95 protein-coding genes (1 of these 95 cut by a window edge) are annotated in these 115,343 nt (G+C 56.5%); 45 read left to right on the top strand and 50 right to left on the bottom strand.

All coding sequences use genetic code 11. The features are described from left to right. Positions 1 to 675: 675 nt before the first annotated feature. The 4 genes from H6815_05175 to H6815_05160 all read left to right on the top strand — a co-directional run bounded on the left by H6815_05175 (position 676) and on the right by H6815_05160 (position 4,151). Complete coding sequence (locus tag H6815_05175) at positions 676 to 1,161, top strand: prepilin-type N-terminal cleavage/methylation domain-containing protein (GenBank protein MCB9859828.1); 486 nt, start codon at positions 676 to 678, stop codon at positions 1,159 to 1,161. 870 nt (positions 1,162 to 2,031) lie between these two features. Next, positions 2,032 to 2,976 (top strand): hypothetical protein, encoded by a 945-nt coding sequence (locus H6815_05170; GenBank protein MCB9859827.1) that lies wholly within the window; start codon positions 2,032 to 2,034, stop codon positions 2,974 to 2,976. A gap of 189 nt (positions 2,977 to 3,165) precedes the next feature. Next, positions 3,166 to 3,708: a type II secretion system protein gene (locus H6815_05165; GenBank protein ID MCB9859826.1), complete on the top strand. Its 543-nt coding sequence runs from the start codon at positions 3,166 to 3,168 to the stop codon at positions 3,706 to 3,708. A 47-nt stretch (positions 3,709 to 3,755) separates the two neighbouring features. Further along, the gene (locus H6815_05160) at positions 3,756 to 4,151 is read left to right on the top strand and encodes a hypothetical protein (protein ID MCB9859825.1); all 396 of its coding nucleotides are present in this window, start codon (positions 3,756 to 3,758) and stop codon (positions 4,149 to 4,151) included. 51 nt (positions 4,152 to 4,202) lie between these two features. On the opposite strand, the gene H6815_05155 is transcribed toward H6815_05160, so the two are convergent. Further along, positions 4,203 to 6,755 carry a hypothetical protein gene (locus tag H6815_05155; GenBank protein MCB9859824.1) on the bottom strand — a complete coding sequence of 851 codons (2,553 nt, stop codon included), beginning with the start codon at positions 6,753 to 6,755 and terminating at the stop codon, positions 4,203 to 4,205. A gap of 437 nt (positions 6,756 to 7,192) precedes the next feature. On the opposite strand from H6815_05155, the gene nuoF reads away from it, so the two are divergent. From nuoF to lysS, 4 genes are all read left to right on the top strand, one after another. After that, a complete protein-coding gene (gene nuoF, locus H6815_05150; GenBank protein ID MCB9859823.1) occupies positions 7,193 to 8,590 on the top strand; it encodes an NADH-quinone oxidoreductase subunit NuoF in 1,398 nt (465 codons plus the stop codon). Positions 8,591 to 8,813: 223 nt separating this feature from the next. After that, entirely contained in the window at positions 8,814 to 9,389 is a 576-nt protein-coding gene (locus H6815_05145; GenBank protein ID MCB9859822.1) for a hypothetical protein, read from the top strand. Between the two features lie 35 nt (positions 9,390 to 9,424). After that, positions 9,425 to 10,435, top strand: coding sequence for a hypothetical protein (locus H6815_05140; protein MCB9859821.1), 1,011 nt, complete (start codon positions 9,425 to 9,427; stop codon positions 10,433 to 10,435). Beyond that, positions 10,374 to 12,137, top strand: a complete 1,764-nt coding sequence (lysS, locus tag H6815_05135; GenBank protein MCB9859820.1) for a lysine--tRNA ligase — start codon at positions 10,374 to 10,376, stop codon at positions 12,135 to 12,137. The genes H6815_05140 and lysS overlap by 62 nt, the downstream gene beginning before the upstream one ends. A gap of 2 nt (positions 12,138 to 12,139) precedes the next feature. Here the strand turns inward: lysS and H6815_05130 are convergent, their stop codons facing one another. Together H6815_05130 and H6815_05125 are read right to left on the bottom strand one after the other, a co-directional pair. Continuing rightward, positions 12,140 to 13,543: a hypothetical protein gene (locus H6815_05130; protein ID MCB9859819.1), complete on the bottom strand. Its 1,404-nt coding sequence runs from the start codon at positions 13,541 to 13,543 to the stop codon at positions 12,140 to 12,142. Continuing rightward, positions 13,540 to 14,814: a hypothetical protein gene (locus tag H6815_05125; GenBank protein ID MCB9859818.1), complete on the bottom strand. Its 1,275-nt coding sequence runs from the start codon at positions 14,812 to 14,814 to the stop codon at positions 13,540 to 13,542. The genes H6815_05130 and H6815_05125 overlap by 4 nt, the downstream gene beginning before the upstream one ends. Positions 14,815 to 14,912: 98 nt before the next feature. On the opposite strand from H6815_05125, the gene H6815_05120 reads away from it, so the two are divergent. After that, a complete protein-coding gene (locus H6815_05120; GenBank protein ID MCB9859817.1) occupies positions 14,913 to 15,266 on the top strand; it encodes a transcription initiation protein in 354 nt (117 codons plus the stop codon). 22 nt (positions 15,267 to 15,288) lie between these two features. Continuing rightward, a complete protein-coding gene (locus H6815_05115) occupies positions 15,289 to 16,545 on the top strand; it encodes a sigma-70 family RNA polymerase sigma factor (protein ID MCB9859816.1) in 1,257 nt (418 codons plus the stop codon). Between the two features lie 55 nt (positions 16,546 to 16,600). Here H6815_05115 and H6815_05110 read toward each other — a convergent pair whose 3' ends face one another. Then, on the bottom strand, positions 16,601 to 17,626 hold the full coding sequence (locus tag H6815_05110; GenBank protein ID MCB9859815.1) for a substrate-binding domain-containing protein: 1,026 nt from the start codon (positions 17,624 to 17,626) through the stop codon (positions 16,601 to 16,603). Between the two features lie 65 nt (positions 17,627 to 17,691). Here H6815_05110 and H6815_05105 point away from each other — a divergent pair, with 65 nt between their 5' ends. Then, on the top strand, positions 17,692 to 18,456 hold the full coding sequence (locus tag H6815_05105) for a 2-C-methyl-D-erythritol 4-phosphate cytidylyltransferase (protein ID MCB9859814.1): 765 nt from the start codon (positions 17,692 to 17,694) through the stop codon (positions 18,454 to 18,456). 24 nt (positions 18,457 to 18,480) lie between these two features. Here H6815_05105 and murA read toward each other — a convergent pair whose 3' ends face one another. After that, positions 18,481 to 19,791 carry a UDP-N-acetylglucosamine 1-carboxyvinyltransferase gene (gene murA, locus H6815_05100; GenBank protein ID MCB9859813.1) on the bottom strand — a complete coding sequence of 437 codons (1,311 nt, stop codon included), beginning with the start codon at positions 19,789 to 19,791 and terminating at the stop codon, positions 18,481 to 18,483. 429 nt (positions 19,792 to 20,220) lie between these two features. Here murA and H6815_05095 point away from each other — a divergent pair, with 429 nt between their 5' ends. From H6815_05095 to H6815_05085, 3 genes are all read left to right on the top strand, one after another. Continuing rightward, the gene (locus H6815_05095; GenBank protein MCB9859812.1) at positions 20,221 to 21,156 is read left to right on the top strand and encodes a fibro-slime domain-containing protein; all 936 of its coding nucleotides are present in this window, start codon (positions 20,221 to 20,223) and stop codon (positions 21,154 to 21,156) included. 248 nt (positions 21,157 to 21,404) lie between these two features. After that, the gene (locus tag H6815_05090; protein ID MCB9859811.1) at positions 21,405 to 21,986 is read left to right on the top strand and encodes a hypothetical protein; all 582 of its coding nucleotides are present in this window, start codon (positions 21,405 to 21,407) and stop codon (positions 21,984 to 21,986) included. 209 nt (positions 21,987 to 22,195) lie between these two features. Next, positions 22,196 to 23,110, top strand: coding sequence for a fibro-slime domain-containing protein (locus H6815_05085; GenBank protein MCB9859810.1), 915 nt, complete (start codon positions 22,196 to 22,198; stop codon positions 23,108 to 23,110). A gap of 85 nt (positions 23,111 to 23,195) precedes the next feature. Here H6815_05085 and H6815_05080 read toward each other — a convergent pair whose 3' ends face one another. The 8 genes from H6815_05080 to H6815_05045 all read right to left on the bottom strand — a co-directional run bounded on the left by H6815_05080 (position 23,196) and on the right by H6815_05045 (position 31,908). Next, positions 23,196 to 23,852, bottom strand: coding sequence for a hypothetical protein (locus H6815_05080; GenBank protein MCB9859809.1), 657 nt, complete (start codon positions 23,850 to 23,852; stop codon positions 23,196 to 23,198). 321 nt (positions 23,853 to 24,173) lie between these two features. Then, the gene (locus H6815_05075; protein MCB9859808.1) at positions 24,174 to 24,848 is read right to left on the bottom strand and encodes a hypothetical protein; all 675 of its coding nucleotides are present in this window, start codon (positions 24,846 to 24,848) and stop codon (positions 24,174 to 24,176) included. After that, on the bottom strand, positions 24,845 to 25,501 hold the full coding sequence (locus tag H6815_05070) for a hypothetical protein (protein ID MCB9859807.1): 657 nt from the start codon (positions 25,499 to 25,501) through the stop codon (positions 24,845 to 24,847). Before H6815_05070 ends, H6815_05075 begins: the two co-directional genes overlap by 4 nt. Next, positions 25,498 to 26,124, bottom strand: coding sequence for a hypothetical protein (locus H6815_05065; protein ID MCB9859806.1), 627 nt, complete (start codon positions 26,122 to 26,124; stop codon positions 25,498 to 25,500). The genes H6815_05070 and H6815_05065 overlap by 4 nt, the downstream gene beginning before the upstream one ends. Beyond that, positions 26,121 to 26,753: a hypothetical protein gene (locus H6815_05060; GenBank protein ID MCB9859805.1), complete on the bottom strand. Its 633-nt coding sequence runs from the start codon at positions 26,751 to 26,753 to the stop codon at positions 26,121 to 26,123. Before H6815_05060 ends, H6815_05065 begins: the two co-directional genes overlap by 4 nt. A gap of 208 nt (positions 26,754 to 26,961) precedes the next feature. Next, on the bottom strand, positions 26,962 to 27,615 hold the full coding sequence (locus tag H6815_05055) for a hypothetical protein (GenBank protein ID MCB9859804.1): 654 nt from the start codon (positions 27,613 to 27,615) through the stop codon (positions 26,962 to 26,964). 359 nt (positions 27,616 to 27,974) lie between these two features. Further along, positions 27,975 to 29,957, bottom strand: a complete 1,983-nt coding sequence (locus H6815_05050; protein MCB9859803.1) for a nitrate- and nitrite sensing domain-containing protein — start codon at positions 29,955 to 29,957, stop codon at positions 27,975 to 27,977. A gap of 397 nt (positions 29,958 to 30,354) precedes the next feature. Beyond that, the gene (locus tag H6815_05045) at positions 30,355 to 31,908 is read right to left on the bottom strand and encodes an FAD-dependent oxidoreductase (protein MCB9859802.1); all 1,554 of its coding nucleotides are present in this window, start codon (positions 31,906 to 31,908) and stop codon (positions 30,355 to 30,357) included. 591 nt (positions 31,909 to 32,499) lie between these two features. Here H6815_05045 and H6815_05040 point away from each other — a divergent pair. Further along, positions 32,500 to 33,378 carry a hypothetical protein gene (locus H6815_05040; protein MCB9859801.1) on the top strand — a complete coding sequence of 293 codons (879 nt, stop codon included), beginning with the start codon at positions 32,500 to 32,502 and terminating at the stop codon, positions 33,376 to 33,378. Positions 33,379 to 33,456: 78 nt separating this feature from the next. On the opposite strand, the gene H6815_05035 is transcribed toward H6815_05040, so the two are convergent. Together H6815_05035 and H6815_05030 are read right to left on the bottom strand one after the other, a co-directional pair. Further along, the gene (locus H6815_05035) at positions 33,457 to 34,272 is read right to left on the bottom strand and encodes a hypothetical protein (protein ID MCB9859800.1); all 816 of its coding nucleotides are present in this window, start codon (positions 34,270 to 34,272) and stop codon (positions 33,457 to 33,459) included. 3 nt (positions 34,273 to 34,275) lie between these two features. After that, positions 34,276 to 34,611 (bottom strand): YbaB/EbfC family nucleoid-associated protein, encoded by a 336-nt coding sequence (locus tag H6815_05030; GenBank protein MCB9859799.1) that lies wholly within the window; start codon positions 34,609 to 34,611, stop codon positions 34,276 to 34,278. A gap of 168 nt (positions 34,612 to 34,779) precedes the next feature. Here H6815_05030 and H6815_05025 point away from each other — a divergent pair, with 168 nt between their 5' ends. Together H6815_05025 and H6815_05020 are read left to right on the top strand one after the other, a co-directional pair. Further along, positions 34,780 to 35,700, top strand: coding sequence for an inositol monophosphatase (locus H6815_05025; protein MCB9859798.1), 921 nt, complete (start codon positions 34,780 to 34,782; stop codon positions 35,698 to 35,700). A 6-nt stretch (positions 35,701 to 35,706) separates the two neighbouring features. After that, positions 35,707 to 37,608, top strand: coding sequence for an Hsp70 family protein (locus H6815_05020; protein ID MCB9859797.1), 1,902 nt, complete (start codon positions 35,707 to 35,709; stop codon positions 37,606 to 37,608). Here the strand turns inward: H6815_05020 and H6815_05015 are convergent. After that, complete coding sequence (locus tag H6815_05015) at positions 37,605 to 38,696, bottom strand: hypothetical protein (protein MCB9859796.1); 1,092 nt, start codon at positions 38,694 to 38,696, stop codon at positions 37,605 to 37,607. The genes H6815_05020 and H6815_05015 overlap by 4 nt on opposite strands. 55 nt (positions 38,697 to 38,751) lie before the next feature. Here H6815_05015 and H6815_05010 point away from each other — a divergent pair, with 55 nt between their 5' ends. Both H6815_05010 and ppk1 read left to right on the top strand, forming a co-directional pair. Beyond that, on the top strand, positions 38,752 to 39,153 hold the full coding sequence (locus tag H6815_05010; protein ID MCB9859795.1) for a 6-carboxytetrahydropterin synthase: 402 nt from the start codon (positions 38,752 to 38,754) through the stop codon (positions 39,151 to 39,153). A gap of 102 nt (positions 39,154 to 39,255) precedes the next feature. Next, complete coding sequence (gene ppk1 / locus H6815_05005; protein ID MCB9859794.1) at positions 39,256 to 41,406, top strand: polyphosphate kinase 1; 2,151 nt, start codon at positions 39,256 to 39,258, stop codon at positions 41,404 to 41,406. A gap of 13 nt (positions 41,407 to 41,419) precedes the next feature. Here the strand turns inward: ppk1 and H6815_05000 are convergent, their stop codons facing one another. The 3 genes from H6815_05000 to H6815_04990 are packed head-to-tail and all read right to left on the bottom strand — an operon-like array spanning position 41,420 to position 44,699. Then, positions 41,420 to 42,211, bottom strand: a complete 792-nt coding sequence (locus H6815_05000) for a hypothetical protein (GenBank protein MCB9859793.1) — start codon at positions 42,209 to 42,211, stop codon at positions 41,420 to 41,422. A 44-nt stretch (positions 42,212 to 42,255) separates the two neighbouring features. Next, positions 42,256 to 43,053 (bottom strand): hypothetical protein, encoded by a 798-nt coding sequence (locus H6815_04995; GenBank protein ID MCB9859792.1) that lies wholly within the window; start codon positions 43,051 to 43,053, stop codon positions 42,256 to 42,258. A gap of 20 nt (positions 43,054 to 43,073) precedes the next feature. Next, a complete protein-coding gene (locus tag H6815_04990; GenBank protein ID MCB9859791.1) occupies positions 43,074 to 44,699 on the bottom strand; it encodes a dicarboxylate/amino acid:cation symporter in 1,626 nt (541 codons plus the stop codon). Positions 44,700 to 44,814: 115 nt separating this feature from the next. Here H6815_04990 and H6815_04985 point away from each other — a divergent pair, with 115 nt between their 5' ends. From H6815_04985 to H6815_04970, 4 genes are all read left to right on the top strand, one after another. After that, positions 44,815 to 46,890, top strand: coding sequence for an ABC transporter ATP-binding protein (locus H6815_04985; protein ID MCB9859790.1), 2,076 nt, complete (start codon positions 44,815 to 44,817; stop codon positions 46,888 to 46,890). Positions 46,891 to 46,976: 86 nt separating this feature from the next. Continuing rightward, positions 46,977 to 48,011: a hypothetical protein gene (locus H6815_04980; GenBank protein ID MCB9859789.1), complete on the top strand. Its 1,035-nt coding sequence runs from the start codon at positions 46,977 to 46,979 to the stop codon at positions 48,009 to 48,011. Between the two features lie 16 nt (positions 48,012 to 48,027). Further along, positions 48,028 to 48,855, top strand: a complete 828-nt coding sequence (locus tag H6815_04975) for a hypothetical protein (GenBank protein ID MCB9859788.1) — start codon at positions 48,028 to 48,030, stop codon at positions 48,853 to 48,855. A 270-nt stretch (positions 48,856 to 49,125) separates the two neighbouring features. After that, complete coding sequence (locus H6815_04970; GenBank protein MCB9859787.1) at positions 49,126 to 50,679, top strand: hypothetical protein; 1,554 nt, start codon at positions 49,126 to 49,128, stop codon at positions 50,677 to 50,679. 62 nt (positions 50,680 to 50,741) lie between these two features. Here H6815_04970 and H6815_04965 read toward each other — a convergent pair whose 3' ends face one another. From H6815_04965 to H6815_04955, 3 genes are all read right to left on the bottom strand, one after another. After that, positions 50,742 to 51,215, bottom strand: coding sequence for a hypothetical protein (locus tag H6815_04965; protein ID MCB9859786.1), 474 nt, complete (start codon positions 51,213 to 51,215; stop codon positions 50,742 to 50,744). A 109-nt stretch (positions 51,216 to 51,324) separates the two neighbouring features. Further along, entirely contained in the window at positions 51,325 to 53,064 is a 1,740-nt protein-coding gene (locus H6815_04960) for a type II/IV secretion system protein (GenBank protein ID MCB9859785.1), read from the bottom strand. Between the two features lie 53 nt (positions 53,065 to 53,117). Beyond that, positions 53,118 to 55,694: a hypothetical protein gene (locus H6815_04955; GenBank protein ID MCB9859784.1), complete on the bottom strand. Its 2,577-nt coding sequence runs from the start codon at positions 55,692 to 55,694 to the stop codon at positions 53,118 to 53,120. A 462-nt stretch (positions 55,695 to 56,156) separates the two neighbouring features. Between H6815_04955 and H6815_04950 the strand changes: the two genes are divergently transcribed. Further along, complete coding sequence (locus H6815_04950) at positions 56,157 to 58,274, top strand: TIGR03790 family protein (GenBank protein ID MCB9859783.1); 2,118 nt, start codon at positions 56,157 to 56,159, stop codon at positions 58,272 to 58,274. 152 nt (positions 58,275 to 58,426) lie between these two features. Continuing rightward, on the top strand, positions 58,427 to 58,939 hold the full coding sequence (locus H6815_04945; GenBank protein MCB9859782.1) for a hypothetical protein: 513 nt from the start codon (positions 58,427 to 58,429) through the stop codon (positions 58,937 to 58,939). Between the two features lie 19 nt (positions 58,940 to 58,958). Here the strand turns inward: H6815_04945 and H6815_04940 are convergent, their stop codons facing one another. Continuing rightward, positions 58,959 to 59,609, bottom strand: coding sequence for a nuclear transport factor 2 family protein (locus tag H6815_04940; protein ID MCB9859781.1), 651 nt, complete (start codon positions 59,607 to 59,609; stop codon positions 58,959 to 58,961). Between the two features lie 157 nt (positions 59,610 to 59,766). On the opposite strand from H6815_04940, the gene H6815_04935 reads away from it, so the two are divergent. The 6 genes from H6815_04935 to H6815_04910 all read left to right on the top strand — a co-directional run bounded on the left by H6815_04935 (position 59,767) and on the right by H6815_04910 (position 68,888). Next, positions 59,767 to 63,471, top strand: coding sequence for a motility associated factor glycosyltransferase family protein (locus tag H6815_04935; protein MCB9859780.1), 3,705 nt, complete (start codon positions 59,767 to 59,769; stop codon positions 63,469 to 63,471). After that, positions 63,468 to 64,238, top strand: coding sequence for an acylneuraminate cytidylyltransferase family protein (locus tag H6815_04930; protein MCB9859779.1), 771 nt, complete (start codon positions 63,468 to 63,470; stop codon positions 64,236 to 64,238). Before H6815_04935 ends, H6815_04930 begins: the two co-directional genes overlap by 4 nt. A gap of 102 nt (positions 64,239 to 64,340) precedes the next feature. Continuing rightward, the gene (locus H6815_04925) at positions 64,341 to 64,586 is read left to right on the top strand and encodes a hypothetical protein (GenBank protein MCB9859778.1); all 246 of its coding nucleotides are present in this window, start codon (positions 64,341 to 64,343) and stop codon (positions 64,584 to 64,586) included. Beyond that, positions 64,579 to 66,084, top strand: coding sequence for a glycosyltransferase family 4 protein (locus H6815_04920; protein ID MCB9859777.1), 1,506 nt, complete (start codon positions 64,579 to 64,581; stop codon positions 66,082 to 66,084). Before H6815_04925 ends, H6815_04920 begins: the two co-directional genes overlap by 8 nt. A gap of 18 nt (positions 66,085 to 66,102) precedes the next feature. Next, positions 66,103 to 68,352 (top strand): HAD family hydrolase, encoded by a 2,250-nt coding sequence (locus H6815_04915; GenBank protein ID MCB9859776.1) that lies wholly within the window; start codon positions 66,103 to 66,105, stop codon positions 68,350 to 68,352. 50 nt (positions 68,353 to 68,402) lie between these two features. After that, positions 68,403 to 68,888, top strand: coding sequence for an LEA type 2 family protein (locus H6815_04910; GenBank protein MCB9859775.1), 486 nt, complete (start codon positions 68,403 to 68,405; stop codon positions 68,886 to 68,888). Between the two features lie 30 nt (positions 68,889 to 68,918). Here the strand turns inward: H6815_04910 and H6815_04905 are convergent, their stop codons facing one another. The 6 genes from H6815_04905 to H6815_04880 all read right to left on the bottom strand — a co-directional run bounded on the left by H6815_04905 (position 68,919) and on the right by H6815_04880 (position 76,451). Then, positions 68,919 to 70,085 (bottom strand): hypothetical protein, encoded by a 1,167-nt coding sequence (locus H6815_04905; protein MCB9859774.1) that lies wholly within the window; start codon positions 70,083 to 70,085, stop codon positions 68,919 to 68,921. A gap of 235 nt (positions 70,086 to 70,320) precedes the next feature. Beyond that, the gene (locus H6815_04900) at positions 70,321 to 72,354 is read right to left on the bottom strand and encodes a hypothetical protein (protein ID MCB9859773.1); all 2,034 of its coding nucleotides are present in this window, start codon (positions 72,352 to 72,354) and stop codon (positions 70,321 to 70,323) included. Between the two features lie 516 nt (positions 72,355 to 72,870). Continuing rightward, the gene (locus tag H6815_04895; GenBank protein MCB9859772.1) at positions 72,871 to 74,460 is read right to left on the bottom strand and encodes a CPBP family intramembrane metalloprotease; all 1,590 of its coding nucleotides are present in this window, start codon (positions 74,458 to 74,460) and stop codon (positions 72,871 to 72,873) included. A 202-nt stretch (positions 74,461 to 74,662) separates the two neighbouring features. After that, a complete protein-coding gene (locus H6815_04890) occupies positions 74,663 to 75,349 on the bottom strand; it encodes a hypothetical protein (GenBank protein MCB9859771.1) in 687 nt (228 codons plus the stop codon). 47 nt (positions 75,350 to 75,396) lie between these two features. Next, complete coding sequence (locus H6815_04885) at positions 75,397 to 75,981, bottom strand: phosphoribosylglycinamide formyltransferase (GenBank protein ID MCB9859770.1); 585 nt, start codon at positions 75,979 to 75,981, stop codon at positions 75,397 to 75,399. After that, positions 75,981 to 76,451 (bottom strand): acyl-CoA thioesterase, encoded by a 471-nt coding sequence (locus H6815_04880; GenBank protein ID MCB9859769.1) that lies wholly within the window; start codon positions 76,449 to 76,451, stop codon positions 75,981 to 75,983. Before H6815_04880 ends, H6815_04885 begins: the two co-directional genes overlap by 1 nt. A 157-nt stretch (positions 76,452 to 76,608) precedes the next feature. On the opposite strand from H6815_04880, the gene H6815_04875 reads away from it, so the two are divergent. Beyond that, on the top strand, positions 76,609 to 77,328 hold the full coding sequence (locus H6815_04875) for a DinB family protein (GenBank protein ID MCB9859768.1): 720 nt from the start codon (positions 76,609 to 76,611) through the stop codon (positions 77,326 to 77,328). Then, a complete protein-coding gene (locus H6815_04870; GenBank protein ID MCB9859767.1) occupies positions 77,295 to 77,906 on the top strand; it encodes a hypothetical protein in 612 nt (203 codons plus the stop codon). Before H6815_04875 ends, H6815_04870 begins: the two co-directional genes overlap by 34 nt. A gap of 11 nt (positions 77,907 to 77,917) precedes the next feature. Here the strand turns inward: H6815_04870 and H6815_04865 are convergent, their stop codons facing one another. The 5 genes from H6815_04865 to H6815_04845 all read right to left on the bottom strand — a co-directional run bounded on the left by H6815_04865 (position 77,918) and on the right by H6815_04845 (position 84,580). Then, complete coding sequence (locus H6815_04865) at positions 77,918 to 79,195, bottom strand: hypothetical protein (GenBank protein MCB9859766.1); 1,278 nt, start codon at positions 79,193 to 79,195, stop codon at positions 77,918 to 77,920. A 96-nt stretch (positions 79,196 to 79,291) separates the two neighbouring features. Continuing rightward, positions 79,292 to 80,725 (bottom strand): SBBP repeat-containing protein, encoded by a 1,434-nt coding sequence (locus H6815_04860; GenBank protein MCB9859765.1) that lies wholly within the window; start codon positions 80,723 to 80,725, stop codon positions 79,292 to 79,294. A gap of 108 nt (positions 80,726 to 80,833) precedes the next feature. Beyond that, positions 80,834 to 81,910, bottom strand: a complete 1,077-nt coding sequence (locus H6815_04855) for a hypothetical protein (GenBank protein MCB9859764.1) — start codon at positions 81,908 to 81,910, stop codon at positions 80,834 to 80,836. A gap of 363 nt (positions 81,911 to 82,273) precedes the next feature. Then, complete coding sequence (locus H6815_04850; GenBank protein ID MCB9859763.1) at positions 82,274 to 83,314, bottom strand: hypothetical protein; 1,041 nt, start codon at positions 83,312 to 83,314, stop codon at positions 82,274 to 82,276. Between the two features lie 168 nt (positions 83,315 to 83,482). Then, a complete protein-coding gene (locus H6815_04845; protein ID MCB9859762.1) occupies positions 83,483 to 84,580 on the bottom strand; it encodes an NAD(P)-dependent glycerol-3-phosphate dehydrogenase in 1,098 nt (365 codons plus the stop codon). Positions 84,581 to 84,690: 110 nt separating this feature from the next. On the opposite strand from H6815_04845, the gene H6815_04840 reads away from it, so the two are divergent. Next, complete coding sequence (locus H6815_04840) at positions 84,691 to 85,377, top strand: leucyl/phenylalanyl-tRNA--protein transferase (protein MCB9859761.1); 687 nt, start codon at positions 84,691 to 84,693, stop codon at positions 85,375 to 85,377. Between the two features lie 164 nt (positions 85,378 to 85,541). Here H6815_04840 and H6815_04835 read toward each other — a convergent pair whose 3' ends face one another. Beyond that, positions 85,542 to 87,566: a cation-translocating P-type ATPase gene (locus H6815_04835; GenBank protein MCB9859760.1), complete on the bottom strand. Its 2,025-nt coding sequence runs from the start codon at positions 87,564 to 87,566 to the stop codon at positions 85,542 to 85,544. Positions 87,567 to 87,772: 206 nt separating this feature from the next. Continuing rightward, on the bottom strand, positions 87,773 to 89,188 hold the full coding sequence (locus H6815_04830; GenBank protein ID MCB9859759.1) for a hypothetical protein: 1,416 nt from the start codon (positions 89,186 to 89,188) through the stop codon (positions 87,773 to 87,775). 83 nt (positions 89,189 to 89,271) lie between these two features. Here H6815_04830 and H6815_04825 point away from each other — a divergent pair, with 83 nt between their 5' ends. Next, a complete protein-coding gene (locus tag H6815_04825) occupies positions 89,272 to 89,871 on the top strand; it encodes a metallophosphoesterase family protein (GenBank protein ID MCB9859758.1) in 600 nt (199 codons plus the stop codon). An 18-nt stretch (positions 89,872 to 89,889) separates the two neighbouring features. On the opposite strand, the gene H6815_04820 is transcribed toward H6815_04825, so the two are convergent. From H6815_04820 to dnaA, 4 genes are all read right to left on the bottom strand, one after another. After that, the gene (locus H6815_04820) at positions 89,890 to 90,879 is read right to left on the bottom strand and encodes a hypothetical protein (GenBank protein ID MCB9859757.1); all 990 of its coding nucleotides are present in this window, start codon (positions 90,877 to 90,879) and stop codon (positions 89,890 to 89,892) included. A gap of 199 nt (positions 90,880 to 91,078) precedes the next feature. After that, positions 91,079 to 92,290: a hypothetical protein gene (locus H6815_04815; protein MCB9859756.1), complete on the bottom strand. Its 1,212-nt coding sequence runs from the start codon at positions 92,288 to 92,290 to the stop codon at positions 91,079 to 91,081. Beyond that, the gene (locus H6815_04810) at positions 92,287 to 93,513 is read right to left on the bottom strand and encodes a hypothetical protein (protein ID MCB9859755.1); all 1,227 of its coding nucleotides are present in this window, start codon (positions 93,511 to 93,513) and stop codon (positions 92,287 to 92,289) included. Before H6815_04810 ends, H6815_04815 begins: the two co-directional genes overlap by 4 nt. Before the next feature lie 75 nt (positions 93,514 to 93,588). Continuing rightward, positions 93,589 to 95,130, bottom strand: a complete 1,542-nt coding sequence (gene dnaA, locus H6815_04805; GenBank protein MCB9859754.1) for a chromosomal replication initiator protein DnaA — start codon at positions 95,128 to 95,130, stop codon at positions 93,589 to 93,591. An 831-nt stretch (positions 95,131 to 95,961) separates the two neighbouring features. Here dnaA and H6815_04800 point away from each other — a divergent pair. From H6815_04800 to coaD, 3 genes are all read left to right on the top strand, one after another. Then, a complete protein-coding gene (locus H6815_04800) occupies positions 95,962 to 96,810 on the top strand; it encodes a hypothetical protein (GenBank protein MCB9859753.1) in 849 nt (282 codons plus the stop codon). Between the two features lie 217 nt (positions 96,811 to 97,027). Next, positions 97,028 to 97,567, top strand: coding sequence for a hypothetical protein (locus H6815_04795; GenBank protein ID MCB9859752.1), 540 nt, complete (start codon positions 97,028 to 97,030; stop codon positions 97,565 to 97,567). Positions 97,568 to 97,583: 16 nt separating this feature from the next. Continuing rightward, positions 97,584 to 98,156 (top strand): pantetheine-phosphate adenylyltransferase, encoded by a 573-nt coding sequence (gene coaD / locus H6815_04790; GenBank protein MCB9859751.1) that lies wholly within the window; start codon positions 97,584 to 97,586, stop codon positions 98,154 to 98,156. Here the strand turns inward: coaD and H6815_04785 are convergent. Genes H6815_04785 through H6815_04775 form a run of 3 tightly spaced genes read right to left on the bottom strand, consistent with a single transcriptional unit; the run spans position 98,153 to position 100,146 of the window. Then, positions 98,153 to 98,623 carry an MmcQ/YjbR family DNA-binding protein gene (locus tag H6815_04785; GenBank protein ID MCB9859750.1) on the bottom strand — a complete coding sequence of 157 codons (471 nt, stop codon included), beginning with the start codon at positions 98,621 to 98,623 and terminating at the stop codon, positions 98,153 to 98,155. The two genes, coaD and H6815_04785, sit on opposite strands and share 4 nt — an antisense overlap. A 59-nt stretch (positions 98,624 to 98,682) precedes the next feature. Continuing rightward, positions 98,683 to 99,123, bottom strand: coding sequence for an NUDIX domain-containing protein (locus H6815_04780; protein ID MCB9859749.1), 441 nt, complete (start codon positions 99,121 to 99,123; stop codon positions 98,683 to 98,685). A 48-nt stretch (positions 99,124 to 99,171) separates the two neighbouring features. Then, complete coding sequence (locus tag H6815_04775) at positions 99,172 to 100,146, bottom strand: hypothetical protein (protein ID MCB9859748.1); 975 nt, start codon at positions 100,144 to 100,146, stop codon at positions 99,172 to 99,174. Between the two features lie 1,021 nt (positions 100,147 to 101,167). Here H6815_04775 and H6815_04770 point away from each other — a divergent pair. Then, the gene (locus tag H6815_04770; protein ID MCB9859747.1) at positions 101,168 to 101,728 is read left to right on the top strand and encodes a hypothetical protein; all 561 of its coding nucleotides are present in this window, start codon (positions 101,168 to 101,170) and stop codon (positions 101,726 to 101,728) included. Here H6815_04770 and H6815_04765 read toward each other — a convergent pair. Both H6815_04765 and H6815_04760 read right to left on the bottom strand, forming a co-directional pair. Beyond that, positions 101,700 to 102,428, bottom strand: a complete 729-nt coding sequence (locus H6815_04765; protein MCB9859746.1) for a hypothetical protein — start codon at positions 102,426 to 102,428, stop codon at positions 101,700 to 101,702. The two genes, H6815_04770 and H6815_04765, sit on opposite strands and share 29 nt — an antisense overlap. An 11-nt stretch (positions 102,429 to 102,439) precedes the next feature. Continuing rightward, positions 102,440 to 103,225, bottom strand: a complete 786-nt coding sequence (locus H6815_04760; GenBank protein ID MCB9859745.1) for a hypothetical protein — start codon at positions 103,223 to 103,225, stop codon at positions 102,440 to 102,442. 283 nt (positions 103,226 to 103,508) lie between these two features. Between H6815_04760 and H6815_04755 the strand changes: the two genes are divergently transcribed. Further along, the gene (locus H6815_04755; protein ID MCB9859744.1) at positions 103,509 to 105,308 is read left to right on the top strand and encodes a collagen-like protein; all 1,800 of its coding nucleotides are present in this window, start codon (positions 103,509 to 103,511) and stop codon (positions 105,306 to 105,308) included. 3 nt (positions 105,309 to 105,311) lie between these two features. Here the strand turns inward: H6815_04755 and H6815_04750 are convergent, their stop codons facing one another. Continuing rightward, complete coding sequence (locus H6815_04750) at positions 105,312 to 106,685, bottom strand: SBBP repeat-containing protein (GenBank protein MCB9859743.1); 1,374 nt, start codon at positions 106,683 to 106,685, stop codon at positions 105,312 to 105,314. Between the two features lie 474 nt (positions 106,686 to 107,159). Between H6815_04750 and rplM the strand changes: the two genes are divergently transcribed. The 3 genes from rplM (at position 107,160) to H6815_04735 (ending at position 109,080) form a co-directional block, all read left to right on the top strand. Beyond that, entirely contained in the window at positions 107,160 to 107,591 is a 432-nt protein-coding gene (gene rplM, locus H6815_04745) for a 50S ribosomal protein L13 (protein ID MCB9859742.1), read from the top strand. A gap of 92 nt (positions 107,592 to 107,683) precedes the next feature. Beyond that, entirely contained in the window at positions 107,684 to 108,199 is a 516-nt protein-coding gene (gene rpsI, locus H6815_04740) for a 30S ribosomal protein S9 (GenBank protein MCB9859741.1), read from the top strand. 113 nt (positions 108,200 to 108,312) lie between these two features. Next, positions 108,313 to 109,080: a hypothetical protein gene (locus tag H6815_04735; protein MCB9859740.1), complete on the top strand. Its 768-nt coding sequence runs from the start codon at positions 108,313 to 108,315 to the stop codon at positions 109,078 to 109,080. A 274-nt stretch (positions 109,081 to 109,354) separates the two neighbouring features. Here the strand turns inward: H6815_04735 and H6815_04730 are convergent, their stop codons facing one another. Next, positions 109,355 to 109,777, bottom strand: coding sequence for a hypothetical protein (locus H6815_04730; protein MCB9859739.1), 423 nt, complete (start codon positions 109,775 to 109,777; stop codon positions 109,355 to 109,357). A 155-nt stretch (positions 109,778 to 109,932) separates the two neighbouring features. Here H6815_04730 and lexA point away from each other — a divergent pair, with 155 nt between their 5' ends. Together lexA and H6815_04720 are read left to right on the top strand one after the other, a co-directional pair. Next, a complete protein-coding gene (gene lexA / locus H6815_04725; protein ID MCB9859738.1) occupies positions 109,933 to 110,547 on the top strand; it encodes a repressor LexA in 615 nt (204 codons plus the stop codon). A 175-nt stretch (positions 110,548 to 110,722) separates the two neighbouring features. Continuing rightward, positions 110,723 to 111,124: a GNAT family N-acetyltransferase gene (locus H6815_04720; GenBank protein ID MCB9859737.1), complete on the top strand. Its 402-nt coding sequence runs from the start codon at positions 110,723 to 110,725 to the stop codon at positions 111,122 to 111,124. A gap of 67 nt (positions 111,125 to 111,191) precedes the next feature. On the opposite strand, the gene H6815_04715 is transcribed toward H6815_04720, so the two are convergent. From H6815_04715 to H6815_04705, 3 genes are all read right to left on the bottom strand, one after another. Next, positions 111,192 to 112,580 carry a hypothetical protein gene (locus H6815_04715; protein MCB9859736.1) on the bottom strand — a complete coding sequence of 463 codons (1,389 nt, stop codon included), beginning with the start codon at positions 112,578 to 112,580 and terminating at the stop codon, positions 111,192 to 111,194. A 313-nt stretch (positions 112,581 to 112,893) separates the two neighbouring features. Beyond that, positions 112,894 to 113,820 (bottom strand): hypothetical protein, encoded by a 927-nt coding sequence (locus tag H6815_04710; protein MCB9859735.1) that lies wholly within the window; start codon positions 113,818 to 113,820, stop codon positions 112,894 to 112,896. Between the two features lie 126 nt (positions 113,821 to 113,946). Then, positions 113,947 to 115,343, bottom strand: the 3' portion of a protein-coding gene (locus tag H6815_04705; protein MCB9859734.1) for a hypothetical protein. The gene runs 247 nt beyond the window's last position; 1,397 of the gene's 1,644 nt are visible here — the last part of the coding sequence; its start codon lies beyond the right edge, outside the window; its stop codon occupies positions 113,947 to 113,949.

Raw genomic sequence — 115,343 nt, 5'->3', positions numbered from 1 at the left:
TGCCAATCTGACCGCAAGAGCGCTCCCTCAGAGATTTCTCCTCATATTCGTCGGTCTGACGCTCGCTATATTCACCTGCTGCTGCGGATATGGCTGTTGGATTGCTCCATCGCATGTCAGCACAGATGGCCGGTTTTTGTTCGGCATATCTGTTGGAATGCAGGGGAGCGCACTTTTTCTTGTTGTGCTGGCTTGCAACGCCAGCTTCAACTGGATGCATCCAGATGACTCTGTCCCCACATTCAGTCTTTTGGCAGCAATCAGCATACTGGAAGCGAATGTACCAGCTTCGTTATTAATGACTTCGCGGTCTGTGACACATGCGGGTATCTTCCCGGCAAACTGGCCTTCATGCGTTGTTGCCCCGAATGCGGCGGAATCAGGTTCAGGCAGCATCACACGCTCTGCAGCACCAAGTGGTCACAGAAGCAGACCAAGGTATTCCTGCGAGACCTTGCCGACATGCGCTCTATTCGTGCGACGTTTGCAACTCTTGCATGGCTCAGCATGATCACCCACGTCTGCATCATGTTCTCAGGCACATGATGTTTCACGATATGTGAAAAGCAGTGGGGCGTTACATATGCGCCGCACAGACGTCACAGACCCACCAAATCGCAGCAAACCGATGGGTTTCTCCGCAGTTTCGCGCACTATGTGCCGATTCAGATATGCATGAAGCAGTGGAGCTCGAATCGCGCGTTCTCGCTCATTGAACTGGTGGTTGTTATTGTGGTTATTGGCGTGATCGTCTCAATCGCGATCCCGCGGATGGCAAGCGCCACAAGCAACTCACGCACCAATGCTGCACAGTTCTCTGTTCGAGAGTTTAACTGCTACATCGAGACGTATTACACCGATTACAGCGCGTGGCCCTCGCTCAGCATCAATGATTTCGCGGGGCGAATCCAGCATCCAAACCCGTTTGCGCCGGAGGGTGCTGCTGTACTTGAACAGCCGACAGGCCTGAGCGCAACAGACTTCCATCCCACTGCAAAGACGACGAGCACTGCGGACAATCGCGCTGGCTGGTGGTACAACAATGCATCGGGATCGTTCCGAGGGCGGGTATCAGCCCAGGGAAACGACGCAAGAACCATCAACCTATACAACACGATCAACGGCTGCTCTATCAGCGCTATCGCTCAGACTGCGAAGTAGCACTGGGCCTGCCAGCACATCCGACCATGTCGTGTCATATCATTGGTTGGGACAGATTGGACAGCGGATGCCGGAACCCCCCAGGCCCAAACTTCTTGCGATCAATGTTGCCATTCCTCCTCGTCGGTTCATCTGCTTTCTTCTCTCGTGCGCTGTCTTCGTGTGCTGGTCTTTTTCGTATATCGGAATGCTCTGGCCCGGCAGCCTTCTGACGAGCTTTGAAAACTTTTCCACTCGGGAAATGATCCATCTCAACACAGCTGGCTCGATAGCCTGGCTAGCTCTTCAAACGCTCTGGTGTGAGCTCGTCTGTAGACAAATGTTTCGCTGCAAGCCGATGCTGGTGATCGTCCTGTTGCCACTGATCGTCCTTTTTGTCACTGTTGCGCAGCATCCCGTTGTTCAGAACTATGTCAGCGGGGCAAGCTTATATGACCCACACGCTGACAACGGTATAGGAATCATTCCGATTACAGGTGCATTCGCTTGGTTGATACTCTCTTGTGTGTATCAGCTTCCTGCCAGACCACATTCAACCACAGCAGCCTCCTTTCTGGATCTGACCCGGCAAAGGGATGAGCAAGAAGCGGAAGAGAACCTCCTGCACCAGCGAGCATGCGTCTCGTGCGGTTACAAACCCGGTCCCTCACCTCGGATTACAACGTGTCCGGAGTGCGGCAGTGACTCGTTCGAGTTGGAACAGGATGCGCTCGCTGGATCAACGGTGCTCAGGCGGACACTCTCCTTGCTGCCGATGCTTCTTTCGTTCAAGGCACGCATGATCATGTACTGCATCTGGTGGGTTGTTTCATTGATACAGATGCAGTTTGCAAACTACATGATTGGATGTGCTGACGTATAACTACCCGAATGGATGCATCACAATCCAACTCTTCATCCCCTATTGCGCTGCACCAGATCAGCCAGCGTCGTTTTCTGTGCATCGCAATCATTCTTGTTCTATCTGTGCTGCTGCAGATTGTCGGCTGGTTCATGGTGCCGATGTTCTCGACACATCCTGCAGTGTACTTCATAACCTACACATGTCTGGCGATTGCCTGGATGGTCTGGCTTGAAACTGCATGGCGACGCATACGCGTCACTGCGTTTCAGAAGATGTTCGTCATTGTTCCTTTGTGCGTGCTTTCTATAAGCTTCATCCTGCACGTATACGCGGATGCGCCAACCTCCTCCACTCCACAGAGGAGTAAACTGCTCGCCGATGTCTCGCTCGTTCCCTTCTGGTGGGGAGTGCTCGTCCTGCCCGTTGGTATCGCATACGCGATACCAGTCCGCCCATCCTTTCATTTTCTTGGCACACGAGAAGAAGCACTTCGTATCTCGCATGAATCCGAGGTCGATTCTTGCCCGACCGCGTGCGCCCAATGTGGCTATCAACCCGGCGATTCAACCAGAATCACTCTGTGTCCGGAGTGCGGCTGCGCAGAGTTTATTGTGCGTGACACGAACGAGGCAATGCCGGATATTGCCGATATCTCACGCGAAAAACTTGTGTTTGAACCTGACGAAGTCGGGATGTCGCATGAAGAGTTTCTCGCGCGGAGCCGGTGCGAGCAATGCGGCTACAAACCTGGGAGCGCCGAAACAATCACGATCTGCCCCGAATGTGGTTGCGAGTCCTTCGTTGTTCCACTCGAACACGAGGAGTACGAATCGCGCACCGATCCCTATCACGACAATCCGGTACTCCATGCGTTCGCAATGCGCCATCGAATCTATACAGGGATAGCCATCAACCTCGTGCTGCAACTGCTTGCGGTTATTGCAATCGATTGGCGGCTTGTAGCAGCTTAAAAACTCTCGCTTCCTTTGTTCTCATAATGCTTCAAAGCACGCCAGAATCGGCGATATACTGGCCTCTGAGGCGATTCGAAGAGTGGAACAATCTGTGCAAACCACACACGCCGGATAGATGGCCGCAACCCCGTACTTCTCCTTGTACATAGGTAATTCTACTCTGTCGATACACATGCATGGAGGACCATGTCTTTGTCACAAGCCCGTCGTGCATTCTCGATGATCGAACTCGTCACCGTGATGGTGGTGATCGGTGTTATCGTCGCGATTGCGGTTCCTCGCGTTGGATACGCCTCAACCAGAGCGTCGATTGTCTCGGCAAAGATGTCGGCACGAAATCTCCAAAGTGCGATCGAAGCGGCATACTACGAGTACGGCACATGGCCCAAGTCGAATCTGGAAGACATTCTTGGCGACGTGTTCTCAGCAAACCCGCTTGCAGCATCCGGAGCTCCAGTGCTTGAGATAGAGACCGGACTCAACTACAACGACGTCCATCCTGTGGACAAGACATCATCACCTGCCGATCCAGATGCGGGCTGGTGGTATAACCCCGAGTCCGGATCTATTCGCGCGCGGGTCTATGAGGCAAAGACAGGTGTGCTCACGATCGAGCTCTACAACGAAGTGAACGGAACAAACATCATCGGACTTGGAGAGACAAAGGGCGTCTCATCCAAAGGCAAATCCGATGCAGCAGCAGCAGCAGCAGCAGCAGCAGATAAATAACGCTCGTTTCGCCGCGAAACCACGACAATGAGTTGTATACTCCACCCATGCTGATCCGCGTGATCATTACGTTGTGTGCGTTGCTCGTTTGCTCGTGGTGGGCAATCGATGGCACACATGCAGTTGTCAAAGGTGATCTCGTCACGCCGAAATCAGGAAGCTACGCGGGCCAGTACGGCCCATGGTCAAAGATCGTTTCGCTCGTCGGAATCGATCCCCACGCGAGGAGCATGCATATCGCGTTCCTTGTCATGGGGGTGATCGGGTGTGCCGTTTCGCTGGCGTGGATGTTTCTTGGCAGGGGTGAGCACGCACAGATATGGTGGTGGGGGATGATGGCGCTCGGCGCGTTCCAGTTGTGGTATCTTCCCTTCGGTACACTCTTTGGTCTGGTCCAGCTCACACTGCTGACCATATTCAGACACAAGCTCAGCAGCGCATGAAAATACCCGGGAGGTCCCCCGGGCAAGATATCTTCTTCATTATGCGTTACATTACGGGCAACCAGCGGCGTACTTATTGCCAAAGCAGATGTAATCGAAGATGTTGAGTGAGCCACTCAGATTACAGTCCGCATATGGATCGTTGCTTGCGTACGCATTGCCGAAGCAGATGTAATCAAAGATGCTGAGCGAACCGTTCCCGTCACAATCGGCAAAGCACATGACAACCATCACATTGTTTGTGTTGTACACGACGTGCTCGGGCCCTGTGGGGCTGAGGCGCTGGGCAAAGTTCACGGTCGCAAACTCATTGTTCACCGTCGGGTTGTCAATCACTTTGATCCTCTCATTGCCTGCAGGAACATAGCTGTTCACATATGACACGTTGAGTGTGCCGTTCAGGTCTAGCACGCCGTTCCCGACAAGACGATCAAACTCGCCTGTCGCAGCACCGCCAAGCTCGATATCGAGGTTCATTTCTGAGGAGAATGTCTGGGCTGCTGTCATCTGGAACTCGCCGATCCCGCCCGTTCCGTCACCGGGCGAAATGAGCCCGTGGTGAACAATACTGCCCTGCAGATACCCGTTCCCAGAAAGCAATGAGTTCTTTCCAAGTGAATGACCAGTGCCAGCGTTTGCTGCCAGTCGTGCTCGATCAAGCGGCACACCACTGGCGGGGTTTGCATTGAGTCTGACATGCGCATCAAACATTGCGTTGTCGAGATTCAGGTAGAGATATGTCGTTGCGGACTGCTGGTCGTTGTTCACGACGATCGTGCCGTCACCATCGACAAGCCCCGAGACAAGCATGGATCCGCCCGCTTGCACGCCGAGCTCGCCCGGCCCCATGATGGCAAGGTCCGTCAGCTGCCCGCCACTGGAAGTCGATGTGCCACCTGCGTCGGCTTCCACAACCCCTCCAACAATGGAGCTGCTGGCGCCAAACGCGAGCGTGCCGCCATTCTCGGCACGAATCACGCCCGTTGTGGGCTGTGTGATGTTCGCCGAAACAAACTCGATCGCATTACCGGATGTCGCAGTAATCAAACCGTTGTTGATGATCACGCCCTGCAACCGACCCGAGCCAAACACCTTTGCATTTTCGCTGAGTGTTTGCCCGGACCCGGAGTTTGAGGCGAGCCGTGCGCGATCGAGCGGGACACCCGCGCCGGGGTTGGCGTTGAGACGAACGCTTGCGTCGAATGTCGCGTTGTTTCCTTGAAGGTAGAGATACGTCGTTGCAGGCTGCTGGTCGTTGTTCACGACAATCGTGCCATCCCCATCAACAAGCCCCGAGACAAGCATGGATCCGCCCGCTTGCACGCCGAGTTCGCCCGGCCCCATGATGGCAAGGTCCATCAACTGTCCGCCACTGGAAGTCGATGTGCCACCTGCGTCGGCTTCAACAATCCCTCCCACAATGGAACTGCTCGCACCAAATGTAAGCGTGCCACCATTCTCGGCACGAATCACGCCGGTCGTGGGCTGTGTGATGTTCGCCGAAACAAACTCGATCGCATTGCCCGATGTTGCGGTAACCAATCCGTTGTTGATGATCGCGCCCTGCAACCGACCCGAGCCGAACACCTCCGCGTTCTCGCCGAGCGTTTGCCCGGACCCGGAGTTTGACGCGAGCCGTGCGCGATCGAGCGGCACACCCGCGCCGGGGTTGGCGTTGAGACGAACGCTTGCGTCGAATGTCGCGTTGTTCCCTTGCAGATACAGGTAGGTCGTTGCAGGCTGCTGGTCGTTGTTCACGACGATTGTGCCATCCCCATCAACAAACCCTGAGACAAACATCGTCCCGCCTGCCTGCACGCCGAGCTCGCCCGGCCCCATGATCGCAAGGTCCATCAGCTGTCCGCCACTGGCAGTCGATGTACCACCCGCGTGTGCTTCAACAATACCGCCCACAATGGAACTGCTGGCGCCAAACGCGAGCGTGCCACCATTCTCAGCACGAATCACACCCGTAGTGGGCTGTGTGATGTTCGCCGAAACAAAGTCGAAAGCATTGCCCGATGTCGCGGTGATCAATCCATTGTTGATGATCGCGCCCTGGATACGCCCGCTCCCAGAAACAACTGCGCTTGTTCCAAGTGTCTGCCCGCTCCCCGTGCTAGTCGCGAGACGCGCACGATCAAGCGGAATCCCCATACCCGGATCGGCATTGAGCACGACCGGGCTGTCAATCGTGGCGTTGTTCCCATACAGATACAGATACGTTGTAGGAGCCATGAGATCGTGGTTCACAACAATCACGCCAGGCCCCGTCGACATATGCACGAACAGCGAACTGCCCGCAGGCACACCAAGTGTCGCCATCGCGTTCTGCATCTCGAGCATTCCAATGGATGGTCCGCCCGCAGCCGAGACCGTGTATGTCGCGGTGTCTCCCAGAATCGCTGTGTCAGCAGCGCCCGGAATGCCCGTTGGCGACCAGTTTGCTGCGGTGTTCCACAATCCCCCGGAGAGGTTTGTCCATGTGTAGGTTGTCTGTGCAGAAACGCCTGTTGCCAGAGCCGAGACGGCAAAGCCAGCAGCCAAAAGCACAGCACGTGGCGAAACAGTGCGAGTGATAGTGTGAAAAGCGGTTGAACGCATCCGAAACTCCTCTCTCTTCTGCTGCTGTGCAGCATCTCCCCGTCAGATCTGTACGTGTCACCACTATACCGCAAACAGGGCGGGGCTCGTCGGAAGATTGAGTCAAGGCTTCAGAAAAACTGCGGGAGATCGGCAATCCCACAGACAGGATGGTTCTTGGACGTTTTTGAAGGAAGATGTTCAAGGAGAGCCGTGGCGTTCAGGGATCATTTTCTACCAGATCCACAGATGAAACCGGAGATATGAATCGTGTCTCCTTCGCCCGAATCAATCAGACTGCATGTGACAACCACCCCTTCATTGTGTTGTGCACAGGCGCTCTTTTCTGTCTGCTTCGCCCCATATGATCCAGCCCGAACCCCCTGACCACCCCTCCCCCAGCGGAGCCAGACCAGCCCATGACCAATCAAGCCAGCACACGTAACTTCACCGAGAACATGAACGGCAATGGCATCCTCACCCGCCGCATCCCCACGCCTCCGTTCGGCGACGTCAAAGACCGGCACACCGTCTGGTACGACGAGTTCGTGAAGACCGGCGGGTACGTCGGGCTGAAAAAGGCGCTCGACATGAAGCCCGACGAGGTCACGGGCATGGTCAAGGACTCTGTCCTGCGAGGCCGGGGCGGTGCGGGGTTCCCGTGCGGACTCAAGTGGACATTCCTGCCCAAGGTGGATGAGGCGCACGAGGGCGACGAGCAGGCGATCGGGCAGCGATATCTCGCCATCAACGCCGACGAGTCAGAGCCCGCGACGTTCAAGGATCGTCTGCTGATGGACTTCGATCCGCATCAGATGCTCGAGGGCATCGCGATCTGCTGCTACGCGTGCAGGATCGGGCGCGCGTTCATCTATATCCGCGGCGAGTACGGGCATCAGGCAGAAGTGCTCGAGCGCGCGATCAAGGAGGCGTACGACAACGGGATCTTCGGCGGCAAGGGACTGGTGAATGGCGCGACTACCGGGATGGGCAAGCCCTGGAAGGTGGACTGCCATGTGCATCGCGGTGCCGGCGCGTACATCTGCGGCGAGGAGACAGCGCTGCTGGAATCTCTCGAAGGCAAGCGCGGGTATCCGCGCATCAAGCCGCCCTTCCCCGCGATCAAAGGGCTCTTCGGCAAGCCCACCATCATCAACAACGTGGAAACACTCTCGCACCTGCCGACCATCGTCGAGAACGGCGTCGACTGGTTCAAATCACAGGGTGTCGAGTCGACCATTGGCGGGCCGCCGTCGCACGGCACAAAGCTGATGGGCGTGTCGGGCCACGTCGCAAAGCCGGATGTCTACGAGCTTGAGCTCGGTATTCCTCTGCGCATGCTCGTTGAGAAATACTGCGGCGGGATGCGCAACGGCAAGAAGTTCAAGGGGGCGATTGCTGGCGGCGTGTCCATGGGCGTGCTGGGCACCGACCAGTACGACGCTGAGATGGACTTTGACATCGGCCGCAAGTACAACGTGCTCGGTCTTGGCACGGCGGGGCCGACGATCTTCGACGAGGACACCGACATGGTGAAGGTCGCGCGCAACATCGCGCGGTTCTTCAAGCACGAGTCGTGCGGCCAGTGCACGCCATGCCGCGAGGGCTCGGGCTGGCTGTACCAGCTCATGTGCCGGATCGACCAAGGCGACGCCTACACGAAGGATCTCGATCTCGCGCTCGAGATCGGAACGTCCATGGGCTCGATGCCCGGAACAACGATCTGCGGACTCGCAGACGGGAACAACTGGGCCCTGCGGACGATCATCAACAAGTTCCGTCCCGAATTTGAGCGTCGCGTGAAGCCGACGTTCGTGCCGGTGACGATGAGCGTTGGTGCCGCGGCGAGAGCGTGAATGTAATGGTTCAGCGAAGCCCTCTGGTCGAAACACGACTCGTTTGAAACCAGCGGAAAGTTACTCCGAATAAGGTGCTATGGAGCGCATCTAGATCACATCAGCGTTTCTTTACTCGCCTCCGACGTGGTTCGACCACGCCACAGTCGGGCATTCATTTGGGACGTGTCGGGTTGCGTGCGATGCGACCAGCGATGGGCTTGTGCTTCAGTGCCCAGAGTCGATGGTTCCTGGCGCTCGCGCCGATTCGTTTACAGGCAGAACAACCGTTGACGTCTTTGTTCCATGGATTCGGTGCGTCCCGGAATCAAACAGCTTCAAGGCGTTCCGTGTGCTATCGCCGATGGGCAATCCAGTATGTTCTGCGCAGCACAATGGCAGAACAGTTGTGTGTGTGCTCCATCGCAAAGACCGCTCGCGCGCAAAGGAGTTGTACAGCCGGGCGCTGGACAGGTCACTCCCGATCGTACCTGTTCAGCGGTGGCGCATCCGCGAGGGGACAACATATCTGCCCTCGATCCCTCGCACGCCGCGAAAGCCGAAGAGACTGCAGTGTGTGGTATGGTTCATTGCACTGCATGCGCTCTTCTACATGCTCATGCTAACAGCATACCACCTCACCGAATACACCCGCGAACCAATGCCAACCGTACTCGAGTACACTGTGCTCTGCGCAAAGGTATGGGGCTTTGTTGCAGGATTGGTTCTGGCAGCTGCCATCGTGCTGAGCGTTGCAACACATGTCGCAACAATAACCGAACGGACAAATAAGCACATCAAGCAAGGGAGGCCTGTCTGACGACGGCAGTCGTACAAACTTGGACGGAGTATGTCGTGTCCGCGCCACTCGGATGTGTAACTACGGACGCCGTTCGGTGTGAGTGCGAGCCGACGTTCGTCGGATTGCGTGTCGTGTCGTGCTCGACAGATGCGCCGCTGTGTGTGATGAATGGCACCGCATCGGATATAGTCGGGCTGACCGTGCCGTGGCTGGAGTTGGTACCTGTTCCCGGCGGGAACTCCAATCAGTTTCAGTGTCTCACATCGGATGGTAGATTCGCAGCACACGCGGGGAATCCAATCATCTTGCGTGTGCCGATGAACCACTCGCGCGTTGCCATGATCCTGCACTGGCGATCGCATCAGCGTGCGCTGGACAACGGCACACTCGATCTGCAGGACGTGATTGCGACCAGAACACAGAGTGCGCGCCGCGTTGAGTTAACGATGGTCCTGGTGTGCCATGTGTTTTTCTTTGGGATGGCGGTAGTATCTGCCATGACCCTGTCGTGGCTCGCAGGAGCGATCGTTCTGCTGGTGTTTCTTCCGATTTTTTTTCTGGCATTCACGATCGAACGGCGTGCGCTCGGTGACTCGGACGCGATGCCCGTGCGGTATACGTCGCGCGGGTTTGTGCTCGCAAACGGAGAGCTTGTGCCATGGACTGCGATCAATAGATACTCCAGGCTGAGTCGTATCCCACGCGCCTCGGATGGATCGCACGCACGAATCTACCAAACCCATCGCGAGTTTCTTGTGCGCATGGGTGTGCGCTGGGCTCGGCCGGAGATTGATGAGCAGTATCGCAGATCACTGCGACGACTGCCATGGGTCGCGCTCATCTCAATGACGATCGGCGTGCTGGTCATGGAGGTGTGCCTGTATCTCTTCTTCGTCTATCTTCCCGATCAGCCGCTGCTTTCAAGTGTGTACTTTGACAAGAGCGTTGTTCTCGTGCCAGCAATGGCGCTGGCTTTGATCGCATTTATCATAGTTGCCGCGCATGCTGCGACGCTGGAACGCTGGGTTGATCGCAGGATACGGGCGTGGCGCAAACGGAAATAATGCTCCGATACAACAGATGGGTATTGGTGCGTGCACTGGCCCTGCTCTACACTTGATCCAGACATTCATCGTTGACGTGATATTTGACCCGCAATCAGCCAAACACATGCCAGACACATCAACCCCAACTCAATCTCCCGACCAGTCGCCCGCTGAAGACCTGCACAAGCTCGAGCTCCAGCGGCGCGAGAATCGCGATGCTGTTGCGAAGCTCGGCGCGCTCCCGTACGGGCGGCGTGTCGACGGGATCATGCCTCTCGCCGATGCGATTGGCCGGTTCGATGAGCACGCAGACGAGCACCACAAGGCGCACGCCAAGGACGAGGACTTCGTCGATCAGCGTCCCGTCGTGCGCGTCGCGGGACGCATCGTGCTCCATCGTGACAATGGCAAGCTCATCTGGCTGAATCTTCGTGACGACACGGGCGATCTGCAGGTCGCGGTCTCCCAGCGCGACTGCATACTCGAAGGCCCTGTTGGTGTCGGCGGGTTCGATGCTGCGAAGCAGATGGACCTCGGTGATGTCGTTGTCTGCGAGGGCCCGCTCGTGCGCACGCGCACCGGCGAGATCACAGTCTGGGCATCGACGCTCGCGCCAGCGTCAAAGTGTCTTGTGCCGCCGCCGGAAAAGCACGCCGGTCTGCAGGACATGGACACGCGGTATCGCCAGCGGTATCTCGACATGTGGGCAACGCCCGAGACGATGCGCGTGTTCCGCATGCGCTCGAAGATCGTCTCGGCTGTGCGTTCGTTCATGGATAGTCGTGAATACGCCGAGGTCGAAACGCCGATGCTCCAGGCGATGGCTGGCGGCGCAGCTGCGCGCCCGTTCACCACGCACATCAACGCGCTCGACATGCCGCTCTATATGCGCATCGCGCCCGAGCTCTATCTCAAGCGTCTGCTCGTCGGCGGCATGAAGCGCGTCTACGAGATCAACCGCAACTTCCGAAACGAAGGCGTCGACAAACAGCACAACCCCGAGTTCACCATGATGGAGTGCTACGAAGCGTTCGGCGATTACACCACCATGATGGACCTGTCAGAATCGCTCATGCGCGAGCTTGCGCGCATGATCCTCGGCGCTGGCGCAGACGAAACAGATCTGAAGCTCCCGTTCGGCGATCACGAGGTCGACTACGGATCACCGTTCGATCGTGTGACATACGCCGAGCTGTTCGAGCGCGCACTCGGGTTCTCCATGAACGACGAGGCAAAGGTGCGCGCAGAAGCAACGAAGCGAAACATCGCGCAGAAGAACGAGAAGGGCGAGCCTATCGACATCGTGCTGATCATCAACGAGCTCTTCGAGGATGTCGCAGAGCCGACACTCAACCCGGCTAAGCCGACATTCATCACGGAGTACCCGGCAGCAATCTCGCCATTAACGCGTCCGAACCCGGACAGGCCGGACGTTGCCGACCGTGCGGATCTCTTCATCGGGCACATGGAGATCGGCCCGATGTACACGGAGCTCAACGACCCAGACGTGCAGGCGGAGAAGTTCCGCGCGCAGCTCTCAGGCATCGACGACGAGGAGCAGACCTTCCGCAACTTCGATCACGACTTCATCCGCGCGCTGAAGATCGGCATGCCCCCCGCGGGTGGGCTTGGGCTCGGCATCGACCGTATCGCGATGCTGTTGACAAACCAGCGCTCGATCCGCGATGTGATCCTGTTCCCGCTTTTGCGACCGGAATGAGATTATCTGTTTTTTTCGGGAAGCAGCGATTTGAGTTGGTTGAGATATGTAAAGTCTTCAAAGGTTTTATTGCAGAGTGAAATTACTACTTCGAAATGAGACATTTCACCCTCCTGATAGGCTCCTCTACCAAAGTAGAAGTCTTGTTTCTCTGCCCACTTGATCGCAAGCTCAGCGATTCTGTCTCTCATATCAGGATCCATCTTCGCTATATCATCAGGAATTGTGTCGAGCAGGGCAACATACTCGCTAACGGGCTCAACAAACTCGCACGTAGGACTTATAACATAGAGATACTCCCGGGCTACTTCTGTTGTCCTTTGTGGTATACCAGTTGCGCCATCTATTCGAACTGAAAGTTCGTTAACAAGCAACCGATCCTTTGTGTAGTTTTTCATCTTTGTTGCATAGTAGAGCATTGTAAGATAAGAAGCATCGGTGTTCTGTTCTAAACATGTATCTATGACCACGCGCATTTGATCTTTCGATAGCTTAGGAGAGTGACGCAAGAAAACGATGCTTTGCTCATCCTTTTCAAAGTGGGGCAGTGAAGCGAGATGGCAATGCTCTTGAAGATGTAGCCAAACAGTGTTTGTGACTTGGGCAAACGCAGCATAGCTCTCTGCTTCGGTACGGTTTGCATGTTGTGTGTAACTTCCTCTAGGCATAGAAAAAAGAGCTTGTATAGCTTCTTCTCGTATAGCCGGATCACCGATATCAGAAAGTATCACATATACTGGATCCTCTGTTTGCAGATACTCGGGAATCTCGTCCCAGGTAATTGATCTGCGGATGTTGCACGCGAGTACAATGTCGTGCGCAACTGCGTCATCCCATGCACGCTTGATCGCGTGGTTCGCAACCATTTCGCGTCCACCAGCGTACGACTTTGCAACATGGTTGAGCAGGATATAGGCTCGCTGCTGGAGAGCAGGATCGGTTGACTCCACTCGCTGCCGAAGTGCGTAACGCATCATCGCGTTCGCTGCACTGTTTGCTTTGATTGTTGGGACGACATCATCAGCGTACCCCTTGGGAAGATGCTTCAGCAGTCGTTCCTGCAACTCTTCATTCAATGGCCGATTCGTCACCAGCGCAACGCGCGTCGAGAGCACCGGCCCGATGGTCCATTCCGCGATCAGCCATGCGCAGACGCTCGCTATGAGCAGAAATGCAATCGCAATACTCGCAAGTGTGCGCACAACGCGGCTGCGAATAGTCGGCATGGATCCGCATTCGGGGCAGACTGCATTTGCATCAGGAAGTCCCTCGCGACGGAACCCGCATCTAGCGCAGCGCGATCTGCGCATCGCGAGGCACATACGGATCATCGCCCGAAGAAATACAACAAGTCCGATACCACCGAGTGTTGCTGCAATAGAGATGGCGAGTGTGTTGATAGTCATGGTGCAACTGAACTGTCATCAATCGCTGGAAAGTACGAGCGAATGCATCGTGCATATGTTGTATCGTCGTGATACCATGGGATACTGCCTGCCATTCGCTTCCGTTCATTGGATGAGAACGTGTTGATGTGTTCGCGAAGCCGCTGCGATAGGTCATCAAACGGCGTTGACTCCGGTAGACTAAATCCTCGTTGCCCAAAGTAGCTAGGACCTGGGAAGCAACTGCTGCTGCGAAATGGCTTTAGTGTCGGGTTGTCGAGTCGCCATTGCGTGTCGTGCGCGGCGAGAAAACATACAGCCTCGACAGCGAAGGCGCAGTTGTGGTGATCCATGCAGATCTCAACTGCTTGTTCGATGATGCCAATGTTTTCTTCCCAAAAGCAGACACGATCGCCCTGGTAAGTTTTCAGATCCAGTGTTCCGTATTGATTCCAGAGAGCATCGTTATACTGCAATCGCGCTGCCCATGTTGAGTGCCCGTTGTCTGGTGGAGGAGCCCCGTCATACATCCCCAGTTTATGAAAATGAACAGAGTAAAGGTAGAATGCGAAGGCTTCATCTCGAACCTGTTGGTCGGCAATATCAGCGACGATCTCCAGTGCTTTGTTCGGTTGACGAACAGCGATGCTGACATCATGAAAACTGGAATACTCAGGGCAAAGCGCAAGCTTTATCAGTTCCGCTCGTGTTGGTTGAGATACGTGTTCTCGTGTTAGCGCCTTTGTGATAACTTCATTCGCATCAACATAGTGCCAGGCAACGCCAAACAGCAGATGTCTGGCGTACAACTGTTCATCAGGAATACTCGAACTTGTATGGATATCAACCGCATACATTGCACATAGGCGGGCGGTATAGGGTGCGCTTGTGCGTTGTACGCTCACTGGTACGTCAGTGCTCCCCATTATTCTTCCCAACCGGTCACGGAGTTGTATGGTCAAGGGCGGCCTTGTCACTAGCGCTACACGCATCGAGAGCACCGGCCCGATGGTCCACTCGGCGATCAGCCAGACGCAGACGCTCGTCATCATCAGAAATGCAAGGGCAACACTCGCATGCGTGCGCACAATGCGGTTGCGAATAATCGGCGCGGACCCGCATTCGGGGCAGACTGCGTCAGCGTCGGGCAATCCCTCGCGACGGAACCCGCATCTGGCGCAGCGTGATCGGCGCATCGCGAGGCACGTGCGAACGATCGCGCGAAGAAACACCGCTGCACACAGGCTCCCGAGTGCTGCAGCGATGGAGATAGCGAGCGTGTTGAGTGTCATCTTCCGGCGCTATTCTAACGATATGTGTCGATTTCAGGTTCACCAGATCGTCACATCACAGGAAGAATGCACGAATCATCCCCGCACAGGAGCCTCACATGGATCACTTTGTCATGCTGCTTTATGGTGATCGCACACGTCGCGGCGAGCATTCACCGGAGGAGATGCAGAAGATCATTGCCGAGTATCGTGAGTGGTACACGAAGCTCAAGGAGACCGGGCAGGTCATCGGCGGGCACAAGCTGATGCCCGACGATGGCAAGATTATCCAGCACGACACGGACGATGTCATCATTACGGATGGACCTTTCACTGAGGCAAAGGAAGTGCTCGGCGGTCTCTTTGTGATTCAGGCGGCATCACTTGATGAAGCGGTCGCGCTTGCGAGGACGTGCCCGCACGTCAAGTACGGATTCATGACACACGTGCGCCAGATCCATCACACCGCGTAATACATGGTGATCAGCCCATCGCATGGCCGATTCCGTCCACACACTTGTCGACCACCTGTTCCGGCGCGAGTCGGCACGGCTGTCTGCATCGCTTGTGCGCGCGCTCGGCGTGCGGTACTTTGATCTTGCTGAAGAGTGTGTGCACGAGGCGCTGCTTGCTGCGCTTGAGACGTGGTCGTTCAATGGAATACCCGACGAACCTGCGGCGTGGCTTGCGCGCGTCGCAAAGAACCGCGCGCTCGATGCGATCAGGCACAAGCGGGTGCAGGTCGATCACGCAACGCGGGTGCAGTACGAGTTGCAGCAACGACTTGATGCGCAGGCTCCTGTTTCAGAGCACGAGTTTGACGATCAGCTTCTGATGATCTTTGCGTGCTGCCACCCAAGGCTGACTGAAGACACTCGCATCGCGCTGACGTTAAAAACGTGCTGCGGTTTCTCTGTCAACGAGATCGCTGGAGCGCTTCTCTCAAAGCCTGCCACGATCGCCCAGCGGATTGTGCGTGCGAAGCGGACGCTGCTGGACGAGCAGATCGAGCTGGCGATCCCCTCGGAGTCAGAGCGCGCGGTGCGTCTGGATTCCGTGCTGAGGACACTGTATCTTATGTTTAACGAGGGCTACGCGTCACACGAGGGCGATGCGCATATCCGCCGCGATCTGCTGGAGGACGCGATGCGCTTGCTCGCGATGGTGACGAGCAGCCGTTCCCATTCGTCTCCGAGCGCGCATGCGCTGCTCGCGTTGATGTTCTTCCAGCTTGCTCGGGTGTCTGCGCGACTCGACGATGCTGGTTCAATTCTTCTGCTGGAGGAGCAGGACCGATCGAAGTGGGATCGCGACATGATCAATGCGGGATTCACCGAGCTTCAACTCGCACGCGAGGGAGCAACCATACCGACTGCGTACCACTTTGAGGCGGCGATCGCAGCGACACACGTCAGCGCACCAACATTTGCGGATACGGACTGGCGGGCGATCTGTGATCTGTATGATGCGCTGATGGAGCTAAGAGATACGCCGATCGTGCGCCTGAACCGCGCTGTCGCTATTGCGCACGCCTTTGGCCCGGAGGAGGGGCTCCGTGCGCACGCGAACGTCTCGAAGGACAATCGGATCGCGCAGTATCATCTGTTCCATGCGGTCAGAGGTGAGCTGTACCGCAGGCTGGGGAGGCATGAGGATGCGATTGCATCGTTTGATGAGGCCATCGCACGCACTCGATCCACTGCGGAGAGGCAGCTTCTCCAGCGAAAGCGGAGCAGGTGCAATCCCACATAAACCAAAGAAAAACCGGGGCTGAACCCCGGCATAACACAAGATATCCAGCTTGAAATCAATAATCGCCGGTGAAATCGGGTTCGAGCGCGAACGAGGTGTCGGGCTGAACGTTGCTCATGTCAGTGTTCGTGTCGAAGTACGCGAAGTGTGCTGCAGGGAGTGGTGTGCGGCCCGAGTTTGCGAGTGTCTGCTGACCGACATCGTTCAGGCAAAAGTCGATAAACTGTTTCTGCTGCGCAGTGGGTGTGCCGTCGGTCACGATGCAGACAGGTCGTGAGAGCTCGTATGCGCCTGAGAAGATCGTTGTGTACGTCGGCTCAACTGCGCCGACATGCAGCACCCGCAGATTTCCGAGATCGCGCATGTCCAGAGAAGAGAACGGCAAGAGCCCGATCGCGCCAGGTGTGCTGCGGACTGTTTCAAGCAGTGACTCGTCGCTGAGCGGAACAACATCGGCGCTGGCAAGGCCCGAGTGCAGCACCTCTTGGCGATAAACGCTGGTGTCATTCACGCACGATTCAGCAACAAACGCGTTAATCCGCTTGCCGTTCATCCATGTGCGCGAGCGGCCGAGATAGATATTCGAAAGATTGCTGACGCTGATCGACTGGAGTGGGTTGTCGTCGTTCACGACCGCGATCAATGCTTCGGCTCCAACACGTGTTGCGAACCTGCCGGCTTCAACCTCGTGCTGCATCAGCGGCCTTGAGATCACCGCCATCGCCTTGTTGTTCTGCGCCGCGTTGATCGCGCGCAGCTGCGATGTGGGGTTTGTGTCGATGTGCTCGCCTGTGTGCAGCTGGTAATCGAGCATCAGCGCGCGGAACGGTGTGCCATACGACACATTGCCGACTGCGACGAGGTTCGCCGAGGAGCTATGCTCCCGCGCTTGCTGGCTGGAGTACGGGGTATACACGTTCTGTTGTGCGCACGCGCTCCCGGCAGCGATTGCAAGGGCGAGGACAACGAATCCCGAGCGCATCGGGCCGGTGGTAATAACATCGTTCATGAATGCAGGTTCCTCATCGGGACGGATGGACGCGAATGTCACGATGGCGTTTTGAGATGTGGGTGTGTGCATCGGCCCGCAGCGCGAGCAAGTGAAGTGACAGCACGCTGCGGCAGGCGTTTGCTTAGGATCTGTGCATGAAAGTCGGTGTCATCATCACAGCCGGTGGCCGCTCAGAGCGATACTCGGCCCAGGTCGGTTTTTCTCGGTCCAAGCTCGAGGAGGACATCCACGGCAGACCTGTCCTCATGCGAGCCATCGAGCCGTTCACCAAGCTGGACGCAGTCTCGACGATTGTCGTCGCGGGCCCGAACGACGACGAGATGTTTGCGGACTTCAAGGTGAAGTTCGGCGACCGGCTTGGGCTGCTCGGCGTGAAGCTGTGCAGAGGTGGGGTGCATCACAGGTATGAATCTGTCATGGCTGCGCTGGAGCACGTGCCCGCTGACTGCACCCACATCGCTGTGCATGATGGCGCGCGCCCGTGCGTGCGCATCGAGATGATTGAGCGCGCGTTTGATGCGCTCGAACACTGCGATGCGGTCGTGCCGGGGCTTCCCGTCAGCGAGACCATGAAGCGCGTGGATGAGCAGGACTCGACCGATGCACCGGATCCAGCCGAGGTCATCCTCGGACTCGCAAAGACGAAGCGTGTGCGCACGGTTGTTGAAACACTCTCCAGAGACAGCGTGTTTGTGATCCAGACGCCGCAAGCGTTCTCAGCAGATCTTCTCCATCGAGCCTACGCGCAGAGTGATCTAGAGAGCACAGACGATGCGCAGCTTGTGGAGCGGCTTGGCGAGACAGTGCGCGTTGTCGATGGCGATCCACGCAACATCAAGATCACAACCCCGGCCGATCTCGACCTGGCGAGACTCTATGTGAAGAGTGTGGCGTTTTAACGATCAGCTGTGCGTCTTGTCTGCTTACTTCCGCACTTCCCTAAACCGCTCGATGTCAGCCCCGAGCGTCTGCAGGCGTTCGTCCATCCTCTCGTAGCCGCGATCGAGGTGGTACACGCGTGAGATCGTTGTCGTGCCCTTCGCTGCAAGCCCGGCAAGCACGAGCGACGCCGAAGCACGCAGATCCGATGCCATCACGGGCGCGCCGTGAAGTTCCCGCACGCCTGTCACGACAGCGATCGGTCCCTGGCGATGGATCGTTGCGCCCATGCGCGAGAGTTCCGCCACGTGCAGGAATCGATCCGGGAAGATCCGTTCGGTGATGATCGAGTTTCCGTCCGCGAGTGAGAGCAGCGCCATCACCTGCGCCTGGATATCCGTGGGAAAACCGGGATGCGGCTGCGTGGTGACGACTGCTGGTTTGATAACGCCGTTGCGTCTGACGCGCACGCTTGTGCGCTGTGGGGATGCTGGATCAAGCACCTCAATCGAGACATCCGACGGCTCAAGCACGCTGGTCAGCGCGAGCAGCGAGTCCATCGGACAGTTCGTGATCGTCAGATCCTCGCCCATCAATGCGCCCGCACAGATCCACGTGCCCGCTTCGATGCGATCGGGCATGACCGTGTGTGTCGTCCCTCCAAGAGAGGGCACGCCCTCAATTGTAATGCGTGGCGAACCGTCGCCGGAGATATGTGCGCCCATTGCGCGAAGCATGTTGGCAAGATCAACGATCTCTGGCTCGCACGCGGCAGATTCGATGATTGTCTTTCCGTTTGCAAGCGCAGCAGCACACATCACGTTGGCCGTGCCGAGCACCGTCGAGCCGAACGGTCCACCGAGGAAGATCGTCGCGCCTCGCAGCCCTCCCTTCGGCGCTCGCGCGGTGATGTCGCCCTGATCAAGTTCGATCTCGGCACCGAGCGCTCGAAGCCCGCGCAGATGGATATCAACCGGGCGATCACCGATCGAGCATCCACCGGGCATCGACACACGCGCAAACCCGCGCCGCGCAACGAGCGGCCCGAGCACACAGATCGAGGCGCGCATCGTCTTCACGATCTCATATGGAGCGTGCGAGGATCCTTCAGGGTCTGCGTGCAGCGTCAGCCTTGAACTGCCATCCTCGTGCGCCTGCGTGTCGATGCTGCAACCAAGCTCTCCCATCAGGTTGAGCATGTTGCGGATGTCGGAGAGATCGGGTACATCATGCAGGATCAGCGGCTGATCCGTCAGCAGTGCAGCCGCGATAAGCGGCAGGGACGCATTCTTCGACCCACTGGCTCGAACCGTGCCTTTCAGTTGACGACCGCCGGTCACTCGGAATGCTTCCATACCCAGCGGTTTCCCCGTTGATTGGCTGACTTTGGCAGGAGCGGTAAGCACAGCCTCACTTGTATGCACGCTCTCCGGCTCCGTCTCTGAAAGCATCAGCTTGTTGGTGTTTGTCTGGATAGGTTTCTGCTCAACCGTGCCCGCAGAAGACGGAACAACAGCTGCAGACGAACGAACAGTGGGGGAGGTGTGCTTCACACATCTGGTATCGGCAAGGATCACCCACAAGGTTCGGACAGTTTCCAATATGCCATCATTGCAGTCTGTAACGAATATGCCGGCTGGAACGAGTGTGGGTTCTTTGGTGGGTCAGGTCTCACAAAGACAGAAAAACTCCGGACTCTGCTGACACACCACTTGCGGGTATTCGATGATCTGGTGCTGGCGCGCACGTTGCGCCACATCAGGGATCTCACCAGGAGTACGCGCATGGACGAGCGCCAGAAGCAGCAGTTGATGATGGCAGGTGTCGTTGGGTTGATGGCACTCGGCGGTGCAATCAGTTTCTGGATCGGCCCGGGAAGCAGCAATGCTCAGCCCGTCACCACAAAGCCAGCCACCATCACTGTCAACGCCATTGTCAGAGATTTCAGATCCTATGAGGAGACCGGCGGCCATCCGGACTTCCAGCAGTACAACGGTGCGCGCATCAAACTCGCCAAGCTCGCGCTCGACGAGAACAACAAGCCCGTGTTCAGCAGTTCATGGGGACAGAACGTCACAGGCAAGTTCAAGGACAACAAGGGCCGCCACATCGGCTGGATGCACCACAACTCCGCACTCGGTGATATCGCAGCAACTGTAGCAAACGTTGTTGAAAACGATGCAAACAAGCGTCTGACCAGCGAGGAGCGCTTCTCCCAGTGGTATCGCAATACCCCCGGCGTAAACCTGTCAAAGCTCGTCCAGATCACACTCGTCTACGACGAGGACAAGGGTACATACGTCTTCGATTCCGATGAGCATGAACCCTACAAGTCACTCGGCGGGTTCTTCCCCATTGATGACGATCTCTTCGGTAACTACGAGGGGTACGACAACGGCGCCCACAACTTCCATTTCACCACAGAGATCGACACGACGTTCGTTTACGACGCAACCGCAGACCAGATCTTCACATTCACCGGTGATGACGACGTCTGGGTTTTCATCAATGACCAGATGGTGCTCGACCTCGGCGGCATCCACGGCGAGGATTCGCAGACCATCGTGCTCAACCGCATCAGCGGGCTTGAGGACGGCAAGCAGTACTCGCTGCGCATCTTCCACGCGGAGCGCCACACGACAAAGTCAAACTTCCGCATGGAGACCACCATTCAGCTGCGCAGCGCAGAACTCCCGCAGACCGACATGACCTACGACTAAGCATCCTCACCCAATCACACAGCTTTCCATGAAACACCATCGCCCGGGGAATCTCGCCTCGGGCGATGGTTGTCTTTTTGAAGCAAGGCATACCACTTTGCAAAAGTGTCCGCAGAAAGTGCTCGCTCTTTCCATAGGTAACATCATGTAATCCAAAGCAGATTCCGCATTTTATTGGCATTCCCTTGCAAGTGATGTATATTGGCTACACATCGATACCGTGTAGCTGCAACATGCGATATATGGCCATGAGTTCCGTTCTGTCCTTGTTTCACGCTTATTGTGCGCACGCGCAGTTTGCCAACGGCCTGACGTTCCACGCCCTCACATCGACAACGCTCTCTCCGGAACATCCGAGCATTGCAATCCGGGTCACAGCATACTTTGATCCGCAGTATTTCGCCTTCGGCGGCGCTGGTCTGGATGTCGCTGCGAGTGATTTGAAGGGTGTTGTCGGCGAGCCGTATCTTGCAACACCACTGGGTGCCTGCGCTTTGCTTGTAACCGGCATGCAGACAATGGGAGGAAGAGAGCAGATGGGAGTCGGGCAGCTCGGCCTTGCGGGTTGTTTTCCTTATTCAACAAACCCGATCGACATTATGAACTTCGCGTACACCATTGATGATTTCACACCCAGAACGATCGAACTGACCATGCCAAGGAACTGGGGCATGTCGTTCTTCGGCGATCCTGGACAGTTTGCACCGAATGTGTTTATCAGCCCAGAGAATGTCGGGCTCGATTCCATCACGCTGACGATCGTCCCAGCACCCAGCACCGGTACCCTCGCGTTAGGGGGCCTCGTCTTGCTCTCGCGCAGGAGAAGATAACTCAAGGCTTCCTCAATACCGTCTTTCAAGCTGTGAATCAGTCCTTCTCACCCACACAACCGGCACAACCCCTCCAGACAGCAATCTTTCAGCGCGATTCCTGCGCACATGGGTTGCACCTGTATGCCGTATTTCTAACGCTGTGAGATGAAAGGCAACCGCTGCATCGCGATTCCGAGTGATGGCTGGTTGCAGCGGAGGAATCTCTTATGACAACGTTCTCGAACACACATCGCAAAGACACTGGAACATTCATCGCCGCTGGCATCATGGCTTTGATGGCCGGCAGCACGGTTGCCTCGGCTCAGGAACTCCCCGAAGCCATCACACTGACTGGTGTCGTTCGCGATTTCCAGGAACGCTCGGTCTCCGGCGGCCACACCGACTTTGAGTGGCAGCCGTCTGGCGGGTTCGGTCAGTATGCGTACATGGTTGCTGACGAGCTGGACGCACAGGGCAAGCCCGTGTACGCGTCCAATGGCCGCAAGGTCTGGTCACAGTGGAAGGACGCGCAGGGCCGCAACGTCATGCCCGCGCGTTCATACCTGCCCACGCCTGAGAACGGCACAACCGGCAGTGCTTCAACGTCCGATGGCGGTGCGCTGCACACATCCGCTGACTTTGCGCAGTGGTTCCGTGACACCCCCGGCAAGAACATCTCATCGCCGTTGTCCATCACGCTGAAACGCAGTGGCGATACCAACGTGTATGTCTTCGACGATAAGCAGGATGCCACGTACCAGAATCTGGGTGGGTTCTTCCCGATCAACGGGCAGTTGTACGGCAACTCCGCTGGCAACAACAAGAACTTCCACTTCACGTACGAGCTGGACACCACATTCACGTACCAGGAAGGTACGGGTCAGGTGTTCACCTTCACGGGTGACGACGACGTGTGGGTCTTCATCAACGGCAAGTGCGTGATCGACATCGGTGGTGTTCACAGCGCAGTGACCCAGACCGTTGATCTGGACAACATCCCCTGGATCAACGATGGCGAGGAGTGCGAGCTGAAGTTCTTCTTCGCTGAGCGTCACCGTACACAGTCGAACTTCCGCATCGCGACCTCGATCATTCTGCGCAACGCAGAGATCCCGTCGACCGATTCGATCTACGACGAGTAAGCCAGCATCTGTTTGATCGCACCATGAAACTGCAGCCCGGGGTTCATCGCCCCGGGCTGTGTCATTTTACGCGAGGAATGAGATATCACGCGATCTGCACACGAGCGGTCTTTGCCAGTGCTTCGATCGACAGAAGAACAAAGTCGGGCCGATCCACCCCCGTCACCACGCGCCAGAACGGCTCTGGAAACTCGTCATCAAGCCACGAGTGGAATGGCCCTGCATCATTATCGAACACCGGTTCGAGCAGCGGCGAGCCAACGACAACCAGCCGTTGCAACAGCAGCGGCTCATCGGAAACAAACTCGGCCTCAGCTGAAACGCCCGTAATGGTGTCAACAAGCTCGGCAAACAACTGCGGATTGGCCTGATACAACGCATCGGCATCATGCCAGATGTGAAAACGATGGCGAGCCGGAAGCTGCCCTAGTGTCTCGTTCCGCTGACGCAATGCCCACGCGATCGATCCCGGCCCGGTAATCCGACGACTGATTGATGTTGCGGGAAGCGAGCGCTCAAGCTGATGGCAGAAGCTGTCGAGGTCGCGAGCCATCTGTCCGTAGATGTGATGGACCTCGGTGTGGGGGATTCGCGAGAGAAACCCCGCCAGCCGCGACGCAAATCCAATGCGATCGCGCTCGTGCTGGCTGATCGCCAGCACATGCGCGTCATCGGTCAGACGCACGACCTCGGGTTCCCAGGACAGCTGCCCTCGTGGCATCTGCCCAACGCGAACGTCCATTCGTTCCCCCTGGCTGCGCCCTTCCACAGCCAAAGCACCACACCGGCCCCAATGGGCACGCCGCAGCACAACACCGACAATGTCAGCGTTTCCAGCCAAACTCTCAGGTATGGACCCCCTCGGCCCACCCCGTGTTCACAACTCAATGTGCCACAGAATCCGAACCGGGCAACCCATACAGCCCTTACAAGCAGTATTTTTCGCAGATAAAACACCGATTGACTGGTTCGGCACCAGTTTGGGGGCCAATAAACTGACGAGAGACAGACGGAACGAACTCCTCGCGTTCAAACTGTCCATCATGATCATCTCGACAAGATGCTACAGTGACCGGGGAAAACCGGTATTTGTGTGGTTCCGCCTGTTCCACGCACGTTCGATCACCGCCAACAGAAGCAGCACGTATCCGGTGAATGCAACAGCAAGCACGCATCCACCGATGTAACTACCGATGTAAAACACCTCCGATTTCAGCGGCACCACAAGCCCGATCAGCGCCATCGCGCCACATCCCACAACAAGCCATATGTAGTGCCGGTCGCTGTTCAGCTTTGCAACGCTGTACGACGCTGCAATAATTGGCAGACACATCATGCCGTAGATCAGTACCAGCCCTGGAAACAACAGCAAACTTGCGCCGACAATCTGCGGGTCGAACAACGCCGCGATCACGCCAAGGTGAACAATCAGGCATCCGAGAATACACACGATCGACACAACGCCGAATCTGCTGCTGGGTGGCACTGTGTCGTAGTGCATCCATGTTCGATCACGATCGCTCGCTGTAGCGCCGCACTCCGGACACTGCGCCTCAAACGCAAGCCCCGCAAGATCGTACCTGCACACGGGGCACAAGCCCTTTCCCTGTAGCGCACGCATGCGATACACCCGACCGGGCTGCTTTATCACACGCACCGCGGCGAAATAACTCACGAACCCGAGCAGCGTCAGCACGCACGGTGAGAGCAGCAACATGAGGTATGGCAGACCGTTCATTCCGGGAAATCATTGGACAGGTGATACTTCGGTTGCACACACAGCGGTTTCCTGCGGAGAAGTAACCGTTCACCAACCGCAAGCCCAATCATCAGCAGCCCCGTCACCGATGGGCACAATCCGAACAACGCGATGAGTGCTGTTTCATCAAAGTTGTATGGTATTAACAGACGTGCGAGCAGGCACGCGCTCGTCAGCCCCCCGCACGCCAGCAGCCACACAATGTGCCGGCGGCTTGATCGGCGCGATGCCAACCATGAGGCGATTGTGAGCGGCACGAAGTACACGGGCACAACAATACACACCATCACCAGATATTCGAAAAAGAACCGATCGCTCTGGAGCGCAATAAAGAGCAACCGCACAGCCACGAACACAGGAAACGCACTCGCCCAGAGAGCAAAGCGTACTCGATCCGGTCGTGTTTCAGCACCAGCTCGCTTTGCCTTCCGCTGCACATGCGATGAGCCGCACTCGGGGCACGTTGATCCGCTCGGCAGATCCCGCAGGTCATACCCACAGAACGGGCAATGATCGAGCAGTGCAGCAACTGCTCTCTCGGGTCGGGTCACAATCGCGACAGCTGCCAGGTACAGAAGCGACGGAACAACAAGCAGAAGTCCGATCGCAATGACAAGAATCGTTGCCATCATGAGTCGGTGTCCGCAGTTTCATGATGTGTGCTCGACGATGGCAGAATCAACCGCTCACCCACGGCGAGCACGAGAACCACAAAGCCTGGCATGAACGGGCTCAGCATAACCGGTGTGAATGAGTCTTCTGTTTCAGACAAAATCCACAATAGGAGAACAACAGCCCATCCCGAGATCAACCAGACATAATGCCTGCGCGATCCATCCTGCACAACACGCTCTGAAGCGACAATGATCGGAATACACACAAGCATAGCAATGATGCTCACGCCGATGAACAACACCGGACTCCAGAGAAAGTTCAGCAGTGTTGGGTCGGACAAACAGACAATCAGCGTCGTAAACACCAGACTCATCGCACATGGAAGCAGTACCCACAGCGATTGAAATCCACATCCGATGTATGGCTTGTGGCCAATGCGCTTGCGAAGCCTCGTCTGTGCATTCATTCCGCACTCCGGACATACGGCATCCTCAGCGAGTCCAGCAAGTTCGTATCCACATCCGGGGCATACAGACGCTGCCTGCGTTTTCCGCGGCGCGAAGTCGCGAGTAATCATTCTTACAGCCACAAAGTATGACACGAGCCCGGCAATCGCTGCAATGACCGCGAGAAAAGTCACGCGCTGCGCTCCTGTGTATCATCCCTGGAAAACAGCACGCGCTCGCCCACCGCAAGCACAAGCAACGCAAAGCCTCCGACACATGGGCTGACAAGCGTCGAATACATGTACACTTGATTCGCATCCATACTGTCTGCAAAGAAGGCGGGTAATGTTGTAAAATCGACCGCAAACGACCCAACACCAAGCCAGATGACTGGCCTCAGATCACTCCCCGAACCGGATCGCCTCGCAACAAGCAGCACCGGAAGATGGAGCACGAACACAACGCTCGCCAGCATCGGCAGCAGCAGCACGAACGCGAACACATTCACAGTGTTCAGAACGGGGAAGAGCACGCAAGTGTGCATCGCAACCGCCACCGCCCAGCACGCCAGAAACATCCATACAAACCCCGGCGGTACACGGGCTGCGACACGGTCCGCAAGCAATGCCTGACGCAGCGCCTCATCGGCACCACACTCCGGGCACAGCGTGTTATCAGGCAATCCGTGCAAGTCATACCCGCACCGTGAGCAACGACCCGCGTCACTTCTCGCCTTTGCACGCTCATGTTCCATTGTGCCAGCGCCAATGTAGCACAAGAAGCCGAAAACAGCCGCAACCAGAAGCATTGGGAGATCGATCATCATCATCTCTTCTTCGAAATACACATGCCCAAGTTCACTCGTTTACCCAAAAAGATAATAACAGAATGAACCAGACACCAGTGCGTCAGGCTCATCCTGTGTTGTGTCAGCATGGTGTCTGAAGCCTGCTGAGAGAGAAAGAGAGTTCAAAGACAAGCGTTTTCGTGCGATACAGCCTCCTTTCCAGCGTGCTCTGAAGCTAGACGAGTTATCGAGCCCGGCGCCTGCGCACCGCGATCAGGCCCGCAGCAGCCATCAAAGAGACCGGGCCTGGTGCGGGGACAATCTGCAGGCGGGCGTTATCAACAAACCCCGGAAATCCGCCCATCGTCGAGTTCACAAACCCGAACTCGGTTGTCACCCACGTTGTCCCGATCGGGATGGTGCCAGTAGCAGAGAAGTTCTCCCACGTCGTTGGTGTGTTATCGAGCGTGAATGTACCCGATGAGATGCTGCTGGTGTAGTTGCTCAGACTCGGGCCGGAGTAGAAGTTGAGTCTGATGTATCCTTGCGGCGAAGGCTGTCCTTCGGAGTTGAACAGGGCATCAAGATTGAATGTTGCTGTGCCAGCGGAGATTGCAGCGGCATACGGCGCCATATCCGTCACCTGCCATGCCTGCGTCACGACGCCACCGTTCTGATTCATCTGCAACATGAAGTTACCCGATGCGGGCGTGACTGCACCCGTCGTGCCAACACGCGCACCGCTTTCCGGCGCCCAGATGCCCTGCTGGGTTGTGAAGTTGTTGAGCACTGTTGTGTACACGCCCAGCGCGTTCGATTCAAATCCCGGGTCGACCAGCTGCGCTTGTGCGCCAGATGCGAGTGCTGCGACGACCATTCCACCACGTACGACTTTCATTGTGATCTCCTTTGGTACTGTGCGAGCAACCCGCCCGCTGTCTGGAGAGACTGCGGCGACACAGTCCAGACCTTGCACTTGTGCAGAAACTTTTTTCACATGCCGAATGGCCCCAAAGCAATAACAAACACGGACCGGGGTTACCCGATCCGTGTCTGGAGAGAGAGAGAAAGAGATGTCTGTCAAACGCCTGGTCGGCGGGATATTCGATGTGCCAGACCGCGTTTCCCGCGATCTACAGAGTCTGCGATGCAACAACAGAAATCTTGCAGTTGTGGCAGAAAAAAGTTCAGTCCGCCGGGCTGTCGTTCCGGCGCGTCATATCTAGCATCACTGATTGTTCTGCTCGTATGGGAAAACTACGCACTGACGCGGAACATCATCGCACGTGACTGCAACTCCTCAGCCTGTCTTGAGAGGTCGCTGGCAGCCTGCGCGGACTGGCTGGCAGCATCATTCGACTCCGCCGCAATCGCATTCAGACGCTCGATGGCACTGCTGATCTGCTCGCTTGCAGCCGATTGCTGTTCTCCAGCAGCCTCAATTGTTGCAAGCACCTTGCCGACACGAGAGACAGACTCGTTGATACGCCCGAAGGTTTCCATCGCTGTTGATGCTTCCTCGGTCCCCTTTGCCGCGAGATTCGAGGTCTTTGTCGTCGACGCCACCGCTGATTCGGTTCCCTTCTGAATTGCGCTGATCGCTTCAGTCACCTCGGTGGTCGCTTGCGTTGTGCGTTCTGCGAGCTTCCGGACCTCATCGGCCACAACAGCGAACCCTCGTCCCGCCTCACCCGCACGAGCAGCCTCGATCGCTGCATTCAGCGCAAGCAGGTTTGTCTGATCCGCGATCTCACGGATCACGTCAACGATGGTGCCAATCTGGTCACTCTGTTTCGCGAGTGAGCCGATGAGCTTCGTCGTCGCTTCGACCGACTCAGCAAGCGCAGCAAGACTCTCCACGTTGTTTGATACAGCACGCGATCCCTCGCTCACAGCGTTCTGAGCAGAGCTGCCCTCCGTCGCTGCATCGCGCGTTGTCGACGCATTCGAGCTGATCGTGTGCGACATCTCGCTCGCCGCATCGACGACTTCCTGCGCGTGACGACGTTGTTCATCCAGAGATGCAGACATCTCCTCGCTTGATGCAGCCACCTCTGTTGCAGCAGCGGCAACGGACGAGCTTGCCGAGATTACGGTGCTGACAAGTTCCTCGATACGCGACGCGAGCCCGTTGAACGCGCTGCCAATCTGCGATATCTCGTCGTGGCCTGCTTCATCGAGCCTGATCGATAGATCATTGCTGCTCTCTGCTTTCCGGATCGCGTGGATAGCCGTGTTGATGCGCCTGCGCAATGAGGTAATAGCGATCGCAACGAAGGCGATCGTTCCTGCAATGACACCAAGTCCTGCCGCTGCCGACTGCGTCAGACTTGCCATTGCACCGGCTTTCGCCTTCTCGGCATGTTCGAGAAGCAATGATGCGGATGCCTGCTCGATTGCAGCGAGCCTGTTGATCGCGTCGGTTGATGCTCTGAACCACGCGGATGATTCCATACCGAACCCGCCGATCTGCGCATGCTCTCGTGCGCTCTCACGAAACACGTCAACATCTGCAAACAGCGCCCGCGTCTCGGTCGAATCGAGCAACGTGACAAGCGTCGCATCTGCGCGCTCGCGGAACTCGCTCTCATACGCGTTCTGTCCGGCGCGGAGCATGATCCATTTCTCGAACATGCCTGGTCCAAACGCATCGGCTGCAAATGTGCCGCTCAGCACAGCACGCTCGATACCGGTCCGTTCTTTCATCTCCAGCAGCGCACTGTGTGCAGTAATCGCTTCAGTCATCCAGCTGTCGGTGGTCGCCGAGCTTCCTTTCGCGACCGCATTGAGCCCCTTGCCGATCATCCCTGAGAAATACGCGATCGCTTCCGGTGTTGGAACACTGAGCGAGGAGATACGACCTCGTAGCGCCTTGGTGCCGTCAGCATCATTCAGCATGTCATCGACTAGCGATGTGACCGCTTCAGGCAGATTCTCGCGCCCGATGTCAGCATACCCAGCACGAAGCGCATCGAATGCATCATCCGCGTGCTTTTGCTGCGTGCCGATATCCGATGCAAAGCTCTTCCCTCCGGACGACAGATACCCAGCTGTCATCCCGCGCTCCTTCTGCGATTCGTGGACCGCAGCACCAACAAGATTCGACAACATCACGAGGTCTCTCACCTGCGACATCTCGTGATATGTTGTGCGATTGCGCTCAATCGACTGGTATGACGCAAAGGACAAAGCCGCCAGAGGAATGGCAGCTACCACGCAGAGTTTCGTCGTTATCTTCATTCGAGTCTCCCGGTATTTGCCTACGAATCGGCGACCTGAGTAGGGGAGTGCATGGGCACAAGAGAGCCCTGAAGAAATCAGTGTGTTTCAGGTGTTATCTGGACTCTTTAGAAGCATTCATTTCTGAAAAAGGGGATTCCCTGCACGCTTGCGGAACTGCCCCGCATTCGGGACACCTTGTGTCCTCGTCGAGCCCGCGCAGGTCATATCCGCATGAACCACACTCGTGGGATATGTTCGTGTTATGAGAGCGTGTCTTTCTGTTATACCACCAGAACGCGAGAGAGAACGGCTCGATTGACAGTAGAAGAAACAACGGAATCAGAACGCACAGGCCAAGGATGTGTATGTCTGTGTCGAACATCGTCGAGCACCAGTTTGTGACAACGCAACACAATCACGTTCGCTTCTCTCCGGAGCCCGCGAGCGATGGACGCACGTGGAACGATTCGTGATCCGCTGCCTCACGCCCATCTTCCGTTGATTTGTACGTTATTCCGATTGTCTGCTCCGGCTCGCCACAGAGCAGACGGTTTACCCACTCAACACCCTGCATCACGGAGTGGTCGGTGTTTGCAACCTCGTACTTCCACAACCCGAATCGGCCGCGCGAGTACACACCATGCGCTTCAAGCCACGGGATGATGATGGACAGAATCTCATCCCGCTCGACAGACGGTGTCGGATATGAATATTCGGCGCGGTAATGCCATCGCGACACAATGTCACTGCGCTCACCGGGCTCAAGCATTCCCGCGTTTTCGAGTCCTCGGATCACATCCTCGACAACTGTCTCATGATTCACCGGCTTGTATGTGCTCTCCGAAACTTCACACAACAACGAGTAATACTCGTCCTTGTTCGGAGTCATCATCGGTGAGTAGTTCGACAGATATGTCACACGATAGAACGGGCAATCATCATCGGGGAAGTACATCCAGCTCTTGGTTGATGGGCACGGGCGCTTGATTCCAATCCCGACCATATGCCCGGCTGAGTGCATCAAGCGCGATGCCGCATCTCGAACATGCTGCGGCACTTGGCTTGTCACTATTTGTGTGATGAAGAGATCTACCGGCATTGTCGAGAGCATCCCATCAAACGAACGTGTTGAGCCATCATCGAACGTCGCGATGCGGGAATCAAGATCAACACCGACCAGCTTTGTGTTGAACGTGAGATGATCACGCAGATGTGGCTCAAAGCGATCGTAAAAATCCCCCGTACCGAAAAGGGGATACTTGAATCTGTTATTCGGCCCCCAACCGAAGTCATCCTGCTCGAGAATAACGTTCCTGAGCGCGCGCTCATAATCGATGACAGCGACGCGCTCACCGATCCATGTCTTGTTCATCATCTCAGGTTCGTGCGCCCAGACCTTGAAGTTGTACGGTCGCATGAAGTGCCTTGCGATCCCGTCTCCAAAGACGGCATCGATGAACTCACCAAAGTTTCTCGCGGTTTGAGGCGATCGCCCCCCCCCGTTGTTGTTGTTGCGATATGATTGGCCAATATTGTCCGTTTCAGTATTTGGGCCGCAAATCACCCCCTCTTTGGGTTGTGCATTTGCTTGTGTACGAATCAAACCTGCCAAACATTCATAGATCATGTCCTGCGGCAGGTAGCGAAGGTTGTTCTGGTAAGGGTAAGGAATCCACCTATTCCGTGTTCGAACCCACGATTCGCGATCGTTCAGCGTGTAGTCTTTCCCGATAAGAGTTTCAAATAGTTTGTCGTAATACTGGTAGTGACTGAACAACACATGGCCACCAATATCCCAGGTGAACCCTTTGTCGTCCTTGATACTTCTTGCCAACCCACCGACACGCTCATTGCGCTCCACGATGTGGAAGCGCTGGTGTCCTAACTCGCGCAGTCGATACCCGGCTCCGAGTCCTGTCGGCCCAGCGCCGATGATGAGAAGTGTTGTCTCTTCGGTGGCGCGTGTCATACGAACCTGCACTCCTTCAAGCGTCATGGTCAAGGAACTGTCTGCGCTGCACGATGAAGCACACACTGTCGACGCTTCGCATCTGCATCCAATACAACGATGCGAACAGAACCGATGGTATTCATACGAAACAATATCAGGGGAATCCCCTGTATGGAACAGCGACTTTTCTCTCTCAATCGGGGAGTTTTCCTCTGTGTCTTCGGACCGACATGTTGGGTATGGTTTTCGCTCTCAGGGGTCAGCTGCAACGTGCAGCAATGCCATAGCAATATGTCTTGGGCGGGCCGACACTTGCGTTCAGGTTGGTGATTTTCCCCACCAGTTGAACCTGAAACCGTGTGTTGCGCATTCATATACGCCGCCGTAACAGAGGATTCGAAGTTGAACTCAATGGTCGAGTCGTTTGCGGATCATAAACAAAGCGGTCACACTGGTGACAAACCAGATCATGCCGGTGACAGTTCCAACCCAGTTGCCGTTGGCGCACAGATGGGCTGCGGCACAAATGAACCCGAGGATCTCATGGCCTTCCCAGGCGGAACACTCGCAACTCTGCTTCACAGTGTCGTTGTGTGCAGCCAACACATCATGTCACTCCCAGCAGTTCCCACTCGCGACTGGTGTGACAAGGCAAGCGAGGTGCTTGCTCCGCTTGCCCCCGCCGGCATGGCTGTTGTCATGCTCGGTACAATAGACGCAAAGGGACGGGTTCTTGAGGTCGAGCAGGTTGGCGTCTCCGCCGCCCAAAGCGCAGGCCGAAGCGATCGAATCACATCTGCTCTTCGCGCGCTCAAAACCCGCACAAACAGGCTTGCCAGTGTCGGCTTTGATCCTTCATGCGTCAGCGTCTCACAAACGTGCGTCGACACGACTGGAACATGCGCTGCCGGACTCATCAGTACACTCCCCGAGGGCCGAAACTGGCACACCGGCGCTATCGGCAGACTCCTGCAGGGCGTCGTTGATGCTGAGCCCGTGGTTGGCATCGCTGCTCTCCCTGTGCTTGACGAAACATCAAAGTCAACGCAAGAGCAGAAGACACACCGCGTCATTTTCTACGTACTCACATCATTCACATCACAGATTGACCCAATCCACAGCACGGTCGCACGCACACCGATGCCGAGCCTTGCTACCCGAGCAATGCTTGCGTTCGGAAGTCTTCGCGGATCGTCGGGCGGGTTCCTCACGCCGCGCGAGAGCGAAGTACTGGAACGTCTCGTTGGCGGCGCATCCATTCGCGAGATCGCGGATGAACTGGGGCGCAGCCAGCACACAGTGCACGATTATGTGAAATCACTGCACCGCAAGCTCGGAGCAAACAGTCGTGGTGAGCTTGTTGCACTCGCGCTCGGTCACGATCCAGCATCCGGGGTGTATCGCGGTCGGCTTGCAACTGTTGAGCCAAAGCCACTACCCAAACCAGTCATGATCAGCCACGCGTCCGATTCCTGTCTGGGTGACTGATCTCACAGCACAACACTTCTCCAGTTTCCGCCGCTGCGCTGCTTCCATATGCTCGCATCGGCGGTTTTTCCTGCATCGTCAAGGTATCCATCCGAGAGCCTTCGCCAGGAGCCTTGCTGGCGGAATGATTTGATGCCGATCTGAACTGAAGAATGCAACAAGATCGCTCGTCGGTATCCACTGCAGCGCAGCATATTCCCAACTGCGATCCGGCACATCCAGCGAGAGCAAAGGATGATCATCGAGTTCGTTCTCCGGCAACTGCACGCGCAGCACGATGTCGTAGCTCAGCGCCGTGCGATCGAAGACCAGTGCAACCAACTCGCTGTCACGCAATGCTTCAATCGCTTGCTGCGAAGGACTACCGATCTCCTCGACGTATTCCTCAATCAGAGCGTCCCGCATCGCTGAGGGAGTAACCGAAGATGTGCCTTCATTTGGAACACCAAGACCGCCAGCCGGGGCAAACTCCCAGTGCAGCGGATAGCTCGCGACATTTGAGCCGCGCAAACCCATCAGCACTTCCTGTCGACCGCTGCAAACTCGCTGCTTTGTTAGAAGCCCCGTGACCGAGAGAATCGCACACGCTGGTTGTTCAAATGTACTTGATCTGGTATTCACTTGAGCCCGTGCCAGACACAAGCTGCTGTACCTGCCCACCAACGCATGAACGCAGGCTTCGCCTGAACTTGCATTCCAGTCAACGCGTTCAACCGCGAGTATGGGACCGTCGAAGAGCCTCGGATTCTGCGCGCACATGGAATCCCAGATCTGCGTTTCTTCTGGCGTGCGCTGTTGCCGACGTGGTGCACCAATCTGGATCGAGAACGTCTCTCGGTCCAACGAAACAACAACCACATCCTGTTCAAACACAGGCACAACCTGTTTCGACATCGCTCACATACCCGCCAGTTGGGCGATGCCAGAAATATCGCCGAGTCCGAGCTCATTCGCGGCTCGTTGTATCACCCGTTTCGCGGCCTCCTGAGCATTTGTCTGCGCATCGGTCACAGCATCCTTCACCATCTGTTCGAGCATGCCAACATCGGTGCTGCCAGCCAGTGCGGACGCAATACGCACACCCAGCACACTCATCTTCCCGTTCATGGACACACTCACAGCGCCGCCACCAGCCGAACCCTCCACGCGCAGGGCTTCAAGCTCCTCCTTCACGCGCTCACCCACCTGCGCAAGCTTGTCCTTGTTTTTCATCAGCCCCGCAACCGCACCCATTGCTTTCAGTTGATCGAACATCGTGTGCCTCCGCTGCCCGACACGGGCGCATTGGGCATTGTTGTACGCACTCATTGCCTGATCCAGCGGAAAAACGCTGGATGAACCGAGCCCGATCCACTGGTCTTTTCGCCCATTGATCTCTACTGTGCATCAGGAGGTATGTTCTTGTTTAGTGCAGCTGAAACCACCGGATCGAAACAGACACAAGGCGCACCACTGAAAGATGATCTTGCAGCCCGACTTGAGCACGCGACGCAGATCGCCAGGGAATCAGCGCAGATCACCCTCGAACACTTCCAGACCGATGTCAGTATCCAGGTAAAGAAGGACGGCTCGCCCGTCACCGTCGCAGACCGCGAGTGTGAAAAGTTTCTCCGACAGCGTATTCTCACAAAGTTCGCAAAGGACGGCGTGCTCGGCGAAGAGCACCCAGAGACGTTCGGCGCAAGCGGGTACCGCTGGGTGATTGATCCGATCGATGGCACGCGCTCGTTCATTCATGGTGTCCCGCTCTGGGGCACCATGATCGGCGTTGAAAAGGCGTTCCCCGACGGCACCTCCAGCGTTGTCGCTGGTGTCATCTTCATGCCAGCACTCAACGAGATGATCTGGGCAGCGGATGGTCACGGCGCATGGCATCGTGCAGTATCACCCGAAGCAATGCGAGCTCGTGCGCTGGGCACTCCTGTCGACGACGAGTATCAGACGCTACCAGCGCGCGTCTCAGACACAAAGCACTTGAAAGATGCGACCGTGTGCCTGACGAGTGTCCGTGGCATGCACAACGCGGGATGGGATGTTGTCCATGTCGAACTCGGCCTGAAAACGCGCGCGGTCAGGGGCTGGAGCGACTGCTACTCGCATCTCCTGCTGTGCACGGGAAGGATCGATGCCGTCCTGGAGCCCGTCGTGTCAGCCTGGGACGTCGCAGCAACAGTTCCCATTCTGCGCGAAGCTGGTGGCAAGTTCACACATCCATCCGGGTTCCCCGAAGAAGATGCACACCAGCCGCAGAGCATCGCATCCAACGGCCATCTGCATCAGGAGCTTGTCGAACTTGTGCAGGAATACCGCATGCGGGACTGATGAGTCATGACCGACCAATCGCATGACATCATCGTCGGCATCGACCTCGGCACGACAAACTCGCTCGTTGCGATCAGCGATGCTCTCGGCCCGCGTGTGCTCGAAGAGCACAACCGCGCGCTGGTGCCAAGTGTTGTGCGCTTTGATGAGGGTGGGGGGGTTGTCGTTGGCGATGATGCGCGTGATCGTGCCACCGATTTTCCAGCCCATACCGTCGCCAGTGTAAAACGCCTCATGGGCCGATCTATTGATGATGCCCGCGACGAGCTCGGGTTCCTCTCATTCGAAGTTGTTGCGGGGGACCACAACACCGCGCGCGTGCGCATCCCGCGCAGGAACACGTCAAGCCTCGTCGTCTCGCCACAGGAAGTATCGGCGCATATCCTTCGCGAGATCAAGGCTCGCGCCGAACGCGTACTGAAAACAAACGTTCACAAGGCTGTTGTTACAGTCCCGGCATACTTTGATGATGCGCAGCGACAGGCAACGCGTGATGCGGGCAGGCTGGCTGGGCTTGAGATCGTCCGCATCATCAACGAACCAACCGCGGCTGCTCTGGCGTACGGACTCGGCACTGTCGCTGGAAAAACGCAAACTGTGGCGATCTACGACCTCGGCGGCGGCACCTTTGATGTCACCATTCTGCGCATTATCACGCCGGAATCAGGCGGAGACGACACTGTCCAGCTGCCCATCTTCCAGGTGCTCTCGACCGCTGGCAACACCCGGCTTGGCGGCGATGATATCGATAACGCAATCGTCACCATCATGCTCAGCGAGATGGGTATCGACGCATCGCAGATTCCGTCGCTCCCCGCTGCAACGCGCCGTGCGCTGAAAACATTTGCTGAGAACATCAAGCACACACTCAGTGAGCAGGAAACTGCGCAGGTTCGCATTGATATTGATACAGAGAAAACATACCAGCGCACATTCACGCGTGACGAACTCAACACGCTGATCGAGCCGATGATTCAGCAGACGCTGCACGCATGCGAACGTGCAGTTCGCGATGCAAGATCAAGCGCACAAACCGATGTGACAATCGATGCTGTCATTATGGTGGGGGGGTCAACGCGCATCCCCCTTGTCAAGCAGCGCGTTGGCGAGCTGTTCGGTCTGGAACCTTATACCGCGATCGATCCGGACAAGGCTGTTGCGCTCGGCGCCGCAGTGCATGGTTCCATGCTCTCGGGCGCTGGAGCAAAGTCATTGCTGCTTGATGTCATCCCGCTGAGCCTGGGCATTGAGACCGCGGGCGGTGCAGTCGCAAAGCTCATCATGCGGAACTCCACCGTGCCAGCGCGCGCAACGGAGATGTTCTCAACACAGGTGGACGGGCAGACAAACGTAAAAATCCATCTGTTGCAGGGCGAACGTGAGATGGTGTCTGATTGCCGCTCACTCGGCGTGTTCGATCTGAAGGGCATACCGCCGATGCCCGCAGGAATCCCGAAGATTGAGGTGGAGATCCGCGTGGACGCGTCCGGCATCGTGCGAGTGGAAGCACACGAGAAGCGATCAGGCAAGCGCGCCAACATCGAGGTTGTACCCAACCACGGACTCTCACGGGACGAGGTCGAAAGGATCGAGCGCGAGAGCTTTGCCCACGCCCGCGACGACATGACACACCATCGCGTCGTTGATCTCATCGCAAATGCGAAACTTGATCTGAAGTGGATCAGCGACAAGCTCGAACTACATGAGAGCAGACTTGAGCCAGCATACCGCGACGATCTGCGCGCGCGCATCAATCGACTTACAGACTTTGTTGCTCGCGCAAGCCACGACTGGCGCAGTGTCGACGCGAACGCATTCCACGAGGAGAAGGAATCGCTGGCTCGCACGAGTGTCCGCCTGCAGGAGATCAGCATTGCCGAATCCCTCAAGCAGCACTCCAGCAACTAGCGCCGATTGAACAGTTCCATTCCTGTCGGTGCAATCAGGATAATGCCGCGTTCAACCGCGCGCAACCGATCAAGCCCGGGGATCTCGCCGAACACCTCAGACGGGTCTGCTCCGGGTGCAAGCCGATGTTCGATGCGCTCATTGAGCATGCGCTGTCCGATGGTTGGCGCATCGACACCCTCAGGCCAGGGCACAACACGTGGCCCGAGTTTCTTCGCTTCGATCTCCTCCGGTGTCAACTCCTCGGGCTCGTCCTCTGATGATGCTTCCATAGCGCTCGCAGCATCGGCAAGGTCCTCGGGACCCGGCCAGTACGCTAATGTACTGTCCGCTGTAATTAACAGCGCATGCCCTGGTTTGACCAGCGCCTCAAGCTTCAATCGCGAGAACACCTGTCCCTGCCTGTCCGGGTTGCGACGGATCGCCGCATGCTCCTGCACCTTCTGCTCGGTCAGCGCTGGCTTGCGGATACGCTCGAGCAACTGGCTGTCCACGGCTTGTGGCACAAGCTCGATGTGGATCGCAGCACGAAGCCCGGCACTTACGTCAACACCAACAGCCTCGGGCCAGCCTCGTAACAAAAGACGCAACGCACCTCTTGGCAGGCGCAGCGGCCCATTATCGAGCATGATCGGTGTGTCGTCCGGGTATGCGCGCTCCGGCCCGATGGCCGACCACGTGCTTGATGGTTCAACTACCAGCCGATCAATCTGCCCGATCGGTGTCAGCGCGCGGAGCACACCACCAAGCTGCTCACCCGGCACGAGTGACACATACAACCCGTTCGCCCGCCATGTCTCGAGCACATCGACAATCGCTGGGTCAGACACGTTCTCGTTTGTGAGCAGGAAGGGCGCAAGCGTCGCAGCCACCTGCGACGAGGACTGGCCAGCAGGCGCACCGTCATTCCACTCTCGCACCCGCCACCACATTGTGTCGAGCCCTGCACGCTGGCGCGCATCCATCGTGCTCGCAGCAACATTTGTCGAAGTTGGTGTGACACGTCCTGTGCCGTTGCAAGCTACAAGCACACATACGCCCAGCGCCGTGCAGATCGGTGCAAGTCTTGTGTGCAAAGCTCGTTTCATGAAAAAGGTCACCACTCCGTGCTTGTTCCCTGCCGCCGTATACGATCGTCCGCCAATGGGATCATACGAGATCACAATCGAGACCACATTCAGTGCTGCACATGCGATCATGCTTCGCGGCGAGCGTGAACCAGTCCATGGTCATGACTGGCATGTGACCGCGTGCTTTGGTGGCGATGAGCTTGACAGCGACGGCCTCCTGTGCGATTTTCACGCGCTCGAAGCGGTCCTGAAACGCATCACGAGTGCGTGGCACAACAGAAATCTGAATGATGTCGAGCCGTTTTGTTCCGGGTTGAATCCCAGCGCCGAACTCGTATCCCGAACAATATCCGAACTATTAAGAGCGCAAATGCAGCCGATTTGTTCACATTCGGTTCATCTTTGCTGGGTGCGGGTCACAGAGGCCCCCGGCTGTGCAGCAACGCACTATCTTGATCCGAAGAAAACCCGCTGAAACTGCCATGTTTGCACGAATGACACGTCATCATTCCGTGCGTGCGCGCTATGGATTTCCCGCATCATGATGTCACCAGAATCGTCACAACTCTCCAACCCGATGACCTTTGGGTTCACAAACACAAACGATCATCAGCACGCTGCAGCACCGCTCGCGCCGGGTGAAGAGTACTTCAACCGTGACACGTCGTGGCTGGAGTTCAACCGGCGCGTGCTTGCACAGGCAACAGACACATCACAGCCGCTCCTCGAGCGCGTGAAGTTCCTTGCGATCTTTGCGAGCAATCTCGACGAGTTCTTCATGAAGCGGGTGGGCCTGCTGATCCAGCTTGATGCCGCACGTGTCGAAAAACACGGTCTCGACAATCGCAGGCCCGATCAGGTGCTGCGAGAGATCAGGCGCATGGTCGAGCAGATGCAGCGCGAACTCGCATCGTGCTGGAAGAACGACCTCAAGCCCTCTCTCGTGGAGTACGGCATCGCGATTGAGAAGTACGAGAACCTGTCCAAGGAAGAAAAGAAGCGGCTCGACGACTGGTTCAACTCCGAGGTCTTCCCGATTCTCACACCGCTCGCGGTTGATCCGGGTCACCGGTTTCCATTCATCTCGAACATGAGCGAAAGCCTTGGGATTCTGCTGCAAGCACCCGGATCGACGGAAAAGCAGTTCGCCAGGCTGAAGGTGCCCGATGTGCTCCCACGTCTGGTGCGCATCGAGGGTCAGCACGGGCAGCGTCCCGGACAGGAAACATTCCGGTTTGTGATGATCGAGCAGGTCATCCAGAACAACCTTGATGACGTGTTCCCCGGCATGACTATCTGCGATGTCATGCCTTTCCGCGTAACGCGCAACGCGGCGGTCGAACTTGAAGAAGAGGGCGAGGACATCATCGAATCGGTCGAGACAGAGCTCAACCTGCGCAGGTTCGCGCAGGTTGTTCGTCTTGAAACGCCCGCCAACGCATCCAGCGAGATGGTCGAGCTCCTGCAGGATGAGCTCAGCCTGCAGGATCGCGACGTGTACTCGCGCCCCGGACCGCTCGAATATGGCGATCTTTTCGAGATCGCTGACCTGCCGCTGCCCGACCTGAAGTATGAGCCGTACCGCGCCGTCGTGCCCAAACGCATCGGTGACGAAGACAACGACGTGTTCGCTGCCATCCGCAAAGGCAACATTCTCGTCCACCACCCGTATGAGAGCTTCGGCGCAAGCGTTGAACGCATGATCACCCAAGCGGCGCGCGATCCGGACGTGCTCGCTATCAAGCAGACACTCTACCGCACCAGTCCGGACTCTCCGTTCATCCAGGCACTTATCCGCGCGGCCGAACAGGGCAAGCAGGTCGCCTGCCTCGTTGAAGTGCGGGCACGGTTCGATGAGTCGCGCAACGTGCGTTTCGCGCGTCAGCTTGAAAAGCATGGCGTTCATGTCGCATACGGCGTTGTCGGTCTCAAGACACACTGCAAGTGCGCCATGGTCGTTCGCCGCGAGGGCGGGCAGCTTCGCACATACGCGCATGTCGGCACTGGCAACTACAACTCACGCACCAGCACGCTCTACACCGATCTTGGGCTGCTCACGTGCGATCCGGAGATCACGCAGGACGTGTCGCATCTGTTCAATCTGCTCACGGGGCGATCGATGAAGCGGGATTACAACCGCCTGCTCGTTGCGCCGTACGCGATGCGCGACAAGTTCCTGTCGCTGATCGATGCCGAGATAGAGCACGCCAAAGCCGGTCGTCGCGCACGCATCGTCGCAAAGATGAACGCACTGGAAGACTCACTGATCATGGAGCGTCTCTATCAGGCGAGCAGCGCCGGCGTGAAGATTGATCTGTTCGTGCGTGGATTCTGCTGCCTGCGTCCCGGTGTGAAGGGTCTGTCAGAGAACATCAGGGTGCGTTCCATCGTCGGCCGGTATCTCGAGCATTCGCGCATCTACCACTTCTCCGCTGGACAGACAGATCCCGCGATGGGTGTGTGGTACATTGCATCGGCCGACTGGATGTACCGCAACCTCTCGAACCGAGTGGAAGCAGCTGTACCGGTCCGCAAGGAGAGATTGTGCGCTCGCTTGAATCGCATCATCGATGTGCTCGATCGTGATCGTGCCTGCGCGTGGGAGCTGAATCCCGACGGCTCATACACAAAGCTCACACCGGATCCGAACGCAACCGACGGCGACACAGCGCGCATGGGGACGTTCAATGCGCTGATGGCAGATGCTCGCATCACCGGAGCCATGTAAGTCGCGGCAACTGCTACGCAAACGTCTGCACAACCTGATAGACACCTGTCCCAAGGGTCACTGTTACGACGACGAAACACGTGGTACGGTGCTCCACGATTCGAACTACCCGCTCGATCCGAGCCGGGGTCAGGAACTTCCACACAGGATTGTTCATGCCTTCAACAAAGAAATACGCCCCGCCACATTCGGGACACCGCAGCACATCTGGCGATGGACCCGGCACGTAGTTGCACTCGCAGCATCGACCTTCCGCAAGAAACCTCTCCCTGTCCAGACCGTCGGGAAGTTGTTCCTTCTGATCTCGTGTAAACCGCTGCTGGGCAGGCTTCCGGGGAGTGGGAAGTCGAAACAAGATCGCAACTTGCAACGCAAGAAAAAAATGTAGAAAATCCAATATCCTTGTGCCCGATGGCGGCACGCCCCTTGTTCCCGGCGCAGATGTATTCGACTGCAACTTCAACTGGAACCAGACAACAACTGCACACGCTGTAAGAACAATTAGCACCGGAAAGATCCAGAGAGGAACCCTCTCATTGCGAATGTAACGGCACGAGAACGCGAGCAGTACTCCTACCACCAGCAGTGTGCCGATCTTCAGGACCATCTCCGCGCGAATGTGAGCGATCCACAACCTGGCGTTGGGGCTGGGGTTCATGTACCACGAATGCAACCAGCTTGTCTGAGACCACCATCCCAAGACAAGCCAAAGCAGATAGATCGCAAGTATGCCCGCGATGTACAGAAGCCTTTCCCGCACTCTCGGATCATCGTAGAAATAGTCGCACTGATCCCGCGTCCTCATGCTCACTTCCAGCCCGTTGATCGTCGCCTTTGCAAAGCCCCACCTCAGTTTAACGCAATTTGCGCCAGCACACTCAGAAGCAGTGCAACAACACACCCAACACGAAGGTCCGGACGCTCGAAGATCCGAACCAGCTTTGAATCCGTGCGGATCCGAGGCCGGGAGCTGAGTCTCCGAGCTCTTGAGTTGTGGATGAACAGGTCACTGTCGCACTCGGGACAGCGCACAATCTCTGGCGATGGACCCGGCTTATACCCGCACTTTGCACAGATCGCTTCTGCAAGAAACGTCGTTGCAGACACATACTTGTCGACGGCTTGCAGATCGTCGCGCCTGCCGTAGCCGTCCCAGCGGTTCGCGTCATACAGCAGGTAGACAACGGAACATACAAGCACGCACACGAAGAACGACATGGCTCCAAGGATCGATTCCAGGGTGAGCCATATCGATCGACTCGGATTGAAGTACCAGTATCCAGAGATTTCCTCGCGCATCAAGATGCACACAGCTATCGGCGCAAGAATCATGCCTGCGGCAGGCAGCAGGACAATGTACAAGGAGATACGAGCACGCCGGATGAACACCATCATCAGCTCCAGCGTGAGCATACACACCACTGTTGCGCTGGAAGCGTACAGGATCTCAAACCTCATGTCCTGTGTCTGGTAGGCTGGCGCGTTGTACGCTTGGATTGCGGTGATCCACCCGGTCGTATGCGCCACAATCATGAGCAGCGCAACCGCCACAATGCACCACAATCTGACGGGGTTGACAAAGTCGCTCTCGTGCGAGGGCCCGAACTGCGCCACATGTGCGCTGGTGCTGTCTGTACTGCTCGACATACAATGGTCTCTGCAGAGTTTTATCCGCGGGCCTGTACACGCTCGTCATCGGACCTGGGATGCTCATCGAGCGCGGCCTTCGCGGCAAGCCTTTGCTCTACCTCCTCTTCCGACGCAAGCTCGTTCTCGGTTGCAGCAACAATGGCAGCAACAGCACAGTCACCGGTCACGTTGCATGTCGTTCTGCACATGTCAAGGATGCGATCGACACCAAAGATCAGCGCGATGCCCGTCTGCATGTGCTCAGCTGACACGTGGACAGTCTGTAGTACGATGACCAGCATGAGCATGCCGACACCGGGTACACCAGCAGTACCGATCGAAGCCAGCGTCGCTGTCAACACAATCATGAGCTGATCCATGATCGACAGATGCTGCCCAAAGAGCTGCGTGATGAACACGGTCGCAACACCCTGATAGAGCGCTGTACCGTCCATGTTCACTGTTGCACCGAGCGGGAGCACAAAGCTGGTCACGTCTTCGGAACATCCGAGCTTGTTCTCCACACAGTCCATCGTGACGGGGAGCGTGGCGGACGAGCTTGACGAGCTGAACGCGAGCAACTGTGCTGGCGCAATCGCCTTGTAGAACCGTTTGTACCCTACCTTGCCGCGCGTCAGCACAATCATGATCACCGGGTACACGCCAAGGAACATGACCAAAAGGCCGGCAATCACCACCAACGCGTACTTGATCAGCGAGCCGAGCACACCCAAACCCATGTCGGTCATCACAGTCACGATCAGTGCAAACACCGCAACGGGCGCACACAGCATCAGCACGTGTACCAGCTTGATAATCGCGTTTGTCATACCGTCGAAGAAGCGGATCACGGGCTTTGATTCGCTCTCCGGGATGAGCGTCAGCCCAATGCCCAGCAGCATCGACAGCACCACAATCTGCAACATATTGCCCTCGGCAAGAGCCGCAAACGGGTTCGTCGGGAGCAGGTTCAGCAACGTTTTCCAGACAGATTGATCTGCCGCGACAGCCTGCGAGATCTTCGCTCCTGCGTTGGATGCGTTTTGCGAGCTGATCGTCGCCATGGTCTGTGGATCGAAGCTCGCGCCGGGCCTGACGATGTTCACGAGCACCAGCCCCACCGTAATCGCAATGGCCGTCGTGCACAGATAGAGCACAACGGTCTTCAGCCCCATGCGTCCCAGCTTGCGAACATCATTCAGTGAAGCGGTACCAACAATGAGCGAGCACAGCACGATCGGTGCCGCAATGAACTTCAGGAAGTTGATAAAAAGTTTGCCGATGAAGTTCTGCGACAAACGCACAAACCGGGCTGCGTATGCGAGCGATGTCGGGCGCTCGATAATGAGCCCCTTGGCCTCAAGATCGTGTTTCTCGACGAACTCTGGCGTGAGCGACGAGAGTGCCATTGCTGCAAGCTCGGGGTTGTCAGGATCGAGTTCCTGCAGCGTTGCGGTGCCTTCGGGTAGCTTCGGGAAGTATGCAACGCCATGAACAATGAATGCGTCACGATCCGGCACGCCAACACCCGGCCAGAACGTGTCGTTACCCTCACTGTCAGTGGTTGCCGTGTTGACACCAATACCGACCACCAACCCCAGAATGAGCCCGATGACGATCTGCCAGTGGAGCGCAAGTCGTTTCCGTGTTGATGAAGCTGCCATAAGAATGCTCCGCGTGGTGAAAAAATGGAGTGGTCTACAGCGTATCAGATAGGACAATGGTTCACAACCACGAAAACACTCGCTTTCGCACCGATTGATTCCCTAGCATTCGGTTGTGTCCACCAACGCCAGCAACCAGCACCAATCCAGCGAAAACTCCCAGCACTCCGGCAAATCCAGTGAACCCGCACAACAGGTTCGGGCAAGATCCAGCAAGCAGAAGTATCTGCGATTCCGCGCCGAACGCAAGGCATCAGGGCACGAACCGGACACAGGGCCTCGACACTCTGACGAATCGCGAAAGCGCACACGCACCCGTTCCATCCGCGTGCTGTTGAAGGCATTCTGGTCGCTCACCTCACGCATGCGCGGCTGGATCGTGCTGGCGCTGGCAACACTCACCGTCTCAACATCCATCGCGCTCGTGCTGCCAGCTTCGACAAAGGTGGTGTTTGATTACATCATCCTCGACACCCCCGGCGTGAAGGGACTGCCCGAGTCATTGCAGCAGATCGATCGTGTGAAGCTGCTGCTCATGGTCGGGCTTGCGCTGGTGATGCTCTCGGCAACGCGCGCAATCGTCCACATGATCGGTCGCTGGCAGATGACCCGCCTGACAAAGCGCCTGCAGATCGATCTTCGCAGGAAGGTGTTCGACCACGCCGTGAATCTGCCATTGCACCGCGTGCAGCAGATCAAGAGCGGCGGGGTTGCGTCAATCCTGCGAGAGGACGCGGGCGGCGCAGCGGAACTGCTCTTCCAGCTTGTGTATAACCCATGGGGCGCAATCATCCAGCTCGCTGGCACGCTCATCGTGCTCGCGTTCGTCGACTGGGCATTGCTCGTTGGAGCACTTGTGCTCATCCCCATCGTGTGGTTCTCGCACAAGACCTGGATCTCACGCATCCGACCAGTGTTCCGCGAGGTCAGACGATCACGCACCGCGATCGATGCGCACGCAACAGAAGCTTTCGGTGGGATGCGCATCGTGCGCGGGTTCGGACGTCAGCGTGGCGAGAGCTCGCGGTTTATCCGCGGCAATCTCTACATGATCCGTCTCGAACTGCTCGCGTGGTGGTGGTCAAGGGGGATCGAGATCGCGTGGCAGCTCATGATTCCGATTGCGTCAACCGGCGCACTTGTTTACGGTGGCTGGCGAGTGATGCGCGGCGATCTCACTGTGGGCGATGTCATGATGTTCCTCGCGTTTCTCATGAATCTGCTTGGCCCGCTCGAGCTCCTCGCTGTCTCTGCTGCGAATCTTCAGACACAACTTGCCGGGCTCGACCGAATACTTGATCTGCTTGATGAGCCGGTAGAGTTTGCAGGCGCACGAGGAACAACACCGGTGGATCTTTCGTCTGTCCGCGGCCGGATCACATTTGAGAATGTCTTCTTCTCGTATCCAAAGACCGACGAACAGCTCGCAAAGGAACAAAGACAACGTGACCAGAACAGTCCGCCGGATCCCAGCAGAGTTGTACTCGATCATGTGTCGCTCGATGTCCCTGCGGGCAGCACCGTTGCGCTTGTGGGACATTCCGGTGCAGGCAAGACAACGTTCTGCAATCTCGTTGCACGGTTTTATGATCCGACAGCAGGACGCATCCTGCTTGACGGCGTGGATCTGCGCGAGCTGCAGCTCACCTCGTTCCGCGCATTGATCGGCATCGTCGAGCAGGACGTGTTCCTGTTCGATGGCACGGTGCGGGAAAACATTGCCTACGCGTTTCCGGATGCGCCAACAGACGATGTCGAGCGCGCCGCCCGCGCTGCAAACGCGCACGCGTTTATCACCGAGCTTGAGGACGGGTATGACACGCTCATCGGCGAGCGCGGCGTGCGCCTCTCCGGTGGACAGAAGCAGCGCATCGCAATCGCACGGGCACTCCTCGCAAACCCAAAGATACTTATCCTCGACGAAGCAACCAGCAATCTCGATACCGAGTCTGAACGCCTGATCCAGCGCAGTCTTGATACGCTCATGAAAAATCGCACCAGCTTCGTCATTGCGCACAGGCTGAGCACCATCACAAACGCAGACTTGATTGTCGTGATCGAGCACGGAAGCATTATCGAGACAGGCACGCACGACGAGCTCATGCAGCGCAACGCACGCTATGCCGAACTCGTGCGGATGCAGACCGATTCGGCGTATGGCAACACGTCAGAACCTGCAATTTCTCTCTAAAATGGGAGATGTCGTGCGGCATGATGCCATGCCCTACACTCCAACCACAAACCGGGCATGACGCCCACACACAAAGGGAGAATATTGTGAAACTGAAAGCAACTTTTGTCCTGTCCTTGCTCGCTGGCTGCGCCCTGTTCAGCACACCCGTGATGGCGCAAGCGGACACGGCTGTCGCACCCGCAGCACCAAAGGTGCGCACCGATCTGCCAAAGGCCACCGACATCTTCGAAAAATCGATGAAAGCATACGGTGGCCGGGACAAGATCAACGGGATCAAGACATTGCGCACCGTAATGAGTGCTGAGATGATGGGTACCAGTGTCAGCATGGACAACGCCTGGCAGCGTGACGGCGGACGGCGCGTCATCATGACGATGCCGATGGGCAAGCAGGAAATGGGATCTGACGGCAAGGTCGCGTGGATGAACAACCCCATGGGCGGCTACACCCTGCTGGACGGTGATATGGCCGATCAGGTTAACGGCCAGGCCGAGATGTACATGATCGTTCTTGACCCGATCACACAGATGAAGAAACAGAACTCAAAGGCAGACACGATCGGAAAGGAAACATTTAACGATCACGATTGCTATGTGATCCAGATTACGGAAGAAGATGGGGACACCTCCAGGGTGTTCTATGACGTTGAAACATCCAAAGTGCTCGGAGTCAAGTCTGGCAGCGAGCCCGAGATCACGACTGTGAGCTTCAAGGACTGGAAGAACGTCGATGGCATCCAGTTCTTCCACACAATGGAGATGGTTGGTCCGCAGATGCCAATGCCGATGGTGTTCTCAATGACTGACATCCAGGTGAACACGCTCGATGCGGATTACTTCGCGATGCCCGCAGAGGTGAAGAAACTCGCCGATGAAAAGGCAGCTTCAAAGAGTGACTCGGACAATGGCGAGATCAAGCTGAGCGACCTCAATGAGAATGGCCGCGCGTTGGCAGAAATGCAGCTGAAGGCGATCCTGCTCCAAAGCCCCACCGCAGCTCAACTGAAGGAGGTTGTATCGGGGCTTGAGCAGGGACTCGGATATATGCCAGCTGATCAAAAGAAGGTGTACGAGTACATGATCCAGGAGTTGAAGAAAGAAATCGCAAAGAAAGGCTGAAGGAGCAAGGCAACACATGAAGCTCACACACACACTTCCGCTCGCTCTGGCGATCGGATGCGTTCTTTGCAGCGCGCCGGCTCTTGCTCAAAGTACCGACGCGCCTGCGCCACAGGCATCCGCGCGCGATGATCTCCCTACCGCAACCTCCATTATCGAGAAATCGATGGAGACAGTCGGCGGTCAGGAGCAGATCCACGACATCCAGTCCATGCACACCAAGGTAAGCACGTCACTCATGGGCACAGATGTGTCCGCAGAGATGTTGTGGCGGCGCAAGGGTGGGCGCAAGACAATCATGACGATGTCCAATCAGGGCGCATTTACACGAGGTTCTGACGGCACGATCTGGTGGAGGCACGATCAACTCGGCTACGCACTTGTCGAAGACGACAACAGCCGGCAGGCACAGGACAGAGAAGCCGAACTCCTGATGACTGTGCTTGATCCGATCACAGTCGCAAAGGAAAAGCAGCGCACGCTGCGCACCATCGACAGAACATTGTTCGAGGACCACAAGTGTTTCGTTGTTGAAACAGTCATCGGCGATCACGAGTCGATGCACATGTTCTATGACACCGAGAGCTTCTTACTCATCGGCATGAATGTCATCCAGGGAGATCGGACAGCGAAGATTCTGTTCAAGGACTGGAAAGATGTCGACGGCATCAGGATCTTCCACACAATGGAAGTGAGCGATCCGGGGCTTCCAGAGCCGATCGTGTATACAACAACCGAGATCACTTTGAACTCACTCAATGAATCAAGCTTTGCAACCCCTGAGGGAGTGAAGAAACTCATGGAGAACTACGAGCCAAAGCCCCGTGATGACGACGGCCGCTGAAAAACATGCTCGCACATGATGGCTATCCTCTGGCTGCGGACATTGGTTGCAATGTCCGCTGTTTTTCTTCCACCAGCGTATGGAAATACACTCGGGCGCATCCCTTTACAGGTCCACGTGATTGAACAAGGTCCACATTTGGGGTTATCTGAGTCCCAGCAAGCCCAATGCTGTATTTCATGTTTGATCGACGAGTCTCACGCGAACAACAGCCGAAACATATCGGTTAATTACGCAGAACCAATCTGATCCACATGATGGAGTGTTTCCATGAACCATCGTCACACCACACTCGTTCTTCTTGGCTTGCTCAGCATGGCATTGCTCCCAGCCATTGCAGGCGCGCAAGCAGTGCAGGTCGAAGACGATGGCAGCATCACGATGAAGCCAGTCGAACTGCCAGCCGTTCGCGAGATTCTTGATAAGGCTGTCGATATGTATGGCGGGCGCGATGCCGTCGCTGCAATCAAGACGTTGCGCATGGTGTGCAGTGCCGATGTGAACGGACAAACATTCCGCATCGAGAGCCTGTGGTCGAGAACACGGGGCACAAAGGAGATCTGGCAAACACCCTCGGGCGGATGGTCGACAAGCAGCAACGGCGTTACACACTGGACGCAGAATCAGAATGGGTTTGCCCTGCAGGACATGCCACAGGACACGCAGGCACAACTGCTCGTCTCAGTACTTCAACCGTATGACTGGCTCAACAACGCTATGGGCACTGTCAGCGTCATCGGGTACTCCGTGTTTGCGGACAGGCTCTGCTACGAGATACGCGAGCTGGACAACCCGATCACCGAGAACATCAGCCATTACTATGACAAGGAAACATCGCTCTACCGTGGCTCGCAGCTGCGCAGTCCCGGCGGCACGCAACAGAACGTGGTGTTCGGCAACTGGCAGTCCACCGACGGCGTGCTGATGTTCAGATCGATGCAGCTTCAGGACACGCTGAACCCCGATTCAGTGGTTGTGATGAACATCTCATCAATAGAAATCAATACGCTCGATGATGCCGCATTCAAGATGCCTGAAGAGGTTGCCAAACTCCGCGATGAGAAACGATCAAATGAGATCGAAGTCATCTCGAACAACAATCTGCCGTCCGCCGACGATGTCTATACCAGAGCGATGGAAGCCATGGGCGGAACATCAAAGATCCGCCGGATCGAGTCCATCTCACTCACTGCAACGACAAAGTCGATGAACGGCGATGTCGTTCGCGAGCACAAGTGGGCACGGTTTGGCGGCAGACACACGAAGGGAACGACAAAGCAGGACATGCGCGAGTTCGGCACAGACGGCAAATCGCCGTGGGCAAAGATCGGAGACCAGTACGTGCTGCTCGATCCTGTCCAGCCGAGTGCATTGCTGACACAGAGTGAGATGTACATCGACATGATCGACCCCGCAGTCTCGATCGCCAGTGAAAATGCCTCTGGCGTTGTAGACGCGCTCGTCCGATTTGAAGGCAGACCCTGCTACCGCGTTGTAGCCATGTATCAGAGCTCGTTCTCGCAGGATCTTTTCTTTGATCAGGAAACTCATCTGCTTGTCGGTGCACAACAGGTCGCACGTCGCAAGCGGGAAACCCAGGTCTTCAAGGACTGGAAGGAAGTCGATGGCATCCTCATGTTCCACACCATTGAGCTGCACGACCCCACGTCACCGCTTGGCACAATGGTCACTCATCTGTCCGATGTCCACTTCAACTCACTGACGAAGGACGACTTTGCGCTGCCAGATGAGGTGAAGGCGCTCAGTGCAGAACCAGCCGAACCTGACACAACGTCCGAAACCAGTGAGAGTGAGTCAAAGTGATCTGCATGCTGTGTGATGGTGTTCCACGCGCAAGATGTTCTGCGAAGAACATCGGACGCTGATCATCCCTGGCTTCCTGCCACCCACATCATGCGATAGCTCATCGCGCCGAGCCCCCGCATCCACCGATGCTGCTCGTCTTTCTTCTCGACACGATCAAAGACTGTCCCGATGATCTTGATGCTCGTGCCGCCGGTGTCTATATCGACAGGCGCGGTAATATACGCAATCATCCATGGCGTCACACGCCCTGGTGATGTGTCCTCCGACTCGGGATCGAAACTGCCGTACAACTCCAGCGTGTTGCCCGCACGCTCGATGCGATCGAACGCCTCGAACAGTTCTGCTGTTGCTTGAAGCGCATCAAGCACATCGTCCGACGATCCAGACGAGAACGAGTCAAGTGTCACGGCTTCCCACGCTGTGCTGGGAATCTGCGCCTGCTGTGACGGCTTTGTTTGTTGATCTGTGCGATCCACGCACGCTACGAGTGTAAGCACCGAGAAAAAAACAAGGATGGACTGCAATCGATTCATGGGACAGTTCCTTTCTCGCTGGAAGCAGTGAACGGATTGTCCCCACGTGCAGTATAGCTGAAATCGCGGCGGATTGCGCATGAATCCATGAAAACAAAGAACGCTGGGGTCAGGATCGCAGCACGCGCATGATCTCGGCTTCGGTTGTCAGCCCATTCGACGCTTTCTTTCGAGCGTCCTCGATCATGGTGTGGAACCCTTCGGCTTCCGCTGCGTTTGCGATCGTGATCGCGTCTGCACTCTGGCCGATCACCCGGCGGAGTGTGTCGTTCAGCTTCATCACCTCATACACCGCAAGTCGCCCCTTGTATCCAGTGCCGAAACAAACCTCGCAACGATCATCGTGTGCGCTCGGAGCTGCTGACTTGCCCGTGCCGTGGCATGACACACACACACGACGGAGCAGTCGCTGCGCGAGCACCGCAAGCAGCGACGACGTCACAAGATACGAGGGCACACCGATGTCGATCAAACGCGGGATCGCGCTCGGCGCGTCGTTGGTGTGCAACGTTGAGAGCACAAGGTGGCCCGTGAGCGATGCCTGGATCGCGAGCTGCGCTGTCTCGGGATCGCGGATTTCACCGACGAGGATTACATCCGGGTCCTGACGCAGGAGCGAGCGTAACCCGGTTGCGAACGTCACGCCGCGTTTCGGGTTCACCTGCATCTGGCTGATGCCTTCGAGGTGGTACTCAACGGGGTCCTCAATCGTCATCACATTACGCGACGAGCGATCGACCTGCCCGAGTGCTGCGTACAGCGTTGTTGTCTTGCCCGAGCCGGTCGGACCAGTGACCAGAATAATGCCGTTGGGATGATCAACAAGATGGCGCAGCGTGTCCTGCATCTCATCTGTCATGCCGACCTCGTCGAGCGAGAGTTCAGTCTGTGTCTGATCCAGCAGACGCAGCACGATACGCTCGCCGTACACAGTCGGGATCACACTCAGACGGATATCGACCTTGTGCGAACCGATGCGCACAGTGGTGTGCCCGTCCTGCGGTGAGTGACGATTGGCAATGTCAAGCTCCGTCATCACCTTCAGACGCGACGAGATCGCTGGCGCGAGCGAGAGTGGGGGAGAAAACGCCTCGACCAGCATGCCATCGACACGGTATCGAATCTCGAGCTTGTTCTCGTGCGGATGGATGTGCACGTCCGATGCGCGCCGACGGAGCGCCTCAAACAGGATCATGTTCACGAGCCGGATGACCGGTGTCTGGCGCGCCAGCGCAAGCAAATCGTTGCCCGACCCAACCGAGCCGGCAGCCTGCGAGATCGCGCGCTCGTCGAGCGGCATCTCCTCGATGATCTCTGTGACAAGGTCCTGCCTCTGCTCGAACCCGCGGTTGATGAGGTTCGCGACCGCTGCGCGAGGGGAGAGGACAAGGTCCACCGGCATCTGCACGATGTCCTCGATCGCACTGAACGTCGCAGGCTGCATCGGCTGTGCCGTCGCGACAGTCAGCACGTGCCCATCGGCGCGAAGTCCGGCGACATGGCGCTCACGCGCAAAGCTCGGCGAGATCAGCTCATAAAATCGTTGCGATGATTCCGCGAGTCTCGGCTCGGGATCAAACTGCAAACCGGTGCGATCTGAGAACTTTTTCAGCGCGGTCTGTTCGTCGGTCGCGAGCATAGCCAGCAGCACGTCCCACGGTTCCTCGTCAGAGCCGGGCGAGGATACAAACGCACGGAGTTGCTCCGGCGAGATGCGCAATGCGCCGAGCGCATCGGACACACGCGATAACGAAACGCTGGCACCGTTCGTCGACGCAATCGCGCCGTTGCGATCGCCATTTTCCTTGGCGCGGTTCTTGCTTCGTTTGATGAGTTTGCCTTCGGGCATGTGTTTCCGTTGGTGTTTTCGTGCGAACGTCTCTTCTGGTTTAAGCGTTTGGATTACTCGTATCCGTCGTCAGACTCGCCCTGGCCCGTCGGGGTGGTTGCGTTTGCAGGTGGCACCACAACACCGGGGCGGGTTGCGTTGTCGCCGACACGCAGACGATTCGCATCCACCACATCGATCGCGATCGGCGTTAACGGCGGCAGGTTTGCATCGAGCAGCATCTCGGCCTGTGGTCCCTTTGTGAGAAGTATGAGATCATTGAAGTTCGGATCATCCAGAATCCGCGGCGTAAGGAAGATGTACAGCGTCGTGATATCGTCTCGGATTGTCGTATCACGGAACAGATGGCCGAACAGCGGAATATCGCCGAGCAGCGGCAGCTTGATGACCGTCTCGCCGGAGTTCTTGAACTTCAACCCACCGACAACCACGGTCATGCCGGTTGGCACAGACACAGAACCACCCTCGATCTTGTTCTCCTGCGATGGTGGCGGTGCCCCATCATCGACCGGTGCACCAGTGAAGCTCGAAAGCTCAATTGAGTATGTCAGATCGATAGAGCCATCACCAGTGATCTGAGGCATCGCAGTGAACCTTGTGCCTGCCTCTGCACGCCCATCAAAGCTGGTCGTTGTTGTGTTGGTTGATTGATTCGATGTTGCAAACGGGAACGTGTTAATCGATGCGATCGTCGATTCCTCATTGTCGTTGACAAGGAGTTGAGGCGTCGAAACGATCCGTCCGTCTGTGTCTGTCTGGATCGCGTTGATGACAATCGGGACGTACTTGCTCTGGATAAGAGCGAACGTGCCGCCAGACAATGTTGACAACGGCGACACAACATCCGTGAGCATGTCACCAGCTTGTGAGAGCCCGAAGTTTGTGCGGAACGCGCCGCCCTTGCCCATCGCATTAATCAGCTGTGTTTCAATCGCCACGTTGAGATCATCCGTCGAGTTCACCGCAACGATGTACGCCTCGATATACACCTGCGCACGTCGGCGATCGAGTTTCTCGATGAGCGAAGCAAACTCCGGCTGCACCTTGAGCGGTGCTTTGACCACAATCTGGTTGTGCTCTTCGTCAGCAATCGCAACAACTCCATCGGTTCCCGTGAGTGACTCGACATCACCGCCCGGGCCTGTTACGGGCTGGCTTGTGCCTGCCTGCGACGTTGCAGCAGTTGCGGTAGGATTCCCAATCCCTGAGAGCAGACCGCCCTGCTGTTGCTGCTGACCGCTGATCAATGCCTGCAGGACTTCCGCAATCTTGGCAGCTTCCGAGTACCGCAGCTTGTACACACGCGCGACGGGTACCTCGCCTTCGGGCTTGAATGTGTTCACAAGCGCCTCAAATCGCTCGTGCTGCGACGGCGTACCAAAGTACATGATGTACCCGCCCATCGTGTCAGCAATCATGAACGAGCCGCCCGTAGCGGATTCGTCCGATACAGCCTGCTGTGCTCCAAACTGATTCGGATTTCCGCGGAAACTCGCCTGCTGCTGACCTGATCCGCTCTCACTGGAAAACTCGCGCACACGCCCAAGACCTGAACTGCTCGCGTGCTGCGCAATGTTGCGTGTTGCACTTCCTGTTGCGTACTTTCTCGGCTCGAGTGTGTTCGGCTTGTCGATGATTGCCAGCAAGCGTTCGATCTGCTCGCGCTCGTCTTCGGTCCCTCGCAAAAGCAACGCATTGCCCTGCGGCGCAATACCCAATCGGTTGCCGAAGTTCGCGAGATTTCCAAGATCTCCAGCAACCACCTGTTGCGTGTTTCCAGCATTTGGATCACCGCCACGGTTTCCGAATGCCTGCCCAGGATTCACCTGCGTACCAGCGGTTGCAGCAAGATTGCCGGTGAGCATCATGAGCTGATCAAGCGCAGTGTCTGCAGAAATGTGCTCAAGATCAAACGTGATGTAGTCCATGCTGTTGTATTCGAGCATGACCTGATTGATCAGTGTCTCCACACGCCCAAGCTGCGATGGTGACCCCGTCACAATCATCACACCGAGATCGTTACTCGCGGTTACCCGGATGTTCGCGCTGGTTCCTAGCTGCTGCTGGACCGCGGCGATCAGTGTTGATGGGCGCACCCCCGGCGTGCGGAACACGCGTGTTGTTGAGAGCAGATCGCCGACATTCGGTGGCACATTCGAGGTCGGCACGACCGAGTAGAACTGTGTGAGCGGGTCGTACGTCATCGTGAAGTTGCGGTGCTCAAGGAATCCGTTGAACACCGCGAGCAGATTGCTTCGCGGAAACTCGATCGGTGCGTTCAGCGCAATCGTGCCCGTGAGCGATGGATCAACATTGATGTTGATATTCAGTGTCCGCTGCACATATTGCAGGATGACGTTGATATCAACGGGTTCTGAAAATGCTGCAAACGAAACCATGTCGTCCTGCGTGGCGCTGGGAGTCGCGGCTTCGGGCTGCGATGCAGTCGCAGGCTGGTTTGCTGGCGGCGTGTTCTGCTGTGTGCCCGGTTGGTTCCCTGGTGTCTGTGTGGTTGGCTGGGTGCCGGGCCTGGTGCGTGGCTGGGCTCCAGAGAACTCCTGCGCCGTCGCGTGTGCAGAGAGCGCCAGTCCCGCGATGAGCGGATACACAGCTATGTGTCGACGCAGCATTGTTTGATAGGTTTTTGTTTGCATTTTTCTGGCTCGTGGCAATGGTGCCCATCAACTTTCACAGGCACACGAAATCTCTTCTCTATACCGGCCCTCGCCCTCTCCGGGCTCCATCATTGGCTGGTAAACCTTTGCAGGCGCGCAGAACACCCGTGGCCGATACGGCTCTTCGCACAATCTGCACCCGACATCAAAGTGAACATTCCAGTCAAGCATGAACGCTTGCAACCCACTGGCTGGCTCGCTCTTCACAGACGCGCTCGAGGTTGGTTTCTGGCAAAAAAGACGAGAGGATGTCACATCAAACAGTCTTTGATTTTATTGGACATCCGCGCAGCATGGCCTCAAACATCGCGTTTTCGGAACCATGAACTTTCTGATGCGCACATCTTCGTGTATGCTGATTGAACCACATCCGAGCATCCTGGGTGTCGATGTACTGGACGTATGAGAGCCGAGCATATGAAGATCAGCCGAACAACTGTTGCACCGTTCGCATTTGTCCTCTGCGCGCACGCATGCGCAGGGCCTGAGCAGCTTGTGCTCATCGCAGACCCGCAGGACACAACATCCATGTATCTTGCGAACGTGTATATGCACGAGCGCGATGTGCCAGCGTCGAACTTCATCGCGATGCATCCCGGGGCAGCGAACCATCTCGCGTTCTCGCAACAGAACGCGCCCGCGTTTCTTGGCACTATCGCATCTCGCAATATCGACGATCACGCCGATTTCGTGCTGGTCGCGCCATCCTCGCAGTTCCGGTTCCCCGTGTCGAGCACGATCACCGACTCATGCTCGCCCGTGAACAATCTCTCCATCTCGTCGGCGTACACGCTGATCCCCGTGCAGAGCGAAGTGCTCGGCGGGCAGCCAGTCTCAACACCCAATCGGTATTTCCTCCCAACGGGCACGATGCTTCCCGCGTTCCACAGCAACATCAACTGGCTCGCGGGTCAGCCAAGCACAAACACAAATGCGCGCATGTACTTTCTCGGTACGATGCTCGGGTATACAGGCACAAACGGGAACACTCCTGCAGAACTCGTTGACATGATTGAACGATCTGCCGCGAGTGATGGCACGCGCCCGTCGGGCACCTTCTACTTCATGAACAATCAGGCAGACCCTGCACGAAATGTCCGGTTTGGGCAGTTCGGCTCGGTCGCAACACAGATGAACTCCATCGGCGCTGTGACGCAGATCATCAACGGCATCATGCCCAACGGTCAGCACGACATCCTTGGTGTCATGACGGGCAACGCAACACTCGACTTTTCCAACATGACTATCCTGCCCGGCGCGTTCTGCGACCATCTCACGTCGTTCGCAGCAACGTTCTCGACATCATCGCAGACAAAGGTCTCCGCATGGATCGCAAACGGCGCATCTGCTTCTGCCGGTGCAATCGAGGAGCCGTGCAACTACACAGGCAAGTTCCCAAGAGCGGACATCCACAAGTTTTACTTCTCCGGCGCAACAATCGGTGAAGCATGGTTCAGAACCATGCAGTATCAGCCATACCAGCTCACGTTCTATGGCGATCCGCTCACGCGCACGTTTGCACACATTCCAAGCATCAGCGTTCCAAACGCTCCGACCAGCACCGTCTCGGGCACGGTCACGCTCTCACCACAGGGCACGACGACACACCCAAGCGCGACCGTTTCCGCGTTCCGTGCGTTTGTCGATGGTGTGCTCATGGACGAGGCGGGCGCCACACAGAACCTCACGATCGATACAACCCAGATCGCCGACGGCTGGCACGAGCTGCGCGTGGTCGGATACGACGACACACCAATGGAAACATCCGGCACATGGATCGGATCGCTGACCGTCAACAACAACGGCATGAGCGCGACACTGAACGTTCCGACAACGATTGGCTCGATGGAGACAGATCTCGACTTTATCATGCAGGCACCGGGGAGCACCGTCACCCAGGTCCGGCTGCTCCACGGCGATCGCGTTGTTGCATCGGCACAGGGCAATGGCGGCACAGTCCAACTCCGAGCACAGATGCTCGGGGCGGGAAAGCCCACCGTGCAGGCAGAAGCGGTGTATGCATCCGGGCAGCGCGTGCGCTCGGCACCGGTGCAACTCGATATCGACTTCGACAACGCAACCGCTAGCGCAGCACCCATCGCGTTCGACTATGCAAAGTTCGTTTCTGTTGATCATGCTGCCGTCGTCGAGCTTCCCGCGTCGGTTGCAACCGATCTTTCGTCCGCATCGTGGCAACTGCTCGGATTGCCCGCGCAGTCGAGCGTGCTGCTGAATGACGGGTCTCCCTACTTCATGATCGAGCCGAACGCTGGTGCGTCAGGCTTTGATGACGTGCCGTTCAAGGTCACAACGAGCGCGGGCGATTCAAACACCGCGATCGTTCGCATCATCTACGAGGATGTCGTGTGCTACGCCGACTGCGATGGCTCTGGCACACTGAACATCTTCGATTACATCTGCTTTGGCAACCAGTACGCGGCTGGAGATCCATACGCCGACTGCGACGGCTCGGGCACCCTCAACATCTTCGATTACATCTGCTTCGGCAACGAGTATGCAGCGGGATGTCCGTAATCGTTTGAATCGATCCATCCCTTATTTCCCGCACACGCGTCACACCCGAACCCGTGTGCGCCGTTCCTGCGCTGGTCGGCTGGTGATCTGATCCGCTGTTTTCCATGGTTTTTCTGACGTGCCGGCGATTCCGGCAGTGCAGGAGGACCATCATGACACACACACAAGGCAACACGCACCACGAATCGGCGTCACTTGAGCTGGTCGCCCCGACCCTCGGCTGGCCGATGCGCGATGGCGGTGCAGCTGTGCATTCCCAGCTTCACGTCTATCGTGTCGGTGATCGCGTCGTTGCGAGCATCACGCACGAGTCGCTGCGAGAGCGCCAGGCGCTCCTGCTGCGCGAGGATCTGACACACCTTCTCGACGACTGCACCGGCTTTGTCGCGCTCGGCATGGAGAGGGTCGAGATGCTCGGGTCGGCTGCCGCAGGCGAGATTGTGCGAGCTGCAAATGTCTGCGCCGATCGTCACGGCAGGCTTGTCGTGTTCGGGCTGCGCGACGAACTCGCTCGCGACCTGCAGCACTCAGGCATGTTCGACGGAGTGACGCGCGTGCGAACGAAGGATGAAGCGCTTGAGCTGCTCATGCGATGCACGCTTGAACCAGCAGGCACACAGCGGAAGTCGTTCTGGCATCGTCGCAAATCGTCAAGGGCAGCATAAATCCTGCAAGCACAAGCACTCACAGACCGAGTATCCAGAGCGGTTTGATCGATCGCACCTGCCATCTGCCATCGGTCTGCACCCATTGCAGTTCCCACCACGATCTGCCGGATCCGAACTCGCTCGAACTCCCAGTCGCGAGCACGTGTGTTGTTGCTCTACCCGCGCGAGCGACGGATGCCTCGACCTGCGATGCGCGCAGCGTTGTCCCGTCACTCTCGCCGAACCGACCGCGCACCGCGCTCAGTGTCGCGTCCTTATCCATCTCGCCAAAGAACCGCATCGACGAATCGCCCGGCGACACAATCACATCGTCCCTCAGCAACTCATCGAGCCGACGCATGTCCGCACTCGCAACCGATCGCACAAGCTCACGAGAGAGATCTCGCACAGTCTCGCGCGATGTTGTCACAATCTTCGACGTGGCATACAGCCCGATCGCGACCAGCACGCACACCGTGGCTGCGCCGATGCCGACACGAGACTTGTCCGCCTGACGGAACGAGTACAGCAGCACAAACCCGAGCGCAACGACACCGAGAATGAGAAGCTCGGGCGATTCGAAGGCCATGCGAGAAAGAAACGATCCTGTGTCGAGCTTTGGCGGCTGGTAGACAAGCTGGCAGAGCGTGGGAAGGACGGGCAAGCCGAGACCGGGTGCTTCCATCATGCTGCACAATACGCCGTGCAACCGGGCTCGGATGCATTCTGCTGGCAAACGCGCAGAATCTGCCTGATCTGGTGTCACACAGACCGATTGTCACTTCGGGCGATACGCCATCGTCCGGTTCTATGGACCGTGTGCATCCTGATCCGATGTGTTCGTCATGAGTTATGGCAATACCGAGGACATCCTCGACGGAGGCAGTGCGCCTGCAGACCCTGCTGCACCATCGACCGAGGTGACGTACTACCCTGCCGCAACGCCCGAATCCGAGGGGATTCTGCGAAAAAACATTGGGGCTCTCGCTGCGCGATCACGCATCGCTGCAATCAGGGTGGTCAGCACCGCGCCGAGCGAGCACGTCCATTTCGAGACAGCGTCCGACGATGGCGCCAGCGCGACGTACACGCATGACAGCACATCGCCATCGCGCAGGCTTGCAAGCGCACGAAGGCCACTCGACGAGGCCCAGCGGTTCGCTGAAGCGATCGACGTCGAACAGCACGCCACCATTGCCGTCATTGGATTTGCACTCGGACATCACATCGTCGCATTGGTCGATCGCGCACCACGCGCAACAGCTGTCATCTGCTTTGAACCAGACATTCCCCTGCTGCGCGCGGTGCTGGAGCGCATCGATTGCAGCGAATGGTTGCACCGTGTAATCGTTGTCTCCGATGCCTCTGACCCATCCGAGCTTGCTCAGGCAACGAAAGGGCTTGAAGGGCTTATGGGCATGGGCACACACATTGTCGAGCACGGCCCGAGCATCCCGCGACTTGCTGAGACCGCACCCAGGTTCCGCGACGCGCTCGGCCAGATCATGCGTGGCGTGCGCACCACCATGGCAACCACGATGGTGCAGATCGAGACGACGATGCGCAATCTCACCATGAACATCGATCATTACGCGACCTGCGCCGGCATCGCGGATCTGCACAACATCGCATCGGGCAGGCCCGCGATCGTCGTCAGCGCGGGACCGAGCCTTGCGCGCAACATTGATCTGCTGAAGAACCCGGAGGTTCAGCAGAGGTTTGTCATCATCGCTGTGCAAACCGTGCTCAAGCAGCTTCTCGCCGCCGGCATCAAGCCGCACTTTGTTACCGCGCTCGATCGCCACAAAATATCCGGCAGGTTTTACGAGGGGCTCACGGAGGATGACGTGCAGGGCGTGCAGCTTGTCGTTGAGCCGAAGTGCAATCCGATCATCCCAGTCAGCTTTCCCGGCGTGATCCGCTGCGCAGCAGACGAGGTGCTCGACAGACTGCTCGGCGAGGAGCTCTATCGCGACCACGGCACAATCAAGGCGGGCGCAACGGTCTCCCATCTTGGGTATTACCTCGCACGTTATCTCGGGTGTGATCCCGTCATACTGGTCGGACAGGATCTCGGATTCACGGACAACCAGTACTACGCAGCAGGGGCATCCATCCACGACACGTGGTCGTGCGAGTTGGGCGAGTTCAACACACTCGAAACGATGGAGTTCCAGCGGATCATGCGTTCGAGACAGATCCTCTCGAAGCGCACGGACCAGCTTGGGCGCGACATCTATACAGAAGAACAGTTGCACACGTACCTGCTGCAGTTCGAGCGCGAGTTCATGATTGATGTCAAGTGCGGTCGCACTGTCATTGATGCAACCGAGGGCGGTGTCGCCAAGGCGAACACAACGCCGATGACGCTCGCCGATGCGATCACAGCACACATGCCGGAAATCACTGTTGATATACCGTTTCCGAACGCAGACTGTTCAAGTGGTATCACTGTCAACGACGTCGGCACGCGCCTGCGAAAGATCCGACACGACACGTGGAAGATTGAGAGCGCATCAACCGAAGCAACGAGGCTGCTGAAGCAGATCGAGAAAAAGATCGATTCAGGTCATCAGAATGATGCAAACATACTGAAAGTTCAGCATCTCGCGCAGGAAACATCGAAGATACTCCCTGCATACGACCTGGTACACCACCTGAACCAGACGGGCACATTCCGTCGGGTGCGCGAGGATCGTGCGATCGAGCTTGCAGACCCGAACGACAAAGCGGAGGTGCAACGCAGGCAGGTGAAGCGCGACATCTCCAATGTCAAATGGCTCGGTGACGCTGCCAAGCGCTTCGGCACAATGCTCGACGCAACCATCAACTGCCTCCAGAACGGCGAGCGTCAGTGGGACGAGATGCCCGAGCGCGTCGCGAGCTTTGCCGATGTGAACATACAGTCACGATCCGACGATGAGGCATTCCAGCCACCGCACCGCGAGGTTGGCGCTGTTGTTATCGCAGATTTTTCGTCCGGCGCGCTCTGCACACATCGATCGCTCGAAACCGAGCTGGTCGGCGGGATGTCCGTGCTTGCATGCACACTCGCGCGCATAGCGAGTGCAGAGTCCATCCGGACAGTTGCGGTGCTGACAGACGATGTGAACCGCGCGCAGCACATTATCGATGGCGCTGCAACACATCTTCGCAACACGGAAATACGGGTGTTTCCTATCAATGACAAAGACTGGGCGAAGCGGAAGCATGCGATCGCAAAGGCGCGCGCGTTCGCTCCATCGTCGTGGCGTGGCGGCGTCGGACAGCTCTGCGTCTGGGATGAGCTCTGCCCCGGTATCGACGTCCAGCACATCATGCACGAGATGGCGCTTGACACCATCGTGCTGGTCGGGGGAGACTGGCCGATTGTTGACCCAGCCATGATCGACGATGTTGTCACGCGAATACGCAGCTCCTACCAGCAATCGCGCAGGGCGTTCGCTCCAGCCGCTCCCGGCATTGGGCCGATCGCGATTGATCGCGGCATGATCGACCAGCTTGTCAGCATCCGCGATGCCAGCGGCATCTTTGCAACGCTATCCGCGACACTCGCGTACGTGCCAATCAAGCCACAGCCCGACCCAATCGCGCAGGATCTGTGCGCCTTCGTTCACGCAGATGTCCGCGATCTTGGCGTGCGCTGCATCGCAGATACCACAAGCGCAACAAACCTGCTCGCGCAGGCGCTCGGCACGGTGCAGCACAATACAGGTCACTGGATCGATGCGCCAACTGCTGACATCGCACGGGCGATCAACGCGGCTCTTCAGAACAACCCCTCAATGCAGCCGACACGCATCATCGATGTTGCTGTATCAGACGAACAAGAAGGCATTATCAGGTATATTGACCCGGACGTTGTCACTCAGGCAGTGCGAAATGCAGAAACCGAGCTGGTCGCGGTCACGCTGCACGGGAGCAATGGGATCGACGCGCTCAGCCATCCGAGCATTGATGCGCTCGTGCGCACTGCACGTGATGCCGGAGCAACAAGCGTCCATGTCAGAACCCGCTTTGCGGGCAATGACGTTGCGAACGGGTTCGGTGCGGACACATTTGCTTCGCTCTCGTTTGACGCGCTGCCGGATGTGATCAGCGCAGAGATCCTTTCGACCGATCCGCAGCGCGCCGACACCGTGCTCTCGCTCGCGGTTCGTGACGGGATTATTGCTGCAGAAGCACGGGACGAGCGATCGTCCGGATGGACATGGCATACGCAGCAGCACAATGCGCTGAACACGCTTATGCCACGCCGTGTCGGGTTCGCAGGTCTTCCCTTGCCGTGGGTTGTTGCACGTCTTGTGAAGCGCGATGCGACATACGAAGATACTGAGCCGTTCTACAACACGTGGCTGATGCGCACCGGCACAGCCGTGCTTGATCCCCTGCCATCATCAGCATCATCGTGCGATCGGGTTTCGGCACTGCCAGCACCAGCCTCATTTGTTGAACGCGCGTCACGCGAGATCATGTGCATCTCACCTGCAAACGGAGACTCCATGCTTGAGGTGAAATCCGATTCAACACACTCCGGAGCTGCAGCATGAACGCGCTCGCTGTCATCCTCGCACGCGCTGGAAGCAAGGGCCTCGCTGGAAAGAACACGCGCGAGATCGCCGGTCAGCCCTGCATCCAATGGACACTGAACCACGTGCTTACCTCGTGGACGGTGGGGCGTGTTATTGTGAGCACCGACTGCCCGTACGCCATCGCGATCGCGCAAGCCTTTGGCGCACGGGTTCATCATCGCCCGCCGATGCTCGCTACAGATACCGCGGGTGTGCAGGAGTCGCTGGCTAGCGCAGTCCGACATGCCATTGAGACGACGCCAAGCACAACCTGGCATGAGGATCTGCCCGTTGTCATGCTCTACGGCAACGTGCCTATCAGACCCGTCGATCTGACCGATCGTGCGGTCGAGATGCTTGCCCGAACGGGCTGCGACTCGGTCATTAGTGTTGCTCGTGTCGGAAAACATCATCCATGGTGGACGCTGCGCACGAATGAGAACCACGAGGTGCTGCCATTTGATGGCGACGTGCTGTACCACGGCATCTATCGGAGGCAGGAACTCCCGGATGCCTACATCCCCGATGGAGGTGTGACAGCCATCAGACTGGGAACACTCCTCGACGCAAGCAATCCAGCACATCCGGACAGACGCTTGGGCCCACACGCATTTCTCGGAACCGATCGAAGATGTGTGATCACGGACGAGGGCGATGTCATCGATATTGACACATCGGTCGACGCGATGGTCGCCGAGGCTGTGCTTTTGAACGCTCGCCCGATTGACAACCCCGTTGCTGCATGAGTCTCATACAAAGCCTTCGTACTACCGAGCAGAGCACTTTGCTGTAAGGCAAGTGCCCAGAGAGATTCCAATACGATCCCAGACGTCTACCATGCAATCTGCATGGCGGAGCCAGAGCCCAAACAAAGCCCTGTCACAACTGATGCCGCCACGTTTGGCGATGAGCTGCGCTCCAAAGTTCTCGCGCTGGAAGCTGAACTTGCAAAGCTCCGCGCTCGTGTGAGTGTGCTTGAATCCGGCTGCGTTGATCGCGCCGCTCGTATAGAGCAGATGCTGACACATCGCCGGGCACGCCATGCAAGAAAGTTGCTCAACTCGCAGGGGACGCCGGACGTATCGCATGGCTGAAGAAAACGGACAGGTTCAAACATCAATGCAACGACCTGCGAAGATTGCGTGGCTCATGCCCTCACTGATTGAGGGCTCGGGTGGCCATCGCACAATCCTGCAGAATGTCGCAGCGCTCGAAGCGCGCGGTCACGAGTGCCATCTCTATGTTGAGTTGAAGCCTGCCCAACGCCCCAGCACAAGCGCAATCCGCAAGCAGGTCATCGAGCAGTTGCGCGATTACTTTGGATACACGTCACCAGAAACACGCGTGCATCTCGGATTCAAGATCGATCAGCCTGTTGATCTGGTCTTTGCAACTGCCTGGTACACCGCAAAGTTTGTGCGGAATATTCAACAGCAGTGCAGGAAGGCGTACTTTGTTCAGGATTACGAGGCCTGGTTTATGCCAATGGGCGATGGGTTCCTTGAAGCAGAGCGTTCTTACCAGCTCGGCCTGACACCCATCTCCATCGGACGCTGGCTGACACACACGCTCGCACACAAGTATGGTTGTGCTGGGACGTGGTTCGATTTCTGCGCCGATCTTTCGGTCTATAAACGAATCGAATCAATCGAGCGCACCCCGTCCGTCTGCTTTATTTTCCAGCCGGAAAAGCCCCGCCGATGCCCCATGCTTGGCATGAACGCTCTTGGCATCGTGAAGAAACAGCGCCCGGATGTCAACATCATCTTCTACGGCTCACGGGCCGACACCAAGCACGTCTGGTTTGAGCACGAGCATCGCGGCCTTGTCACCATCGAGCAGTGCAACCATATCTATAACGAGTGTCAGGTTGGCCTGTGCATCAGCTCGTCCAACCCGTCACGCATCCCGTTCGAGATGATGGCTGCCGGACTTCCGGTTGTCGATATGCACCGCGATAACAACCTGTACGACATTCCGGAGCAGGGCGCATTGCTCACGCCGACCAAGCCCGAAGCAATTGCACGCGGCATTCTGACGCTTCTTGATGATCCAGACCGTCGTGAGCGCATGGGCGCGTTCGGCCAGCAGTTCATGAAGAATCACAATCTTTCAGTTGGCTTCGAGCAGTTCGTTCGAGCGGTTGAGGATCTGCTCGCCGGAAGAACACAGACCTGGAGCGATCGCGCGCACAATATCCAGCCGATGTACTACAGATCGCCGGACATGATCGGTGCGCCGCTGCGTCAACACGGAGCACATCAGAACGGAACATCGCGCATGCTTGGTGAGATGATCGATGCCCAGATGTTCGCAAGACAGGAGCTTGCACGCATCGAGAACTCTCGCTCATATAAGGCGCTTACTGGGCTGAAGAAGAACCCGATGTACGCCGCTTGGGCGCGATCACGGTACGGGCACAACTGGAATCATGTGGACCTGAACGAGGATGCGATGCAGAAGCTCCAGCGCATCAAGAACAGTCGAACATACCGCATGCTCATGGGCGCAAAGCAAACCGGTGTGTATCGCATGTACGCAAAGCGCAAGTGGGGTGAGCAGGTCGCAAACGATCTGCAGAAAACGAAGTAATCTCGTGGAGTTCTTGTCATGCCGCCGCTGCTGACCATCGACATCTGGGACACGCTGCTGCGCCGGACATGCCATCCCGACGAGATCAAGCTCGTCTCAGCAAAGCGCATGCTCTTTCGGTTCGGCACGATACTGAAGAAACCATACACCGTGCATGAACTCTTCGACCTGCGTGTGCAGACAGAGCGTGAGATCGGCAGAGAGAACGCAGCATCGGGCAATGACGACGAGTATGAGATCGAAGATGTCTTCGCCCGCCTTCTCTTTTCGGTACTGAACGCAGCCCAGATCGAGCATCTCGGCGCCCCTGGCATCAGAGACCATGCTGTCTCGCTGGCAAACGCCGAGGCACACAACGAAAAGTCGGTATGCTCGCTCGATCCTGCAGGTGCGGACATCGTTCGGTCGACCGCGAGATATCCCGAGACGAAGGTCGTTGCGATCAGCGATTTTTATATGTCCGAACCCCGGCTGCGCCAGATTCTTGATGCGGTAGCGCCGGATATCAGCAGCATGATCTCACGCATCTACGTCTCCTGCGACGTGGGACTGAACAAACGGTCCGGCAGGATCTTTGCGTATGTGCGCAAGGAGCTTGGTATCGACCCAGCAGATCACACCCATGTCGGAGACAACGAATGGTCCGATGTGAAAATGGCTCGGAAATCCGGTGCGACTGCGCGCCGATTCACGTTTGAGCCGTTCGACGCGAAACGCGCAACACACGAGAAACGCTTTGCCCAGCGCATCAACGGCGACATGCGCGCAACTGTCGCCCTGATCTCCGATGCGCTCGCACGAACGCAGCACGTCCCGGATGATCTGACATCAACACAGCAGCGCTTGTACACGCTCGGCAGGCGATATGCGCCCGTCTTTGCGGGGCTGGTTCTTCACGCATCAGAACGCGCCTATCGAGTTGGTGCAAAGTCGATCCATTACTTCACACGCGAGGGTGAGTTCTTCGCACAGGTACACACACAGCTGCAGGAGTCATACGCCACCAGCGTGCCGATGCAGCAACCGGTTGTGCTGGAAGTCTCCCGTATCGCGACGTTCTTCCCGTCACTCCGCGAGATCACGCTCCAGGAGTTGATGCGCCTGTGGAACCAGTACTCGCAACAATCCATGGGCCAGTTGTTCAGCTCGCTTGGCATCCAGTGGTTCTCCGCTGAGCCGTTCCTCTCAAGACACAGTCTCGGCGCAGATGAAATCATCAGATATCCATGGAAAGACCAGCGCGTCATTGCACTCTTCAACGATCGTGTCTTTCTCCGATTTGTGGAGCAGATACGCGATGAACGACGCGAGCTGCTCTCCGGATATCTTGCAGCCAAGGGGCTGGCACCCAACACAAAGCAGGCTGTCATTGTCGACATCGGCTGGCGTGGCACCATCCAGGACAACATCGCCTACATGCTGCCCGGCACGCAGGTCAATGGTGTATATCTCGGGCTGCAAAGACTGCTGAACACACAGCCTGACAACGTGCATAAGCAGGCCTTCGGCCCGGATGCCCGTCGTGATCCTCCTGCGATCTTCGAGTTGCTCCGGAATGTTGCGCCCTATGAGATGCTGACCAACGCGCCGACCGGCAGCGTGCGTGGATACGAGCGTGATGGCGATTCCATCGTTGCCCACCGCGTCAATGACGATGGCGAGGATCATGTGCATCACGCATACATCGGTGCGTTCCAGCAGGGCGCGCTGGATGCGATGCCAGATGTCGCTCGCGTCATGCGCATCCACGCGATGACATCCGACGACATCCGACCGCAGTGCATCCAGTTGCTTCGTGAGATCGCGCAAAGCCCGGACCCAGCGCTCGCCAGCGCGTTCTTCTCGCTCGTGCACAACGAAACCTTCGGCGTGGGCGGGTTCGTGGACAAACGGTTCCAGCTCTCAAAGGAGTTGGTCACGCAGGCGCGGACAAGCAACGAGGGCTGGCAGAAGATGGTCGCATTTCTTGAGTCAACTAGTTGGCCGTGCGGATTCCTGCGTCTGCACGGACTTGACGATCTCCACGACAGATATCTCAATCGTGTCGAACGTCATGTAGCCATGCAGTCCATCTGGCCGTACAAAGTGCTCCAGCGTGCCCGCGCATCAAAGCTCGGCCGCATGGTCCCGGAAAAGATCATTCCCAAATCCCTCGTCAAGCGAGCATTGGGATTGCAACAGCCCGATGCCACGATCGAAGCAAAGCCGAGCCCGCAAACAGAGAGTCAGACCGCATCGAGCGCCAGCACGCACGCAGTCAAGCACTGACACCTCCCCATAGCGCGTACATTTAGCCCATGCAACAACACTCAAGGCACATGCAGATCTTCAGACACACACGCATCCCGATGCTCGCGCTTTGCCTGCTCTGCGTGTGTGTTGGCTGCTCCGCTCCAGTCAGTCCACCATCCATCCACGTTGAGCCGGGCGCAACGATCATTGAACAGTCCGATCATGGCATGGTCGTGCAAGTCAATATCACCGCAGCCAACCCAAACACCGAGCCGTTGCCACTGCGCGATATCGAGTACCATGTTGACATGAACGGCCAGCGCGTGTTTGCTGGCAAGCGCTCTGCGGAAACCACCCTGCGCAGAAACGATGAGCACACGATCTCGCTGCCAGTTGTGATCAAAGCCGACCAGCTCACCACACTTCAAGCCGCAAGCAGCACCGTTTCCTTCAATGTATCAGGAACAATGGTCTATCTTGTTCGAGGCCCGATTGCAGAGGTGCTCTTCGACGCTGGAATCCGCAGGCCAACAAAGGCGTTCTCAGGCGGAGGCGAGATCACACTGCCTTGAAAAACGCTGATATCGCGCCAAATGCGCAGCTCATGGACACCCGGCTGCATACGCGTTGCCATAGCAGATATAGTCGAACACGTTCAGGCTGCCACTGTTGTCACAATCGGCGTACGGCTCGTTGCCTGCATACGCGTTGCCGAAGCAGATGTAATCGAAGATGGTGAGTGCGCCGGACTCGTCGCAGTCGGCATAGCAGGCTTGCTGGCATGTGCTGATATCGATGATCGACACGCCCGCATCACCCAAGCACACAAAGACGAAGCCACCTGAAATTATTGATCTGTGCGGTGGTGCGGGCACATCCACTTGCCCCATGATGAATGGGTCTGACGGGTCCGCGACACTGATAATCTTCACCTCACGAAGGGATGCATCGTCGCTGCTAGATAATGCAACAAGACTGCCCAGCGATGAAAGTCCTGACGAATAGAACTGGTTCTGCGGGATGGAAAGCTCGCCAACCGGCGCCGAGTTCGGCGGGAGCGTCATGTCGTACACCCTGAACCCATGCTCCCACTCAGCATTATAGATATATGGCGCAGCCACCTCGGTCACACTCCCGTTTGACTGCGTTGTAATGAATCCTGAGTAGAAGGATGGATTCGTCGGCACTGTAACGTCAAAGACATCAACAGAGCCAGCGAATGTTGCATTGATAACATACGCGAACGCGCCTTCAACAAAGACATCATCGGAAAAGCCTGTGTCAGCCATCCCGAGCAGGCTCGGCTGCGTTGGATCAGCAATGTCAACAACAAGAAAGTGCGTCGGCCAGTCTGCGACATACATCGTGGTCCCAACGACTTTCACACTCACAATCGAACTTCCAAACGGCGACGGAAAGGTCGACAGCAAAGCTGGCGCTGTTGGGTCTGTCACATCGACAAGGTCAACACCGGCTGATCCTCTGCAAACAAAGGCAATCTCATCCTGCACAACGACCCGGCCGGCACCAACTGCCGCTGCATACGACCCGATCGCAACAGGACTTGCTGGATTGCTGACATCAAATATCTGCAACCCGGAAGCTGCGTCGGCAACGTACGCTGTAGATCCCACAACAAACACATCCCAGGCTGTGCCGGGTGTGTCGAACGTGGTCACAAGAGTCGGCGTGCATGATTGCCCACACGCGATAGAACCGACCGCAACGATACTTGCTACAGACGAAAAGAAACGTGATGTCGTCTTCACGATACTGCCTCCCAATATGTTCCCGCGTTCAATCCAATGCACTGAACCTGCATCCAGTATAACAAAATCTGTCATTTTCAGAAGTCAAAACTTTGTAAATATCCACTTTGCCTCGCACCGCAGTTTATTTCGACCAAGAACATTAAATGAAGCTCTGTTCGATTCGAGACCGCGCACGCCCACGCAAGCGTTTTCCGGCAAGGGCGAAATCACGCTGCGCTAACCCGCAATCGCATCAAGGACATCCTGCCGAATACGCGTTGCCATAGCAGATGTAATCAAACACGTTCAGGCTGCCGTTGTTGTCGCAGTCGGCGTACGGCCCGTTGCCTGCATACGCGTTGCCGAAGCAGATGTAATCAAAGATGGTGAGTGCGCCGGACTCGTCACAATCGGCGTAGCAAACATCAACGCACAACGAGGGCGCAATCACAAAGACTCCCTTAAACCGATCTGAGAGATATACAAGACCATCTGCAACATGCACGTCTCTGGTGTCTGTAGTTTCATCCAGAATGCCCAGGCATTCAATATGCGACGAGTCGCTGATATCAAAGATGAGAAGACCGAATTGCTCGTCAGCCACATACGCTCTATCGCCGACTACTTGGACTGCTTTGCCGCGATACAGTCCAAGCCACTCGTCCTCAAGAACAGCCTGCGTTGGGTTGGTTACGTCGAGCGTAAAAAAACCATACTCGCCAACAACAAAGAGTCTTCCATCAGCATAGTCGAGTCCAAACGCGTTGCTAATCGGGCTGAAGTGCCAGAACGTACTTATTGCAGTAGGATCGGTAACGTCTGCCACACTAAACCAGCTGCCACCCGCTTCAAAGACGTAGTTTTCATGCGCAATAATATCCCAGCCATCTCCGGGCATCAGTGTTCCCCCCATATACACCGGAGCCGTAGGGTCCGCCACATCAACAACATACAAGGTTCCAACGTCTTTGTTAGCCAAATATATCGTGTTGCCCATAAGGGTAATCGATTGTATTTCTCCGAGGTTTCCAACGCCTCCCATGTAGGATGGTGACTGGATATCTGCAACGTCCCAGATTTCCAGCCCGTCCGTTGTCGCTAAATACACAAGATTATCCGAGATTGCAATGTCGTATGAATCAGTGTTCATCACTGATTGAAAGATCCAGTTCCCGCTTTGATCCTGTTGGTAAATACTACATCCGGCTCCATCTCTGATCACAAACAACAAACTACCATGAACAACAAATCGATGGGTAATGGTTTGATGAAAGATCGAAACAACACTGGACGAGATATTTGTTTCTGCAGGAGTCACGGGCTGGTCCGGCACAACGAAGGTTGCGATCCCACCCGGACCGTCCGCAACGACAAATCCCTGGTCTACAACAGCAACATTGAATGCCGTGCCATGTGATTCAGCAATCCCAAGAAGTCGATGCCCAACAGAATACGGCACGTTCGGATCAGAGTTCGTCACCTGGACACCTGCGTCATCGCACGCGAGATAAACATATTCGCCATGCACCTCGACTGATCTTGCAACTCCACGCGTTACACAAATGCCTTTTCCTCGCGGCTCGTTCGGATTAGAAATGTCAAACGTGAAGAGGCCAGAGTCACGGTACGCGATATAAGCATATCTGCCGGAAATGGCTACATCGTAAGCATAATCAGATGTTGAATATGTCCATAATAAAGCTGGCAAGGACGGCGTGGAAACATCCAATATGATAATGCTCTCGTCCCAGTCTGTCACTATACAAATACTTCCATCAACATCGCTGGAGGTCGCAGTTCCTGGTGTGTCGTAACTTCCCACCAGCGCTGGAGCAGCCGGGTTTGAGATGTCCAATATCTGAAGTCCACTGTCATAATCTGCTACAAACGCAAGATCACCATCCGCCGTCACTCCGAACGCATCGCCTGGTGTGTCGTATGAGCCGACGATCACAGGTTGCAGCGGGTCACTTACGTCGATCACCTGGAGACCTTCGAGCCTGTCAGCCACAAAGAGGTGGTTCCCGGACACATCAACCGCACGGGCAACACCGGGTGTGTCCAGCGTAGCAAGCAGCACTGGGCTTGCCAGACTAGAAATATCGAAGATATCAACCCCCTGCTCGCCGCAGGCAACATACGCAATGTTTCCACTGACAACGATATTCAGAGCGTCTCCCGAGGTTGGAACACGGCCAAGTTCGTACGGAGCACAGAACTGTGACTTTGCTGTCGCACATAACAATAAGGCTGCAATAAAAGCGCAAATATCCACAAAGTGCTTCATGTGATTCCCCAAAGCCATACCACCGACATGCTGAGTGGCTGACACGGAGTATAACGGAAACGGATCCGTATACAACACTCATTCATTCCGTCTTATTGGACCGAATAAAGCAGATTGCTATGGCCCAACTGTCTGTGCCGGTTATGCCGGTTGAGCCGCGCCGAATCTGCGCAGTAGCACACACACGACTGGCCGAAACAGCAAACGTATTGGATGCTGTAGAAGTCAGCGGGGTTGGTTAGCGCCTGTCTCCTGACGAGATGGGCACAGGCCAACCTCGTGTTGCTTGTGTGTCCCCTGCGTGTGCCTCGCGTCGGTTTAGCCTCCCCGGCGCGGGGCCTTACCAACCAAACCTTGTCGGACGCAGTGCACACGCACCGGCCGATCGGCAGCCGGTTCGCCTTGCGGGCTCTGAGGGAGCAGCCCGGACGGACGAAAGGGAGCGGCACGAGGACCAGCATGTGGTCCTCGTTGTCGTCTGTCAATGCTGCACGTGTATCAGGTGTACACAGAATACTACATCAGCGTCTTGAACAGCAGCACACCAAAGGTAACGAGTGTGGCATTGTGCATTGCGTGCGCGACCATCGGCGCGATAAGCGAGCCGCGCCACTCGCGAAGCATCGCCATCACATATCCAATCGATCCTAACGCTGGTATAAACATCCATCCCTGCGGATGAATGGCTGCAAACACAAACGCGGTCAGCAGACCTGACAAGATAAAACCGTGCCTGTTCCGCAGATACGTAAAGAAATATCCGCGGAACATTGTTTCCTCGACAAACGGCGCCCAGATCACCGCAAAGAAGTAGGCAATAAAGATCTCGATACTTGATCGCGTGTAGCTCTCAACAATTGGGTGCGTTGGACCCGAGCCTCCAGAGCCGTCAGAGAACGCGCTGACAACACTCACCAGCAGAGCCATCACAGCGACACCCAATGCGATAATCGGCAACCCAGCAAAGTATCCGATGATGCCAGCAAAGATCTCAGATGTCAGTCCCTTGCCGGTATGCCAACCGATGTCGCGACTGATCAGATCCGGGCGCTTGGTGCGGAAGAACGGATAGAAGCACAAGAGCGCAAGCCCCGCCTGCGCCAGCATTCGAAGCACGCCGATCACGCCCGCAGTTTTCTCGCTTGCGCCGAGCATCGCCAGCTCGGTCACCACGATTAATGCAAGAAATGATCCCAGGAACAGTGCAAATGTTTCCGCATAAAGATAGATAGGCCCCTTGGGATGGCGCATGCGCCAGTGCAAATGTCCCTGGAAGTTCGCAAACCACGCAACGAACGCAAGAATGCACCCAACAACGAAGGCGCATACCACAACCGTTATCATGACAAAGAGGATAAGAAACGCACGCGCACCCTGCGCCGCCATCAGTTTGCGCTGCTGACGCCCCTTCTCGGTGCCATAGGTTTTCAGCAATCTTCCAAACCATCCGTGACGGGTCGTAAACTGATCAAGGTCGTACGCGTCCACCGCATCCAGCGATTCTGTCAGCACAGTTCGCACAAACGCGATGTCGGAGGACACTTCGTCGAAGAGTTTGGCATACGTCTCGCGATCCGCTTCGCTCAGCGTTGCGTCATTAGCTACTTCCTGCGTGCGTCGCTCGATGCGTTCCTCTGCCCGACTGAGCATCTCGATACCGCTCGCAGGGTCAACCGCCACACCGCGCAAGATGGCCATGCGCAACAGATCAATCGCGCTCAAATCCTGCTGAGACTCTTCAGCAAAGACAAGCTTGTTGATTGTTTCCTTAGTGTCGGCATCAAGAAAGGGCAACTCGAATGCGCCGAGCATCAGCTTGCTGCTGATCAGCACAGGATCTGTCAACTGTGGCGAAACAATCAGCGACTCGGGCTCAGTTTCTTCTATCTGCGGAGTGGGGAAGATGTTGATGTTCTGCAACAGAATCAGGATCGCAGCGGTGAAGGCGATTGCAGCAGCAGCCCATCGAACGCCCGGCTGACGGTGGGCTCCGCTTCGCGGAAAATGCATGGCACGCACATCAGGGCGCTCATCTTTCAATGCAGGAAGATGCTCCCGATCGGGAGCATCAGGTGCTGGAATGTCGTCACGATGCTCGTCAGTCATACGCGGTATTCAATGGTGCTGCTTTAACGGGATGAGACAGTACTGTAAACGTCCTGGGTGTGTTTCGTCAGACAGGATGAACGATCACACACATCTTTTCACACTCAGATGAAAGCTCACCACACAAGATCTCTGTTTTTCGGCTGATAATCAACAAACACGCCATTCCCGGACGCTCGACGAACCAAAACGTCGATCGACGTCATTGTGTCTCTGGCGTTAGTTGTTCTCTGACAAGCACCTCTTTGAGTCTGCCCGCGATTCGACGCTCCAGCGCCTCATCACGGCCAACCGGTACGTCATAGCTCGGATAGAGCCCCCGTCTGCCCAATGCCGGATCAAACATTCTCGACTGCATGCGAATGCTTGTGGAATCAAGACGCAGACCCGGTCTTTGCGATGAGAGCAGGACCACATCGACCCGCGCCTGCACAACACCGTCATACGTGCGCATGTCTGTCGGCATCACACCCGGAGCGCTCGGCGCTCCGGGCTCAACAGGAATTGGCGCGACAGCCGGCGCAAGTTCAGCATCGTTACTGGCGGGGCGCTCAGCTGCGGGTTCAAACCACACACGCACCACGCGTGCACGGTTCGAAAGAAAATCGTCAGCCTCGGCACCAAGCGACGTCTGCTCAGCGTCCCACGGCGTGGCAAGCCCTGCCGTACTCTTCGGCTTTGTCGTGATCACACCCGTCCGCGCATCGACACGATCAAGATCGAAGTTCTGGTCACGCAGCACCTGCTTGGCGTGCTCGAATGACGATGCATACGCCCCGGACGACACTGCAACGGTTGAGTCGTGATGCAGACGGGCGCACCCGGTCAGCCACGCTGTCGCGACACACAGACCAACAACACTCGCCATGGATTTCCACGCAGTCTTCATAGTCGCATAGTACGGTTAGAGAAAGCCCCCGGAGATGCCTCGGACAGTTAGACCCTGCCCTCAATAAGCATCCGCAGCGCCTCTGGATACGCCTCGGTCTCTAGCGAAAAGACACGATCGGCCAGCATACGCACTGTGTCCCCCGGCAGGACCGCACACCGACGCTGGAGGAGAATCCGTCCCATGTCGTACTCCGAGTCGCACAGATGCACTGTGCATCCCGTCTCAGTATCACCGGAGTTGAGCACCGCCTGATGCACGCGATCGCCATACATTCCAGGCCCGCCATGACGCGGGAGCAGCGCTGGATGGATATTGACAACTCTGCCAACATATCGCGCCGGAATCGGCAGCAGCTTGAGGTACCCCGCCAGCACCACCCAGTCGATGCGCGATGAATCAAGCAGTTGCACCAGCCTTCGCTCGGGGATAACACCTTGCTCGACTCGTGCTGGCAGATTGCGCTCACGCGCCCGGTCATATCCAAGGCACTGGCGAGACGCCACAACGAGCCCGATCTCAGCATCTAGCTCGCCACGATCGATCGCATCAGCAAGATTTACCAGTGTGCGTCCCGATCCGGAAAGGAACACCGCAAGACGAGCCGGATGATGCTCAGACTCGTGCGCCATTACTCGTCAACTCCGATAGTGGGGGGAGAGCTGAACGGAATCGACCTACCCTGCGCGTCGACAGCAACCATTGTCAGCATTGCTGTGGTCACGCGTACTGTCTCGCCTGTCTCGTAGCGCTCAGCCTCGACATCGACACACACGGTCACGCTTGTGCGGCCCAGCCTCGTCGTGCACGCATAGCAGTTTACCACATCTCCCAGATGCACCGGCTGATGAAAATCAACGCGATCGACGGACGCGGTCACCCATCTGTGTCTGCCGTGCCTGCGCGCCTCGACAAACCCAGCCTGATCGATATACGAGAGGATGATGCCACCGAAGATCGTGCCGTACTGGTTTGTATCGCGTGTCAGCGTCATCACGCGCAGGGCCAGCGTGCGATCCTCGTGTGTGCAGCCACACTCAGCAGCATCCCGCTTCTGTGGTGGAGTCGTTCCTGATGGCTTCTTCGTCGATCGTTTTCCCATGAGCGCTGCATCATTCGGGTGTACTAGAGCCGATTCAACATTCTCGCCTTCTTCCCACCGTACAGACCAGCGAAGACTGCCTCAAAGAGCGTTGTAGCCGATCCACGCCACGCATACCCTTCTTTGATTCTCGCACATCCCGCAGGAGATGCCGAATATGGCCCATGCCCACACACCCACAGACGACAGCGCCTGCTGCACAAAGTCCGCAGCCCTTCTTGATCCGCCAACCATCCAGGACATCAAATCGCTCTCGTATCAGGATCTGCTGCGCCGATACGCCCGTGGTGTCGAGGTGTTTGATCGACGTGTGTTCGAGCTCTCGCAGGACCAGCTCGACCACTGCTTCCTTCCAGAACCTGACGGCTCTGAGGGCGTTGGCCGCTGGTCGGTGCGCATGCTGCTCGGGCATTGTGCTGACGCGGAAATGGTGCTGACAATGCGCATCCGTCGTGCGATCGGTGAGGATGGTCCGGTCGTTGAGATGTGGGACGAGAACGCATTTATTGACTCCGGCATCTACGCGGGAAGATCCAGCGCAGACCCGGGCGAACGCTTGGGGCATGCTGCAGGCGCAACACCACCGCCGGTCGCGGGATTCGTCGCGGTCATACACACACTCCGCCGATGGATGGTCGAGCAGTTTCTCGCACTCGATGAATCCGTTCTTGAGCGCACTGTCATGCACCCGGAGCGCGGCGCAACAAGCGCGCGCACGTTCCTTGTTTACAACGTCTATCACCTCGAGCGCCATGCAGCGTTCTGCAATCGAAAGATCGAGCGGTTCCTTGGCCCGTTGATCGATGAGCCGATACCCGCTGGCGGCTGCGGCGCAGGATGCGCGTGCGCAGCAAAGAACGCCGAGGCCAGCGCGTGACCGCGCGTTGCGCAAGTGCAGTATTGATTGCATACGCATGTGTGCTGGCATCGTGCGCGCCTGAAGAGCACGTTGTAAAATATAAGCCGTTTTTCTCGGGGCTTGAGGGTGCAGAGCACGGCACACAGCCGGTCAGCGCGGGAACGGGGGGCGGTATCCCCATCGAGCCCAAGCTCGCAGTCGAAACAGACGAACTCGGCCACACAACACTCAACTCACCATCGATCAGCTACCTCATGAGCCATGTCCTGCGCACCCTCGCGGACGAGGATGTGGATCGCGGCAGAAAGATATTTGTCGAGCAGGTTGTCAGCGAGACAAGCAGAGCGGAGCTGACCGCGTGGGGCACCAGCGCCGAGGCGCAGTACGACCTCATGCGCGCATACTACGACGATGTGTACACACTCTTCTCGCGATTGCCGATGGGCGAGCACTCACCCAACGCGATCATGTCAAAGACTGGGTCGCGCAGACTGCGCGTGGAGATCACGGGTGTCGGCCGGAAGGATCTCCGCTGGGTTAGCGTTCAGGCCGAACGTGTCGGCAACGAATGGCGCCTCGTGCTGCCCATGCAATGACACACATCATCTCACGGACACCCCCCCGCGTACGCATTGCCGAAGCAGATGTAATCAAAGACGTTCAGCATACCCGACTGGTCACAGTCGGCGTACGGATCCTGGTTCGCATACGCGTTACCAAAGCAGATGTAATCGAAGATATTGATTGTGCCGGACTGATCGCAATCGGCGTAGCACCCTATGTCTACGTATGTCCAGCCGAGCGCATCGAGCACACGCAGATCAAGCGCGTTGACATACGCGGGGTAGTACGTCTCGCCCGGCAGAATACGCGGATCCATAATTCCAACCGGCGATGGCAGCTCGCGATAATGTGAGCCTTGCCACGGCGCACCGTCCGACATCGGAATCTCCACATCGATAAAATCGAGTATTGCCTCGTCCGTCACGGGATTGTTCGGATTGTCCAGATACACCGTGCGCGGTACGGTCGCAAAGTCGCCGAGCGTGTCAGGATTCAGATTCGTGTTTGGTCCGTCGGACTCGCGAAACCGATACACGTCCATCGGGAGTAGCGTCGCGCCGTGCAGAAAATCAACATTGGATCCGAACCCGAACGTGTGGATGATCTCGTGGATCACGACCGACGTAAAGCAATACGTCCCGGGAGTGATGCCATCGGACGGATCGAAATCGAACGGCGCGTTGCTTGAGAACGTGATCGGCGGGTTGCCCGCAGACTGCCCGAACAGCACCTGCAACTGCGGCGATCCGATCAACAGCGATGATCGCGCAGACACCTGTGTCGACGGATCAAGCCCATAGAGCACATCGATGGTCGTCCCAGTCGGCAGATCGTCCTCGATCGTGTCGTCAGCATCCATCGACGCGACGAGCGCATCACGAAACTGCGCATACGTCCTGCCGGAGTAGCTGTTGCCAGCGCCACCAAGAATGGGCTCACCATTGACACTCCCCAGCGGCTCGAAGTTGATGTCGTACGCAATCGCGATCTGATCATCAAAGAGCGCGCCAACAAGGTCGGCTGCGCTTTGCAGCGCATCGAGAGCGCCAGCGGGCGGTGTCCCCGTGACATTGAACGTGATCGTCACACCAGCGCCATCGATAGGGTTGTGCCGCGTTGTGATGTGCTGTATCGACGTTGCGCGTGCAAAGGCGTGCGCGTGCCTGCGCGCCATGGCATCAAGGTCGACATCCTCGTGCGCGCCCCAGCAGATCGGCTTCCAGACATTGCTCTGCTCGTGCTGCGGATCTGTTGCCGACGCGATCGAGCACATCGAAACCACGACAACGCAACTCGACAGGGCTTGAAGGGATACAAACATGTGCGCACCTCGAATCCAGTATACAGAAAAACAACGCTGCGCCAAGAACGCAGCGTTGAGAATCAAGCGGGTAAATCAATAATCTTTACGGACCAATCACGGACACCCACTCATATAGGCATTGCCAAAGCAGATGTAATCAAACACATCATGGTCACCATCACCATCGCAGTCGGCGTATGGGTCCTGCAACGCGTATGCGTTGCCGAAGCAGATATAATCAAAGACGCTCAGTGTGGTCGATGAATCACAATCAGGGTAGCACACCCCCTCTGCCAGATAGGTTCGAATGTAGCTGTCCGACACGAAGGAGAGTGGTGGACTGTTGGACCATCCCGCATAGATATTATTCATTTGATCGATACCAATAACGCCTCCATTTTCATTGCTTGCTGTTCCATACTGATCAGACCAGATCGCAGAACCTGTCACCGAGTCAATCAATGCAACGAACAGATCATGTAGTCCTGCGCTTGTTGAGAAGAGATCTCCGCGTGTATATCCCGACAGAACAATATTGCGATATGAGTCCTCAACAACTGAAACCCCGCTATCGTCTTCGGGTGATCCGAACTGATAATCCCACACTCGAGCACCTGTAAGAGAGTAACGCGCTATAAAAACATCTGAATCGCCCGCGTTTGTGCCGTAAAGATCACCATCTGTCACGCCGGTAATCAGAATGCTGCTATTGATCGAGTCAAAGGCAATGTCGCGGGGGTAGTCTGCTGCTGTGGAACCTTCCTTGACAGTCCAGTTGATCTGGCCGTTGGGGTGGAGCTTTGTAAGAAAATAATCGAAGCTTACACCGTTGTTTGGGCCGCCAAATGAACCATCAGTCCAGCCAGAGACGTACACGCTCCCATTTGCATCGACAACAAGCTTGCTTGCCCGCTCGGTAGCTGGTGAGCCCATCTGTCTGGTCCAGATGACATTGCCACTCGCGTCGTACTTGCGAACAAAGCAATCGTATCCGCCAAACGCGGACTGCCCAAGCACACCGTTGGCTGTTCCAGAAACATAAATGCTGCCTGAAGGATCGATAGCAACGCCAGCGCAATCGTCCGGGTTTTGATTCCCAAACTGATCGGCCCAGATCTGATTGCCTAAGCTGTCAAGCACAACGACAAACGCGTCCTTGGAGCCTGCATTCGGCCCGAACAGAGCTCCTTCGGTATACCCAACAACATACACCAGTCCAGCAGCATCTGTCACAATATCACGAGTAAACTCTGTTTCCGAAGTGCCGAACTGGTATGTCCAGTTCAATGTACCACCAGCCGAATACTGCTGAACAAAGGCATCAATGCCGCCCGCACTGGATGATCCAAGCGTTCCCGAGGTTCGCCCAGCAATATGAACCACACCCGTGCTACTCACATCGATGCTGGAAATCACATCATCTTCCGATGTTGCAATCGTTGCCGACCAATCAGTGGTGTAAGGATCGCCATGAGCAAGGCCTGCGAAAACCAGGCTGCACATGAATGAAGCAACGGTTCTCTGAACACCAGCAGCCAGATTTGACATAACCAATCTCCTTTATTCCAAACCAACTCACACACCCTGCAATCTCAAACTCACACCAAGCACAGGAACAAACCGGTTCATACCTGACAACAGCGGAGAGTGTAGCTCTTACGGACACCCGCCCACGTACGCGTTGCCGAAGCAGATGTAATCAAACACGTTCAGCGAGCCGCTCTGATCACAGTCGGCATAGGCCGTCTGCGCCGAGTACTCGTTCCCATAGCAGATGTAGTCAAAGATACTTAATGTCCCACTCTTGTCACAATCAGGATAGCAAACACAGCTGATCCGAGCGATGCTTTTCACCGAAACGCCGTTCGCCAAAGCAAAGGTGCCCCCAAAGAGAACATCACCGTTGACGTCGTGTGTTATCGCATGGACAACGCCACTGACATCAACTTCGGATACATTCCATGCGGATCCATCCCAAATGTTCAACCCGTCATCACCGCCTACATAAACACTCCCGTTCGAATGGGCATATACCGAGTAGACATTCCCATTCACACCCTGCCCAAGAGCCGACCATTGTCCGCCAGACCAGCGTGCAATGTTCTTCGCTGGCTGGCCGCCTGCCTCATCAAATCTTCCGCCCGCATAAATATCAAACGATGGCGAAGTATCCATCGCGTACACGTATGCAAACGAAAGCGTGTTGTTCACACTTCCACCAAGCGCTATCCAGTCCTGCCCGTTGTAGTACATCACACCGAAGTGAAACCCACCAACGATCAGCGTATCGTGGAAGTTTGATGCCATCGAAGCAGCGTTATTCGAACTGGGGCCTCCTGGTGCCGTCTCTACCCACTCAGAGCCGGTCCAGCGAGCAACGCCACCAAACTCCTTAAACCCTCCTGCGACAAACAAGTCACCATTGCGACCAATGTGGAGATCACGCACAAGTGTGCTGAATCCGCCATCCATCGCGTGCCACGATGTTCCATCCCATCGCGCAACAAAGTTGGCAGCAACGCCATCGACCTCAGAAAATGTTCCACCAATCACAAGATCACCATTAGAAAGCACAACCGATGTATACGCACCCGTTGGTGGGTTCCCGCCACTCAATCCAGTCCCAAATGGATGCCACGTGTTCCCATCCCATCGAGCTATTCTGCTTAACTCAACACTGCCAGAACCTGAGAGTGTAAAATCACCTCCCGCAAAGACATCACCGTTTGGCATGACTGAAACTGTTCGTACAAGACCGCTCAGTCCTTCACCAAGAGGTATTATCTCGGGTGTTGAACAGCTCTGTTGCCCCAAGGCACAGGAAGCTGAGACACCAAGGCATGCAACTGCTCCAGCAATGACCTGTACATACGTTGATGATTTGAGCATTTGGATACCCTTTCAATCAAGGCGGTCTCATCCCACGGGCAAAGTCAGCATTGATTCCCCGCTACAGGAAATAGTACTGGAAAATGACAAAGGTTGAGCGCAGATTTCCAAGATCCACGGAAGATTAGCAAAAAGCACACCTCCACGTGCGAGGTCTTCGCTGTGTGGAGGCGTCACTGATTTCAGACTATCAGGTCCTGTTTTCTCTTACGGGCAACCCGCAGCGTACGCGTTCCCGAAACAGATGTAATCAAACACGTTCAGCGAGCCGCTCTGATCGCAGTCGGCGTAGGCTGTCTGCGCCGAGTACTCGTTCCCATAGCAGATGTAATCGAACACGTTCAGCACGCCGCTCTGATCGCAGTCGGCATAGCACATTTGCGTCGCGCATAAGTTGATGTCAAGCTCGGTACGTAGTGTCACCAGCGTATCAAACGCGCGCTGGTTCTGGCCGTTCGAGAAGTTGTCGCGACACTGCTTGGTCGAATAGGACATCAGATTTGTCACGTCAGGGTTGTACGGCGATCCACACGCAGAGCCGCCACCTGTGTATGTGCAACTGGATGACACCGCGCCAGATACGTTCGGATCGGCTGGTGTGTCGCACACAAGATCGCCAGCGGTGCTGCAGTTCGAGCCGTTCGGGCACTCCTGACCATAAAATGTCTCGTGCGTGTGGAACAGATCGAAGTAGTGCCCGATCTCGTGCGGAAACGTAGAGTGGTTCGTGGGCAGTGCTGTGCAGTTGTTGTTCATCACAATGCCCTGCACGCTGCTGAATGTGAACGATGAGATTCCGCAGTAAGGGAAGCTCTCAACGAAATAGATGTTGATCGTGCCCGGCACCACGTTCATGCTGCGGAGCTGGTCGATGTGCGCTGTTGTGCTCATCTGCGAGTAGAAAAAGTTGTCGTCGATGTAGTCGACCGTCCCGGGCACACAGAACTGCACGTTCATCGGTGCGTACGCATCGTTCGCATCGATCAGCGCCTGATCAAGACGAGCCTGAGACAACCCGCCTGTGCCGTTCGACTGACGCACCACGTGGAATGTTAGTGGCACCACGACAGGACCATCGGGCACGCCCTGGCCCATTGGCATGTTCTGGAACATCTCCATGTAACGGAGAGCTTCTTCGGCTGTGAATGTTGTGCCGCATTCATTCTCTGGTACATGCTGAGCACACGCGCTACCAGCAACCGTTGCGACAACGGACGCGAGAATCATTGAGTGGGTTCTTTTCTGCATGATCTTTCCTCTTCGTTCTGCGTGGGTGGTTTCTGATCGTCCGGTGGGACCATCGCGTGAAGAATGATTCGCCAGCCCATACGCCGATGTTGCAAAGGGACCGAAAATCCTTTCAGGAAAGAACAAAGTACTTCCGAGAACCACAGCATTTCAAGGTGCCATCAAGACTTACATCGCGTGGCTCGGGCCTTCGGATCGAAGCTCACGACTCATCAGTTGAGATATCGCGCGTATCGGATCGAGATCCTCGAACAACACCGCGTGCACTGCCGATGTGATCGGCATCTCCACACGAAACTTCTCAGCGAGCGCAACAACAGCCCTTGCTGTCTGCACGCCCTCGACAACCGACTTTGTCCGCTTCAGATACTCGTCAAGTCGCTCGCCGCGACCGAGCGCTTCACCACACGAGCGGTTGCGCCCTTCCGGCGAGAAGCACGTCGTTGCAAGATCGCCCACACCCGCGATGCCATTGAACGTCTGCACGCTCGCGCCCATGGCGCTGCCGAGGCGCGATATCTCAGCGATACCACGCGCAAGCAGCGCACTCTTTGCGTTGTATCCAGCCTGCAACCCGTCGAGAATACCCGCTGCGATCGCAATGACGTTCTTTGTCGCGCCAGCAAGCTCAACACCCAGCACGTCGGCGTTGGTATAGATGCGCAGGAATGTTGTCGAGAACAGGCTCTGGATGACGCGTGCAAACGCCGCATCGTCGCTCGCCGCTGTCATCGTCGCGGGAAGACAGCGTGCAAGCTCGGTTGCGATGGTCGGGCCCGAGAGCACGCCGATCGGTCGCGGGCGCGCATCCGGATCGTCCTTGAGCGCATCAGCAATGATGTGCGTCGGGCGCAGCAGTGTCGATGTCTCGATACCCTTGGATACGCTGACAACACTCGCGTGCGATGGGATGTGCCTGCGTAATCGGTTCCACACATCGCGCGTGTACTGCACGGGGAGCGCTGACACAATCAGATCTGCATCCGCAAGCGCGCCGGCGTCTGTCAGCGACACATGCACGGACTCGGGGAGCACAAGCTCCGGCAGACGAGGACTCGTGCGGGACTGCGCGAGTCTGCCGATCTCGTCCGTGTCGTGCCCCCACATCGTGATGCGTCCCGGCATCGGCGCGTCCGATGCGCGGTCGGGCAGCTCAGCACTCGCGCACAGCACCACCGCACACACAAGACCCATCTGCCCGTCGCCAAGAATCGCGACGTTCACCGGCTTGCTGCTCTCGAATGTGTGCCCGTTGATCTCTGCCACGCCTGCCCTCGGAATCTGCAAATGCCCTGCTGCGTCTATCCATCGTAGTTGCGCTACAACCATGATGACACCGCACGATCTACCGTGCATCTGTGAATCTAGATCCACACATGCAGCGGGCCCTGGAAGCACTCCACGCATATCGCAACGGCGCGTTCCCAATGGCTGGTGCCAGAGACGAGCAGGACCACGACGAAGTCAGGTACTACATCGCCGAGCCGCGCGCTGTGTTCCCGCTTGATGGGCTGCATGTGCCGCGCTCACTCCGCCAGCTCGTGCGATCAAAGCGGTTCCGTATCACGTCTGATGCTGCGTTCGAGCGCGTTGTCAGACTCTGCCGTGATACCCGGTTGCCCGAACCATCTCCACACGCGGACGACGACGAGGGCGATGCCGGCACCTGGATCAACGACGAGATCCTTGAGATCGCGACAACACTCCACGCGCTCGGCGTTGCGCACTCCGTTGAGGCGTGGCTCGACGATGCGCTCGTTGGCGGGCTTTACGGCATGGCGATCGGCGCCGTGTTCTGCGGCGAGTCCATGGTCAGCCTGCCGGACATTGGCGGATCGGGCGCAAGCAAGGTGTGTCTCGTGCATCTCGTGAATCATCTGCGAACACGCGGGTTTGCTCTGCTTGATGCGCAGATCATCTCGGACCACACACGCTCGCTCGGCGCGATTGAGATCCCGCTCGATCAGTTCCTCGAAACACTGGAAAGAGAGCGCGATCGCGAGATTGACTGGCATGCTAGCAATGTGAGCATCGTCCCACCAATAACAAACAACATCGTCTGAATCTGGTGCTGCTCAGCAAAGCGAAAGAAAAAGCGGGCACTCGGGGCCCGCTTCCCTCCGTTGAGGAGAATCGACTCGAAACTGGAGGTTTCTTGCTTCTGTTGTAACGCGCCAGCCAGCGCAAGGTTTCCTGTGTGCTTGGCCTTCGCGTGTTTTTGTTTTATTCAGCCCGTGGTCGCAGCAAGCCCGCGGAGCGATGCCTCGCGACGCTTCACCTCGATCTGCTCGCCCGTGTCCTCGATGCCGACACCCTCGCCGAATCGGAACAGACGGAACGAGTTGGCAATCACGAACACATCACCCACGAAGTGATATGCCGCAGCTGCAGTCACTGCGAGCAGGCCCATAGCCGAGAGAATCAGCCCAACGACAACGATGAGAATCGACACGGCGATATTCTGGATGATGATCGCGCGTGTGCGACGCGAGAGCTCGATAAGGAACGGCAGGCGTGAGAGCTCGTCGTTCATCAGCGCAACACCCGCGGAGTTCGCTGCGATATCAGAGCCCGCAAGACCCATCGCAACACCAACATCTGCCTCTGCAAGCGACGGACCGTCGTTGATGCCGTCGCCGACCATCATCACGTGGTATCCCTGCTCGACGAGTTGCTTGATCTGCTCGTGTTTTTCTTCCGGCAGACACTCCGCTTCGATCGCATCAACACCCACCGCAACGCCAACGCGCTTGGCAACGCCGAGCCTGTCGCCCGTAAAGATGGCAACCTGTTTCACGCCGAGCTCACGCAGATGGTTGATGATGTCGCGCGTGTTGCGCTTGACCTTGTCCTCAAGCCCAACCACACCAAGGTAGCGGCTGCCCTTCATGATGTGAACGCCGGTGATCCCGTCGATCTTCGCCTCGGTCTCGCGCAGCTGCGTTTCGACCGCAGGGTTCAGCTGGATCAACCACTTCGCACGTCCAGCGTACACGGGCCCTTCTGTGGTTGTCGCCTTCGCACCAAGGCCATGCACCTCCTCAAAGTCTGTTGGAGGCGTAATCTCGACCTTTGCCGACTCGGCAGTGCGCATAATGGAAAGCGCGAGCGGGTGATTTGATTTCTGCTCTGCAGCAGCAGCTGCCTTCAGGAGTTCTGCTCCGTCAACACCGGGCGCTGGCACAAGACGCGTCACCGCAAACTCGCCCGTGGTGATCGTGCCCGTCTTATCCATAACAACGGTGTCAATGTTCGCAGCAGCCTCAAGATAGTTCGATTGCTTGATCATCACACCGAGGCGCGCCGCAGCAGCAAATGCAGCAACCATCGCACTTGGCGACGCGAGCAGCAATGCTGCAGGGCACGTCACAATGAGCACAGAGATTGCACGTGATTCAGCCTGATTACGAACGAGTTCGTCGGGGCTTTGAGAGTACATGAACCACACAACCAGCGCAACCATGATCGCAACCGGGAAGAAGAAGCGTGCAACTTTCTCGATAATCAGCTGCTTGGGAGATTTCGATTTTTCTGCTTCGGAAATCAGCTGGGACACCTTGCCGATGGTGGAGTCCGCACCGACACCCGTCGCAACAAGTTCGATCGCACCAGTCAGGTTCACGGTACCAGCGAACACAAGATCGCCGGGCGACACAGACACCGGGAGCGATTCACCGGTCAGCGATGCCTGATTAATGGTGGACTTGCCATCGGTCACACGACCGTCCACCGGCAGATTCTCACCGGGACGGACACGGATGCGCGCCCCGATCCGCACATCACTGAGCGGGACTTCGCGCTCGCTGCCTGACTCATCGACGATGCGCGCAACATCGGGCGTCAGACCGATGAGCTCTTCAATCGCCCGCTGCGCACCCCATGCAGTTCGCCGCAGGATCTGATCGAACGCCAGCAGCACAAACGCGAGGAACCCGGCGATGAGGTATTTCTCTGAAATGATCGCCGCCAGAACCGCAATTGCTGCAAGACTCGAAGTGGACGGCTCGCCCTCTCGTATCTCACGAAACGCCGCCGCGCCCATTGGGATCATCAGCACGATGGCCGCAAGCATCGCAGGCATGGTGGCTACTGCGGAGTTGGTGTGGCCGGCAAGCAGCGCAATTCCGCTGACCAGCAGCAGCACCCCACCAAACAGATACATGATGATCGAGTTCTCGGTGCGCTTGCCGACCTGCTCGGACGATGCTGCACCCATCCCTGCGTTCAACTCGGCGTAGGCCGCTTCGGACATGGTTATCTCCGCTCAAATGCCCCAAAACAGAGGAAAAACCGCGATAGCACCCTTGCGCCGGCTTCCCACGCGGCGGGGTGGAATGATCTCTGGTCACGCAACAGCCCGGGTACTGCACCCGGCTCGGCTGATCGCTACGTCCGAGCACAGCACGAGGTTCGCGCAGATATGGATTGATCACCTCAACTTCTGAGCAGAGTATCAAATCACTTAGCACTTGTTTGTTCGGGCTTTGTGAGATCCAAACCCGGTTCGCGTTTCGACCAGAAAAGGAAGGGCACAGCACTCGCGATGGCACCTGGAATCGTGTGCCAAAGAAAGAGATGCGTCATAACAAGATGCTTTACGTATTCGTTCATCGACATCCCAGCGGCCATAAACCCGGACGATCGCCGGTAGGTCTGCTTGGTTGATTTGACATAGAGATACGCGCAGAACGAGGCGATCAGCAATCCAACCGCAATCGGTACACACCGATGAACCCACGTGCCACACCTGCTCGTACCATCGCGTCTGTGCGTTGCAGCTGCGATCGTGTGCTGTCTTCCGAGCAGCAGCACGCACACGCCAAACACAAGTCCGAGCAGCACCATCAGCCTGATCATCGTGCCGCCGATCATCAGCACTGGAATGTCGTGCTGCCAGTACGATGTGGCGTGCCTGCTTGCGATTGTCAGTGTTCCCAATGGCGCGCAAAGGAGAAAGAGATGTCGAGCCCAGTTCTGGCGGAGCACAAGCGCTGTGCCAACGACGATGCACAGCACTGCACCCGCCGTGTTGAGCCACCCAAGATCAACAGCATTGTGCGGATATTCCGGTACCGCGAGCCGAGCCATGAGTTCATCCTCTGACAGCGTGTGCACGAGCCGATCGAACTCCTCGTCTGATGGCGGCTGCACGTTCCCTCTGCCCATGAGCGTGTACACACCGATTGCAACCGAGTACACACCTACAACGCAAAGAATCAGCCTGCCAACGAGAAGTCCGGAGCGCGATGGATTGTATCTCTGCCTCGCAGTCGAGGCCTTTGTTTCAGACAGCACAGATTCGTGCGCTGGCGGTTCACCTAGAGCAAACCACCACACGATTGGTGCAGTGAGCAGCCCAGTTATACCCGCGGATGTGATAATTGAACTAACTGCTGCTGTTGATTTCGAAATGTTCCGATCGCGTAACAGTCCGGCAACCTCGCCACCCAGCAAGAATCCAACATACACCGCAATGCTTCCGCAAACAAGCCATGCCAGCGCATGCTTCCAGGTTCTTGATACTGCACCCGCCCATGCGGCACTTGGCAGTGCCGTGTACGCCAGCGTGACCAGCCAAGCAGGCATGTCGTGCCGACGCAATATTTCTCCAACAAACAATGCAAGAAATCCGAGCGTGAGCCCAAGCGACGGGAGCAACGGCCTTTGGATCCGCACGGATGCCAGCATCACGTATTGGGCCACAAACAGAAATCCCAGAAGACAGTACCCAACCCAGTCTTCCTCTGGCTTTGCAAGTCGCGCAATCAGTATGCCGACGCCAGCACCGAGCGGAGTTGCACAAAACCACAATACTGCCGCAAGAACTGCCCTGGCCTTTAATGGGGAACCCGCATGATTATGTGCATTGTCCATAGCATGCTCCAAATCTGAGTCAGCACAGGAACAGCAACGAACCTCTTGCATTATAGTGCTCATACGGGCACATACCATTCGCCGTGGAACTCTTCGCCTTCAGCGACATCCATACCAGTACCCACGCGATCAGTACGTTCGCGGATACTGCCAGAAAAGCTGACATCATTGTTGGTGCTGGCGATTTTGCAACCATGCGCAGAGGGCTGCAGCCCGTAATCGATGCAATCGCAGCGCTCAATAGACCGACTGTGCTTGTCCACGGCAACAGCGAATCAGAAGACGAACTCCGCGTTGCGTGTGAGCCATACTCACATCTTCATGTGCTCCACGGGCAATCTGTTGTCATAGAGGGTGTTGTGTTCTTCGGACTTGGTGGGGCAGTGCCCGTCACACCGTTCGGCAGTTGGAGCGTTGATCTCACAGAACACGAGGCCGAAACACTTCTTGCGCCGTGCCCGAACGGCTGTGTGCTTGTCTCGCACTCGCCACCTCTCGGATACTGCGATACCACATCATCTGGAAGTTCTATCGGCAGCAGCGCGGTGCTTGCGTGCATCAAGCGCACACAACCAACTGTTGTGCTTTGTGGCCACGTGCATCACTCATGGGGCAATGCAGGCACCATCGGCACGACACGCGTTCTCAACCTGGGCCCGACAGGTACAGGTGTGAATGTGTAATGCTTGCACTGTTCGATCTTACGCCGCCCGCATCGATGCCTGCTGCTTCAGCAGTTCCTGCACGTAGCGCTCGATCTGCTCAGCCACAAACCCGCGATGCTCCGCGTTGAATGTGAAGTCCAGCGCAACACCCGCGTACACGTTCTGCATCGAGTCAATGTGCGTGTGCGCAAGCTTCACCGTCGCACCCAACGGCACCGGGATGTACGGACGAAGGTCCATACGCACCCAGAACATCCGCGCGCGGTCCAACCCGTGCGCATGATCGCGCGTCACGAGGAATCCGGCGCCGCCGCCGCCGATGTTTACGAGTGATCCCATGAACTTCGGCCCAACATCCGGCAGCACCTCTGCAGCAACCGTCACGTCCTTTGCGAACGCGCCCTGCTTTTCCAGCGACAGGATCTGCGCGCGGTTGGCGTGCTCCGCTGCAACGACCGAGGTCGGATCCAGCAGCGGCCACATCTCGACCTTCGCAGGATTCATCTGCGCTGTCGACACACGATGCGCCGATCTGCGCGAGCACCGCTCCACCTTTTCCGGCATCTGCAAACGAATCAGTCGCTGCGAGCGCCCCGAGCGCGGATCACGCACGGTTGCATCGCCCAGCGACGACGTGCGGAACATCCACCGGTTCTGCCCGATGCAGATAGCACACACAAGCTCGACGCCTTTCGCGATGTCCATTGGCTTGCCGAGTGTCACGGGCACTTCGACACGGATCTCGCCTTCAAGCAGTTCACACACGCGCACACGCCAGATCAGGTCAGCGGGTTGCGCTCGCTTTGACGGATCATCGCCGGGCGAGACAGGCTGATCCTCGCGCCGAGAGAGCGCATTGATGATGTCGGCAGGCTGCGATCGTTCTGACAGATCCTCGCCCGGAGCGACGGGCTGATCACCCGGCGCACGCGACTGCGCGAACGAGAGTTCGAGTGATCCACCGCGCTGCTGAAGCTGAAGAAGGCATTCGCGCCAGCGTTCGGTCCGTGATCTGTTGGCAGGCATGTGCAGTCCTCGCACGTACAACATCAGAGCGCAGCACACCGTGCCCTGCGCGTGTCAGTCTGTGCCATCACAATCGGATTGATTCCGGGGTGTGTCACGGGCACCACCCATAAATCCCGCGGGATCTGCAACGCGTGTGACGGGGGGCCGTTCTGTGCGGCCTGTACCGGGAAAAGAAGCCGTTTTCGGACGAACATGGTCAGTCGGGGAAGTAGGATTCGAGAGGCTGAATCAGATGGAGATTGACACACTTTGCCGACCACGCGCTGGTTATGTCAATGATCTGCGACCGACGATCCGGATCAAGTGATGCAAAGTATTCTTTCACGCGCGCAATGGCCGATTCGTAGCACAAAGGGTTTTCATCAAGTACAGGAAAACGGCTACTGGTTACGGCAGATTCACCAACACCGAACCGACGTATATACTCATCAAGTCTAGCGATTCCGCATACAAGTACCACGTCTGACGCTATCGAGTTCTCACAGATACATATGTCAACCATGCGGTTTGCATCATCGCACGACACAAGCATGTAAACCATAAGTGCTGAACCAAAGAAGAGCGGATCTATTTTCTCCCCGGATCGAAAAGACATGCTTGCGTATTGGAGTCTGACCGCAAACTCACGCACTGGTGCTGTTGAACGAATAAACCCATCGGGAGATTGAAGCAGAACTGAATGGAAAGCACCGTAACGAGCGCGTGGAGGTTGAATCTCCATTAGCAAGTTGAAGACGGGCTCGCTGCGAACCCGCCATTCATTGAATCCATTCCACAAATCTGGAGTGTCGGGAGAACATGCAACAGCAAGAGACATGTGATGCGAACCCAGATCACTCGCAAGAAGTAATCGTGCAACATACTCACCGCCTTGCGTGTACAAGCCCGCTATCTGTTCGAGCAACTCCGCCGCTCCATTTGTCTCGTCTACTCTTTGTGAACTCACCTCAAACTTTGCAGCTGCATACTCTGCGTACAGTCGCGCGCGCGAATCGAGTTTGTGATTGCGCTGCCGACCACCATCGCTATTGAAAGGAATACGTGATTCCAGGCGCTCATATCGTGCTGCCGTCAACGGCGGATTCCACATCAGCGCAACACGATCTGACCACACCGGCCCAACCGCCCACTCCGCAATCAGCCAGCCGCACGTTCCGACCAGCGTCATGATCACACCAACGATCGCAAGCCGCATGCGCACAATCGCGCTGCGTCTGTTTGGCGCAGTGCCGCACTCCGGGCACACTGCGTCCGCATCGGGCAATCCCTCGCGCGAGAAACCGCATTTCGCACACTTCCCATTTGAAAACACAGCACGCTGGAGTCGCCACACCGCGCGCACAAGCGCCAGCAGGCAGATTAGTGCGATGCTCGACACAATAACAATGGCTGCGGTGTTTGTGGTCATGGCGATAGCTCACCGGGAAAATAGGACTCCAACGGCATCATCTGCTTTGCTGACACCAAATACTGCATGCTTGGTTGGGCAGTATCCAGTATCTGCTGCTGGCGTTCGCGCGGGAGCAATGCAAGATACTCACGAAACCGAACAAAGACCCCGTCATAGCTCGCTCGACGATCCAGCGGGTAAACCGATGCCAACTGATACGTACCTTCGTATCGCTCATTTGCAACAAGCTCCATCTCAAGTCGAGCCATGCCGCACAGCATGAACACATCCGCTGCAATCGTGTCCTCCGCGATACCTCGCTCAAGCACGCTCTGCACTTTCTTGTGCGGCAGCCACATGTGCTGCATGGCGTACGTGCGAAGGAAAAAGGGATCGACAACACCCCGGTCTTTCCACACAAGACGAAGGTACTCCAGCATGAAGCTTGTCCATGTTGATGGCCCAACCTCAGACTCGAACGGCGACATCCGGTATATTTCACCAAAGAAATAACCTGCTGCAAGCTCGCGCGTTCTGTCGTTCGAAATGGCTGCCAGATTCTGCAAGCACGGATCAACCACTTCTGCCACCGTCGGTAACATCTCCCACGACACGGTTCTGCTCGCCGAGCACAACCACACAATAGTGCTGCGCGCATCATCTGAAAGAGGCATCGTCAGTGCGTGCTGGGCAAGATAGGCTTGAGCATTCTCATACTCACGCACAATATCAATGAGCAGGTAATACGCGTAGTTCCGTGACATCGGATCAACGGCATCGAGCTGGCTCACAAGGTACCGTGTGACGAGCTCTTCACGCCGATGCATCGGACGTCGTGCTGTCTGATCGCCCGCTTGCGCTTGATTGTGGGAAATGCGTTGCCGCAGTGTGGTATAGCGAGCCTCTGTCAGTTGCGGCTTTGTCATCAGTGCAACACGATCAAACCACACCGGCCCAACCGTCCACTCCGCGATAAACCAGCTACACACACAGATGCACGCCACAAGTGCGCCAATCACGGCAAACCGTTCTCGAATGACCGTGCCGCGTCGATTTAGCGGCGTGCCGCACTCCGGGCACACCGCGTCCGCATCGGGCAGTCCCTCGCGCGAAAACCCGCATCGCGGACAGCCCCGCGAAAACATCGCACGAGACAACAGCCGACCTGCGCGCACAACTCCCAAGAGCAGCACGGACCCTATACACACAGCAATCCAGATGGCTGCAATGTTGGTGGTCATGGAGAGATATCGTAACAGAACAAAGCCCGGGGCGTTCATTACCCGGGCTTGCACATGTTATGATTTCCGGACTGCTTACTGTCCGCCGCTCGATGACTTGTGCGGATTCTGCAGCAGAACTCTGGTCAGTTGCTCAATGTCCGCCTGGCACGAGGGTGTGTCTTTCACGCGCTGCTCGATCGTTTCCAGCGCGTAGATCACCGTTGAATGATCGCGACCACCGAAGTGACCGCCAATTTCTTTCAGTGAGTATCGCGTGTGATGGCGAGCGAGATACATCGCAACCTGACGCGGATACACGATCGATCGGAACTTGCGCTTGGACTGCAGCTCGTGCGTCTTGCAGCCGAAATGCTCTGTCACCGCGTCGATGATCCGCTGGATAGAGATGAGCGGACGTGCGGCTGATTTCGGTAAGCCGAGGAACTCGATCACCATCTCCTCAGTCAGCTTTGTCTTCATCGCCTGCGCACGCGCATCGAGTGTCAGGATCACGCCTTCGAGCTCTCGCACGGATGAGCTGGTATGGCGCGCGATCGCAACACACACATCCTCATCCATCTTGATGCCGCGCATGCCAACCTTGGTGCGCACGATCTCGAGGCGCGTCTCAAAGCACGGCGTCTCGACCTCAGCAACCAATCCCTGCTTGAAGCGCGAGATCAAACGCTCCTCAAGATGCGGAATCTGGTCGGGCTTTGCGTCGGACGAGAGCACGATCTGCCGGCGCATCTGGTACAGCGAGTTGAATGTGTGGAAGAACTCCTCCTGCGACCGGTCCATCTTCGCAAGGAAGTGGATGTCGTCAACGATCAGCAGATCAACATCACGGAACGAATGGCGGAACGATGGCATGGTGCCAGCTTTGACCGCGTCCATGAACCGGTTGATGAACCCCTCGCACGAGATGTAATGAATGATCGTGTCGGGGCGCGTTTCGAGCACGCGGATGCAGATGGCCTGGAGCAGGTGCGTCTTGCCGAGCCCGACACCACCGTGAATGAAGAGCGGGTTGTAGACCGCAGCGGGGCTCTCGGCGACTGCTTGTGCAGCCGAGAATGCAAGCTGGTTCTCGGGTCCCGGAATGAATGTCTCAAAGGTGTAGTCCGGGTTAAAGAGCTGCCCGGTATCATCGCGCAGCGTGCGGATGGGGTTGGGCTTTGGCATGAGGCCGGACACGCGCGGCTGCTTGGGCACAACGACGTCTGATCCGGCGTTTCGGCCAGCCGCCGAAGCGGGCTGGTCTGCCCGTTCGATCGGCTTGTGCGTTGATCCACGGCCCGGCAGTACAGCTGGATTGTCAAAGTCGAGCTTCGGTGTCGCACGGGCACTCGGCGCACGTGCGGTTTGTCCCGGGAAGTTCGACTCATCCTCGTCGCTCATAAAGCGCACCGGCATGAGCCTGCCAGTCACAGCCTGCATCGCATCAGCAAATGCATCCAGACACTGGCTCTGCAGATAGTTGCGATGGATCGCCGACGAAGCACGAACGCGAAACACGCCGTTATCAATCGGCATCGGCTCAAGACCGTCGAACCAGCCTCGGCAGAGCGCGGGATAGTTGTTCCGGACGTGCGCAAGTGCACCCGTCCACATCTCCTGATGAGGGTTTGCCATTGTTGTGTTGCTTTCGTTTGTTTATTGTGTGATGGTACGAACGATCCAGAGATTGCCGGCATCTGCCTGAAGTGTGTGAAGAACTCGAAGTGAATATGCGCAGTAACGCATCGGCAAACCTCCCCTTGATCGCACGCAGCGCGTCTGGAAAACGCGCCGCACCACCTGCTGATTGTCACCCCGGTTCAGCGCAGAACACGCGTTCCCAGACACCATCGTGCATGTGTCACTGACTGATGTGCACGCACCTCAGCAGCAACCAGCGAATCATCATCAACCGACGCGAGCCTTCCCTGCTCACACCCGTTGACCGTGGTTCACACACCCGCCGGAACGAATGCGATCCACATCAGCCGACAACGTGTGTGTGTCGCAGCGGAACAACATGCTGCCACACAACAGTCATCTTCGAGCAGCGCCCGTCACACAATCGGACCTACCCGCGAGGGACAAACGTACCATGTTTTTCCACCGCTGTCAAACGGGTTTTTCACGATCTGCGTTTGCAGCGTCAAAAACGCGACGCGCGCTGTACGAAATGATCGCATTTGCGCGCACAACGGTGTCTTCAACGTGTATGTGCGCACATCGAACCCAAGAAAACCCCCGAAAAACTGCGTGTATTCTGTGCTTACTCGCGCTCGCATCGCATGTTGTACACACAAAGACGTGCGGTCAGATCGCAAATTATTTTTCTTCTTTGGCGATTGACCCCGCTCGGATCCATGCTATCCGGGTGACACAATGCGAACATCTTTTCAACACGCAAATCGTGTCGCGCGTCCACCCAAACATAACGCACACGAATGCGGTAGGATAAAACGCTGCACGATGGCCAGCACTGATCAGATCCCGTCTGTCTACCTGCCACACTGCGCTCAGTGCGGCTATCCCGTCGATGGGCTGGAACGATGCCCCGAGTGCGGCTTAGTAAAGCGGCCATACCACACGGGCAGAACAGGAGAGTCGCTCGATACCTATCTCGCACACCTGTATGCGTATTGCTTGTACATCCAACAAGGCTTTGCCTGCGTGTGTATCGCGCTTGTGATGTATGCGCTTTGGATGTGGATGGATACGCATCCGCTGATCGCTGCGCCGGTCATGATGCTGGCCATGCTCAGCGCGAGTCTGTGCTTCGGACGTGCGATGCTCCGCGTTCGGTTTCTGGATATGTCAAGGACATATATGTACGGCGGGGGTGTGATGTGTGTCCTTGGCTCAATCCTCTTTGCATGCACACTCTGCACATTGCCTCACAATGACAACACCGATCAGTGGATTTCACTGACGGTGGCCGGGTTCGCATTTGCGGGCGGCTTGTGTCTGATGATTGGCGTTTGGATGCTCGCTGAAACGGGAAAGATGCAGCTGGCACTCTTTTCCCGTCCCAGACGCTTCAAACTTGTATGCAGGCGAATGGTCTGGCTGTATGTTGTTCTCGTCATTGGGATATTGCCACCGCTCGGCTGGTGTGGTCTCATACTCCCCGGAACACCGTTCCTTGCTTTGACGATTGTGCTTGCGTGGGTCGTCATGCACTTTGTGAAGATGGAGACCGCATCACTCAAAGGCGCGAGAGAGGCTGTCCCAGCCCGATCCAGCAGTACCCCTCATGCCGCACATGATCCAAACACTATTGCCAATATAGAAGCACCACCCGACTATGCCAAGCACTGACTGCCTCAGAACTGTCTACCTGCCACACTGCGCTCAGTGCGGGTATCCCGTCGAGGGACTGGAACGATGCCCCGAGTGCGGCACGGCAAAGCAGCCGGTGCAATCGAGGCTTCCGCCCAATCAGCTGTTCACCCATCTTTGCGCAGCGCGAGAAGTAATCCATTGGAGCATTCGCTGCATCATCTGCGTTGTAGCGCAGATACTTATGGTTATCCTGATGATGGCTCTCTGGCCGCCGATCGAGGTCGTTGTTGCTGCGGTGCTCCTGATTGGAGGTGCGGGCTTCTACGCTGTAGCGCACCACGCACGCAACGCAATGCGACTCAGAGCAGGGAAGCCCGTGTCACTCGTCGCCGCGAATCTCGCAGGAATCGGGCTCATCGCAATCCCACTCGATATGATGAACGCGGATCAAGCATCACACGTTTTCGCCATGGTCGACTTTGGCATCGTCGTGCTTCTGATTGCCGTTCTAGCAACCGTGTTGATGTGCCACTTCAATATCGAAGCTGCCGTCTCAATGTGCAGTGTTTTTGCAACACCTGAAGAAATCAAGTCGAGCCGGGAATCGCTCAATGTTGCTCGGTTGGTGGTCGGCATATGGGCGCTCACTGTGCCCTGCTGGGTGGGTGTCATGCTCTGGATACTCGTGTTTCCGTGCTGCCTTCTCGCTACGTTTCTTGTGTTAAAGCACGCCCGGAACGATCTCCGCAAAGCACTTCCTGTCACACCCGCCACCAGCGGCTTGTCTGAGTAACCCCATACCATAATCCATGCCCGAAAAGACCCACCATCTCGTCGTCTACCCAGGTTCGTTTGATCCGATGACACTGGGCCATCTCGATGTCGTCTCGCGCGGGCGCCAGCTCTTCGATGAGATCGTCGTCGCGGTCGGGTTCAACCCCGGAAAGTCCCAGCTGTTCACCCCCGACGAGCGCGTCGAGATCGCCCAGTTGTGCATCAACGAGATGTGCGCCAGCACACCCGGCGCGCCCGTGCGCGTGTGTGCGTATCGCGGGCTCACGGTCGACTTTGCCCGTTCCGTCGGCGCAAACGCCATCCTCAAGGGCGTGCGCAACCTTTCCGATCTGCAGAACGAGGTCCAGCAGGCGCTGACCAATCGGCAGGTGGCGGGGCTTGAGACAGCCTTCGTGGTGTCGGGCCAGTCGTTCGCGTACACCTCGTCGAGCCTCATCAAGCAGATCACGGCGCTGGGTGAGGATCTGTCGGTGCTTCAGACGATGGTGCCGAATCTTGTGCTCGATCGGCTCCGCGCAAAGAAAGCCGAGCACCATCCGCTCATCGAAGCCATCCGCGCAAGCGCGCGAGGCGAGGAGCAGGACTAGCCCTTCCGCTTCGTTGCTCTCTTCTTCGTTATAGTCTTCTTTGAAGCAGACTTTTTCACGCCTGTTTTCTTCGCTGGCGTTTTCTTGGTCACAGACTTCTTTGCTGTCTTTTTCGTGACCTTCTTTGCAGCGGTCCCACCGTTACTGATCTGGTAACTCTCATCGAGCCACTTCTCCCACAATGCTTTGGGCATCGGTTTCTCAGCAGAAAACCGCGCGGTGACCCAGCCTGTTGAACCAACCTGAACATCATCGGGTGTCTTTTCAGCAAGTTTCACCGCCTGTGGCATCGACTCGCGCAGCTTGAACATCGCCTTGGAGCGCCCGCCCTGCATGCCGACAAACAGGAACGCCTTGCCGTTCACCTTGAACGAGCTCTGCGTGCAGGCGGTTCCCTCGTCAACGCCAGCGTACTTCCCGGCTCGTATTCTCATCGGTTCGGTCGGATCTGACTGCTTCGCTGCCATAGCCTGCTCCACACTGCTCCGGTACGTGAATCATGAAAGACATTCTTTGGAGAACACCATTACATTCTTTCGACAACCCATCGATGGCACGCAAGGTACAGCGTCTTCATCGCTTCTTCGGGCGATACCCACACCAGTTCGTGCCCATCCTCGACTGGCGTGTGCAGTGGTGCAGTGAATCGGGCACGATAGAACACACACTGCTTGAGCTGCCCACGATCGGTCGTGCCGACACGAACATACTCCGTCGCAGCACCGATGTATCCAAGCATGTCGGCGTGATACGCGCATTCTTCTGCAATCTCGCGGGTCAGCGCCTGCTCGTCCGTTTCACCCTGTTCGATGCCGCCGCCGGGCAGAAACAGGCCGAGGAAGTTCCTGACAACCGCGAGCATGCCATCATCGCGCAGCACGAGTGCATACGCGCCGGGGCGAGGGATGTATGTCACATCAGGATGGGCTATACCAAAGGTGAGAGGTTCGTGCGCCTGATGCTGCATATGCAGGAGTTTAGCGACCCTGCTGCTGCCGGTGCATTGGAACGAATCTCACCTCGCTTCGAGTCTCGCGGGATCAACACCTGGCACAATGATCTGCTGGCCCTTCTCCGGAGGGACAAACGCAGGATTTGGATCGAGCACATACCACGCTATTTCCGCGCGGCACGAATGATCGTTGGTTTCTGTCACTGTCACAGGGAACTCCCCGGAATCTGTCTTCACGTTAAACTCCATGCCGACGAACATCCCATCAGCGCTTCCCTTGTTAAGCGCGAGTTGACAACCAACATGTGCAGAATCGTCGCCAAAGGGCTTCATGTACACACCATCAACCCCTATCACTGTGAGCTTGATCGGCGTACGAATCAGCATGGCATTCCAGCGATCCGAGAGTTGCGGCAAGCCCACTGGTTGGGTTCGATTCAGCAATGAAATCGACTCAACATCCAAACGATCACGCATGTCTCGTTCAGGAAAAAAGAAATAACTCTTGCGATTGTTCAGATCGTTCATGAGTTGAGTCATCTCATTCTCAGGCAGAAGATATCGCTTGTCGCCCCAGCGCAGGAAAGTGAGGCGTCCGGTCATGTAGTCCATGCCATCATCGCCAACCTTACTGTCCGTGATGAGCTTGACGCGCACGCCATCATCAAACGTCTCGACGATCTCGCCGTGCGCTGCATCGTACAAACCCATGCACCCATACCACGTGTATGTCACACCCGCGTTCGGCGCAACTGAGATTGTGATATTCGTGCCGAGACCGTCGCCCTCGTAGTACACCCCAGCAAACTCATGCGCCCAGTGGTCCTTTGGAAGCGTGTCGATGTTCTCGCGCAATTCTTTCTCAATCTTCAACTTGCGAACACGCTGAGCAACTGATGTTCCCCACCAGTTACCGCCTATCCCCTGATCACGGAGTTTCTGATCTTCTGCCTCGACCTGCTCAATGAACGGCTCATCGCCCGGACCGGTCCCCGGTGGATAGTCGTATTGCTGCGCGGACGTAGTGCAGTTGCACATGCTAGCAAACCAGACAGAAGCAAGAACGCAACAAGTTTTCGATCGAGTCGTCATGCCAGTCTCCCAATAGATCTGTGTGAATCGATACACAAGTATCGCATACATATACGGCATTCGACGTCACTCGTTCGTCACAAGGATCACGCACCCTGATCTGGAACAAATCCAGCAGTTGGTATTCACTCGGTACGAAAAGTTGTAGATGCACTTTTTCGCGTACCACATAATGTGGTTTTCAGGGCATTTCTTGGCCTTCCACTATTGCCAACATCGTGTGTGGAAAACGCGGGGACAATCGGGCCGTCGCGCGCTGCTGCAACAAGGGAATGTCGGCAGTCTCGCGCACAGGCTGGGGGCATCGCTGGCGCTTGTGGAAAAGAAGCAGGCCCAGCCGAGCCAGGCCGACAGCAGAGAGTCAGTCTGAACACACAAACGCAGCAGTAGTAACTTCTTTTAAATCAGCGAGTTACACAGGTTCTTTCCAAGGTTTCCACAAGCCGACACCCGTTACTACTGAAGATGATGAATTAACTTCTCTGCTCAAGGAGATTCTGAAACAAGGCAACCAGTCATCCGGATGTCTCCCAAGAGACGCAGGTATCCAGCGCTTTCCTGCTTCATGAGCTGCGCTCACGCGTGTGAGAAAGGTGTGGAATCTTTCCAATGTGGTGCGCACATACCCGGAGGATAGACCGCATGGTACCTTGCGTATCGGCTGTCGATGAGCCTGCGTCCCGCTGGGTGAACCTAGCTTGGGCCTACCGCATGCGATGGATGTTCCGGTCTTCTGGGTGGTCCGGTATTCAAATGCAGCAGGCGGTCGCCAGCGGATCAGGAGGGGGCGAGGGCCATGTCAGGCACAACGCGCTGAACGCACTAGGGTTGGACACACGCCGAGATCGAACGGATGACCGACGAGCTGCTTGCTGAGGCGGGACGTGAGGTGGCAGAGGAACATGGCAAAGACGAGAGATGGGCTGGTATGTTGCATGCGTATGATTTGCGGATACAACAATAAGTATTGCCAAATCAATGTGATTCCTCAACAGAGCATGCAATGCCTAAAATAAGCAACTATCACAAGATATGTGGCGGTTTGATCATAGGCATTGCTCTCTTGCCGCTATTAGATCTTCTACTGCGAGCCTGTGTGGGACCCGGTGGGGTTCCCTCATCCGACACAACACCCTACAGGCAACAGGTGGAAATAATTAATAAGACAAACAACACAGTGTGGGTTTCTGCTCAAGGGGCCAGTTTTTATGCACGAGTTAACAATGAAATCAAGGCGAGCCTAGGACCGTTCGACACTTTTTATCCAATACCAGTAAAGACAGATGTTTTCTTGTTTGGGAGAGCCTTTGATAAAGATAAACTGGTGGATGAAGATAAGATTAGATACACATTTATGCTTGGTGGCAACGGTGTTTCTTACAACAATGATCCTTATCTTGTCCGCAACATTAAAGACAGTCTGGACAGGAAAGAAGCAGGCATTGGCGAGGGATCATGGATTGTTGAACTGATAGAAAACGAAGATGGTGAACTCGCTATCATTCTTCATGAGAAAGATTACCAATAATGTGACTTTGCTTGTTGGTTTCTAGGAGTGCAATGCCACACTCAGGGCATGGTACGTTTGATGCGATTCCAATCTTGCTGTACCCGCACGCAAGGCACCTGTTCTGTTTGCGCCGGAAGTATCTGCAAAGAGCAACCGGCGTGAAGATCAGAGCCCACCACGATGCAGATGCGAGCGCCGTATTCACCAGAAACCCGGGCCACGCGATGCGGGTTGGGAGTGTGAGCGGTTCCAAGGGAAACGGATTGCTGACGGTAATCGCAAAGGGGCCTTCGATGACTTGGACACTATTGCGTGGAACCGGTGTTGTTCCGCTGCCTTGTGGTGTGTCGGTGTAACCGAGCCACATGGCGCGCATCGGCCAGCCCGAAGCAATCACGGTTCGGGAATGCACATGGTCTGATCGATCGGTCCAGTCGAGCAGCGCATTGTGTGCCCACGAGGGAGGAAAGGCCTTCGCGTCCAGATGCGTGATAAGCTGAAGATCCAGGCCCGGTCCATACTCCTCGGTTGTGTTGTACCGCGTCGCGCCGAATGTGCATGTCTCATAGTACTTGAGAGCGCGTGGAAAGACTGGGACATACACCAAGTTTGTCCGTATCAACAACTGACCAGCTGGCAGCACGCCGATCGCAAGTGCCCATGACACAGTGATCGTTGTGAGACATCCAAGCATCAGCGAAAGAACAGAAGTTGTCACAAGCAATCGAATCACTGAGTTGGGTTGTTTCCACACTCTGGGCACGGTGTTTCAATGTTGAGGCTCGATCTGCTGTACCCACACGCAAGGCACTTGTTCTTTCTTCGACGCGCGTGCGTGCGAAGTGTTCGCGGGAGAAACAGGAATGCGAACCACACAGCGCCCCAGAACACAGTGTCTACAACAAATCCGGGCCAGACGATACGCGTTGGCAGGACCAGCTCGCGCGGCGAGAGTGCGTAACCGTCCTGAAAAGTTGCTGGTGCATCGCGCACCACAATGCCATTGCGGGCTTTGAACCAGCGAGCACCAGTGGCAAACAATCGCCCTGCGTTCGGCGTGCCGGGCAATGCTGGGTTTGGAGCGCCACTCACAGGGCGGGGCGTCTGCTGATCGAAACTTGCGCGCATCGCAGGAAACGGGAACCCCCACTCAACCACGCCGCGTGCAAATGTTGTGGGAAGTGCTGGTGTTGGAACCTCGCACGCCCAGTCGATGAGCACATGTTGTAATCGTTTGGGCATGAGCTCAGACAGCTCGACAGCAGCACCCGGACGGCGCGCGATGACGGATGGGGATGTCGCAGCTGCAAACGCTGAGACACCGAGCCCGTCCGTTCGCATCACACCAATGAACGTGCTGTCCGACGCGATCCCAGCCTGCGCAGTCCGCGACGATGCGCTGCCGAAGACATTCGGATGGACCACACCGAGCGCAAAGATCCACGAGACAGCGACAGTCGTGACGCACCCGAGCACAAGTGCATAAATCGTCATGACATGCCAGCCCGATCGCATGGCGCATTGTATCTTTGTGTTTGCTTTGTGTTATAGAGCGGTGTTTGCACCAGAAAATACATGATCTGAGCTTTGCATGCACCCAGGAAATCTTGTAGACTGGATCGTCACCTATGAGCATAACCACTTGTGCGCAACACGCACCAAAGGAGTGAGCATGAAACCGTGTATTAGTATCATTGCGTGTCTTTGCGTCAGTACATCGCTTTTTGCACAGACCAATGACATAAATCAACAACCAGCATCCGCGCACACGGGTGGGCACGATGTGCCGGTTGACGAAATGTTTACTTATCAGGGCGAGCTGCGCTCGAGCGGATCGACGGTGTCCGGCACAGCAGACTTTGTGTTTCGCTTGTACAATGCGAAGTTCGGCGGCGCGCAGATCGGGCTGACACTCACGCTTGTAAACCAGACGCTGACCGACGGAAGGTTCAGCGTGGATCTGGACTTTGGTTCCGGTGTCTTTGGTGCGGATCAGCGATGGCTGGAGATCGACGTGCGCAGCCCAGCAGGCTCGGGCGGATATGTCACACTCAGCCCACGCCAACCGATCACGCCAGCACCGATTGCACTCTTTGCGCTTGACGGGAACCAGGGACCGCAGGGACCTGCTGGTCCACAAGGTGTATCAGGCCCGCAAGGCGTGCCCGGTCCGCAGGGTGCACAGGGCGCAACTGGGCCACAGGGCGCACAGGGTGCGACCGGTCCACAGGGACTGCAAGGGATCCAGGGCCCGCCCGGCGATTCGCACTGGCAGCTCAGCGGAACCACGACGTTCTACAACGCGGGGAGTGTCGGCATCGGCACGTCCGCACCGACACACACACTCACCGTGGCTGGTGATTCCAGAACGACGAAACTCTCATCAACCGGGGTCGCTGTTGTTGGTGAGCAGGGCGCAACACAACCGAATCCGCCAAACGCAGCGGGTGTGTTTGGCTTCTCACTCGATGGCCCCGGTGTTGTCGGCCAGACAGCAGCAACAGGTCTCTTTACCGACTTTGCGGTGCTCGGTTTACAGGACATGATCTTCAGTGCCATCGGTGGCGGCCCGTTAGGTGGTGCGAGTGTCGCGGGGTACTCGAACACCAGCGTCGGTGTGTATGGACGTGCGGACCATACCGGATCGAACACTGTCGGTGTCTGGGGGACTGTCTACGGCAGCACAGCAACCGCTGTTCTTGCAGATGCAGCAGGTACTGCCAATGTCTTTGGTGTCGCGGGTAAGTCTATCTCGACCGATGGCGACGCGGTCGGCGGGTTGTTCATCGCTGAAGCGCCCGCAACGGGACAAAGTTACGGCGTGAAGGCGTTCTCAGATGCCACGACCAATGCTGTAGACGGGCCTTCTGGTGTGTTCGGCGAAGGAGGAACCGGTGTGCACGGCGAAGCAACAGTGCTGCACGGGAACGGCGTTGTGGGGATTGCCAACGGAAGTGTTGCCTACGCGGTCTACGGGCAGAGTGACTTTGGATATGCTGGCAGGTTTTCCGGGCGCGTCTTCGTGTCGGGCGATCTCCAGGTCACAGGGACGAAGAACTTTGTCATCGACCATCCGCTCGATCCCGAAAACAAGGAGCTTTACCACGCGTGTGTCGAGTCCGACGAGCGTCTCAACACATACTCCGGGAATGTTGTGCTCGACGAGAGCGGCGGCGCGACTGTGACGCTCCCTGTGTGGTTTTCAGCGATCAACACCGACATCAGATACCAGCTCACATGCGTTGGTGGATACGCGCCAGTGTATGTCTCGCGCGAAGTGGCTGGGAACTCGTTCGGCATCGCTGGCGGGCGACAGGGATTGAAGGTCTCGTGGACAATCACCGCAGTCCGCAACGATGCGCACGCAAGAACACATCCGTTCGTCGTCGAGCGTGACAAGCAACCCGCCGAACGCGGGTACTACCTCGATCCAAGCGCATTCGGGTTCGATGCAGACCGCGGGATGATCGCAGCTCGCGAGGCGCTTGCTGCTTCATTGCAGCACGAACGGACGAACGCCGATTCACCAAAGCAGCGCGGGAATCGATTCCACAGCGATGTTGCTGTGCAGACAAGAAACAATCCGTCTCAGCGGTAAGTCTTACGGACACCCTGCCGCATACGCATTGCCGAAGCAGATGTAATCAAAGACGTTGAGTGAGCCGCTGCCGTCACAGTCTGCGTACGGATCCTGTGCTGCGTAGGCGTTCCCGAAGCAGATGTAATCGACGATGTCGAGATCACCGTCGCTATCGCAGTCTGCGTAGCAGACATCGGGGGCAAACTTTGCGATGAAACCGTCAGGCCCACTCATCATACTCGGTGCAAACAAGTTGCCGTATGTAACGCCAGCAATATAGATGTTGTTCATCTCATCCAGAAACAATCCACGAGCGACATCGATCTGGGCGGAACCCACTGAGTGCAGCCACAACTGGTTTCCGTTGTTGTCCAGCTGAGCAACAAAGGCATCGCCACTATTCGATGCCCCAGCGTAAGAGCCAGCGAGATACAGAGTATCATTTGAATCAATCTCAATTTCCCATACAGCATCCATATCTGCTGATCCGAATGTGCTGATCCAAATCGGTGTGCCCGTTGGGTCAAGCTTCATCACGCTGATGTCACCACTGACCGCCCCAGCCAAATAAACATTTCCTGTGCTGTCAAGCGCAATGTTGCCATAGTTCTCGCTTTCCGGGGTTCCGAGTTGTGTTTGCCAGAGGAGCGTTCCATCGCTGTCGTATTTGGCAAGAAGAGCATCCTGTGCACCGTGGCTGGTGCCAACGAAGTCACCTCGTGTGAGTCCGGCGACAAAGATATTGCCTGATGGATCAACCTTGATTTCTCCTCCAAAGTCGAGCTCGACCGATCCAAACTGCCGTGTCCAGCGTAATGCGCCATCCGCATCGAGAGACCCAATCACAACGTCGAAGTCTCCAATGTGTGCGGGGAGGTTGCCTCGTGTTGAGCCAACAAAGTAAACATTTCCGGCAGAATCAATATCGATATCGCTGAATACGTCGTGGATACCTGAAGCTATTTCGGAATACCACATCTGATTACCATCAGAGTCATACTTCGCAATATTTATACCATGGCCGCCCACTCCTGGGATCGTTGATGGCGCGTCACCACCGATGTACGCGTTGCCCAGATCGTCGGACGCGATACCCCAGGAGTAGACCTCGGCCTCTTCAAAGATGTCGTTATATACCCGCGACCAGACCACAGCTCCTGTTGGATCGATTCTGCTTATCACCTGCCCTTCAAAGATCACACCAAAGGGGCCGAACTTCCCGCGTGACGTTTTACCACATACGTATATGTCGCCGTTTGGTGCAGCGCAGATGTTATTGAGTTCTGTACGATCATCGAAGTTATAGTGGTATCCCCATTCAAACTCGAAGGGATCTGCAAAGCAGAACGAAGTTGTGCCGAGCACGATCAACAATGGAATGTGATGATGTTTCATGTGAATAAGCCTTTCAATCACTGGTGTGATGAACGAATAACCTGCTGATTTGCCTCTCTGCTTATGCTACATGAAAAGAGAAAAACCTCGAAACAAAATAAGGTAAGTTCCTTATTTACAGATAGCATAGAAGCAACTGCACGGGCACCAATCAAAAAACAAACAAGCCAGGTTAATGGCTCGACCTGCTCGCATGTTCGTGTGAGGAAATCTCTGCATGATTCCGGTCTGTTCTGCTGCTCTGTTTGACTCCCCCTGCCCTGCCTCCAACAATCACCCCTGCATCAGCCTGCGCTTGGGAAGGCAAAGGTTCTGCACAGTCTCGCAACTCTGCTGAAGGGCCAATAAAAAACCCTCAGCCCGCCCCATCCGGTAGATGGCGTACCCGAAACTGGCTTTCACCAGCATCTGTGGTGTCTGCCCGAATCGACTCAATCCACGTCCCCATTGGCCACGCATAATAAAGGAAGCATCATGCGACGCCAGACAACACTTGCAACACCGCAGACAGCGCCAGCAAAGAAGTGGCACGTCGTCGATGCGGAAAACGTCTCGCTCGGCCGGCTCGCCTCAGACGTTGCTGTCGTCCTCATGGGCAAGCACCGCCCCGAGTACACACCGCACGTTGACTGTGGCGACTTTGTCATCGTCACCAACGCGTCGAAGGTCGGTCTCACTGGGCGCAAGGCTGACCACAAGTTCAAGCAGACATACACACGCTATCCCGGCGGCATGAACATGGAGTCCTACGGCTCATTGCGTCAGCGCCGTCCCGAAGCGCTCGTGGAACTCGCGGTTCGTCGCATGCTCCCCAAGAACAGACTGGGTCGCCAGATGCTCAAGAAGCTGAAGGTCTTTCCCGGTGCGGATCATCCGTACGCATCGCACAACCCCACAGCGATGTAAATCGCAGTAAACACTGCATTCACCAGAGTTCACTTACAGATAGATAATCTCATCGAACAGTCATCGAAGACACGAACACAAAGAGCACGCTCATGACAGAGTTCAATACATCAGGCGACGTTCTCGTTGCTGAAACAAGTTCGACACCCGAAGCATCCTCCCGTCCACTGCGCGATCCCGTTCCTGCGGATGCTCGTGGCTGGTGGTGGGGAACTGGTCGTCGCAAGACCGCGGTCGCTCGCGTGCGCATCCGTCCCGCGAAGGATCAGGGCAAGGGCGACATCAAGGTGCAGATCACCGGCAAGCAGTTCAAGACTGTTGACGAGTACTTTACCGAGCGCCGCGATCGCAACGACTGCTACGCGTCGCTGAAGCTGTGCAATCTGATGGGGCAGCTCGACGTGTTTGTACGCCTCTCGGGCGGCGGATTCATGGGCCAGGCTGGCGCAGTCAAGCTCGGCATTGCCCGCGCACTGCGTGATTACGACCCCACACTCGAACAGGCGCTCCGTGACGCTGGCTACCTGACGCGCGACGCACGCGAGGTGGAACGCAAGAAGTACGGCCAGCCCGGTGCTCGCAAGCGCTTCCAGTTCTCCAAGCGCTAATCGCACGAGACATTTGGTTTGTTTTTCAACGCCCCACGGATTCCCGTCCGTGGGGTTTTCTTTTCGATCTATCCATATCATGATGCTCCAACTTATGATATCGAATGCCTCGCATGAGCGCACAAACTCACGTGTTCAAGAAGCACTGTGTCTCGTGCGGGTACGACGTCTCCGGACTTGTGATGTGCCCCGAATGCGGTACGCCGAAGCAGCCGTACAGAGCAGATCGCGCCGGCGCAGAACTTGATCGATACATGCATCATCTGCGCACATACTGCGTTCATGTTCAGCGCGCAGTGATTGGCGTGTTCACTGCACTCGTCGGGTACGCGATGTGGGGTTATGCAGGCACCCAGTCGCAGATCACGTTTGGGATCACAGCGATTGGTGCGCTTGTGACCTTTGCTTCATGCACGATTGTCCTCCGGGAATCAATGCATCTTGACATGTCACGCAGTTACATGTGGGGCGGCAGCGCAATGTGCATGATTGGGGTCGTTGTCTTCGTGCTGTGCTTTGCGCGATATCCCATTAAGATCGACGACGTGCTCTATGACAATAAAGGCGGTTTTCTGATACAGATGATTGTCTCAGCGACGATGATACTGATTGGTTTCTGGATGCTCGCCGAAACGGGAAAAATGCAGTTGTACATGCTGAGCAACGAGGCTCGGTTTCAGCGTGTTCGAAAACAGGTTACATTTGTCCGTGTTGTTGCATTGTCATCCATTGTGCCGGTCCTTGGCTGGTTGCTGGTGTTCGCACCGGGCTCACCAACGGTGTGCATGGTGAGCGTGATGACCTTTGTGATCATGCGCTCAGTGAGAGCCGAAGCGAAGTCGTTGACTGGAACGACTACAGGAACCCCAACGTCACAATAACACACTCCAAACAGACGATGCTCTCGCTGTTTGGTCGCATCACCCGCTGGAAACCTCCTGAATCAGCCGGAAACCAAAATCTCCAACTTTTTTGTGGAAAACCTGCCGGAACCACTTGCGGTCGGGCCTCTGATCGGCTAGCATTTCCCGAACGGTTGGGCTTTGAACGGGCGAAGAAAGACCGTATCTTCGTTTTCTGCCCATCTTCGTTGGAGGCCGTCTGTGTTGCTATGCACACAGACACAGAGTGCAGCGAGTGGGCTGCGTGGGTGCATCAGGCAACGGGAAATGCTGCGATGACACAAGCAAAAGCACAAACAGAAGTACGGGCAGACATATACGACGAGACACCAACGCGCTGGTCACAGCGGGTCTCTTCGCAGGCTTGTTCGCACACGGCTGATCTGCCGTTGGTCTGTCTTGGCCCGGGTGGGGAATACACACGCACCATCGAGCCGGGCACAGCCGCGCCCTTCAGCATTGGTGATGGTTCGATCGGTACCGGGTTCGCATTGTTTGGATCCCGCTGCTGCGATCGGTTGGCGCGGTTCTTCACTCCGACATCCGGCACAGCGACGGTGCAGTTCGCGGGCATGCCGCTCGAAGTCGAGTACACACACGCGCGAATCGGCTCGCGACTTGTGCTCGGTGTGCTTCGAAGGCTTGGCCGATTGCCGAACGCAGACAAGCACGCCATCGTTCGCGCACAGGTTCGTGCGCAGACCTGTTTTTCTCAGTCAGCATCATCACAACCAGCGTCCGCTGCGTTGTCATCACACTCAGTCAAACACCCCCGCGCGACAGGGTTGGTATCACGTCGCTGGGACGAACTCAGTTTTATGGAGGCTCACCATGAATCTCACGCCGAAACAACTGCGCATCCTGCAACTTATCCGCGACTGGCGCATGCGCTCAGGTGTCTCACCGACAATGCAGGAGCTGGCCGACGAGATCGGCGTTTCCAAGGTGACGGTCTTCGAGCACGTCGAAGCGCTGATCAAGAAGGGAGCACTCATCCGCGATGCCAACAAGGCACGCTCTTTGAAGCTTGCTGACGGCATCAACGTGCCGGACGAGGAGCGTCCGCTCCGGTTTCCGCTGGTCGGCAAGATCGCAGCCGGGTACCCCATCGAGAAGGTGCCGGACCAGGACGAGATCGATCTGATGGAGCTGCTCGGTCCGACAAACAGGAGCGCGTCGCCGAACTTTGCGCTCCGCGTCGAGGGCGAGTCCATGCGCGACGAGGGCATCCTCGATGGCGACTACGTGCTCATCGAACGCAGAGAGGTTGCGCACAACGGCGATCGCGTTGTTGCGCTCCTGCCCGACGGGTCAACAACACTCAAGACCTACTTCAGAGAAGCCGACCACATCCGTCTTCAGCCTGCAAATCCCAACTTCGATCCCATCCGTGTGAAGTTCTGCCAGATCCAGGGCGTGGTGCGCGGTGTGATCCGCAGGTATTAAACCCAACGTCGCAGTTTTCAAAGCGAAACAAAGCAAATCAGCATGCACACAGGCCCGTCACCATCTCTCGGGCCTGTGTCTTTGTCTGGTCGTGCCATGTCAAGCATCGACAGCCGGGTACGATTTCGGCAGCATGGATGTTCTTGTTCGCGATGCACAACCCGATGATCACGAGATGCTGGCAGAGCTGTTTCTCGACGCACGTCGAGCGGCGTTCCACTGGTTTGATCCGGAGTCGTTCCAGCTGGCAGACTTTGCATCGCAGACCATCGATGAACGCATTTGGGTTGCCGAGGACGAACACGGTCGTCTCGTTGGATTCCTGTCGTTGTATGAGCCCGAGAGCTTTGTGCACCATCTCTTTGTTGCACCAGATATACAGCGTCGCGGGATCGGTCGGAAGCTTCTAGAAGTTGCCAACCGATCTGCACGCCGTCCGATGTCGTTGAAGGTGCTCGAACAGAATGTTGACGCTCGGATGTTTTATACATCGCTTGGATGGACAACGACTGGACATGGCGCAGACGAGCTTGGGCCTTATCTCGTCTTTACCCAGCCTCAATCAGATTCGAAATAGACACAAGAAAAACCACCCGCTCAAAGGAACGAGTGGTCTTTGTGTGATATGTCAATGCGTGTCGTGTTTACGGACAACCCGCAGCATACTCATTGCCGAAGCAGATGTAATCGAAGATGTTGAGTGAACCCGAGCCATCACAATCAGCGTACGACGTGCCTGCAGCGTACTCATTGCCGAAGCAGATGTAGTCAAAGATGTTGAGCGTGCCACTGCCGTCACAGTCGGCGTAGCAGGCGTTCTCGCATGTGTACCGCGCGAGACCTGTTGCGCTTTGCCCGTTGATCTCGCTGAAGTTGCCAACGATGTACAATCCGGTCGAATGTGCGCGGAGTCCGAAGGCTGAGGGATTTCCGCCGGAGATGGACGAGATATTCGGATCAATGCCGCCCATCAGCGTGACCCACGTGCCGTTCTCCAGTCGTGAGATGTACCGGAGATTTGTCTGCGATGTCCCTGCCTGGTACAGCGCGGGTCCTGTTCCATCGTCGTAGACCGCGAGCGCGGTTGTGCGTCCGCCGCTGGCCTGGCCGACAGCGGTCCAGTTTGTGCCATCCCACTTTGCAGTTTCGTAGTCGGTGAATGTCAGCCCGTTGAGCCTGTCACCGCCAACGTACAGCGCGGTGCCTGTGCCATCATCAAACTCTGCAAAGGTCGCAACCTGCGCGAGCGCACTTGTGGCAAACAGTGTGCCGCCTCCGACGGATTGCCAGTCAGTGCCATCCCATCGTCCGATGAGTTGATGGCTGCCGGTGCCGATGCCAATGAGACGACCGCCAGCGTACACAGACTCGCCGGAGCCATCGTCATACGTTGTCAGCGCAAAGACCGTACCTAGTGCTCCAACGCCCATGCCGGACCATGACGAGCCGTCGTACATGCCAAGCCCGTTGGCTACCGCGACCGAGCCGACACCGCTGAACTCGCCGCCGATGACAAGTTTCTCGCCCGATCCGTCATTGAATGTTGTCATAGCCCAGACCGCGGGAAACGGGATGCCGACATGGTTTTCAAAGCCGGTACCCGGTGAGATCCAGTTCGTGCCATCCCATGCGGCGAGCGTACGCGTGTCACCCACGCCTCCAGCGCTGATGAACGTGCCGCCAACAAAGAGCCTGCTGCCGGATCCGAAATCGACCGCAACCATCGACGCGACAAACTGGCTGTTTGTTCCTGCATCAATCCCTGCGCCGAGCTTTGAGAATGTGCCGGAAGCAGCATCCCACTTTGCGATCCATTTGTTGTTAGCGCTACCAATGTTCTCCGACGATCCGCCAATGAAGAATGCAGACCCGGTGCCATCATCCCATTCATAGATCGGCTGGATATACCCGCCAACGACCGCGGGCTGCGACGGAAACGTCTCGATGGTTGGCGTGCATGTTTGTGCGTGTGCCGAGCCAGCAAGCCATGCAAGAACGCCTGCGGCATGTATCAACGATACTCTCTTCTTCATGAACAGTCTCCCTGTGTGGTGTGGAGTGATGCATTCGCATTGCGGATCGATCCGGTTGCACAGAAACAACACAGAACCGTGTGCATGTCACACACCAGACGATGGCATTCGATTCCACCCAACCCGGAATGAGTGAACCACAGTTGAGGAAATGACGCCCATTCTCACATGTTGCAGATCGTGTCGTGTTTTTCTCGGACTGGCAATGAAGTGTGCTTTCGATCATCAGAACCACACGTCAAAGAAAAACGTTCGGCTTCGCTTCCACGGAGCCGAACGTCAGGAATCGTGATACTTCAGTCGAAACAGTGAGTTACGGGCAGCCTGCTGCGTACGCATTGCCGAAGCAGATGTAGTCGAAGATATTGAGCGAGCCCGAGCCGTCGCAGTCTGCGTACGACGTGCCGGCTGCGTACTCGTTGCCGAAGCAGATGTAATCAAAGATGTTGAGCGCACCACTGCCGTCACAGTCGGCGTAGCAGCTTGTTTCAACGAGGAAACTTGCAAACGCAGCGCCGGAGAACACCTCGCCGGTTGTCCACGGATTCGCAATGGGCGACTCGTATGTCATTGTTGCAAGATCAAACACGCCAAGGCTGCCCGGCTCATCAGGAACAAGGTACGCCTTGCCGTTGCCGATTGCCAGACCATCAATGTCGTTGGCACCTGCAACAATGTTCGGATAATCAGCAATCTTTGTCATCGTTTGTGCATTGACATCGATCTCATAGAGACCCGATCCCGAACCAGCGCTTGTTGCGTCATTCGTGCCGTAAAGTTTGCCTGTTGCCTCGTCAAAGTCGATACCACCGATGTCGAACGCGGTTGGATAGGCCCACAGAAGCGTTGCCTCGGCCGTCAGAGGACTAATCTCGTACACGCCCTCGGTGGTGATATTGCGCGTGCCATAGAGTCGCCCGTTGTGGAACGCGAGCGAGACAAAGTTGACCGTTGCTCCCTGATAGGAAAACGTGGCAACAGTCTCCAGCCCAACCGCTTCGGTCCACTTGTATAGCGTGTTTGCGCTGGATGCGATGTACAACGTCTCGCCTGTGTTGTCACTCGCGAGACCCCAGACCTGCACATTCGTGCCTGGAAGCGCACTCCACGCACCGTTCTGATACAACTGAATGCCATACGCGGTGTCATCCACACCAATGACCAAACCATCCTGAGCGATTGCAGGCGCAGACAGGCCAGCCAGTGCAGCAACAACACAACAGACTCTCGATTTTCTCATTTTCATGCTCCTTTTCCGGGTGTCGCAGAACAGCAACCCCATCCACCGCGAGTGCGGCATTGGGAACATTGTACAGTATTTCGAGCTCAACTGCCCGGCTGTTATTGGCTGTAGACGCTTGTGTTTTTAGCGTGCAATGGGCCTGTACTGCGTGCGAATCACTGTCTCGGACGGGAGATACTCTATTTTTTGAGTGGTACCGCCATCCTCAAAACGGAGAGTGATGGGTTGGGTGGGACGATGATTGGTTTCCAGCTCATCCACCCTCATTCCCTCTCGCACACCTGCGTTCCACGCAGGCCCATACATTGACACTTCTGTTGCAATCTTTTTCTTTCTTGTTGCTATCACATCGAGCCCGGGTTGGAACACGGTCACTTCTTCTGTGAACAACTCGAATGTCGGGCCAAAAAGGTCCGGTGGCAGCAGAATCTGCTCGCCTCGGAGAATGTATCGCTCAAAGTCCGCTCTTGCATGAATGCCGTGTGACTCGAGCAGTGCAAAGAATGAATCGGCAGAGATGCTGCCTCCATTCGCTCTGCATTGCTCGACAAAGTTTGCAACAATATCAACAACGGGCGTTCCATTGGTAAGCTGCTGATTTCTATCCCACAACTGTGCCAAAAGAGGACCACGAAAATAACTGAGCCGTTCCTGATAGTTCGAGTAGGACGTGTTCTCAATGGATCTTTGAACCATCTCTATCGAAGCTGATCGCATCGGATTTCTTGCGTACTCACGAAGATCTCCATTAAATGTGTCGCAATACTCCGCTTCGGTCAGAATCCCTGCGTCAAACAGCACCCTTCGTGCGCAGTACTCAACAAACCCTTCAGCAAACCAGTCGAATCGGAACTCATCGATACCACCACGCTCGCGTTCGGTCACGGTTGCCTGGTTCGGAATCCAGTTGTGCAGCGTTTCGTGTGTGATCAGGAGGAGTACCTGTTGTGTCGTCGCTTTGGTGTGGACGAATGAAACGAACGCATTATCAATCGCAACACCTGCCATAAAGCTATCGCCCCGCCGTGTCACTACCGCGGTGTAGTTTGGAACGCCTATCGGGCCGAACCGCGATGCAACCAGCGAGAGCGCCTGCTGCGCATCGTCAATTATCCGCTTTGTGTTTTCAAAGTCACCCCGCACATAGATGCTGGCGTGTGAACCATTGTTACTCACATCAGTAGTTGTGTAGTCGCCGCCACCGACCAGGCACGACATGCCTTCTTCAGTTGATTCAACAGAATAAGGACCGGGTCCGCGTCCTGCAGAGCTGAACACCACCCAGTCTGCAGGCACATCTTCAAAGGCGATAGCATAGTTCCGCACCGTATCTCCATCCGCGATTCCAACCCGCCACTGGTTATCAAAGAAGTGGAAGTGTTTGTTGCTGACATCGGGCCGGTATGCCGCATTCGTGTGCGCTGCCGGATCCCAATCGACGGTGTACAGAACAGAAACTTCCGCGTTTGAGCCATGCACAAGACGATAGAGGCGAGTGCTTCCCGTCTGGAGTTCAAGCG

This window comes from Phycisphaeraceae bacterium (assembly GCA_020639155.1).
Lineage (GTDB): Bacteria > Planctomycetota > Phycisphaerae > Phycisphaerales > UBA1924 > JACKHF01.
Note: the sequence above shows the minus strand (reverse complement) of the source record. Positions and strands in the feature narration are given on the sequence as shown.

What these genes read in the sequence shown, in the direction of transcription:
- H6815_05175 (MCB9859828.1), top strand. Translation starts at nt 676, where the DNA reads ATGAAGCAGTGGAGCTCGAATCGCGCGTTCTCGCTCATTGAACTGGTG.
- H6815_05170 (MCB9859827.1), top strand. Translation starts at nt 2,032, where the DNA reads ATGGATGCATCACAATCCAACTCTTCATCCCCTATTGCGCTGCACCAG.
- H6815_05165 (MCB9859826.1), top strand. Translation starts at nt 3,166, where the DNA reads ATGTCTTTGTCACAAGCCCGTCGTGCATTCTCGATGATCGAACTCGTC.
- H6815_05160 (MCB9859825.1), top strand. Translation starts at nt 3,756, where the DNA reads ATGCTGATCCGCGTGATCATTACGTTGTGTGCGTTGCTCGTTTGCTCG.
- H6815_05155 (MCB9859824.1), bottom strand. Translation starts at nt 6,755, where the DNA reads ATGCGTTCAACCGCTTTTCACACTATCACTCGCACTGTTTCGCCACGT.
- nuoF (MCB9859823.1), top strand. Translation starts at nt 7,193, where the DNA reads ATGAACGGCAATGGCATCCTCACCCGCCGCATCCCCACGCCTCCGTTC.
- H6815_05145 (MCB9859822.1), top strand. Translation starts at nt 8,814, where the DNA reads ATGGTTCCTGGCGCTCGCGCCGATTCGTTTACAGGCAGAACAACCGTT.
- lysS (MCB9859820.1), top strand. Translation starts at nt 10,374, where the DNA reads ATGCTGCGACGCTGGAACGCTGGGTTGATCGCAGGATACGGGCGTGGC.
- H6815_05130 (MCB9859819.1), bottom strand. Translation starts at nt 13,543, where the DNA reads ATGACTATCAACACACTCGCCATCTCTATTGCAGCAACACTCGGTGGT.
- H6815_05125 (MCB9859818.1), bottom strand. Translation starts at nt 14,814, where the DNA reads ATGACACTCAACACGCTCGCTATCTCCATCGCTGCAGCACTCGGGAGC.
- H6815_05120 (MCB9859817.1), top strand. Translation starts at nt 14,913, where the DNA reads ATGGATCACTTTGTCATGCTGCTTTATGGTGATCGCACACGTCGCGGC.
- H6815_05115 (MCB9859816.1), top strand. Translation starts at nt 15,289, where the DNA reads ATGGCCGATTCCGTCCACACACTTGTCGACCACCTGTTCCGGCGCGAG.
- H6815_05110 (MCB9859815.1), bottom strand. Translation starts at nt 17,626, where the DNA reads ATGCACACACCCACATCTCAAAACGCCATCGTGACATTCGCGTCCATC.
- H6815_05105 (MCB9859814.1), top strand. Translation starts at nt 17,692, where the DNA reads ATGAAAGTCGGTGTCATCATCACAGCCGGTGGCCGCTCAGAGCGATAC.
- murA (MCB9859813.1), bottom strand. Translation starts at nt 19,791, where the DNA reads ATGGAAGCATTCCGAGTGACCGGCGGTCGTCAACTGAAAGGCACGGTT.
- H6815_05095 (MCB9859812.1), top strand. Translation starts at nt 20,221, where the DNA reads ATGGACGAGCGCCAGAAGCAGCAGTTGATGATGGCAGGTGTCGTTGGG.
- H6815_05090 (MCB9859811.1), top strand. Translation starts at nt 21,405, where the DNA reads ATGAGTTCCGTTCTGTCCTTGTTTCACGCTTATTGTGCGCACGCGCAG.
- H6815_05085 (MCB9859810.1), top strand. Translation starts at nt 22,196, where the DNA reads ATGACAACGTTCTCGAACACACATCGCAAAGACACTGGAACATTCATC.
- H6815_05080 (MCB9859809.1), bottom strand. Translation starts at nt 23,852, where the DNA reads ATGGACGTTCGCGTTGGGCAGATGCCACGAGGGCAGCTGTCCTGGGAA.
- H6815_05075 (MCB9859808.1), bottom strand. Translation starts at nt 24,848, where the DNA reads ATGAACGGTCTGCCATACCTCATGTTGCTGCTCTCACCGTGCGTGCTG.
- H6815_05070 (MCB9859807.1), bottom strand. Translation starts at nt 25,501, where the DNA reads ATGATGGCAACGATTCTTGTCATTGCGATCGGACTTCTGCTTGTTGTT.
- H6815_05060 (MCB9859805.1), bottom strand. Translation starts at nt 26,753, where the DNA reads ATGATCGATCTCCCAATGCTTCTGGTTGCGGCTGTTTTCGGCTTCTTG.
- H6815_05055 (MCB9859804.1), bottom strand. Translation starts at nt 27,615, where the DNA reads ATGAAAGTCGTACGTGGTGGAATGGTCGTCGCAGCACTCGCATCTGGC.
- H6815_05050 (MCB9859803.1), bottom strand. Translation starts at nt 29,957, where the DNA reads ATGAAGATAACGACGAAACTCTGCGTGGTAGCTGCCATTCCTCTGGCG.
- H6815_05045 (MCB9859802.1), bottom strand. Translation starts at nt 31,908, where the DNA reads ATGACACGCGCCACCGAAGAGACAACACTTCTCATCATCGGCGCTGGG.
- H6815_05040 (MCB9859801.1), top strand. Translation starts at nt 32,500, where the DNA reads ATGTCACTCCCAGCAGTTCCCACTCGCGACTGGTGTGACAAGGCAAGC.
- H6815_05035 (MCB9859800.1), bottom strand. Translation starts at nt 34,272, where the DNA reads ATGTCGAAACAGGTTGTGCCTGTGTTTGAACAGGATGTGGTTGTTGTT.
- H6815_05030 (MCB9859799.1), bottom strand. Translation starts at nt 34,611, where the DNA reads ATGGGTGCGGTTGCGGGGCTGATGAAAAACAAGGACAAGCTTGCGCAG.
- H6815_05020 (MCB9859797.1), top strand. Translation starts at nt 35,707, where the DNA reads ATGACCGACCAATCGCATGACATCATCGTCGGCATCGACCTCGGCACG.
- H6815_05015 (MCB9859796.1), bottom strand. Translation starts at nt 38,696, where the DNA reads ATGAAACGAGCTTTGCACACAAGACTTGCACCGATCTGCACGGCGCTG.
- H6815_05010 (MCB9859795.1), top strand. Translation starts at nt 38,752, where the DNA reads ATGGGATCATACGAGATCACAATCGAGACCACATTCAGTGCTGCACAT.
- ppk1 (MCB9859794.1), top strand. Translation starts at nt 39,256, where the DNA reads ATGACCTTTGGGTTCACAAACACAAACGATCATCAGCACGCTGCAGCA.
- H6815_05000 (MCB9859793.1), bottom strand. Translation starts at nt 42,211, where the DNA reads ATGAGGACGCGGGATCAGTGCGACTATTTCTACGATGATCCGAGAGTG.
- H6815_04995 (MCB9859792.1), bottom strand. Translation starts at nt 43,053, where the DNA reads ATGTCGAGCAGTACAGACAGCACCAGCGCACATGTGGCGCAGTTCGGG.
- H6815_04990 (MCB9859791.1), bottom strand. Translation starts at nt 44,699, where the DNA reads ATGGCAGCTTCATCAACACGGAAACGACTTGCGCTCCACTGGCAGATC.
- H6815_04975 (MCB9859788.1), top strand. Translation starts at nt 48,028, where the DNA reads ATGAAGCTCACACACACACTTCCGCTCGCTCTGGCGATCGGATGCGTT.
- H6815_04970 (MCB9859787.1), top strand. Translation starts at nt 49,126, where the DNA reads ATGAACCATCGTCACACCACACTCGTTCTTCTTGGCTTGCTCAGCATG.
- H6815_04965 (MCB9859786.1), bottom strand. Translation starts at nt 51,215, where the DNA reads ATGAATCGATTGCAGTCCATCCTTGTTTTTTTCTCGGTGCTTACACTC.
- H6815_04960 (MCB9859785.1), bottom strand. Translation starts at nt 53,064, where the DNA reads ATGCCCGAAGGCAAACTCATCAAACGAAGCAAGAACCGCGCCAAGGAA.
- H6815_04955 (MCB9859784.1), bottom strand. Translation starts at nt 55,694, where the DNA reads ATGCTGCGTCGACACATAGCTGTGTATCCGCTCATCGCGGGACTGGCG.
- H6815_04950 (MCB9859783.1), top strand. Translation starts at nt 56,157, where the DNA reads ATGAAGATCAGCCGAACAACTGTTGCACCGTTCGCATTTGTCCTCTGC.
- H6815_04945 (MCB9859782.1), top strand. Translation starts at nt 58,427, where the DNA reads ATGACACACACACAAGGCAACACGCACCACGAATCGGCGTCACTTGAG.
- H6815_04940 (MCB9859781.1), bottom strand. Translation starts at nt 59,609, where the DNA reads ATGATGGAAGCACCCGGTCTCGGCTTGCCCGTCCTTCCCACGCTCTGC.
- H6815_04935 (MCB9859780.1), top strand. Translation starts at nt 59,767, where the DNA reads ATGAGTTATGGCAATACCGAGGACATCCTCGACGGAGGCAGTGCGCCT.
- H6815_04930 (MCB9859779.1), top strand. Translation starts at nt 63,468, where the DNA reads ATGAACGCGCTCGCTGTCATCCTCGCACGCGCTGGAAGCAAGGGCCTC.
- H6815_04925 (MCB9859778.1), top strand. Translation starts at nt 64,341, where the DNA reads ATGGCGGAGCCAGAGCCCAAACAAAGCCCTGTCACAACTGATGCCGCC.
- H6815_04920 (MCB9859777.1), top strand. Translation starts at nt 64,579, where the DNA reads ATGGCTGAAGAAAACGGACAGGTTCAAACATCAATGCAACGACCTGCG.
- H6815_04915 (MCB9859776.1), top strand. Translation starts at nt 66,103, where the DNA reads ATGCCGCCGCTGCTGACCATCGACATCTGGGACACGCTGCTGCGCCGG.
- H6815_04910 (MCB9859775.1), top strand. Translation starts at nt 68,403, where the DNA reads ATGCAGATCTTCAGACACACACGCATCCCGATGCTCGCGCTTTGCCTG.
- H6815_04900 (MCB9859773.1), bottom strand. Translation starts at nt 72,354, where the DNA reads ATGAAGCACTTTGTGGATATTTGCGCTTTTATTGCAGCCTTATTGTTA.
- H6815_04895 (MCB9859772.1), bottom strand. Translation starts at nt 74,460, where the DNA reads ATGACTGACGAGCATCGTGACGACATTCCAGCACCTGATGCTCCCGAT.
- H6815_04890 (MCB9859771.1), bottom strand. Translation starts at nt 75,349, where the DNA reads ATGAAGACTGCGTGGAAATCCATGGCGAGTGTTGTTGGTCTGTGTGTC.
- H6815_04885 (MCB9859770.1), bottom strand. Translation starts at nt 75,981, where the DNA reads ATGGCGCACGAGTCTGAGCATCATCCGGCTCGTCTTGCGGTGTTCCTT.
- H6815_04880 (MCB9859769.1), bottom strand. Translation starts at nt 76,451, where the DNA reads ATGGGAAAACGATCGACGAAGAAGCCATCAGGAACGACTCCACCACAG.
- H6815_04875 (MCB9859768.1), top strand. Translation starts at nt 76,609, where the DNA reads ATGGCCCATGCCCACACACCCACAGACGACAGCGCCTGCTGCACAAAG.
- H6815_04865 (MCB9859766.1), bottom strand. Translation starts at nt 79,195, where the DNA reads ATGTTTGTATCCCTTCAAGCCCTGTCGAGTTGCGTTGTCGTGGTTTCG.
- H6815_04860 (MCB9859765.1), bottom strand. Translation starts at nt 80,725, where the DNA reads ATGTCAAATCTGGCTGCTGGTGTTCAGAGAACCGTTGCTTCATTCATG.
- H6815_04855 (MCB9859764.1), bottom strand. Translation starts at nt 81,910, where the DNA reads ATGCCAAACGGTGATGTCTTTGCGGGAGGTGATTTTACACTCTCAGGT.
- H6815_04850 (MCB9859763.1), bottom strand. Translation starts at nt 83,314, where the DNA reads ATGCAGAAAAGAACCCACTCAATGATTCTCGCGTCCGTTGTCGCAACG.
- H6815_04840 (MCB9859761.1), top strand. Translation starts at nt 84,691, where the DNA reads ATGCAGCGGGCCCTGGAAGCACTCCACGCATATCGCAACGGCGCGTTC.
- H6815_04835 (MCB9859760.1), bottom strand. Translation starts at nt 87,566, where the DNA reads ATGTCCGAAGCGGCCTACGCCGAGTTGAACGCAGGGATGGGTGCAGCA.
- H6815_04830 (MCB9859759.1), bottom strand. Translation starts at nt 89,188, where the DNA reads ATGGACAATGCACATAATCATGCGGGTTCCCCATTAAAGGCCAGGGCA.
- H6815_04820 (MCB9859757.1), bottom strand. Translation starts at nt 90,879, where the DNA reads ATGCCTGCCAACAGATCACGGACCGAACGCTGGCGCGAATGCCTTCTT.
- H6815_04815 (MCB9859756.1), bottom strand. Translation starts at nt 92,290, where the DNA reads ATGACCACAAACACCGCAGCCATTGTTATTGTGTCGAGCATCGCACTA.
- H6815_04810 (MCB9859755.1), bottom strand. Translation starts at nt 93,513, where the DNA reads ATGACCACCAACATTGCAGCCATCTGGATTGCTGTGTGTATAGGGTCC.
- dnaA (MCB9859754.1), bottom strand. Translation starts at nt 95,130, where the DNA reads ATGGCAAACCCTCATCAGGAGATGTGGACGGGTGCACTTGCGCACGTC.
- H6815_04800 (MCB9859753.1), top strand. Translation starts at nt 95,962, where the DNA reads ATGGCCAGCACTGATCAGATCCCGTCTGTCTACCTGCCACACTGCGCT.
- H6815_04795 (MCB9859752.1), top strand. Translation starts at nt 97,028, where the DNA reads ATGATGGCTCTCTGGCCGCCGATCGAGGTCGTTGTTGCTGCGGTGCTC.
- coaD (MCB9859751.1), top strand. Translation starts at nt 97,584, where the DNA reads ATGCCCGAAAAGACCCACCATCTCGTCGTCTACCCAGGTTCGTTTGAT.
- H6815_04785 (MCB9859750.1), bottom strand. Translation starts at nt 98,623, where the DNA reads ATGGCAGCGAAGCAGTCAGATCCGACCGAACCGATGAGAATACGAGCC.
- H6815_04780 (MCB9859749.1), bottom strand. Translation starts at nt 99,123, where the DNA reads ATGCAGCATCAGGCGCACGAACCTCTCACCTTTGGTATAGCCCATCCT.
- H6815_04775 (MCB9859748.1), bottom strand. Translation starts at nt 100,146, where the DNA reads ATGTGCAACTGCACTACGTCCGCGCAGCAATACGACTATCCACCGGGG.
- H6815_04760 (MCB9859745.1), bottom strand. Translation starts at nt 103,225, where the DNA reads ATGCGATCGGGCTGGCATGTCATGACGATTTATGCACTTGTGCTCGGG.
- H6815_04755 (MCB9859744.1), top strand. Translation starts at nt 103,509, where the DNA reads ATGTTTACTTATCAGGGCGAGCTGCGCTCGAGCGGATCGACGGTGTCC.
- H6815_04750 (MCB9859743.1), bottom strand. Translation starts at nt 106,685, where the DNA reads ATGAAACATCATCACATTCCATTGTTGATCGTGCTCGGCACAACTTCG.
- rplM (MCB9859742.1), top strand. Translation starts at nt 107,160, where the DNA reads ATGCGACGCCAGACAACACTTGCAACACCGCAGACAGCGCCAGCAAAG.
- rpsI (MCB9859741.1), top strand. Translation starts at nt 107,684, where the DNA reads ATGACAGAGTTCAATACATCAGGCGACGTTCTCGTTGCTGAAACAAGT.
- H6815_04735 (MCB9859740.1), top strand. Translation starts at nt 108,313, where the DNA reads ATGAGCGCACAAACTCACGTGTTCAAGAAGCACTGTGTCTCGTGCGGG.
- H6815_04730 (MCB9859739.1), bottom strand. Translation starts at nt 109,777, where the DNA reads ATGGCGTGCTTGTCTGCGTTCGGCAATCGGCCAAGCCTTCGAAGCACA.
- lexA (MCB9859738.1), top strand. Translation starts at nt 109,933, where the DNA reads ATGAATCTCACGCCGAAACAACTGCGCATCCTGCAACTTATCCGCGAC.
- H6815_04720 (MCB9859737.1), top strand. Translation starts at nt 110,723, where the DNA reads ATGCTGGCAGAGCTGTTTCTCGACGCACGTCGAGCGGCGTTCCACTGG.
- H6815_04715 (MCB9859736.1), bottom strand. Translation starts at nt 112,580, where the DNA reads ATGAAGAAGAGAGTATCGTTGATACATGCCGCAGGCGTTCTTGCATGG.
- H6815_04710 (MCB9859735.1), bottom strand. Translation starts at nt 113,820, where the DNA reads ATGAGAAAATCGAGAGTCTGTTGTGTTGTTGCTGCACTGGCTGGCCTG.